General features: G+C 60.7%; 103 protein-coding genes (1 of these 103 running past the window's edge). 50 read left to right on the top strand and 53 right to left on the bottom strand.

All coding sequences use genetic code 11. The features are described from left to right. Positions 1-31 precede the first annotated feature (31 nt). The 7 genes from C437_RS12305 to C437_RS12335 form a co-directional block, all read right to left on the bottom strand. Entirely contained in the window at positions 32-838 is an 807-nt protein-coding gene (locus tag C437_RS12305) for a glycosyltransferase family 2 protein (RefSeq protein WP_004517285.1), read from the bottom strand. Positions 839-925: 87 nt separating this feature from the next. Further along, positions 926-1,174: a hypothetical protein gene (locus C437_RS12310; protein WP_241431676.1), complete on the bottom strand. Its 249-nt coding sequence runs from the start codon at positions 1,172-1,174 to the stop codon at positions 926-928. A gap of 282 nt (positions 1,175-1,456) precedes the next feature. Then, a complete protein-coding gene (gene aglF / locus C437_RS12315) occupies positions 1,457-2,209 on the bottom strand; it encodes a UTP--glucose-1-phosphate uridylyltransferase AglF (RefSeq protein ID WP_004517287.1) in 753 nt (250 codons plus the stop codon). A gap of 102 nt (positions 2,210-2,311) precedes the next feature. Then, the gene (locus tag C437_RS12320) at positions 2,312-2,512 is read right to left on the bottom strand and encodes a hypothetical protein (RefSeq protein ID WP_049919771.1); all 201 of its coding nucleotides are present in this window, start codon (positions 2,510-2,512) and stop codon (positions 2,312-2,314) included. 1,387 nt (positions 2,513-3,899) lie between these two features. Further along, complete coding sequence (locus tag C437_RS12325) at positions 3,900-4,442, bottom strand: DUF7344 domain-containing protein (protein ID WP_004517290.1); 543 nt, start codon at positions 4,440-4,442, stop codon at positions 3,900-3,902. Positions 4,443-5,313: 871 nt separating this feature from the next. Then, positions 5,314-5,577: a HalOD1 output domain-containing protein gene (locus C437_RS12330; RefSeq protein WP_004517291.1), complete on the bottom strand. Its 264-nt coding sequence runs from the start codon at positions 5,575-5,577 to the stop codon at positions 5,314-5,316. Between the two features lie 70 nt (positions 5,578-5,647). Next, positions 5,648-8,812, bottom strand: a complete 3,165-nt coding sequence (locus tag C437_RS12335; protein ID WP_004517292.1) for a GAF domain-containing protein — start codon at positions 8,810-8,812, stop codon at positions 5,648-5,650. Positions 8,813-9,366: 554 nt separating this feature from the next. On the opposite strand from C437_RS12335, the gene rdfA reads away from it, so the two are divergent. From rdfA to C437_RS12365, 6 genes are all read left to right on the top strand, one after another. After that, positions 9,367-10,014 carry a rod-determining factor RdfA gene (gene rdfA / locus C437_RS12340; RefSeq protein ID WP_004517293.1) on the top strand — a complete coding sequence of 216 codons (648 nt, stop codon included), beginning with the start codon at positions 9,367-9,369 and terminating at the stop codon, positions 10,012-10,014. Next, complete coding sequence (locus tag C437_RS12345) at positions 10,011-11,801, top strand: archaea-specific SMC-related protein (RefSeq protein WP_004517294.1); 1,791 nt, start codon at positions 10,011-10,013, stop codon at positions 11,799-11,801. Before rdfA ends, C437_RS12345 begins: the two co-directional genes overlap by 4 nt. A gap of 151 nt (positions 11,802-11,952) precedes the next feature. Continuing rightward, positions 11,953-12,777 (top strand): hypothetical protein, encoded by an 825-nt coding sequence (locus tag C437_RS12350; protein ID WP_004517295.1) that lies wholly within the window; start codon positions 11,953-11,955, stop codon positions 12,775-12,777. Between the two features lie 405 nt (positions 12,778-13,182). Continuing rightward, positions 13,183-14,031, top strand: coding sequence for an NAD(+) synthase (gene nadE, locus C437_RS12355; protein ID WP_004517296.1), 849 nt, complete (start codon positions 13,183-13,185; stop codon positions 14,029-14,031). A 145-nt stretch (positions 14,032-14,176) separates the two neighbouring features. Further along, on the top strand, positions 14,177-14,374 hold the full coding sequence (locus tag C437_RS12360) for a hypothetical protein (RefSeq protein WP_004517297.1): 198 nt from the start codon (positions 14,177-14,179) through the stop codon (positions 14,372-14,374). Between the two features lie 119 nt (positions 14,375-14,493). Continuing rightward, positions 14,494-15,828, top strand: a complete 1,335-nt coding sequence (locus C437_RS12365; RefSeq protein ID WP_004517298.1) for a 5'-deoxyadenosine deaminase — start codon at positions 14,494-14,496, stop codon at positions 15,826-15,828. Between the two features lie 24 nt (positions 15,829-15,852). Here C437_RS12365 and phnE read toward each other — a convergent pair whose 3' ends face one another. From phnE to yqeC, 6 genes are all read right to left on the bottom strand, one after another. Then, a complete protein-coding gene (phnE, locus tag C437_RS12370; protein ID WP_004517299.1) occupies positions 15,853-16,731 on the bottom strand; it encodes a phosphonate ABC transporter, permease protein PhnE in 879 nt (292 codons plus the stop codon). Continuing rightward, on the bottom strand, positions 16,724-17,545 hold the full coding sequence (locus tag C437_RS12375) for a phosphonate ABC transporter ATP-binding protein (RefSeq protein ID WP_004517300.1): 822 nt from the start codon (positions 17,543-17,545) through the stop codon (positions 16,724-16,726). The genes phnE and C437_RS12375 overlap by 8 nt, the downstream gene beginning before the upstream one ends. Beyond that, complete coding sequence (gene phnD, locus C437_RS12380; protein WP_049919772.1) at positions 17,542-18,417, bottom strand: phosphate/phosphite/phosphonate ABC transporter substrate-binding protein; 876 nt, start codon at positions 18,415-18,417, stop codon at positions 17,542-17,544. The genes C437_RS12375 and phnD overlap by 4 nt, the downstream gene beginning before the upstream one ends. Positions 18,418-18,506: 89 nt before the next feature. Then, positions 18,507-18,887 carry a Rid family detoxifying hydrolase gene (locus C437_RS12385; protein ID WP_004517302.1) on the bottom strand — a complete coding sequence of 127 codons (381 nt, stop codon included), beginning with the start codon at positions 18,885-18,887 and terminating at the stop codon, positions 18,507-18,509. Positions 18,888-18,919: 32 nt separating this feature from the next. Continuing rightward, positions 18,920-19,537, bottom strand: coding sequence for a nucleotidyltransferase family protein (locus C437_RS12390; protein WP_004517303.1), 618 nt, complete (start codon positions 19,535-19,537; stop codon positions 18,920-18,922). A 42-nt stretch (positions 19,538-19,579) separates the two neighbouring features. Beyond that, entirely contained in the window at positions 19,580-20,365 is a 786-nt protein-coding gene (gene yqeC, locus C437_RS12395; protein WP_004517304.1) for a selenium cofactor biosynthesis protein YqeC, read from the bottom strand. Positions 20,366-20,459: 94 nt separating this feature from the next. Between yqeC and C437_RS12400 the strand changes: the two genes are divergently transcribed. Continuing rightward, on the top strand, positions 20,460-20,708 hold the full coding sequence (locus C437_RS12400) for a sulfurtransferase TusA family protein (protein ID WP_004517305.1): 249 nt from the start codon (positions 20,460-20,462) through the stop codon (positions 20,706-20,708). A 2-nt stretch (positions 20,709-20,710) separates the two neighbouring features. Next, complete coding sequence (gene selD / locus C437_RS12405) at positions 20,711-21,751, top strand: selenide, water dikinase SelD (RefSeq protein ID WP_004517306.1); 1,041 nt, start codon at positions 20,711-20,713, stop codon at positions 21,749-21,751. Between the two features lie 17 nt (positions 21,752-21,768). On the opposite strand, the gene yqeB is transcribed toward selD, so the two are convergent. The 9 genes from yqeB to C437_RS12450 form a co-directional block, all read right to left on the bottom strand. Continuing rightward, positions 21,769-23,349 (bottom strand): selenium-dependent molybdenum cofactor biosynthesis protein YqeB, encoded by a 1,581-nt coding sequence (gene yqeB, locus C437_RS12410; protein WP_004517307.1) that lies wholly within the window; start codon positions 23,347-23,349, stop codon positions 21,769-21,771. Continuing rightward, positions 23,346-23,591: a hypothetical protein gene (locus C437_RS12415; protein ID WP_004517308.1), complete on the bottom strand. Its 246-nt coding sequence runs from the start codon at positions 23,589-23,591 to the stop codon at positions 23,346-23,348. The genes yqeB and C437_RS12415 overlap by 4 nt, the downstream gene beginning before the upstream one ends. Positions 23,592-23,593: 2 nt before the next feature. Next, complete coding sequence (locus tag C437_RS12420; RefSeq protein ID WP_004517309.1) at positions 23,594-23,947, bottom strand: DsrE family protein; 354 nt, start codon at positions 23,945-23,947, stop codon at positions 23,594-23,596. Further along, positions 23,944-24,315, bottom strand: coding sequence for a DsrE/DsrF/TusD sulfur relay family protein (locus C437_RS12425; RefSeq protein ID WP_004517310.1), 372 nt, complete (start codon positions 24,313-24,315; stop codon positions 23,944-23,946). The genes C437_RS12420 and C437_RS12425 overlap by 4 nt, the downstream gene beginning before the upstream one ends. Before the next feature lie 100 nt (positions 24,316-24,415). Next, a complete protein-coding gene (locus C437_RS12430; protein ID WP_004517311.1) occupies positions 24,416-26,896 on the bottom strand; it encodes a xanthine dehydrogenase family protein molybdopterin-binding subunit in 2,481 nt (826 codons plus the stop codon). Continuing rightward, positions 26,893-27,462, bottom strand: coding sequence for a (2Fe-2S)-binding protein (locus tag C437_RS12435; RefSeq protein WP_004517312.1), 570 nt, complete (start codon positions 27,460-27,462; stop codon positions 26,893-26,895). Before C437_RS12435 ends, C437_RS12430 begins: the two co-directional genes overlap by 4 nt. Positions 27,463-27,586: 124 nt before the next feature. Continuing rightward, complete coding sequence (locus tag C437_RS12440) at positions 27,587-30,034, bottom strand: xanthine dehydrogenase family protein molybdopterin-binding subunit (RefSeq protein ID WP_004517313.1); 2,448 nt, start codon at positions 30,032-30,034, stop codon at positions 27,587-27,589. Then, positions 30,027-30,605: a (2Fe-2S)-binding protein gene (locus tag C437_RS12445; RefSeq protein ID WP_170832137.1), complete on the bottom strand. Its 579-nt coding sequence runs from the start codon at positions 30,603-30,605 to the stop codon at positions 30,027-30,029. Before C437_RS12445 ends, C437_RS12440 begins: the two co-directional genes overlap by 8 nt. A gap of 209 nt (positions 30,606-30,814) precedes the next feature. Then, entirely contained in the window at positions 30,815-32,047 is a 1,233-nt protein-coding gene (locus C437_RS12450; protein ID WP_049919773.1) for a Zn-dependent hydrolase, read from the bottom strand. 149 nt (positions 32,048-32,196) lie between these two features. Here C437_RS12450 and C437_RS12455 point away from each other — a divergent pair, with 149 nt between their 5' ends. After that, positions 32,197-33,912, top strand: a complete 1,716-nt coding sequence (locus tag C437_RS12455) for an N-acyl-D-amino-acid deacylase family protein (RefSeq protein WP_049919774.1) — start codon at positions 32,197-32,199, stop codon at positions 33,910-33,912. Between the two features lie 40 nt (positions 33,913-33,952). On the opposite strand, the gene C437_RS12460 is transcribed toward C437_RS12455, so the two are convergent. After that, entirely contained in the window at positions 33,953-35,071 is a 1,119-nt protein-coding gene (locus C437_RS12460) for a BMP family ABC transporter substrate-binding protein (RefSeq protein ID WP_004517317.1), read from the bottom strand. Positions 35,072-35,266: 195 nt separating this feature from the next. Next, complete coding sequence (locus C437_RS12465; RefSeq protein ID WP_004517318.1) at positions 35,267-36,409, bottom strand: BMP family ABC transporter substrate-binding protein; 1,143 nt, start codon at positions 36,407-36,409, stop codon at positions 35,267-35,269. A 308-nt stretch (positions 36,410-36,717) separates the two neighbouring features. Here C437_RS12465 and C437_RS12470 point away from each other — a divergent pair, with 308 nt between their 5' ends. From C437_RS12470 to C437_RS12485, 4 genes are all read left to right on the top strand, one after another. Further along, a complete protein-coding gene (locus C437_RS12470) occupies positions 36,718-38,382 on the top strand; it encodes an ABC transporter ATP-binding protein (RefSeq protein WP_004517319.1) in 1,665 nt (554 codons plus the stop codon). After that, the gene (locus C437_RS12475; RefSeq protein WP_004517320.1) at positions 38,382-39,482 is read left to right on the top strand and encodes an ABC transporter permease; all 1,101 of its coding nucleotides are present in this window, start codon (positions 38,382-38,384) and stop codon (positions 39,480-39,482) included. The genes C437_RS12470 and C437_RS12475 overlap by 1 nt, the downstream gene beginning before the upstream one ends. Beyond that, the gene (locus tag C437_RS12480) at positions 39,482-40,474 is read left to right on the top strand and encodes an ABC transporter permease (RefSeq protein WP_004517321.1); all 993 of its coding nucleotides are present in this window, start codon (positions 39,482-39,484) and stop codon (positions 40,472-40,474) included. Before C437_RS12475 ends, C437_RS12480 begins: the two co-directional genes overlap by 1 nt. A gap of 98 nt (positions 40,475-40,572) precedes the next feature. After that, positions 40,573-41,607, top strand: coding sequence for an LLM class flavin-dependent oxidoreductase (locus C437_RS12485; RefSeq protein ID WP_004517322.1), 1,035 nt, complete (start codon positions 40,573-40,575; stop codon positions 41,605-41,607). A gap of 38 nt (positions 41,608-41,645) precedes the next feature. Here the strand turns inward: C437_RS12485 and C437_RS12490 are convergent, their stop codons facing one another. The 3 genes from C437_RS12490 to C437_RS12500 all read right to left on the bottom strand — a co-directional run bounded on the left by C437_RS12490 (position 41,646) and on the right by C437_RS12500 (position 46,045). Next, positions 41,646-43,052, bottom strand: coding sequence for a uracil-xanthine permease family protein (locus tag C437_RS12490; RefSeq protein ID WP_004517323.1), 1,407 nt, complete (start codon positions 43,050-43,052; stop codon positions 41,646-41,648). A 231-nt stretch (positions 43,053-43,283) separates the two neighbouring features. After that, positions 43,284-44,543 (bottom strand): threonine synthase, encoded by a 1,260-nt coding sequence (gene thrC / locus C437_RS12495; protein WP_004517324.1) that lies wholly within the window; start codon positions 44,541-44,543, stop codon positions 43,284-43,286. A 158-nt stretch (positions 44,544-44,701) separates the two neighbouring features. After that, positions 44,702-46,045, bottom strand: coding sequence for a dihydroorotase (locus C437_RS12500; protein WP_004517325.1), 1,344 nt, complete (start codon positions 46,043-46,045; stop codon positions 44,702-44,704). Between the two features lie 142 nt (positions 46,046-46,187). On the opposite strand from C437_RS12500, the gene C437_RS12505 reads away from it, so the two are divergent. The 3 genes from C437_RS12505 (at position 46,188) to C437_RS12515 (ending at position 49,650) form a co-directional block, all read left to right on the top strand. Beyond that, the gene (locus C437_RS12505) at positions 46,188-47,486 is read left to right on the top strand and encodes an amidohydrolase family protein (protein ID WP_004517326.1); all 1,299 of its coding nucleotides are present in this window, start codon (positions 46,188-46,190) and stop codon (positions 47,484-47,486) included. Between the two features lie 301 nt (positions 47,487-47,787). Continuing rightward, positions 47,788-48,714: a hypothetical protein gene (locus C437_RS12510; protein ID WP_004517327.1), complete on the top strand. Its 927-nt coding sequence runs from the start codon at positions 47,788-47,790 to the stop codon at positions 48,712-48,714. 87 nt (positions 48,715-48,801) lie between these two features. Beyond that, a complete protein-coding gene (locus C437_RS12515; protein ID WP_004517328.1) occupies positions 48,802-49,650 on the top strand; it encodes a hypothetical protein in 849 nt (282 codons plus the stop codon). Positions 49,651-49,857: 207 nt separating this feature from the next. On the opposite strand, the gene C437_RS12520 is transcribed toward C437_RS12515, so the two are convergent. Next, positions 49,858-50,628, bottom strand: coding sequence for a hypothetical protein (locus C437_RS12520; protein ID WP_004517329.1), 771 nt, complete (start codon positions 50,626-50,628; stop codon positions 49,858-49,860). Between the two features lie 106 nt (positions 50,629-50,734). On the opposite strand from C437_RS12520, the gene C437_RS12525 reads away from it, so the two are divergent. Then, on the top strand, positions 50,735-51,208 hold the full coding sequence (locus tag C437_RS12525; RefSeq protein ID WP_004517330.1) for a hypothetical protein: 474 nt from the start codon (positions 50,735-50,737) through the stop codon (positions 51,206-51,208). 60 nt (positions 51,209-51,268) lie between these two features. On the opposite strand, the gene C437_RS12530 is transcribed toward C437_RS12525, so the two are convergent. Beyond that, positions 51,269-53,104, bottom strand: a complete 1,836-nt coding sequence (locus C437_RS12530; protein ID WP_004517331.1) for a bacteriohemerythrin — start codon at positions 53,102-53,104, stop codon at positions 51,269-51,271. A gap of 102 nt (positions 53,105-53,206) precedes the next feature. On the opposite strand from C437_RS12530, the gene C437_RS12535 reads away from it, so the two are divergent. From C437_RS12535 to C437_RS12580, 10 genes are all read left to right on the top strand, one after another. Further along, positions 53,207-53,641 (top strand): pyridoxamine 5'-phosphate oxidase family protein, encoded by a 435-nt coding sequence (locus tag C437_RS12535; protein WP_004517332.1) that lies wholly within the window; start codon positions 53,207-53,209, stop codon positions 53,639-53,641. Positions 53,642-53,792: 151 nt separating this feature from the next. After that, positions 53,793-54,071 (top strand): SHOCT domain-containing protein, encoded by a 279-nt coding sequence (locus C437_RS12540; RefSeq protein WP_074654909.1) that lies wholly within the window; start codon positions 53,793-53,795, stop codon positions 54,069-54,071. A 133-nt stretch (positions 54,072-54,204) separates the two neighbouring features. Then, positions 54,205-54,822: a class I SAM-dependent methyltransferase gene (locus tag C437_RS12545; protein WP_004517334.1), complete on the top strand. Its 618-nt coding sequence runs from the start codon at positions 54,205-54,207 to the stop codon at positions 54,820-54,822. Positions 54,823-54,947: 125 nt separating this feature from the next. Continuing rightward, positions 54,948-55,217: a DUF7571 family protein gene (locus C437_RS12550; protein ID WP_004517335.1), complete on the top strand. Its 270-nt coding sequence runs from the start codon at positions 54,948-54,950 to the stop codon at positions 55,215-55,217. 305 nt (positions 55,218-55,522) lie between these two features. Next, on the top strand, positions 55,523-56,512 hold the full coding sequence (locus tag C437_RS12555; protein WP_004517336.1) for a DMT family transporter: 990 nt from the start codon (positions 55,523-55,525) through the stop codon (positions 56,510-56,512). A gap of 51 nt (positions 56,513-56,563) precedes the next feature. Next, the gene (locus tag C437_RS12560; RefSeq protein WP_004517337.1) at positions 56,564-58,024 is read left to right on the top strand and encodes a carotenoid oxygenase family protein; all 1,461 of its coding nucleotides are present in this window, start codon (positions 56,564-56,566) and stop codon (positions 58,022-58,024) included. A 183-nt stretch (positions 58,025-58,207) separates the two neighbouring features. Continuing rightward, complete coding sequence (locus C437_RS12565) at positions 58,208-59,188, top strand: NAD(P)/FAD-dependent oxidoreductase (RefSeq protein WP_004517338.1); 981 nt, start codon at positions 58,208-58,210, stop codon at positions 59,186-59,188. Continuing rightward, positions 59,188-60,303, top strand: a complete 1,116-nt coding sequence (locus tag C437_RS12570; RefSeq protein ID WP_004517339.1) for a FecCD family ABC transporter permease — start codon at positions 59,188-59,190, stop codon at positions 60,301-60,303. The genes C437_RS12565 and C437_RS12570 overlap by 1 nt, the downstream gene beginning before the upstream one ends. Next, the gene (locus C437_RS12575; protein ID WP_004517340.1) at positions 60,303-61,235 is read left to right on the top strand and encodes an ABC transporter ATP-binding protein; all 933 of its coding nucleotides are present in this window, start codon (positions 60,303-60,305) and stop codon (positions 61,233-61,235) included. The genes C437_RS12570 and C437_RS12575 overlap by 1 nt, the downstream gene beginning before the upstream one ends. Before the next feature lie 135 nt (positions 61,236-61,370). Then, entirely contained in the window at positions 61,371-62,582 is a 1,212-nt protein-coding gene (locus C437_RS12580) for an ABC transporter substrate-binding protein (protein WP_004517341.1), read from the top strand. Between the two features lie 476 nt (positions 62,583-63,058). Here the strand turns inward: C437_RS12580 and C437_RS12585 are convergent, their stop codons facing one another. Further along, positions 63,059-64,099, bottom strand: coding sequence for a zinc-dependent alcohol dehydrogenase family protein (locus tag C437_RS12585; protein WP_004517342.1), 1,041 nt, complete (start codon positions 64,097-64,099; stop codon positions 63,059-63,061). A gap of 112 nt (positions 64,100-64,211) precedes the next feature. Between C437_RS12585 and C437_RS12590 the strand changes: the two genes are divergently transcribed. Together C437_RS12590 and C437_RS21285 are read left to right on the top strand one after the other, a co-directional pair. Then, a complete protein-coding gene (locus C437_RS12590) occupies positions 64,212-64,790 on the top strand; it encodes an NAD(P)/FAD-dependent oxidoreductase (protein ID WP_004517343.1) in 579 nt (192 codons plus the stop codon). Between the two features lie 25 nt (positions 64,791-64,815). Continuing rightward, positions 64,816-65,100: a hypothetical protein gene (locus C437_RS21285; RefSeq protein ID WP_455429075.1), complete on the top strand. Its 285-nt coding sequence runs from the start codon at positions 64,816-64,818 to the stop codon at positions 65,098-65,100. A 143-nt stretch (positions 65,101-65,243) separates the two neighbouring features. On the opposite strand, the gene C437_RS12595 is transcribed toward C437_RS21285, so the two are convergent. Then, complete coding sequence (locus C437_RS12595) at positions 65,244-65,984, bottom strand: ThuA domain-containing protein (protein WP_049919775.1); 741 nt, start codon at positions 65,982-65,984, stop codon at positions 65,244-65,246. A 672-nt stretch (positions 65,985-66,656) separates the two neighbouring features. Between C437_RS12595 and C437_RS12600 the strand changes: the two genes are divergently transcribed. Together C437_RS12600 and C437_RS12605 are read left to right on the top strand one after the other, a co-directional pair. Next, a complete protein-coding gene (locus tag C437_RS12600) occupies positions 66,657-68,435 on the top strand; it encodes an L-lactate permease (RefSeq protein WP_049919776.1) in 1,779 nt (592 codons plus the stop codon). Positions 68,436-68,460: 25 nt separating this feature from the next. Next, positions 68,461-71,505, top strand: coding sequence for an FAD-binding and (Fe-S)-binding domain-containing protein (locus tag C437_RS12605; protein WP_004517346.1), 3,045 nt, complete (start codon positions 68,461-68,463; stop codon positions 71,503-71,505). 37 nt (positions 71,506-71,542) lie between these two features. Here the strand turns inward: C437_RS12605 and C437_RS12610 are convergent, their stop codons facing one another. The 5 genes from C437_RS12610 to C437_RS12630 form a co-directional block, all read right to left on the bottom strand. After that, the gene (locus tag C437_RS12610) at positions 71,543-71,989 is read right to left on the bottom strand and encodes a hypothetical protein (RefSeq protein WP_004517347.1); all 447 of its coding nucleotides are present in this window, start codon (positions 71,987-71,989) and stop codon (positions 71,543-71,545) included. Next, the gene (locus C437_RS12615) at positions 71,977-73,731 is read right to left on the bottom strand and encodes an Nramp family divalent metal transporter (protein WP_004517348.1); all 1,755 of its coding nucleotides are present in this window, start codon (positions 73,729-73,731) and stop codon (positions 71,977-71,979) included. Before C437_RS12615 ends, C437_RS12610 begins: the two co-directional genes overlap by 13 nt. 8 nt (positions 73,732-73,739) lie before the next feature. Further along, a complete protein-coding gene (locus C437_RS12620) occupies positions 73,740-74,312 on the bottom strand; it encodes a helix-turn-helix transcriptional regulator (protein WP_004517349.1) in 573 nt (190 codons plus the stop codon). A 215-nt stretch (positions 74,313-74,527) separates the two neighbouring features. Next, positions 74,528-75,862 carry a metallophosphoesterase gene (locus C437_RS12625; RefSeq protein WP_004517350.1) on the bottom strand — a complete coding sequence of 445 codons (1,335 nt, stop codon included), beginning with the start codon at positions 75,860-75,862 and terminating at the stop codon, positions 74,528-74,530. Between the two features lie 124 nt (positions 75,863-75,986). Next, positions 75,987-76,991, bottom strand: coding sequence for an alcohol dehydrogenase (locus C437_RS12630; protein WP_049919784.1), 1,005 nt, complete (start codon positions 76,989-76,991; stop codon positions 75,987-75,989). A 417-nt stretch (positions 76,992-77,408) separates the two neighbouring features. On the opposite strand from C437_RS12630, the gene C437_RS12635 reads away from it, so the two are divergent. The 6 genes from C437_RS12635 to C437_RS12660 all read left to right on the top strand — a co-directional run bounded on the left by C437_RS12635 (position 77,409) and on the right by C437_RS12660 (position 82,295). Beyond that, positions 77,409-78,008 (top strand): hypothetical protein, encoded by a 600-nt coding sequence (locus C437_RS12635; RefSeq protein ID WP_004517352.1) that lies wholly within the window; start codon positions 77,409-77,411, stop codon positions 78,006-78,008. Positions 78,009-78,134: 126 nt separating this feature from the next. After that, complete coding sequence (locus C437_RS12640) at positions 78,135-78,926, top strand: aldo/keto reductase (RefSeq protein WP_004517353.1); 792 nt, start codon at positions 78,135-78,137, stop codon at positions 78,924-78,926. Between the two features lie 145 nt (positions 78,927-79,071). Beyond that, positions 79,072-80,067, top strand: coding sequence for a DMT family transporter (locus C437_RS12645; RefSeq protein WP_004517354.1), 996 nt, complete (start codon positions 79,072-79,074; stop codon positions 80,065-80,067). 114 nt (positions 80,068-80,181) lie between these two features. Continuing rightward, a complete protein-coding gene (locus C437_RS12650; RefSeq protein WP_049919777.1) occupies positions 80,182-80,925 on the top strand; it encodes an NAD(P)-binding oxidoreductase in 744 nt (247 codons plus the stop codon). A gap of 80 nt (positions 80,926-81,005) precedes the next feature. Beyond that, on the top strand, positions 81,006-81,929 hold the full coding sequence (locus tag C437_RS12655) for an LLM class oxidoreductase (protein WP_004517356.1): 924 nt from the start codon (positions 81,006-81,008) through the stop codon (positions 81,927-81,929). A 60-nt stretch (positions 81,930-81,989) separates the two neighbouring features. Further along, positions 81,990-82,295, top strand: a complete 306-nt coding sequence (locus C437_RS12660) for a hypothetical protein (RefSeq protein ID WP_004517357.1) — start codon at positions 81,990-81,992, stop codon at positions 82,293-82,295. A 41-nt stretch (positions 82,296-82,336) separates the two neighbouring features. Here C437_RS12660 and C437_RS12665 read toward each other — a convergent pair whose 3' ends face one another. After that, a complete protein-coding gene (locus C437_RS12665; RefSeq protein WP_004517358.1) occupies positions 82,337-82,708 on the bottom strand; it encodes a cupin domain-containing protein in 372 nt (123 codons plus the stop codon). Between the two features lie 252 nt (positions 82,709-82,960). Beyond that, positions 82,961-83,563, bottom strand: a complete 603-nt coding sequence (locus C437_RS12670) for a class I SAM-dependent methyltransferase (protein WP_004517359.1) — start codon at positions 83,561-83,563, stop codon at positions 82,961-82,963. Positions 83,564-83,694: 131 nt separating this feature from the next. Here C437_RS12670 and C437_RS12675 point away from each other — a divergent pair, with 131 nt between their 5' ends. Both C437_RS12675 and C437_RS19910 read left to right on the top strand, forming a co-directional pair. Further along, positions 83,695-84,540 carry a DUF726 domain-containing protein gene (locus C437_RS12675; protein ID WP_004517360.1) on the top strand — a complete coding sequence of 282 codons (846 nt, stop codon included), beginning with the start codon at positions 83,695-83,697 and terminating at the stop codon, positions 84,538-84,540. A 187-nt stretch (positions 84,541-84,727) separates the two neighbouring features. Further along, positions 84,728-84,973 carry a hypothetical protein gene (locus tag C437_RS19910; RefSeq protein ID WP_004517361.1) on the top strand — a complete coding sequence of 82 codons (246 nt, stop codon included), beginning with the start codon at positions 84,728-84,730 and terminating at the stop codon, positions 84,971-84,973. A 120-nt stretch (positions 84,974-85,093) separates the two neighbouring features. On the opposite strand, the gene C437_RS12685 is transcribed toward C437_RS19910, so the two are convergent. Continuing rightward, on the bottom strand, positions 85,094-85,732 hold the full coding sequence (locus C437_RS12685; RefSeq protein ID WP_004517362.1) for a DUF3267 domain-containing protein: 639 nt from the start codon (positions 85,730-85,732) through the stop codon (positions 85,094-85,096). A 192-nt stretch (positions 85,733-85,924) separates the two neighbouring features. Between C437_RS12685 and C437_RS12690 the strand changes: the two genes are divergently transcribed. Continuing rightward, positions 85,925-86,635, top strand: a complete 711-nt coding sequence (locus C437_RS12690; RefSeq protein ID WP_004517363.1) for a metallophosphoesterase family protein — start codon at positions 85,925-85,927, stop codon at positions 86,633-86,635. Positions 86,636-86,639: 4 nt separating this feature from the next. Next, positions 86,640-89,153 (top strand): polyphosphate kinase 1, encoded by a 2,514-nt coding sequence (gene ppk1 / locus C437_RS12695; RefSeq protein ID WP_004517364.1) that lies wholly within the window; start codon positions 86,640-86,642, stop codon positions 89,151-89,153. 255 nt (positions 89,154-89,408) lie between these two features. Here ppk1 and C437_RS12700 read toward each other — a convergent pair whose 3' ends face one another. The 3 genes from C437_RS12700 to C437_RS12710 all read right to left on the bottom strand — a co-directional run bounded on the left by C437_RS12700 (position 89,409) and on the right by C437_RS12710 (position 92,222). Next, positions 89,409-90,077 carry a class I SAM-dependent methyltransferase gene (locus tag C437_RS12700; protein ID WP_004517365.1) on the bottom strand — a complete coding sequence of 223 codons (669 nt, stop codon included), beginning with the start codon at positions 90,075-90,077 and terminating at the stop codon, positions 89,409-89,411. A gap of 76 nt (positions 90,078-90,153) precedes the next feature. Next, positions 90,154-91,623, bottom strand: a complete 1,470-nt coding sequence (locus C437_RS12705) for an MATE family efflux transporter (RefSeq protein WP_004517366.1) — start codon at positions 91,621-91,623, stop codon at positions 90,154-90,156. Next, a complete protein-coding gene (locus C437_RS12710; RefSeq protein WP_004517367.1) occupies positions 91,623-92,222 on the bottom strand; it encodes a TetR/AcrR family transcriptional regulator in 600 nt (199 codons plus the stop codon). Before C437_RS12710 ends, C437_RS12705 begins: the two co-directional genes overlap by 1 nt. A gap of 178 nt (positions 92,223-92,400) precedes the next feature. Between C437_RS12710 and C437_RS12715 the strand changes: the two genes are divergently transcribed. Further along, positions 92,401-92,991 (top strand): TetR/AcrR family transcriptional regulator, encoded by a 591-nt coding sequence (locus tag C437_RS12715; protein ID WP_004517368.1) that lies wholly within the window; start codon positions 92,401-92,403, stop codon positions 92,989-92,991. A gap of 204 nt (positions 92,992-93,195) precedes the next feature. Here the strand turns inward: C437_RS12715 and C437_RS12720 are convergent, their stop codons facing one another. Further along, the gene (locus C437_RS12720; RefSeq protein ID WP_004517369.1) at positions 93,196-93,474 is read right to left on the bottom strand and encodes a PRC-barrel domain-containing protein; all 279 of its coding nucleotides are present in this window, start codon (positions 93,472-93,474) and stop codon (positions 93,196-93,198) included. A gap of 349 nt (positions 93,475-93,823) precedes the next feature. Between C437_RS12720 and C437_RS12725 the strand changes: the two genes are divergently transcribed. Continuing rightward, complete coding sequence (locus C437_RS12725) at positions 93,824-95,182, top strand: DUF7827 domain-containing protein (RefSeq protein ID WP_394324838.1); 1,359 nt, start codon at positions 93,824-93,826, stop codon at positions 95,180-95,182. A 177-nt stretch (positions 95,183-95,359) separates the two neighbouring features. Here C437_RS12725 and C437_RS12730 read toward each other — a convergent pair whose 3' ends face one another. Both C437_RS12730 and C437_RS12735 read right to left on the bottom strand, forming a co-directional pair. Next, positions 95,360-95,971: an ArsR/SmtB family transcription factor gene (locus C437_RS12730; RefSeq protein WP_004517371.1), complete on the bottom strand. Its 612-nt coding sequence runs from the start codon at positions 95,969-95,971 to the stop codon at positions 95,360-95,362. 64 nt (positions 95,972-96,035) lie between these two features. Beyond that, positions 96,036-97,337, bottom strand: a complete 1,302-nt coding sequence (locus C437_RS12735; RefSeq protein WP_004517372.1) for a S8 family serine peptidase — start codon at positions 97,335-97,337, stop codon at positions 96,036-96,038. Between the two features lie 531 nt (positions 97,338-97,868). Here C437_RS12735 and C437_RS12745 point away from each other — a divergent pair. Then, entirely contained in the window at positions 97,869-98,720 is an 852-nt protein-coding gene (locus C437_RS12745; protein WP_049919781.1) for a CPBP family glutamic-type intramembrane protease, read from the top strand. Between the two features lie 128 nt (positions 98,721-98,848). Beyond that, entirely contained in the window at positions 98,849-99,580 is a 732-nt protein-coding gene (locus C437_RS12750; RefSeq protein ID WP_004517374.1) for a creatininase family protein, read from the top strand. Between the two features lie 226 nt (positions 99,581-99,806). On the opposite strand, the gene fdhF is transcribed toward C437_RS12750, so the two are convergent. Both fdhF and C437_RS12760 read right to left on the bottom strand, forming a co-directional pair. Further along, on the bottom strand, positions 99,807-103,118 hold the full coding sequence (gene fdhF / locus C437_RS12755; RefSeq protein WP_004517375.1) for a formate dehydrogenase subunit alpha: 3,312 nt from the start codon (positions 103,116-103,118) through the stop codon (positions 99,807-99,809). Beyond that, entirely contained in the window at positions 103,115-104,638 is a 1,524-nt protein-coding gene (locus C437_RS12760) for an NADH-ubiquinone oxidoreductase-F iron-sulfur binding region domain-containing protein (RefSeq protein WP_004517376.1), read from the bottom strand. Before C437_RS12760 ends, fdhF begins: the two co-directional genes overlap by 4 nt. Before the next feature lie 165 nt (positions 104,639-104,803). Here C437_RS12760 and C437_RS12765 point away from each other — a divergent pair, with 165 nt between their 5' ends. Beyond that, the gene (locus tag C437_RS12765; RefSeq protein ID WP_004517377.1) at positions 104,804-105,073 is read left to right on the top strand and encodes a hypothetical protein; all 270 of its coding nucleotides are present in this window, start codon (positions 104,804-104,806) and stop codon (positions 105,071-105,073) included. 21 nt (positions 105,074-105,094) lie between these two features. Here the strand turns inward: C437_RS12765 and C437_RS12770 are convergent, their stop codons facing one another. After that, the gene (locus C437_RS12770; RefSeq protein ID WP_004517378.1) at positions 105,095-105,475 is read right to left on the bottom strand and encodes a Rid family detoxifying hydrolase; all 381 of its coding nucleotides are present in this window, start codon (positions 105,473-105,475) and stop codon (positions 105,095-105,097) included. 90 nt (positions 105,476-105,565) lie between these two features. Next, positions 105,566-105,976, bottom strand: coding sequence for an EamA family transporter (locus tag C437_RS12775; RefSeq protein WP_004517379.1), 411 nt, complete (start codon positions 105,974-105,976; stop codon positions 105,566-105,568). Between the two features lie 172 nt (positions 105,977-106,148). On the opposite strand from C437_RS12775, the gene C437_RS12780 reads away from it, so the two are divergent. Together C437_RS12780 and C437_RS12785 are read left to right on the top strand one after the other, a co-directional pair. After that, positions 106,149-107,393, top strand: a complete 1,245-nt coding sequence (locus C437_RS12780) for an NAD-binding protein (protein WP_004517380.1) — start codon at positions 106,149-106,151, stop codon at positions 107,391-107,393. Positions 107,394-107,495: 102 nt separating this feature from the next. Continuing rightward, positions 107,496-109,352 carry a BCCT family transporter gene (locus C437_RS12785; protein ID WP_004517381.1) on the top strand — a complete coding sequence of 619 codons (1,857 nt, stop codon included), beginning with the start codon at positions 107,496-107,498 and terminating at the stop codon, positions 109,350-109,352. A gap of 20 nt (positions 109,353-109,372) precedes the next feature. Here C437_RS12785 and C437_RS12790 read toward each other — a convergent pair whose 3' ends face one another. Continuing rightward, positions 109,373-109,945, bottom strand: coding sequence for an anthranilate synthase component II (locus tag C437_RS12790; RefSeq protein ID WP_004517382.1), 573 nt, complete (start codon positions 109,943-109,945; stop codon positions 109,373-109,375). Then, positions 109,945-111,453, bottom strand: a complete 1,509-nt coding sequence (locus tag C437_RS12795) for an anthranilate synthase component I family protein (RefSeq protein ID WP_004517383.1) — start codon at positions 111,451-111,453, stop codon at positions 109,945-109,947. Before C437_RS12795 ends, C437_RS12790 begins: the two co-directional genes overlap by 1 nt. A 316-nt stretch (positions 111,454-111,769) precedes the next feature. Here C437_RS12795 and C437_RS12800 point away from each other — a divergent pair, with 316 nt between their 5' ends. Then, positions 111,770-112,663, top strand: a complete 894-nt coding sequence (locus C437_RS12800) for a bifunctional methylenetetrahydrofolate dehydrogenase/methenyltetrahydrofolate cyclohydrolase (protein WP_004517384.1) — start codon at positions 111,770-111,772, stop codon at positions 112,661-112,663. 42 nt (positions 112,664-112,705) lie between these two features. Here the strand turns inward: C437_RS12800 and C437_RS12805 are convergent, their stop codons facing one another. Beyond that, the gene (locus C437_RS12805) at positions 112,706-112,906 is read right to left on the bottom strand and encodes a hypothetical protein (RefSeq protein WP_004517385.1); all 201 of its coding nucleotides are present in this window, start codon (positions 112,904-112,906) and stop codon (positions 112,706-112,708) included. Positions 112,907-113,057: 151 nt separating this feature from the next. On the opposite strand from C437_RS12805, the gene epsC reads away from it, so the two are divergent. Then, positions 113,058-113,921 (top strand): serine O-acetyltransferase EpsC, encoded by an 864-nt coding sequence (gene epsC, locus C437_RS12810; RefSeq protein WP_004517386.1) that lies wholly within the window; start codon positions 113,058-113,060, stop codon positions 113,919-113,921. A 203-nt stretch (positions 113,922-114,124) separates the two neighbouring features. Here epsC and C437_RS12815 read toward each other — a convergent pair whose 3' ends face one another. Further along, positions 114,125-115,343: the 3' portion of a dicarboxylate/amino acid:cation symporter gene (locus C437_RS12815; RefSeq protein ID WP_004517387.1), read on the bottom strand. It continues 86 nt past the right edge of the window; 1,219 of the gene's 1,305 nt are visible here — the last part of the coding sequence; its start codon lies beyond the right edge, outside the window; the stop codon is at positions 114,125-114,127.

Below are 115,343 nucleotides of genomic sequence, written 5' to 3' on the forward strand. Positions count from 1 at the left end.
TGATCCAATACCGAAGGAATCCAGCGTAAGGTTATTCTGACAGTTCTGCAGATTGGGAAGGTCTATCAATCTCCGGGACCCCTCCGCTGTCTGCCTCGTGGTGGGGCTGACTGAGGAACCCTCGAAGACGTCCAGCTGTCTTTGCAACAGTGCTACCGGTTTCTACTACGGTAGCTGTTGGTGTTATCCTGATGTAATTCAGCGGGTCAAATGCCTCACAGAAAATATTCTTTAGCTGATTCGCTCGTGAGATGTCACACTTTGACCAGTAGTATGGACTCTTCGTTTCGAGCTTGTACTGTTTCCTCCAGTATTCAGTAAAAGAAGACGTGTACGGATGGTCGACAACGAGTTCGGGTTCGTACCGAATATCAAACTCGCTTCTGACTCGCCTGGCGAGCTCTTTTTCTTCGTGGCCCCACCCTATCTGTTCGTCCCACCCCCCGACAGCCCTGAACACGTCCCTGTGAACACCCATATTACACCCCCAGAAGTACTTGACATAGCACGCATCGTCTCCCCAGTCGTAATGTTCGGTGAAATGCCGGGCAAACACGTCATCTACCGGGTGGATGGTTCGACCGGCGTAGGCCGCCTCTGTCTCGAGGACCTCGCTAGCTTTTCGAAGATATCCTGGTCGGGCCCGGGAATCATCATCGAGAAACACAATCTTATCGCTTGCGGCACGTCTGATCCCCTCGTTCCGAGCTCTGGTTACCGGACTCTCATCGCATACAATAACCTCGAAGTCATCGAACGCCTGTTCCTCGAGGCACTGTATTGCTTCGATCTCATCTCGCGGCTTCAATGTCGCGATGACAACGCTGACCGATACCATGTAATGCCTTCTATGAAATTAATCTCGCTTTCGACATATTATTATACTCTCCCTGTCACTATTAGGAACGACATTCTCCTGTTCGGCCTATGTCGGCATGGTTGCAATAACTGCCTGCACCCACGATACAACCCCGTAAATGAACACCACAAACCCGCCCATGGAAACCCAGCGTAGTCGCCTGTGGTTCTTTGGTCTGACACCATCCGGTTTACTGAGTTCGACCGCAAAGAGAAACCCTGCATAGCCGAGCAGGTAATACAACAACGGGTTCCAACGCCCGATAAATATCATTCCCCCCAGCGTCGTGAATAGCCAGACGACGAACACGCCCACAAATTGTCGGACCCAGCCAGCACACATAGCTACGTCAATACAGGCCTTCCCGTTTTGTTATGCTACTGCTAGCGCGTGCTGCTGGCCGGTAATTTGAGTAGTGCTTCCAGCGGCAGTTACCGTACCAACAACTGTGGGTGTCCAGTATTCTAACTCGGATACCTACTGATAACCCACAGGAATAATATCAATCAAAGTTGCAGTAATCGAATCGCATGCGCTTTGCAATCGGCTCACGGCGATCAATATAGCGGTGACTGAGTAGTTCAAACAAAGGTGGAGCTATTGAGCGATGTTCCCCTCGGCGGTGGGTCGCGAGTCCGGTTCTTCTGAAAGCCGCTGCTCTGCAGCATCCCTATCTTCAGGACACCCAACGTCGATACGCCACCCGTTTAGACGCACAGCGTCGATTGTTCTTCCAGTATCCATGAGTAAATCGATAGCATCACTGAGTTCGTATTCGCCGCGATCAGAGGGCTGAACTAAGCTACACGTTTTAAATATTGCTGGAGAAAACGTGTAAAAACCGGTCATGACCAGATTAGATGGAGGGTCGTCTGGCTTCTCTACTACATCGGTAATCTCACCGTACTTATTGGTAACGCAAACGCCATATCTAGACGCCTCGTCCTCCGGGACCTCCTCCACCAGAAACGCGCAGTCGACGCGTTGTTCTCGTTGTCGTTGCACGACTACGTCGAGGTTTCCTCGAAACACGTTGTCTCCCAGCATCAGCATAAAATTGTCCTCAATTTCCGGTTCGGCCTGTAGCAAGTCGTGTGCTAACCCAACAGGCTCCTCCTGATGAATGTACGTTATTGGGATCCCATCATATGAGCTTCCGTAGTGGTCGATAATCTGCTCTTGTCGATATCCGACGACAATGACAAACTCGTCTGCATCGAGTGAAACGAGCTCGTCAAGACAATGTGACAGAAGTGGCTCTCCGTTTACCTCAACTAACGCTTTTGGGAGGTCATCAGTCAGTGGCTGGAGTCGCGTTCCTTTCCCTGCTGCGAGAATTACTGCTTTCATCAGTCACACGCTTTCCCAGATGACACATTGTAATGCTGCTACTAAGCAGAACTTATCAGCGGTAGGTGAACCGCATATTCTTACGGCGTCATCGTTTTTCAGCTACCGGCGTAGATCTCGAAGCGAATCCGAGTGAATGACAATGAACTCTTCTTCACCGAGTTGTGACTCATGCTCTGGCAAAAATATCAACTGAGAATCAGTTGAAGATTTGACAACAGTGAGTTCTTCCATCTCGTAGCCAAGGTCTGATTCCCAGTCTGGATCTGTTGCTACGTCTTCCCACTCCTCTGAGTTCATCATTCAGCTGCTACCCCATTCAAATATCCTGATCTTGACAAGTCCAACCACTTGTGGGTAAATCGCGAATTCTGACGCCTGTCCAGTAGTTCTAATCCCAGATTAAGACAGTGTTTATACTCACTCTCTACCAGGCTGACATCGAGCATATCTCGGAAAGGTGTAATTACTATATTAAATATTGCGTCCCCATACACTGCATTTCTGCATCTTTTACAAACCGTTTACTTACCAACCCAGACTAGATCTTGTGCCCAGCAAAAACACCCACCACCTCCGGAAGTAAGATTAAATTACCTCGCTATTCGACAGGTTGACATTGGACGACAACACCGTTCCGTGACGTATACGACCAGGTGAATACTAAGCATAGACATAGGATTCACCACCGAACTGGATTCAACCAAATAGCTTTCATGCACCCGTACCAACCTCTATATCCACAGAACTTAATCACGATTGTATACATGCTATGTTAACTGCGTTCAGTAGCCTGAAGCTTCAAATCGACAATGTCCTCTCCAGCGCTGCCAGTAGGGACCCTGACAACTCTCGACATCTGAATAGTATTAGCAGCCGCCGATGTTATGTGTGAGTCCGGAGTGGTAAGCCCACCTGTGCCAGAATAACACGACTATAACAATACGCCACTACGCGTAAGATGTTGGCGGAGAGGGCAGTTACCCGACACCCACAACACCGGCCCAATCCTTACCACCCCCCTTCAGGGACGCTCGTGCCCTGTATAGTCGCTGTCGACTCGGATCGCTCTCTCCACTTTGACAGTGAGCCGGGGCGGCTTCGGTCACACCGCTTTTCCGGCTCACTCCGGTTACAGCGCTCATATTGCGGCGATTGGCCCGAAATCTTTGTTATGCTTTCGTCGATTCTTCTGACCAGCTGTGGATACTCTACCGTCCTCCTCAGATTAAACCCAGGTCCTGGGCAGGCGACTGGTATATACGTGATAAGCCGCAACTGGCGTCAGATGTTGTGACCAAGAAACAATTCTTGTCATGATGTTTGTACATTTCGGGAACGCTCCCAAAGCCAACGTTTTGATACGGACTCACAGTAGCCGCAGGATTTTATGCTAGTTATATGAACTTTTGAAAGCTTGATGCAGCTATACCTTGGGACATGGATAACTGGCAAGTGTTTAGAAGAAGCTGACTACCTCAAATATGAACTCAATTACTAAACTGCAACAGTTACACATAGCGGTGTATGCCGAAACATATCTCCGACAGCGAAATGGAACGGATTTCGGAATTCGCGAGCACCCCAATGTACAAACGGTCGCCCGATCAGTTACTGCCGGACGGTGCAGCCGACGACGAAGGATAACATGCCCTTGGGGGGTGTTTTTTTAGCCAATATATAGTTCCGATCACGGCTCACCGATATCAAACGACTTATCATTTCTTCCTCGGCGTCTGGAAACCGCGTGAGCAATGGAAAGCACAAGAAATGAACTAATGACGATTAGTCCGATAACTAATGGATTAATCGCACTGACCAGAGGAACACCAACAATCGCTGCTATGAGCAAAACGGCATTCAACAGAGCCACGGCTCCATAATACTGATACCATTTTGACTCATCATCGCCATTGCTGATGAACGGTTCAACCTCCGGGGCATCCTCTCGAAGCGCTATCTCACCCGTATCAGCGTCATACGTTATTAGCCCTGCCTCCTGAAGCTTTGGGGCATGGGTCTGATACAGCGAAACGTACACCCGCTTTCGTGCCTGCGAAGAGAGTTCTTCGACGGTTGTATCGTTTTCCCACGCAGCTAATTCCTCAGCTAGATCAGTCAGCTGGACTGGCTCCATCTGCTGGCGCAGATAATATAGCGTGTATCGACGCCTAGAGCTGCTGAGGATATCGAACATTTGGTCGCGCGAGAGCTCTGGTTCTTCCTCTGCCATCGATGCACTCATGACCTCGGTTGCTGCGTTGGTTTATGTTCAGGTCGCGAGAGCGACATATATACACGAAACCCGGGGTACCGTTTTGTTACACCCCCGTTACCCTCTAATTCCTGAGTAAGAAATAGCTACTTGCATGACGCGTTGGACTCTTGTCTTTCACCGGCCACTCACAGTCAATATATAATCCCTGTGGCTGTAATGCGGAATGATAGGATCTATGATGTGAACTAATCACAACGATTGAGAATGCATAATGGTCAAATATGTGAATAAAAGCGCCGTACGGTGAGGTCTGGCTCGGGTGGGACAAGTTTCTGATTCACGCCACCAAACCCTGAGTCGACTTCTATTAGTGCATATGTAAATATTAGAACTACACCATTAGATTCTAACCGGAATGCACAGAGACAACGTAGCACCCTATTAATAATATATTGCGGTTATATCGGCCCTGTCACCTCATTTATTCTCTCACTGAGTGGCATTATATAAAGACCGGTGTAAAACACTGGCCCAGCCGTGATTACAATCTTGAGAACAACCCGACCTGACGTTTATAAAGACTTGGCTGTTACTGGAACTCTCTCAATACGAGATGAGTGTCCCTACCCTATCGGACCAGTGATTGATAGACAAAGGAATCCTTCATTACTGCAAAGCATTCTATGTATACAACCTATTTCGGTCCGTAGTAGGATACACCACCATCTGACAGGGGGTAAGAGCGCGATTTGGGCTAATCATCTTCAAAGTATGGAACCCACCTCTGTGGATACTCCGTTGTATCCCTGTATCGCATTTTAGATATTCTCTTACCGATGGCTATTCATCATTACTCACCGAAAACTAGTAGGATGTTGCCAGCCGATTACGTGGGCGTGATCTCGATTGTCTCGCTGTCTCGAATCCGAACAGTGTACCCACTGTATGTGAAACTGATCTGAATATCGTCGTTGGACTTCCCCGTGACAAGTGTGTCAAGGGCGTCCGGGTCGATCTGGTTATATAATGGCGGAAGGCTCGTTTCCGTTACGGATTCTTTACTTGCTATCGCGGTAACAATTGCTTCACTCGGTGATTCGTACTGGTTGTTCCAGAAGACAGTTTCTGTCTCGTTCCACTCCAAACTCATTGTTCTTTGTATGAACGCACTCCCGTATCAGGATATACTCTATCAGGCTAGCAAACTGAGATGGTCGACGCTATCTATCTAGATGCTGTGTTGTTCCACCTTCGCTAAACAACTGCTCAAGCAGTTTCCGGACAGCGACCCGGAGATGATGGCTGAACGTCGGCTGTGATATATCGAGTGTATCGGCAATCTCCTGACCGGTCTTGTCCCGAGGAGATTGATAGAACCCGCTATAGTAGGCTGCAAGTAGGACCTCAAACTGTCGGGGGGTTAGTTGTGCCGTCAGTTCTGAGTGAAATGACTCACGGGTTTGGACGCCACGCTCCCGTTTGTGACGGCTCATGAGTTCGATATCTGGACATGAACCCCGTAATTCAGCTATGAGCTGGCGAATGTCGACCGTCTGTGGGATTTCAAGCTGAATCTCCAGAGTCTCACCGTCGGACCGGATTAACTGCGGTGCTCCTCCCTGTTCGGCGACTGCCAATGCGAGCTGTGTACCCGATACTGTTGCCTCGAACAAGCTCGTATCTTCTGTGTCAGTTAAACACTCTAGTCGCTCAATCCGGGGGAGGGTGTCCATACACGCCTGTAGGTCATCGGGGGAAGCGTCAGTGCTGAAAAACACGATACAGCTGGTATCTCCCTGTGGGACGATACCTTCGAACGTGATTTCGGCATTGACGACGCCCGCGATCCGATGAATGATATCGTCGGATTCCGTTGCTTCCAGCCGGATTTCGACAGCTCGATCGGCGACGAGCCCTTGCTTCGTCTCAATGCTGTTAATGGCGTATCCGACGGTCTCACTCACCTCCTCAAGGACTGACTGCGTCGGCAGATCGAAAATGTCCGGCGTTTTCGCGTACACTGTGAGGATGCCATAGGAGAGCTGCTGATAGCTAAGTGGAATGCTGATGACTGACTGGAAGCCTCGTTCCAGTAGCTGTCGCTGCCACCCTTTCCCCCTGAGGCCGTCCGCGATGTTGTTGTTCAGCGTCTGTTCGTTAGTTTGGGCTGTCTGGACTGCCGGTGGAGGCGGTGTCTCATTCGAGGGCATGCGGGATTCTTCTAGAAAGCCACGGTCGGTGCCTGCCCACGTCCGCGGTGTAACTCGGTCGCTATCGGACTCGTATTCGCCGATCCAGGCAAACGAACAGATGTCGGACGCGACTAACTGGTCACACACCGCTTGCTCTATTTCCGAGCGACTGTCTGTCCTGAGCACTCGCTCGTGAATTTTCTGACTTAGCTCTGTCAACCGATTCATTTGCTCAAGCTGAACCGTCTGTTGCTCAAGATCACGCTGTCTGTCTTCGAGCTCCGTCTCGTAGGTCAGCCTATCGAATGCCGTTCGAATTGTCGCCCCAAGGAGCTCGGTAATCCGGTGGGCTTGGGTATCGAACACGCCGCCGGTGGTGTCACCTGCCCGAAGGACGCCGTGATCGCCCAGTGGGACAAACACGGCTTTCCCGTCGCCTCTTGTCTGTCCGTTCGCATCAGTGGTCGAGTCTTCGTCGCACAATATCGTTTCTTCGGTGAAAAAGGCCGAACTCACGGGGCTATCGTCGTCTGCCGGAATCGGCCGGTGTGACTCGGTGTCTGTGGCCGCAAGCGGGCGGAACGCGTTCGTCTCGCTGTCGAACGTGTACAGCACGACTCTGGGGAGCCCGATAATATCACGGGCCCGGGAGACGACGATCTTCGCGGCTTCCTCTTCTGACGTCACACCCAGGAGGTCTGTCGCTGTCTCGTACAACTGTGTAAAGCCCATCTCCGCCCGTTGTGTCTGTAATTCGTTTCCGACCCACTTGCCCAGCAGGTCTACGAGTGTCACGTCCCAGTCTGAGAACCCGGGCCCGCTCCCCCCGGAACCGTAGAAACAGAGCGTACCATAGACGCTCTCACCAACAGTGAGTGGCGTCCCGATGTACCGATTGACTTCGCTGTCCCACATGTGGTCTTGACCACTGTCGCCACGTTTAGTGTCGACATCCGTCATCACAACCGTCTCTCCGCTCGCAACAACCTCGGCACAGGGCGTTCCTGATAATGGAATGGTCCCTCCTGAAAAAATCGTTTCGTCAGGTGTCTGAAGCACTTCGAAACCGTACTCCAGCCCATTGATGTGAGACAGCGTCGCATACTCGGTTCCAAGTACGCTGCGGCCGACCTGCATGAGATCAGCTATCTGTTCTCGTAAGTCCCCCTCCTGCGTGGTGAACACTTCGGTAATTGTCCGCAGGACCTCTTCGCGCATCTCGAGCTCGGCACGCGTGGCTGTTGAGTGGAGGCCATCAGCGACGATTTCCGCAAGTTCTGTCAGTACGGTCTGCTCCGCCTCGTCAAATGCGTATGGCGTGTTCGCATATATCGAAATCACACTGGGCACTGATCCCGTGTACTGGATTGGGAGGACGATCATCGACCGGAAGCCGTACTCCGATGCGAGTTCGCGCCAGGGCTGGCCCGACGAATCGGTCCGGATGTCGGACGCCACCTGATGTTCGCCGGTTTCGATGGCGTGGCCGAACGGCCCGTCGTCGAACACTGAGTGGCCGTATTTAGAGAGCATCGCTTCGACATATTCGAAGGCATCCCCACCGCCCGCAGAGGGTACGATATCACCTGATTCGTTCTTCTCTCCGATCCAGGCGAACTGGTAGGCATCCGAACTGGTCAGAATCTCGCAGACGGCTTCTTTAATTTCCTCTGCCGTTGAGGCCCGTAGTACCTGCCGATTAATCTCCCGGAACAGTGAATTAATCCGTGATAGCCGCGCAGTTTCTCGGCGGAATCGGTATGACTCGACCGCGTTCTCGATTCTGTTTGTGAGTACTGCGTACTGTTCCGGGCCGCCACCTTTGACGAAGTAATCAGTGACGCCGGCAGAAACTGCTCTGCTGGCGAGTTTCTCGCTCCCCTGGCCTGTCAATAGAATAAATGGAAGGTCTCCGTTGGACTGTCGCACAGTCTCGACAAACTCAATCCCGTCAGTCTCGGGCATCTCGTAGTCACTGACGATACAGTCAATCGACTCGGAATCGAAGTAGCTGAGTGCATCCTCAACACTTGCGGCTTCAATGACATCGATACGGTCATTCTCGTGTTCCAGCAACTCCGCTGTTGTCCGCCGGAACTCCCCGTAGTCATCGACTAACAGTACCTTGATTCTCGAGGCTACCGTTTCACTATCCGCTGATGCCGGCCCATTTTCACCGGCCAACTTCCGCATACTACACCAATTACGAGACAGGCCGTATAAACGTTTGACTTGGTTGCAACGCCGCGACGGTTCTATCTCTGCTAGTACCTGCTTTCATTGCGGAATTCGGCTCTATCTACGTGAGTGGGTCGCTTACATTCTTACAATGTGTGCGGACGCTGCAATCCTCCGTACAAGTGGTTCGCTTTACTCTACATCCTGAGAATATTACATGTATCGAAATACGTCATAATGTAGAGTACACTTTTATCCCTATCTCTGGTGAGGTACGAGATTACTTTCGATACGCCTCACGTGCGGAAAATAACTGAATAATGAATCTGATTTTGCGTGTTACTAACGCGTAATACTACCGCCGACATATCACATTCAATTTGTTACTGGTCTCAATACATATGCACTACATTAGTGGTGGCTGACAAACAACCTCAAAACCTCATATTTACACATTTCTGATATAAGTACACACTAAGGGTGTGTATTTTCTGTAGTCTGTGTGCACACGACAGACTGTAGTCGCCGCCGTCAAAAACTATTACTGAGCACGCTGAAATAACTGGACAATGGCTGGTGACTCCGGTTGCAAAGTAGACGCGGTCATCGACAAGTACGCGTTGGCGTCGGCAGACCCAGTCTATGACTCGCTTGACGATGGCCTGCTCGCACGCTGGACTGGTGCTGATGACCGAACCGAAATGGGGTATCGGTCGTTGACAGCGTGGTTCAACAAACGACTGCTGAAACAAGTCTATACTGAACACGGGCGGGACGCTCTCGATACCCGTATAGACAGCGACTACGAGACGTTGCAGGGCAGCGACGACCTGCAACGAGACGAACTGATAGAGCGACTTCAGGCGACTGGCATTCCTGGTGCATCAATCCACGATGACATGGTTTCGTGGGGGACGATGCGAGCGCATCTCAACGACTGCCTGGACGGGGAAAAAGAGCCCCCGGAGGCGACAAAAAACTGGGAGCGCGAAAGCGTGGCAACGGCTAAAGCTGTCGCCGAACGGAAGGCCGAAACGGCGCTGTCCTCGCTTGCGACGAAGGGTGATATTGACGGCGGTGACACGGCGGAGGTAGAGGCCCAGATACAACTTGGATGCCCAGACTGTCCAACTCGTGTTCCGTTCGATGTCGCAGTTGAGCGTGGGTACGTCTGCAAGCAACACCGGAGCGCGAATCTGTCAGTACACAACTCATGAGCTGGGACATCGAAATCGAACGAATCGCGGGGATTCTTGACGGGTCGGCGACTATAGAGCCGGGACTGAACGTTGTCCGTGGCTCAAACTGGCAGGGAAAATCAAGCTTTGTCGAATCAATCAAGACAGCCCTCGGTACCTCTACTGAGCTGACCGAAGGAAAAGACGACGGTGCAGTGCATCTCGAAACGCCAACTGGTGTCTACGACGTGACGCTCAGCCGTGAGAACGGTACTGTGGTCCGGTACGGTGAGCCGTATCTTCGCGACGAGTACGACGTGATCCGCGCCGAACTGTTTGCGTGCTTGGACGAGCGAAACGATGTCCGTCGTGCTGTCCGGGCAGGAGAAAATCTCGAAGACGTGCTGTTGCGGCCGCTTGACTTCCAGAATATCGACTCACAGATCGAGACGTTACAGCGGGAGCGAGAACAGATCGAAACGGAACTCACGCAGGCCCGCGAAGCCAAAAAGCGGATCCCCATCGTTCAGGAGAAAGTGACACGACTGGAAGACGAGATTGAAGACTTGCGGACCAAACGCGAGACAATCGACAGCGAGGCAGGAAGCGACGACAGTTCCGAGTCGGTTCGCCGTCAGCTCAGTCAAGCACGGACTGAACAGAATCAGGCCGAAAACCGCGTTGAACGACTGGAACAAAGTATCGAGCGGACGGAACAGCGTCTCTCGGAGCGGCAGGATGCTCTCGATGCGCTCGAAATCCCGGAGTACAATGATATTGAGGACAAGCTTTCGGCGGCGCGGGAAAGTCTGTCACAAGTGGAGCGCGACGCCGAAGTGCTCCAGTCTGTGTACTCGGCCACCGAGATGGTACTCAGCGAAGACCGGCTTGACTTGCTTACCGAGGTAAAGCGCGATATCGACGGGGACACCGTCGCCTGTTGGACCTGTGGCAGTGAGACCACACGAGCAGATTTGGCTGCCAGACTGGATGCAGTCGGAAGCGAACTCACAGCGCTTCGGGCTCAGAAGGAGACCTACCGAGATACTGTCGAGGAACTGGAAACGCAGCGCGAGGAAATCAGTCAGGCTCGGCGGCGAAAGGCTGACCTGGAAGAAGACATCGCTGAGTTGCAGACGACACTGGCCGACCGTAAACAGAGCCTCGCGACAGCCAGAGACAGGCTCGAACAGGCTCAGGAGGACGTAGAGCGACTCTCCGATCACGTTGATGCAGCCGTAGCTGAACTTTCGGATATTGAAAGTGAAATCAAGTACCGCGAGGCTGAACTCGAAGACACCGCCGACGAACTGGCACAACTGGAAACGCGAGCCGATCGCGTCGACGCGCTGGAAACCGACCTCGAATCTGTGCGCGATGACCTCGCAGAACTACGGGGCCGGAAAGACCGAATCAAGCACGAGGCACGGGAAGCGTTCGACACGGCGATGCAGGACATCCTCTCCCGATTCGGAACAGGGTTCGAAACGGCTCGACTCACCGCTGACTTCGATATCGTGGTTGCTCGCGACGGCCAGGAAGCGAGCTTGGATGCCCTCAGCGAGGGGGAACTCGAACTCATCGGCTTTGTAGCTGCGCTGGCCGGCCGCCAGTCGTTCGATGTCGGCGACGCTGTCCCGCTCTTGCTCGTTGACGGGCTAGGCGGCCTTGATGACGACAACCTGCACACCCTTATTGAGTACTTGCAGCGGGGAACCGAGTATCTGGTATTTACTGCGTACCCGGAATACACCGCGTTCGATGGACGCGAGATCGACCCGACCCAGTGGACTGTTGCGAACGAGAAAGCGGCCTCGGCTGACTGAGCCCCCCTCAAACCGTAATCCGATTACTGACGACGAGCCCTTGCTCGACTGCATACCTCTGATGTCTGAAATAGAATAGTTTTAGGCATAGTCTCAATTTTAGGGGGTTTATACAATGGAACTATAGACTATCGCACCGCAACCCAATCATATGGCGAATATACGGGTGAAAGACTGGACGAAAGAAAAACTACAGGGCATACGGAACGCAGAGTCACATTCATCGTACGATTCGGTCATCAAAACACTACTGAAAGACCGGGAACTCGCGAAGTACGCAGACGATGACTCCAATACTGCGATAGACGAGTCGATCAAGTCACAGGATGCCGACATCGACAAGATGTTCGACGACCTGACTGTGCTGGCGGAACTGACTGGGAGCCACGACGACGTGTTGTTCCTGTGGTGTCCAAACTGCGGGAACGAACTCGTCCATCTCACGGTTGAGCGGCCGCTTGGCCGCTCCGTGTTCGAAATGGAGTGTCAGCGGTGTCTTACCCATCTTGACAGCCAGGCCATCGTCGCTATCGAGCTGCGGTATCCACTCGAACAAAAGATGATTGAGGGACAGCTTCAGGCTGACCTCAAATCCTGCGTGGTGGATTACTGGGACCGGACACTGAAGGGAGTAACTACTGATACAGTCGAAACAGAGCCTTCCGCCGCCCGTCTCGTATGGCAGTTTGACCAGTATCACAAGCAGTTCGACTGGGACTGGCCGACTGCTGTCCCGACTGTCAGTTTTGTCCCTGGTGTCACGTATCGCAACACTGCGACTGACGAGCGAATTGAGGCCGTCGAAGCTGTCACCGAGCACCGAAACGCATTGGACTCCTACAAAGTCAGACGCTCCACTGCAGGTGGCGATGTCATCTCGGACCAGCTTGACAGCAGTACGATTGTCGACTGGATTGTCAATCGTGAACTGGTCGTTACTGAGCAGTCCATTGGAACGACCAAACTCACAACGTAGCGAATCATGAGGATAATCGCCCGGAGTATCGTTGGTGGAGCTGGCTGCCGCCCAGAACACGGTTGGCGGGAGCCGAGATGAGCGGCAGGGTAGATCTCTCTGAAAGCGCCTATCTCTCCCGGCTTAATTCTGAATTATGTACAATATCTCGGGTATAGTGATGCATCCCTCAGATTATGTGCCAAGATGGGTTTGGTATTAATTAGAAAAATAGGAATACTTTGAATACCCTCTCGTAATATATATAAGGTGTATCGAGGCTACGGAAGACACCCATGACGTTTGTCGACAACAGTTATACGACACTAGTGACCTACGTTGCAGTATGATTAGGTTGGTTGGCTACGAGCGTTTCGGCAGTCGCATCTCCGAGCGTACCCTAAGTAGCGGAGGAGGAGAGAGTCCGTGAGTAAATCGACGCACCCGCACACGCTCAAACTCCCGCGCGAGGAACACGGGTTGGCGACATCGACTGCGGCGACCAGACGGATACAGGGCATTCTCCCAGCGTTTCTGGAAAAGAAGCTCATCGATGCGGGGGCCAATGGACTGGTTGTTCCGCTCGACGGCAGTGTCGAATCGACGGTTGCGGCGGCGCTGGCCGTTGACGGCATCGGGGCCGACTACGTGACCGGACTGGTGATGCCGGTACAGCTAAGCGACGAAGGACCTGCCCGGACGGCTGAAACCGTCGCGTCGCTGCTTGACATCGACTGCCACCGACTCCATCTGCAGCCAGTGCTTACGGCGTTCCGACGAGTCGTTGGTGCGACCGGTGAGCCGACCGATGACCTCGTGGCGATGCAAAACGCCGGCGAGCGATTTCGGATGGCGTGTAAGTACTACGTCGCAAACACCAGAAACGAACTCGTCGTCGGGACGGTCTCCCGGACTGACCGGCTGCTGGGCTCCGTTGCGAAACACGGTGAAAACGGCGTAGACCTGTCGCTGTTTGGCGATCTCTACCGGACTGAGATCGAGGCCGTGGCTGCTGCGCTCGCGGTCCCATCGGACCTCCTCGAGCAGTCCTCACATCCAGTGGAGCACACTGGTGCAACTGATGCGGCGGAACTGGGCATAGACCAGCAAGCTCTCGATAGCATCCTCCACTTCGCGATTGATAGGGGCTATTCCGCGTCGATGGTGGCCGAGAAAGTCGGTGTTGACGAACCTGTCGTTGAGCGTACGATTCAGTGGTGTGCCAGTACGCGCCACAAGCGACACACGCCACCAAAGCCTTCGATGGATAGCTGACACTCTCGTCTGTAGACCTGTGGTGTATTTCGCCACCCCAAAGGCCGCAAAACTCACGCAACAGGTCCGGCCAACAGTATGAGCCAAAACGTTGTGTTTCTGTGAGCAAAGCAGTTAACAGCTATACTCCGCGACTCTCACACCCATGCAGGCCGACCCCGAGGAGATAATCGACACCGGCGACAGGCTACTGTCCGAGTATCCTGAACTGTTTACTGAGCAGTACGAGACAAACACTCGTCTCGTTCAGCGACTTGCCAGCGTGGATTCGTTTCGTACCCAGACCCGACTCACCAGATACATCACCCGCGAGAAACGGACACGAAACGGCCCGAAAACATGACGCTATCGCGAACCACACGCGCCACACGGCGTGCCACACGTCTGTGCCCTGCTTGTCTGCACCCGGCGGTCGCCCCGATATGAGGGCCTTCTTTATACAGAGACGGTCTTGCAGAACGTATGCTACTCACTGGGACTGTCGTTGCGGATTCTGAGACTGTCCTGCCGGACGGGGCGGTCGTCGTCTCCGGGGACCGTATCGAGGCTGTGGGTTCCCGGGACGAACTCGAATCGCAGTACGCCGACCACGAACACCAGTCCTACGACGTGCTGTTGCCGGGACTCGTCGGCGGCCACATCCATTCGGTACAGAGTCTCGGCCGCGGCATTGCCGATGACACTGAACTGCTCGACTGGCTGTTCGACTACATTCTGCCGATGGAGGCCTCCCTGACCGCCGAGGAGATGGAGGTTGCGGCGAAACTGGGCTATCTGGAAATGATCGAAACCGGGACGACGACATGTATCGACCACCTGTCGGTCGCCCACGCGGACCGCGCCTTCGAAGCGGCGGGCGAAATCGGTATCCGCGGCGTGCTCGGCAAGGTGTTGATGGACCAGCGCTCCCCGGACGGCCTGTTAGAGGAGACACAGGCCGCACTGGACGAGTCCGAGCAACTCATTCAGCAGTATCACGGTGCCTACGACGACCGGATCCGATACGCTGTCACCCCGCGCTTTGCCGTCTCCTGTAGCGAGGCTTGCCTTCGCGGCGCACGCGAACTTGCGGACAAATACGACGGCGTCCGCATCCACACTCACGCCAGTGAGAACCAGAGCGAGATCGAGACAGTGAAAGAGGACACTGGGATGCGCAACATTCACTGGCTCGACGAGGTGGGTCTCACCGGCGAGGATGTCGTCCTTGCACACTGCGTCTGGACCGACGAAAGTGAGCGCGAGGTCCTCGCAGAGACGGGGACACACGTCACACACTGTCCGTCATCGAATATGAAACTCGCCAGCGGAATCGCGCCCATCTGGGACTATCGCGACCGCGGCATCAACGTCGCTATCGGAAACGACGGGCCGCCCTGTAACAACACGCTCGACGCATTCACCGAGATGCGACAGGCGAGCCTCCTCCAGAAGGTCGACCAGCTAGACCCGACGGTGACGCCGGCGGCCGAGATCTTCGAGATGGCGACGGTCAACGGCGCGAAAGCTGCTGGCTTCGACGAGCTGGGAGCGATTCGGGAGGGATGGCGCGCCGACATCGTCGGCCTGGATACGGACCTCACGCGGGCGACGCCGCTGCACGACGTGCTCTCCCATCTGGTGTTTGCGGCACATGGCGACGACGTTCGATTCACGATGGTCGACGGAAACGTGCTCATGGAACACGGCGACGTAACCACTATCGACGCCGACGCCGTTCGCTCTCAGGCCTCGACGATGGGGCTAGAGATGGATCTCGAAGACGAACGCACGTCCGCACAGGAACAGAAGCCCTGAGAGCTGTTGTCTCTCGCCCGAGTGTTAGCCGAGCCGCGTCCGTAACCGAGCGCCGAGCCAGTCGTTCGTGACGACCAGCACAAACACGGCGACGATGGCGGTCGAGAGCTTCCCGTACTGCAACCGCTGAATAGTGATGACGAGATAGTACCCGACGCCGCCCGCACCCACGAACCCAAGGATGGCGGCCGACCGGACGGTGCACTCCCAGCGGTACAGCGTGTACGATGCGACTGTGGGCGTCACCTGTGGGACCATCCCGTGACAGACCGCCTGCAGGCGCGTCGCGCCACTCCCGGCAACTGCCTCGGTCGTCATCGGGTCCGTGTCTTCGAGGAAATCAGCGTACAGCTTTCCGAGGACACCGGCGTTGTGAACCGCCAGCGCGAGCACACCTGCAAACGGGCCGAGACCGATAGCGGTGACGAACAGGAATCCCCAGACGATGCCGGGGACAGAGCGCAGGAAGCTGAGTACGGTTCGGCTAGCGTGATAGAGCCCGCGCCCGACGGCGATACGGCTGGCTGAGGCGTTCCTGTACAGCGGGCCGCGATGGGTGACGGTGGCGGCACTGGTCAGACCGAGTGGGACGGCAAGTACGACAGCGAGCGAGGTCCCGACAACGCTGATAGCCAATGTCTCGACGACAGCCCACAGCAGACCGTCTCGAAGACTTCGTCCCAGCAGGTATTCACGGCTACTCTCCGGAGGGATACCCTCGGCGACGAATGCGACCATCTGCTCGCGAGCCCCGGCGGCGAACAGGGCCATCGGGTCCACTTCGGCGATCCACGCCGCGACGGCCAGTATGACACAGCCGCCGAGTAGTGTCGTGAGCTGGCGTTTCGACAGTCCGGGAGCAGCGTGCTGGGCAGCGTCTGGCCCGCTATATTTCTCAGACATACCGCGGAACCGGAGCCCCGCCCTCCTTTTTCGCCCCCGTTCGCTCGGCGTCGGTATTCGGTGTGGATGCGCCCGCTGCAAAGAGGGCTTCCAGTTGCTCGTCGGCCACCGCTGATGCGGGCGCATCAAACTTGATACGGCCGCCAGCCACGCCGACAATCCGCTCGAAGTGCTCCAGTGCTATGTGAACATCGTGGAGGACGGTGATCAGCAGCTCCCCGTCTATGGCGGCGTCGAGCACGTCGATAATGTTCTGACGGGAGCTGGGGTCGAGGTTCGCCGTCGGCTCATCGGCCAACACGACCTCGGCATCCTGCATGAGAGCACGTGCGAAGGCGACCCGCTGGCGTTCGCCGGCACTCAACGATTTCACGGGGACATCGGCCCGTTCGACTAGCCCGACGGCATCGAGGCGTTCGAGCGCTGGCTCTGGGTATCTGGGGAGCAGTGGTTCGATGAAGCCACGGAGCCAGGACAGGCCTCCGATTTGCCCAGTCAGGACATTCGACAATACCGTCCGCCGGTCGACGAGCGTTTCCCCTTGATACGCAAGCGTCGCAGCCGAACCCGTAACGGTGCTCCCGTTGAACGTCACTGTGCCTGCGTTGGGACGTAACGTGCCGGCTGCCAGTCTGAGGAGCGTGGTCTTGCCGGCGCCCGACGGGCCGATGACGGCGACCCGTTCACCGGGAGCCAAACTGAGCGAGACATCCCGCACCGCGACGTTCTCCCCGAATCGCTTGGTGACACTGTCGAAGACGAGTCCGTGCCCTGACTGCTGTTTCTCCGACTGTGCCGTGTGCTCGTTTTTCACCCGTCGCCTCCCTGCTCGATGCCAGCCATCTTGACAGCTGTTTCCAGCGAGGTGAACGCGTCGTGGCTCACCGCGACGTATTTGTCGACGGCTTGCTGGTCGAGAATGTCCGTTCGCCCTTTCGAATCGAGCGTCGTGAACGCTGTCTGGACAGCGTCCGTAGTCGTCCCCTCAAGGGAGGGGGCGACGGCCCACGGATAATCCGGGAAACCGGGAGTTCGCCACAGCTCTTGCACCCCTTCAACGGCGTCGTCTGCGAGCAATCTGTCGTAGATGCGAGCGTTCAGCGCCCCGACGACCCCGTCTGTCCGACCAACTGTCTCTGCCGTTGCGTCGTGGGCACCGACGTGGGTGACCTGCGCGAATGCGTCGGTAGGGAGACCGTACTCCGTCTGAAGATGATACGTCGGCATCACGGTCCCGCTGGTCGAGAGCGGGTCGCCGAACACCAGTTCGGTCTCGCCTGCAGTTTCGACTACGTCCGCCATCTCTGTCAGGTCACTGTCCGACGGCGCGATGAACACGGAGTGCCACTCCGTCTGTTCGTTCCGTGACCCGACAGCGACTGGCTCTGCACCCGCCCGACGATGCGCGAGGATGTAGGACACGCCGCCGTAGTAGGCAATATCGACCTGCTCCGCGACCATTGCCTGTACCATCCCGGCATAGTCAGCCGCTGTGCGTAGCTCGGTTTCGACATCGAGTTCCGTTGCCAGATACGCTGCGAGTTCAGTGTTCTGTTCAATGGCGGTGTCCGGGTCTACGTCGGGCACGACGCCAACCGTTAGGGTCGGGCTCGGCGTCCCTCCGAGACAGCCCGACAGTGAGAGCGCTGCTGCTGTACCCAGGAACTCACGCCTCGTGGGTCGCATTATGCTTCGATGCGAGTCGCCGGGCTTGAAACTTGCGTGGGCCACACCCCGGCTGTGTGGCCCACGATGGCAATGGGCGTCTGTCGGCCTCAGTCGCTCGTTGCGATGGCTTCGATTTCCACGCCGACACCCTTTGGCAGATTTGCGACCTCAACTGCGCTTCGGGCCGGCGGCGCTTCGTCGAAGAAGCCGGCATAGGTGTCGTTCATGGCCTCGAAATCGTCAATATCGTCGAGATAGACGGTCACCTTCAACACGTCGCTCATCTCAAGCCCCTCGGAAGCCAGCACCGCTTTGACGTTCGATAGCGCCTGTTCCGCCTGTGTCGCTATCGGCTCGTCGTCCAGCAGGTCGCCGTCGGGCGTCATCGGAATCTGGCCCGCGGTGAACACGAGCGAGCCGTCTGTCGTTGCCTGACTGTACGCGCCGACCGCATCGGGTGCATCGGCCGTGCTGATAGTTCGTTTCATCGGTCGGGTGTTCCACCATCAGCATCTTAAATTCACAGGCCGTCTCGGCGGTCGGCGAACTCGGTAAAGTCATCGTCGGTGTCGATATCCCAGCGGATTCCGGGGTCCGAAACCTCGATGAACGCTGTCTTCTCGTTGGTGTCGATGATGTCTCGACCACCGCGGTCGCCGGAGACCGAGGCGAGGGCATCGAAATGGCAGCCGTCGAAAAGCACCGGATTGCCCCGCGTCCCCCCGTGTGTGGGAACGACAATGGTTGCCGATTCTGTACGGTACGTCTCGATAAGCGCCTCGATGGTTTCGACGCGGACGAACGGCATATCGCCCAGCAGGAACAGAGCAGCGTCCCAGCCGGCCGAACGAGCGTACTCGACGCCGTGTCGAACGGACGTACTCTGGCCGGTTGCGTACTGGGCATTGTGACGAATCGAAAGGGAAAGCCCATCCAGCGCCTCGGCAACGGCCACGCTTTCGTGTCCGAGGACGGCGACAGTATCCGAGAGCGATGACTCACGGGCGGTTTCGGCTACCTGCCGGACGACCGCTGTTCCGTCGAGAGTCGCCAGCAGTTTGTTCCCAGATTCGTACCGTTCGCTTCGCCCCGCGGCGAGGATAACGCCACCGACTCCGGGCAGGTGCCGCTCTGTCATGCTCGCCCTCGTCTCGCACCGATACTGGCCGTTTCATCTAGCTCAGTCATCGTTCTCTTCCGCTTGCAGATCCGCTGTTGAGACCACTTCACAGACATTCGACGCGAACGACGTAATGACGCCCAGAGAACACCGCGCTGTCTGTGAAAGCGCGTGCGTGAGCACGTCCGTCGCGATACGTTCTTGGGTTTCGGTGTCCGCTTTGTTGACCAGCGGAATCACAGACGCCTTTGCTGGCGCGTTCCGGAGGCCACCGTCTGGATGCGTGAGCACTGTTCCAACGGCTTCTGGGGTAATTGTATCGCCCATCTTTAGGCCGGTGATATCTGCGACTCGCTCCGGCCGGTGAACCACGGCCGTCGTCAGTGGCTCACCGACTGCGGCGACCGAAGCGACCGGGACGACGTGGCTGGCCGTGTTCGGGACGACTGGTTCCCTATCGCCGGGCGCTTTGAACTCCCGCTTGCGTGCCCCGTCAGCCTTGATGAGGAGCCAGTCGAACAGTCCGGCACTGGATAGCTGCTCTACCACACTCGCCTCGAAGCCGCGAACCTTCCGGTCGACTCGCGCCGGGTCGGCTACATCCTCGCGGGCGACGGCAAGCGGTGGGTCGTGTGCCTTGAGGTCGGCGCGCCACTCGTCCGGGCCGGTGAGCGTCAGCGGCAGGTCAGGCGGCGGTGGCATCGCTGTTGTCGTCGTGTAGCCCACGTCGTACCCCTTGTCGGCTCCTTCGACGGTCAACTGTCCCATCGCGGTTTTCTTCCCGCCGGCCCCGACAAAGGCGACAGCGGCGCTGGAGCCCAAGCCCAGCGCAGCAGCCAGATGCATACCGTCGCTGCGCGGAAGACACACAAATAGCTTACCGGGGCAACGGCGTGTGGCGGCGATAGCGTTTTTGTGACCTGGTGACACACGTGACGGTATGGCCCGCGTAGATGTTCGTGGTGAAATCTGCCCCCGGCCGGCGCTCATCGTCCGGCAGGCGCTTTCGGACCTCGATACCGGCGAGACCCTCGTCGTGCGTGGCGACTATCCACCGGCTGAGGAGAACCTCCGGCGGATGTGTACGACGCACGGCATCGACGTGACGACCGCGGAGACCGCTGGCGAGTCCGACGAGTTCGAACTCGAACTGCAGGTAACGGAACTGGCGTCGCTTTCGGAGGCCTGAGTGTGGGGGCTGACGCAGAGACCGATAGCGATGCCGAGACGACGCGCCTGACGGAGTACACGGAACTCCACGGTTGCTCCTGTAAAGTCGGCCAGGGCGACCTCGATTCGCTGCTCGCTGATGCCGGCCTGACCGGTGAGAGCGACCCCTTGCTGTTCGGTATCGGCGAGGATGCCGCTGCCCGGAAACTCACTGACGACATCGCGCTGGTCTCGACGGTGGATTTCTTCACTCCTATCGTCGACGACCCGTACGATTTCGGCCGTGTAGCTGCCTGTAACGCTGCCAGCGACGCGTTCGCCACGGGCGCGGTCGAAAACGTTGACTGCCTCGTCGTCCTCGGATTGCCGCGAGAACTAACCGACAACGCTGCCCCGATCCTCGCAGGCATGGCCGACGCACTGGACACGATGGACGGCGTCATCGCCGGTGGCCACACCATCATGAGCCCGTGGCCGTTCGCCGGCGGAGCCATTTCGGCGACAGCACGGCCCGAGGCCTTGCTCACTTCACAGGGGGCCAGCCCCGGCGACCAGCTCTACCTGACCAAACCAATCGGGACGCAGCCGGCTATGGGAGCGACCCGTGTGACCGACGAGCAGTTCGTCGAGACCGTCACTGACGCCACTGACCGCCCGCTCGACACCATTGCTTCAGAGGCAATCGAGTGGATGACGACGCCGAACCGGGACGCAGTGAGCGCGTGCCGCGAGCACGCGACCGCGGCAACCGATATTACCGGCTTCGGCCTCGCTGGCCAGAGCCGCGTGGTGGCCGCCCGTTCGAACGTCGGCATCGAACTGACACACCTCCCGGTCATCGCAGGAACGCCCGACCTCTCGACACTTTTCGGGTACGGGCTAACCGACGGAGAGAGCGCAGAGACCAGCGGCGGCCTGTTCGTCTCCGTCCCACCGACAGCGACTGATGCCGTCGAATCGGCGTTCGACGACGCTGGCGTGTTCTATCGAGCGGTTGGCCACGCTACGGCCGGACGTGGCGTCACGATTGACGACCCGACCCTCGAAGAAGTCCGTCGCTAACACCGATTAGGAGTGTTCTACCGCAGCCGAAGCGCCGCCTCAAGCACGCCACCACCGAGACACAGTGCCTTGTCGGAGATCTTCGTTGGATCGACAGACTTGCCACGGGGGTCGACATCGCCGAGCTTAGTGCCCTCGCTGACGCTGAGGCCCGTGTGGACGAGGCCGCGAACCAGCCCGTCTATCTCAGTCTCGACCGGCAGGCCGTCGACTCTGCCGACCACATCGCCGGCTGTGACACTATCGCCGATGGCGACTGTCGGTGTCCACTCACCATCGGTCGGTGCGCGGAGCACCCGCTCGTGAGTGTAGCCGCGCCGCTCGCCGGGTTCGCCGTCGTACTCGCTCGCGGTCCCCTCGTAGAACACTCGACCGAGTTCGTGCCCGCGGTCAGTCTCGACGACTGCGTCCACGTCCTCGTCAGCCTCGAAGCCGGGTCCCATCCCGACCACTACGTCGGCGTCCCCCCGGCGCGTGCCGGTGTCGAACGTCCCTTTTGCCATGATAGCGTCGACGAGGACTGTGGCGTCGAGTTCGTCGGCGACGGTCGCTTCAGGGTCAACGAGTACCGGCACGACATCGTCGGCAAGCAGTGCAAGCGCTTCGTCGATGTCCGTCGCTGCCCGGCCAGTGACTCCCTCAACTGTCACCTCGTTCTCGTACAGTGCAGAGCCGAAGGCGACCGCCCGCCGGACCACCGTTGGCTGTTGGACCTCTGTGACGATGACCGGAAAGCCAGCCTGCTTGAGACGATAGACCACGCCGCTCCCAAGGTCGCCGCCGCCGCGGACGACGACGAGCTTATCGAGGTTCAGGCGCGTGGCCCGTTTGCCGGTCGCGTCGTGGCGGTCCATGGTGATCTCGGAGAGAATCGAGAGCGCGACGGCGGCCGGCCCGCTCCCACCGAGGTCGAGTCCGACCGGGGTTCGGACCCGGCTGAGGTCCCGACGGGCGTATCCCGACTCGGCGAGTGAGTCGAGGACGTGGTCGGCCTTTGTCTCGCTGGCGACGAGTCCAACGTAGCCAGCGTCACCGTCCAGCGCCGCGGCGACGGCCTCCTGATCGAACGTCCCGCTTCGCGTCGCAACAGCTACGGCTGTCTCCGTCCCCATCGGCAGGTCACCAAGCACATCGCCGTAGTCGCCATGCATCACGTCGGTATCGCTGGGGAATTGCGCTGGGTCGGCGTACGCCTCGCGGTCGTCAACGACGGTGACGGCGTAGCCCAGCCGTTCCGCCAGCGGGGCCAGTTCGGCACTGATGTGGCCGCCGCCAGCGATATAGAGCCGTGCCTGCCCGCGAACGCGGTCGATGAACACGTCCATCTCGCCGCCACAGACCATGCCCGTGTTACCGCCACGTTCGAGTTCGTACGTCCGGATGCCGGGGTCATCAGCCCCGGCAAGCACCGACCGGGCATCCTGGACGGCGAGGTGTTCGACCGTCCCACCTCCGATGGTCCCGTACTCGTCGTCGCTTGTGACTATCATCTTGTCTCCGACGTCCCGTGGTGTACTGCCGTCCTTACGGACGATAGTCAGGAGCGCCGCCGGCTCCCCTTGGGCAGCCAGTTCGTCGAGTCGCTCGAACAGGCTCATACGAAGCTCTTGACCTCCTGTTCGACGAGACTCTCGACTACGGCGTCGTAGGATATCCGGTCGATGTCCGGCGAGAGCGAGACGCCACGTACGTCCACGTCTCTTGCGACAGCTGAGACGGGGGCGTCGATACCTGGTGTGAGGTAGACGCCGTCCTGAATCAGAACGACGTGTGCCTCGGGGTCCCCGGCGGCGGTGCGCAGCCCGATTTCTGCCATCGGTTTGTCGATGAGATATAGCATTGTCAGAAGTCCAGTGTTCGGTCGGCATCGCGGATGCGAGCGGTAACGCGGTCGTCCGACCAGACGACCACGTCGTCGGCGATTTCGCTCTCGTCGACACCGCGCTCGGCCATCGCCGCGCCGTCCGCGACCATCTGTCCGCCCTGTTCTTCCAGATCGGAAACGTGTCCGTCCATGTTGAGCGCCTCGCGGTCGACGGCTTCCCGAGCGCCGTACACGCCGTTTTGAGTGAATACCACGGTCACGTCGTGCATGTCGAAGCCGGCAGCGACGCCGCGGGCCGCCCGCAGTCCCTCCGGGATGTGGACTCGGCCACAGGGCGCACGGGTGAGCAGCACGACGACATCCCGTTTCATAGCGAAACCACCCGGTCGGCCTCGCCGATGATGTCTGCCAGGTCAGGGAGCAGTCCGACTTCGACGCCGTCGGGGTAGTCGGCAGGCGCGTCGATGCCGCGTGCGTCGACACAGAGCCCACAGCAGATGACCTCCGCCCCGTCCGCGATGAGTTCCTGAAACTTCTCTGTCGGCATCTCGTCGTACAGGCCGCTATCCGAACAGCCGGGCAGCGTCTGGTCCGCGACAGGAACGAGCGCGCCGTCGAGATAGTGGAAGTAGCTCACCTCGTGGCCCTGATCCAGCGCCGCCCGCCCCAGCTCGTAGGCGGTGCGCCACCGCTCACTGTCGAAGGGACCCCCTGTCAGCAGAAACCCGATGTACGCCATACTGTCGAAATTTTCTCGAACAGCTCTTAATAGTTTGCTCGGCACACGAAAAAACACTCCGTGTGTGATATTACTCGGAGGAAAACTGCCCGAAACCAACCTATTTACGGTCGCCAGATCGGTCGTCGAGCGCCGTCTTCACGTCGTCTGCGGTGAACGGTAGCTCGGTCAGCCGGACGCCGACGGCGTCGCGGATCGCGTTCGAAAGCGCTGGCGGAACCCCGTTTGTCGGGAGTTCCGCGATAGACTTTGCGCCGAACGGACCCGTGGGTTCGTGTGTTTCGACGAGAACTGTCTCCATTTCTGGGTGGTCCGTCGTCCGCGGCATTCCGTACTGGCGAAAGCCGAGCACTTCGGGGTTCCCGTCGTCGTCGAAGGTCAGATCGCCGCTCGTGGCGTATTCGAGGCTCATGTGCTCGCCGCCCTCTATCTGGCCCTCGACCAGTGCGGGGTTGATGGCGACGCCGCAATCCGCCGCGAACGCCAGCTTGTTGAGTTCGTATTCGCCGGTCTCCGTATCGACAGTTACGTCGACGAACTGCGCACCGTAGGGCGGTGGGCTCTCGTCGGTTGAGTGGTTGCCGTCCCCGAGGATGTGTTCGCGCTCGTCGTCGCCGTAGGTCGCTTCGTAGCCGATCTCCTCCAGCGATACGCGGTTCCCGGTTCGCTCGCTGTACACGCTGCCGTCGCCGGTGTCGAGTGCTTCTGGCGACTCCCCGAGCAGTTTCGACCCCCACTCCAGTAACCGCTCTTTCGCGTCTTCGGCGGCCTTCTTTACCGCTCGACCGCTGATGTACGTCGTCGAGGATGCGTACGCGCCGTAATCGAACGGCGTCAGGTCGGTGTCGGCGGCGATGACGACGACATCTTCTGGAGTGCAGCCCAGTACCTCGGCGGTGATCTGGGAGAACATCGTGTCCGCGCCGGTACCGGTGTCGACCCCGCCGACCTGCAGGTGGAAGCTCCCGTCCTCGTTCATCTGTACCTGTGCCGCGCCGAGTTCCTTCCCCGCAACGCCGCTTCCCTGGGCGATGAGCGCCATTCCGACCCCGCGCTCACGGTGGTCCTCGTCTGGTTGTTCGAGCTCGTCGTAGCCGATTGCTTCCTTCCCGCGCTCGACACATTCGCGGATGCCACACGAGCGAATCTCGCGGGTGAACCGGTCGCCGTCTTTCAGAATTGCGACGCTCCGGTCGATGTCGCCCTCTCGCACCGCGTTCTGCAGGCGGAATTCGATAGGGTCGAAATCGAGCCGGCGGGCCACCTCGTCCATGTGTGCTTCGACGGCGAAATGCCCCTGTGGAGCGCCGTAGCCCCGCATAGCCGCCCCCATCGGGAGGTTCGTGTGGACCACATCGCCAGAAAAGCGGACGTTCGGAACGCGTGGATAGAGCGGGAGCGGCTTCGTTCCGACGTTGTTCGCGACGGTCATGCCGTGGGTGCCGTAGGCCCCCGAGTTCGACAGCGTGTAGAGGTCCATCGCCTCGATATCGCCCTCGTCCGTCACGGCCGTCTTCATGCGCATCCGCATCGGATGGCGAAAGCGAAGCGCGGTGAACTCCTCCTGCCGGCTCATCTCCAGTTTGACCGGCCGGTCGGCCGCCAGATGCAATGCGAACGCTATCGGCTCGATTGCCATCTCCTGTTTCGACCCGAATCCAGCGCCGATTCGCGGCTTCTTCACCCGCACGTCGCGGATGGGAACGTCGAACAGGTGGGCTATCTGGCGGCGGGTGTGAAAGGGGACCTGCGTCGCTGTGATGAACGTGTGACGCTCGTCCTCGTCCGTGTAGGCGATGGTCGTGTGCGGTTCCGGGACGCAGTGGGACTGGTATGGCGTTTCCCACTCCGTCTGGACGACATGTCGGTCCGTCGCAGCCTCGGCTGTCTCGAACGCCGCGTCCACGTCCCCCAGTTCCCCGTCGAAGTGGGATTCGAGGTTTCTCGCGTAATCCGCGCCCGACTGCTTGTTTTCCACGTCGTCGGTTTCAAACAGTTGTGGCGCGTCCTCCGCAAGGGCTTCTTCGGGATCGAACACGGCGTCGAGTTCCCGGTACTCGATCTCGATCTTCCGTGCGGCTCGGTCGGCCGTTTCTGGGTCCTCAGCCGCCACTGCGGCGACTGGGTCGCCGACGAAGCGGACGTGCTCGCGTAACACGTTCAGGTCCCACGGGCTCGGCTCGGGGTAGGACTGGCCCGAACTGGAGTACAGCTTGTCCGGGACCACGTCGTCAAAGGGCGTGATGACGGCGCGGACGCCATCCATCGCCTCGGCGGCGCTCGTGTCGACTGATTCGACGTAGCCGTGGGCGATGTCACTGCGAACCACCTTCCCGTGAGCGAGGTCCGGAAACCGGTCGTGGTAGTCCGCCGTGTAGCGAGCCTCACCGGTGACGATCTTGCGCGCGTCGTCTTTCTCCTCGTTCACGGTAATGGCGTCGCGCTCGGATTCGGCCTTCCGGTCGGGTTCGCGTGCTACGTCCGCCTCTGCCTCTCCTTCAACTTCGGCAGAATCCGCTTCGTCTATCCCTGTCGTGTCTGACCGCCCGTCTGTCTCTCGGGCTCGGTCGGAATCACTCACTGGTCGCCCTCCATGCAGCCGCAGTCGGTGCGCAAACACTCGATCTCGGCGGTGGTTCCGCTGTCGCTATTGAGAGTCGGCCCACCGTCCGTGGCGACGGCTGTCCCGTCGTCCATCTGTTCGGCGGCGTCCAGCACCGCCGCGACGATTTTCTTGTAGCCGGTACACCGACAGAGGTTGTCCGACAGCGCCTCGCGGACCTCCTGTTCGGTCGGGGCCGGATTCTCTTCCAGCAGCGCCGTCGAGCGCATAATCATCCCAGGAATGCAAAACCCGCACTGCAGCGCAGTATTATCTACGAACGCCTGTTGCACCGGATGCAGGTCGTCTTGTGTACCCAGACCTTCGATTGTCTCGACGGCTGCGCCCTGCACTGTCGTCACCGGCTTGACGCAGGATTTCACCGGCTCCCCGTCGACGCGCACCGTACAGAAGCCGCACGCGCCAGTGTCACATCCCCGCTTCGCGCCGGTGTACCCGTTCCGTCGAAGAACGTCGAGAAGCGAATCGGATTTCGACGCTTCGACAGTCCGTTCCACACCGTTCAGTTCCAGTTCGATTTCCATATGGCTCATCAGCTCGCTGGCTATGTCAGGTACGTGACGAACAGAAGGGTAAATAGCTATCGCGGATTTGCGATATGGCACGCCGACACACCGGTCTTTGCCGTGACTGGCTCCGTGTCCCGAGTCAGGCTTCGCGCTCGTCCAGTTTTGACTCGATTTTCTCGGCGGTAATGGGCATTTCCCGGATACGGACTCCGACGGCATCCCGGACGGCGTTTGACAGCGCCGGCGGGACCGTGTTAGTCGGGACTTCGGCGACTGATTTCGCGCCAAACGGACCGGTCGGTTCGTGGGTCTCGACCAGAATTGACTCGATGGGCGGCGTCTCGGTTGCCGACGGCAGGCCGTACTCGTCGAAGTCCGTCACCTCAGCCCGCCCCTCGTCGTCGAGCGTGATTCCGTCGCTGACGGCCATCTCGTAGCTCATGTGATTTGCGCCCTCGATCTGGCCCTCGGCCATGCCGGGGTTGATGGCGACGCCGCAGTCGACCGCGACAACCAGTTTATGAACGTCGAACTCGCCGGTGGTTTCGTCGACGGTCACGTCGGCAAATTGCGCGGCGAATGGTGGGGGGCTCTCCTCGGTGCAGTGGGTCCCCTTTCCCAGAATGTGTTCGCGCTCGTCGTCGCCGTAGGCGGCCTCGTAGCCGATGTCTTCAAGCGTGACGGACTTGCCGCTGGCCTCGCTGTATACGGTTCCGTCACCGGTCTCCAACTCCTCGACTGGCTCCTCTAGCAGTTTCGACCCCCAGTCGAGAATTCGTGCTTTCGCATCTTCCGCGGCCTTCTTGACGGCCATACCGCTGATGTACGTCGTCGAAGAGGCGTACGCCCCGTAGTCGAAGGGCGTCACATCAGTATCGGAGGACTTGACGACTATGTCGGACTCATCACAGCCCAGTACTTCCGCGGCAATCTGGAGGAATGCCGTGTCAGCGCCCGTTCCGATGTCGACGCCCCCGACCTGCAGGTGGAAGCTCCCGTCCTCGTTCATCATTATCTGGGCGGCCCCGAGTTCGTCCCCGGCGACGCCGGTCCCCTGAGCAGATAGCGCCATCCCGATGCCGCGGTGCAGATGGTCTTCTTCGGGCTGTTCGAGGTCGTCGTAGCCGATTGCTGCCTTTCCGCGCTCGATACACTCGTCGAGGCCACACGAGCGAATACGTCGGTTCGCCCCTTCGCCGCCCATCATCCCCGCAATCTCGTCGAGGTCACCGACCTCCATGTGATGCCGGCGTCGGAATTCGATAGGGTCGAGACCGAGGTCGCGGGCGACCTCGTCGAGATGGCCTTCAAGCGCGAGCGTCCCCTGTGGCGCGCCGTAGCCCCGCATCGCGCCGGTCTGTGGTGTGTTCGTGTGGACAATATCGGCCTCGAAGCGGGCGTTCGGGACCTTCGAGTACAGCGGCATCGGTTTGCTCCCGACGTTGCCAGCGACGGTCATGCCGTGGCTGCCGTACGCGCCGGTGTTCGACAGGGCGTACAGGTCGATGGCCTCGATGTCACCGTCGTCGGTGACGGCTGTCTTCGCTTTGACCGTCATCGGATGGCGCGAGCGCATCGCGTAGAACTCCTCCTCGCGGCTGGCTTCGTAGAGGACCGGCCGGTCGGTGGCAAGCGACAGCGCGAGCGGAATCGGCTCGACGACCATCGCCTGTTTCCCGCCGAACCCGCCGCCGACGCGTGGCTTCTGCACGCGGATGTCACGGATGGGGATGTCGAACAGGTGGGCGAGCTGTCTCCGGGTGTGGTTGGGCACCTGTGTGCTGGTGATGAGAACGTGGCGGTCGTCCTCGTTCGTGTACGCCAACGAGGTGTGTTTCTCGACGTTGGCGTGGGACTGCCGGATGGTTTCCCATTCGCTCTCATGCACGTGGGCCTCGCCGCCGAGCGCCGAATCCACGTCACCCAGCTCGCCCCCGATATGGGACATCCGGTTGCGGTCGTAGTCGTGGCCGACGATCTCGTTCTCGACCTCGCCGCCCTCGAACAACTGCGGCGCGTCTTCGTCGAAGGCCGCCTCCGGGTCAGTGACGTAGTCGTACTCCTCGTAAGATACCTTGATGGCCTCGACGGCGTCCGTTGCAGTCGCCCGGTCCTCGGCGGCGACGGCGGCAATTGGGTCGCCGATGTAGCGGACGTGTTCGTTCAGCACCTGCATGTCCCACGGGCTCGGCTCGGGATATGACTGTCCGGCGCTGGTGTATTTTGTGTTCGGCACTGCGTCGGATTCGGGTGTCAAGACCGCGTCGACGCCATCCATCGCCTCGGCCGCGCTCGTGTCGATATCGGTCACGCGGCCGTGTGGAATTTCGCTTCGGACGACCGCTGCGTACGCGAGGTTCGGATATCGCTCCTCGTAGTCGGCGGTGTACTTCGCCTGCCCGGTGACGAGCTTTCGGTCGTCGTACTTCTCCGCCCGGTGGGAGACGCTGTCGCGCTCGTCGGGTGCCTTGTCGTTGTTCTCGGGTTCGTCCCATTCGAGCGGGTGCTCCTCGTCCCGCCCGTCTTCGATGGCCTCTGACTGGGAGGCCGTGCCCCCGTCGGCCTTGGCCGTCTCGTCGTCACTCATCGCACCCACCTCCACAGCAACCGGTCGACTCAGATCCGCGCAGCGGCGCACTGACCGACTGGCCGCCGTCCGCGGCGACCGACTGCGCCCCCTGTATCCGTTCTGCCGCGTCGAGAACGGCTTCGACCGGCTTCTGATAGCCGGTACAGCGACAGACGTTGTCGTCCAGCGCCTCCCGGACCTCCTGCTCGGTTGGGTCGGGGTTCGAATCCAGCAGTGCCACCGCCTGAATCACCATCCCCGGGATACAGAACCCGCACTGGACGGCGAAGTTATCGACGAACGCCTGCTGGACCGGGTGCAGGTCGTCCTGTGTCCCGAGCGCTGCGACGGTCTGTATCTCACTCCCATCGGCGTCCTCCGCGGCCATTCCGCAGGCCATCACGACTTCGCCGTCAACGAACACCTTCGATGCGCCACAGGTCCCGCCGTCGCAACCACATTTCACGCCGATGTAGCCGTGTTGTCTCAAAACCGTCGCCAAGTCGTCCGCCGACCCGGCTTCGACTGTCGCCCGCTCGCCGTTGATCGTGAGTTCGATATCCACAGAGTTCCCTCCAGTTTTTGGCATGCGATACGGACACACGCCTGTTAGTGAACACGTGTGCAACACCATCTCATATATGTATGGTCCACAGGTGCCTGCTCGCAATGTTGCCAGAAGCAATCACGGCCACGCCCCACCACAGGACAATTGGATGGCACAGCTACGACAGACGTGTCGGTTACTGTGTGTCGTGTGCCAAATCTGTGACAGAATCACTCTGCGAACGGACCCACTCACTCGGCGGCCTTTGCCTGTACGGCGTTCAGTAGTACCTCCGCCCCGGTGACGATGTCATCCCATTCAGTAAACTCGCTTTCGCGATGGCTGATTCCGTCAACGCTTGGGACAAAAATCATGCTCGTCGGGGTTATCTTGTTGAGGTAGTTCGCGTCGTGGCCCGCACCGCTGACGAGCCGTGTGTACTCACAGCCGACCGTCTCGGCGGCCTCGACGACCGTGTCGATGCAGTCTTGATCGAACGGGTCCGCGTCGACTCGCATGATTTCCTCCATCTCGTATTCGAGCCCTTCGCGCTCGGCGGCGTGGGCGACCTCCGCGCTGATCTGTTCGACAGCCGCATCGACAACAGCATCGTCGTACGAGCGGAAGTCGAGCGTGAACTCCACCGTCTCGGGGATGACGTTGATAGCGTTCGGCCACACATCGACGCTACCGACCGTGCCGACGAGGTCTGTCCCCTCGGTTGCTGTGATCCGGCGGACGGCCCGTGTCACGTCCGCCGTCGCCACGAAGGCGTCGTGGCGCATATCCATCGGTGTCGGCCCAGCGTGGTTGGCCTGTCCCTCGAAGGTGACATTCAGCCACGAAAAGCCGAACACGCCCTCGACGGCGGCGACGGGGATGTCCTGCTGTTCGAGAAACGGCCCCTGTTCGACGTGCATCTCGAAGTAGCAGTGGATATCGTCCGCTTCACAGGGTGTTTCGCCCTTGTAGCCGATGCGTTCGAGTTCGTCGCCGAACCGCTTCCCGTCCTTGTCCTCGCGCTCGTACGCGTAGTCGAGGTCGAAGATATCACAGTAGACGCCGCTACCGAGCATGTCCGGCTGGAAGCGGACACCCTCCTCGTTGCTCCAGGCGACGACCTCTAGCGGGCGTTCGGTCCTCTCCCCGGCGTCATTGAATGCCTCGATGACTTCCAGCGCACCGAGGACGCCGATAACGCCGTCGTACCGCCCGCCGTTGTACTGGCTGTCGATGTGCGACCCGAACAGGACCGGCGCGGCGTCGCTCACCGCTCCGTCTCGCCGACCGAAGATGTTTCCCATCGTGTCAATACGGACCTCTAGCCCGGCCTCGCGGAACCACTCGACCAGCGTGTCCCGGGCCGCCTTGTTCTCGTCGGACAGGCTCGGCCTGTTCACGCCGCCCCGTTCCGTCGCGCCGATCTTGTTGAACGTATCGAAGCGCCGTCTGAACCGTTCGCTGTCGAGACTGACGGATGGCATTGGGTAGCTGTTCCGCGGTGTCGTCTTGAAGATTGTGTCGGGGTGGCGTCCCACAGGCCGACAGACGCCGTGTGGCACGCACTCGCCCGCTGTCACACACGGTTGAGACCACCGAAAGAGCCAAACGACCGTTCCGCGAGTCGGCAGACATGACCGAGCCGAGTGCCGCGTCTATCGCGTTCCGAGACGCGCGGGTGCTGGACGGGAGCGGTCGCCCTCCGTTCACTGCGAGCGTGCGTGTTGCTGACGGTCGAATCGATACAATCAGCGAAACCCCGCTTGCGGCCGACCGTGTTGTCGACCTCGATGGGTCGTATCTCGCGCCGGGATTCATCGATATGCATGCACATTCGGAGCTTCGACTGTTCGAGCACCCCGGCGCAAAGGAGAAACTGACGCAGGGGATCACGACGGAAATCCTCGGCCAGGACGGTGTCAGCGTCGCTCCGGTGCCACCAAACCTCACCGACGAGTGGGCGGACCGGGTCAAATCACTTGACGGCACGCTCGGCGAAACGTGGCCGTGGCATACCGTTTCCGGCTACCTCGAAGCGCTTGCATCCGCCGACCCCGCTGTCAACTGTGCGTACTACGCTCCACACGGTAACATCAGGTCGATGCTGGCCGGGTTCGAGGACCGCCCGCTCAGCGGTGAACACGTCGTCGCCGCCGGGCCAGTCACCAGTCAACGGCTCTCCAGACCGACGGCCGACCACGACACAGCGCCCGGCGAACTCGATGCGATTCGACAGGAGCTCGAAGTCGCGCTGGAAGCAGGCGCGTTCGGTATGTCCAAGGGGATGATATACCCGCCCAGTTCGTACGCCCGCGACGAGGAACTGGTGGCGCTCGCTGACACCCTCGCACAGCGCGACTCGTTTATGATATCCCACGTCTGGAACGAGACGGACCGCGTCGTCGAGTCTATTGACCGGTATCTCGACATCTGCCGACGCGGCGGCTGTCACGCCCACGTCTCACATCTCAAGGTCGGTGGCCAGCAAAACTGGGGAGAGTCCGAGGCTGTGCTCGACCTGTTCGACGATGCTGTTGCCCGAGGACAGCGGGTCACCTTTGACCAGTACCCCTACACGGCCGGATCGACGATGCTCACCGCGCTGTTGCCGCCGTGGGCACGACAGGGGGATTCAGAGGCCATCCGTCACCGCCTCAATTCGACGGCGGTTCGGGACCGCATCGCCGCCGACATTTCTACCCCCGGCGACTGGGAGAACCTCGCCTACGCCGCCGGCTCGTGGGACAACATCCTCATTACACGGACGGGAAGTGGGCGGTATCAGGGCGATACTATCGCAGACATTGCCACCGAAGTTGACAGCGAGCCAGTCGACGCGATGTGTGACTTGCTCGTCGCCGAAGAGTTGGACGTGACGATGGCCGACTTCGTGATGGCCGAAGACGACATCGAGCGGTTCCTCGCGGACGACCGCGGCACGTTCTGTACGGACGGTATCTTCGGTGGAAAGCCCCACCCACGGGCCATCGGGGCGTTCAGTCGCATCCTCGAACGGTACGTCCGTGAGCAGGACGTGCTCTCGCCGGAGCTGATGGCGTACAAGGCCGCGGGCAACCCGGCCGACATCCTTGGCCTCAGAGACCGCGGCTACGTCCGCGAGGGGTACATCGCAGATCTCGTCGCTTTCGACCTTGACGCCGTGTCGGCGAACGCGACCTACGAGAACCCATTCCAGTTCTCTGACGGTATGGAGTACGTCCTCGTCGGCGGCGAGATTGCCGTCCGAGACGGCGAACTGACCGGGGAGCGAAACGGCGACGTGCTTCGCTCTTACGAGGAGTGGGGTGGCGCATCCCGTCCGAAACTCGACCGCGCTGCAGGGGACTGACCGCCCTCAGGGAGAACATAACCGCCGAAGTCGGGCTTCCTTACTCCGGCACTTCGCCGTCGACGGCGTCGACGAAACTGTTCATCTCCTGGAACAGGAACTCGTCGCTCTCGCCTTCGAACTCGGAGCCGGCCCAGACGTCCAAGTCGCCGTTGACGATCTCCGCTTCCGTTTCGGCGACGGTGTCTTTGATTTCCTGCGGGACCTCCGGTCCCCATTCGTCGAGCGCAGGGAGGTTCGTCTCCATGCCGCCCCAGAACGCGTCGGATTCCCAGGTCTCGTCCCGGACTGCGGAGATGGTCGGGCCGTAGATCTCTTCCCAGTTCCAGACCGGCGAAATGAGGTAGTTGTCGCCGCCGAACTCGCCCATCGGCGCGTTGTAGCCGGAGGCCCACACGTCCGCCTCGTTTGCGGCCCTGACCGGAGCAGGGGAGTCCTGCTCCTGTGAGATAACGTCACAGCCCTCGTCGATGAGTGAGTTGGCTGCCTGCTTCGAGGTCTGTGGATCGAACCACGCGTTGACCCACCGGATTTTGAACGTCGCGTCCGGATTCACCGACCGCGCGCCGAGCGCCATCGCGTTGATGGAACGAATAACTTCGGGGATCGGGAACGCGGCGACGTAGCCGATGGTGTTGTTCTCGGTCACCATCCCGGCGGCCTGCCCGGCCAGATACCGTGGCTGGTAAATCCGGCCCATGTATCGGCCCATGTTCTCCCGAGTTCGATAGCCGGTCGCGTGCTCGAAGTACGTGTCGGGATACTGTTCCGCAATGTTGAACATCGGGTCCTGGTAACCAAACGTCGTCCCGAAGACGATGTCGGCGTCACCCTGTGCGTATTGCTCGAACACCCGTTCCGAGTCTTCCGGCGCGACAGCTTCCGTATACTCGGTCTCCAGCCAGTCATACTTCTCGTCAACCGTCTTTCGTCCCTCGTCGTGGGCCCAGGACCACCCGAGGTCGCCCACCTCTGAGATGTACACCCAGGCAGCGGTGACGGAGTCCGACCCGGAGCTTCCATCGCTGCCGGTCGTTGTCCCGTCAGCCGTCTCACTGTCGCTGCTCCCGCCACTACAGCCGGCTAGTGCGGCTACTCCTGTTGCCCCAAACGCACCCAGCATCTCCCGCCGCGATATCGGTCGGTTGGTATTCACCATTACTGAACTGGATAGAGGTAACGGAAACTCCTACTTAAGCGATACCATTCTTGACCTTGCAGCGAACGAATATATTCGGTAAAATTTGGTGAAATTCCTCATTCAATACTCAATAATGCTACGAACGTTGTTATCCTCGTCTAAGAGTCACAGTAACACCCAGCCCAGTACTGCAGTCGAAGACCGGTGGCGGGATCAGTTCGGGACCTCGCCCTCGACGGCGTCGACGTAGCTACTCATCTCTTGAAAGAGGAACTCGTCGCTTTCGCCTTCGAACGCCGAACCGGACCAGACATCCAGTTCGCCGTCCAGTATTGCCGAACGGGACTCCGAAACGGTGTCTTTCGCTTCCTGGGGCACGTCCGGTCCCCAGTCGTCCAGACTACAGATTCCTGCGTCAATTCCTTCCCAGTACGCGTCGGAGTCCCAGGTTCCGTCTCTGACAGACTCGATAGTCGGACCGTAGAACTCTTCCCAGTGCCAGATCGGGGACGTGAGATAGTTCTCGCCGGCGATGTCACCCATCGGAGCGTCGTAGCCGGTCGCCCAGACACCCGCATCGGAGGCTGCTCTGAGCGCTGCCGGGGAGTCCTGATGTTGGGCCATTACGTCGACGTTTTCGTCCAGCAGGGCGCTCGCCGCCTCGCTCTCAGTCGGGGGGTCAAACCAGGAGTTCGTCCATCTGACCTTCAGCGTCGCGCTGTCGTTGACAGACGCGGCCCCAAGTGCGTAGGCGTTGATGCCACGGATGACTTCGGGAATCGGGAATGCCGCCACGTATCCTAGCGTGTCTGTCTCCGTTACGGTCCCGGCGGCCTGTCCGGCGAGATACCGTGGCTGATAGATTCTGCCCATGTACCGCCCCATGTTCTCCATCGTCAGGTAGCCGGTGTTGTGTTCGAAGTACGTGTCGGGGTACTGCTCCGCCACGGACGCCATCGGGTCCTGATACTCGAACGTACAGCCGAAGATGATATCAGCGTCACCCTGTGCGTACTGTTCGAACACCCGCTCGGAATCGGCCGGCGCAACAGCCTCGGTGTACTCGGTCTCTAACCAGTCGTACTCTGCTGCGACTGCCTTCCGACCTTCGTTGTGGGCCCAAGACCAGCCGAGGTCACCGACTTCCGAATTGTACACCCAGGCGGCGGTGACCGAATCCGTCCCATCACTGCCCGTCGCAGTGCCCTCAGCTGCCCCGTCATCGGACGCGCCGGTGGCTGCCTCGCCGTCGCCTCCGTCACCACCACCGCTACAACCGGCAATGCCGGTAATCCCTGCTGCTCCAAGCGCTGCCAGTAGCTGCCGTCTCGATCTGGTATGTTTCTTGCCAACCATTAACTAACCGGGTAGCCCTTCCAGTAACAAGGACTTAAATTGTCCTGTTCGCGCAGCTTTCTCTACGCTATTATCCAGATATATGTTGCAAAACTGGACTAATATTATTATATCTGGCAACTATTTGGATTGTATCTCAACATTATTGTTGGTGCTGGCAAACGGAACCCAGGTCGACAACGGTCACTAGCACACAACAACTGATACTTGGCAAATGTCCGGCATTTCCCGTTCTGGATGGCGAATATGGCTACCTTTGGAAACAATTATGCCACTACATAGTTGATACCCGGCCAAGACCAGAGAGCATGTCCGAACACACCACGCTCAGGATGGAGGGGATTCTGAAGGAGTTCCCTGGGGTCGTCGCCAACGACCACGTCAACCTCTCCGTCGAGCGCGGAGAAATTCACGGCCTCCTCGGCGAAAACGGTGCGGGAAAGAGTACACTGATGAAGATTCTGTACGGGCTCTACTCGCAGGACGACGGCGACATCTATCTCGACGGCGAGCGACTTGACCTAGAGTCGCCACAGGACGCCATCGACGCCGGTATCGGGATGGTCCACCAGCATTTCATGCTGATACCACGCCTGACCGTCGCCGAGAACGTCGTACTCGGTGAACGTGAACCAGCCACAGCGTTCCGCAGCGATGCGGAGGACAGCTGGCTCCCGGCGGCAGTTCGGAACAACAGTCTCGTCCAATCGCTCGCCGGACAGTTTTCGCTGGGCCTCGATGTGCCTGAACAACGGATTCAGGATTTAGCGGACCAGTACGGGTTCGACATCGACGTGAGCGCAAAGATCTGGGAACTCGACGTGGGCCAGCAACAGCGCGTCGAGATACTCAAAGCGCTGTACCGTGATGTCGACCTCCTGATTCTCGACGAACCGACGGCGGTTCTCACGCCGACCGAGGCCGAGCGGCTCTTCGACTCGCTCGAACGGCTGACAGACGAGGGGCTGTCGATAATCTTCATCACGCACAAACTCACCGAAGTTGACGCTATCGTCGACCGGGTGACGGTACTCCGGGAAGGGCAGAACGTCGGTACCGCCGAGGTGTCGTCGGTCACCCGTGCGGAGCTCGCGGAGATGATGGTCGGTCGTGAAGTGCTGTTCGAAATAGACAGGGACGCAGTCGACCTCGGAGAGCCGGTGCTGCGCGCACGCGGGGTCGAAGCAACTAACAACCGAAATATCGAAGCTCTTTCGGGCGTCGACCTGACGGTTCGGCAGGGCGAAATCGTCGGTATCGCGGGCGTAAGCGGCAACGGCCAGAAAGAACTCGCCGAGGTCATGGCCGGCATCCGAGACGTGACAGCCGGCGAGCTACTGGTCAACGGTGAGGATATCACCGGCGCGAAACCGAAGACGTTCGTCGATAGCGGCGTCTCTTTCGTCCCCGAGGACCGGCTCCAGTACGGCTGTGCGGAGGATCTCTCGGTAATGCACAACGCCACGATGAAGGACTTCAGAGACGGCCGGTTCGGCGACCGGCCGTTCCTTGATTACGGGAAACTCCGTGACTACGCCGAAACGCTGGTCGATGAGTTCGACGTTCGCGGTGTCAGCGACGTGACCGAGACAAAGGCCGGTGACCTCTCCGGGGGAAACCTCCAGAAGCTCATCTTGGCCCGAGAAATATACCGTGACCCGGACCTGCTCATCGCGAACCAGCCGACCCGGGGCGTCGACGTTGGGGCCATCGAGTTCATCAGGGAGACACTGCTTGAACAGCGGAAGGCAGGCACCGGTATTATTCTGCTCTCGGAGGATCTAGACGAAATATTCGACCTGAGCGACCGGATTCTGGTCGTCTACGAGGGCGAGTTCGTCTACGAGACGACGCCGGCCGAGGCCGACCGGGAACGGATCGGACTGGAGATGACTGGCGGTGGTGACGACGATGGTGGCGAGGCGGAGACATCGCCGCCCCCGTCTGGAGTCACACAGGGGAGTGAGAGCTGATGAACGTCGCAGTAACTGTCGACGCACGCGAAGACATTCCGGTCTGGCTGGCATACGGGACGCCCGTGTTCACGGTTCTCGCCGCGCTGGCGGTCAGCGCCATCGCCTTGGTCGTCCTCGACGTGAACCCCGTCGCGGCGTACGCCACGATGTTCGTCGAGACGCTGTTTACCGAGTTCGGCCTCAGAGAGACGTTGACGAAGGCGGTGCCGCTGATTCTGACGGGTCTGGCGGTGTACCTCCCGCTGAAGGCGGGACTGTTCAACATCGGTGCCGAGGGACAGCTCGTCGCGGGTGCGCTCGCGGGGACCTGGATCGGACTGAACGTCTCGCTTCCGGGACTCGCACTGGTCCCGCTGATGTTCGTCGCCGCAGCCGTCGCCGGCGGTATCTGGGCCGGTATCCCGGCCTATCTCCGCGCGAAGTGGGACGTCAACGAGATCATCACCTCGCTCCTGCTGACGTTCGTCGCGCTCGAAATTCAGAGCTACTTGCTCCGGGGCCCGATGCAGGGCGGGACCGGGAACTTCCCGCAGTCGGAGCGGTTCTCCGAGGCTGCGATGATTCCGGAACTGCTCGGCGGTGTCCACGCCGGCCTGCTCGTCGCCGTTGTGATGGTCGCACTCACCTACGTCCTGATGACGAAAACTCGGCTCGGCTTCGAGATCACGTTCGTCGGCTCGAACGACGAAGCTGCCCAGCAGGCAGGGATGAGCAAGTTCTACGTGTACCTCTTCGTGTTCGTCGTCGGGGGTGCGTTCGCGGCCATGGGCGGCATCAGCGAAATCGCCGGTGCCCAGGGACGGTACCGCGCCGGGTTCGAACCCGGGTACGGGTTCACGGCGATTCCGATAGCGCTGCTCGGCCGCAACAGCGCGTTCAAGGTGATGCTCGCCGGCCTGTTTTTCGCCGTACTGTTCGTCGGCGGGTCGAGCATGGAAGTCGCGTTTGGCGTGCCCGCGGCGCTGGTCGAGATTATTCAGGCGCTCGTCATTCTCTTTCTGATCACGGCGGAGTTCTTCAAGAGCTATCGTGTCGGTATCGACATCAAGCGCGGGCCAACGGAGACGCCGGCCCAGCCACAGCGGGGTGACGACTGATGGTGAGCTTCATCGCCGGACTGCTCGATGCGACCGTTCAGGCGGCGACCGTGCTCCTCCTCGCCGGGATGGGGGAACTCATCAGCGAGCGAGCGGGCGTCCTCAACCTCGGTGTCGAGGGGATGATGCTCGTCGGCGCGCTGGGCGGGTTCATCACCACCGTCCTCACCGGGAGTCACTGGCTCGGGTTCGGCGTCGGCATCCTCCTTGGGATGATACTGGCGCTCGTCCACGCGTTCCTCTGTATTACCCTGAAATCGAACCAGGTCATCAGCGGCGTTATGCTGACGCTACTGGGTGCCGGGCTGACGACGTTTTTCGGCTCCGGGTGGGTCGAAGAGTCCATCGAGGGCTTCCCGCAGCTGACGCTCCCGCTCGTCGGACAGTACCTCGTCGGCATTCCAGTCATCGGTGAGGCCTTCTTCCGGAGCACGGCGACGGACTACCTCGCGCTCGGTCTGCTGGTCGTGGTCTGGTACTTCCTGCACCATTCGAACCTCGGGCTGGAGATGATCGCCGTCGGCGAGGACCCCGAAATGGCGGACACGATGGGCGTGTCCGTGTTCAGGTTGCGGTACCTCGCGGTGCTCATCGGCGGCGGGTTCGCCGGTGCGGCCGGGGCGCATCTCTCGCTGGCCTTCTCACAGCTCTGGGTGCCGGGGATGACCGCGGGCCGGGGCTGGATCGCCGTCGCGCTGGTCATCTTTGCGCAATGGCGACCCCGCCGGATGCTCGTGGGGGCCTATCTGTTCGGCCTGCTCGACGCGCTCCGGATTCGGTCCCAATCCATCTCGCTGACGCTGGGCCCTGACGCGCCGCTCGCCGGGGTCATCAACCCTATCGTCGAGTTTCTCATGAACCCACAGATAATGGGCACCTACCCGTATCTGGCCACGATTATCGTGCTGGCCTACGCCGTCATTCGGACGAAAAGCGACCAGCTCGCGGTCCCGTCGGCGCTGTTACAGGCCTACAGCCGCGAGACGGACTAACGGCCACACGGCGCGCTCTGAAACGAGCGGACACACCTCCCACAGACCGTGTGTGTGGCAAATCTATTTATCTGCTTTCGCTGAATCCCGCATGTCTCATGAGCGCCAATCAGGTCTTCGAGAGAGGCGACCGTGTCGGTATCTACTTGCAGGACAAACACTCCCTCGAAGAGAACGTCGAACTGGTACAGTATGCGGAGGAGCAGGGCATCGACGAGATCTGGCAAGCCGAATCGCGACTCGCACGCGACGCTGTCTCCCCGCTCGGCGCGTACGCCGCGGTCACTGACGACATCAAACTCGGGACTGGTGTCATCAACAACTGGACGCGCAACACGGCGCTGATCGCGCAGTCGATGAGCACGCTGGAGGAACTCGCTGGCCCGGACCGCATCATGTGCGGCATCGGGGCCTGGTGGGACCCGCTGGCCGAGAAAGTCGGCATCGACCGCAGCGGCGCACTGCGAGCGATGCGAGAGTGCGTCGAGGTGACACAGGACCTGCTGAACATGGAGAACGTCACCTACGAGGGCGAGTTCGTCCAGATGCGGGACGTAGAACTGGACGTGGTTCACGGCGACGACGGGCCACGCACCGTGCCGGTCTACGTCGGCGGGACCGGGTTCAAGATGCTGGAACTCACCGGTCATTTCGCCGACGGCGCACTGTTGAACTATCTCGTCAGCCCCGAGTACAACGAGAAGGCACTTGATGCGCTGGAGACCGGAGCGGAGCGCGGCGACCGCTCGCTTGAGGACATCGACCGGCCCCAGCTCGTCGTCTGCTCGATGGACCACGACGAGGAGACGGCCCTGGACAACGCCCGCGAACTCATCACGCAGTACCTCGGCCAGCAACCGCACATCATGAAAGCAAGCGGCGTCAGTCAGGACCTCATCGACGAGGTGGGCGAGACAATCGGTGGATGGCCGGCCGACAAGGACGACATCAAAGAGGGGATGCATCTTATCCCGGACGACGTGGTCCACAAACTCACCGCCAGCGGGACGCCCGAACAGTGCCGCGAGAAAGTTCGCGAATACGCTGATACGGGCTGTCAGTGTCCGGTCCTCTACCCGCTGGGCGACGACCGGCGGCTGCTGATCGACGAGTTCGCGGACGGCTACCTGTAGTCGGGGCGACGCACAGCTACACAGCACAGAGCAGCTTTTCAGTCGTCGTCGACCGGTGGCGCGCCGGCCCCGGACTCGGGCGGGCTCGGTTCTAGCCCGGCAGTGTACTCAGTCGGTCCGGTTCCGACGCTCCCGCCCGGGAACACGATGTTGAGAACGAGAGCAGCCATCCCTCCAGTGACGAGTGCGGACCCGAACAGCGTCTGTACCTCCGCGGGGAAGTTCTGGAGGATTTCGGGGCGGAACGCGACCCCGAGGCCGAGCGCCATCGACATAGCAAGGATGGTCGAGTTGCGGTGGTCGAGTTCGACATTTTGCGTGATGAGGCGCGCTCCCGAGGAGAATATCATCGCAAACAGGATGAGCGCGCCGCCCCCTAGTACGGCGTCGGGCATCGCCGAGACGACGGCGCCGACTTTCGGGACGAAACCGAGTGCAAGCAGTGCGACGCCACCGATACCGGCGACGTACCGGCTGGCGACGCCAGTGAAGTTCACGAGTCCGACGTTCTGGGAGAACGACGTGTTCGGGAGCGCGTTGAACACCGCACCGAAAACGCTCATCACGCCGTCGGCGATGAGGCCACCCCGGATTTCCTCGCGGGTGGCATCTCGACCGGTTGCGGACACCGTCCCAGAGATATCACCGATAGTCTCCATACCAGTGATGATGTAAAGGAATGCCACGGTGACGACGGCGCTTGGTTCAAACGCGAGGCCGTACTTGAGCGGGACGGGGACAGTCACCCAGCCGGCGGCGGCGACGGCCGAGAGGTCGACCACGCCCAGCGCAAGCGCGACGAGGTAGCCGACGACGATGCCCACGAACACGCTGATGACGCGGAGAAAGCCTTCAAAGAACTGGTTTAATCCGACCGTGACAATCAGAACGAGCCCCGCAAGGCCGAGGTTTACGAAGGAACCGTATCCCTCTGCTGATGGGCCGGCCGAGGCCCCCGCGGCGTAGTTCATCCCTGTGGGAATGAGCGTCAGTCCGATGAGCATCACGACGATGCCGGTGACAAGCGGCGGGAAGTACTGGCGGAACCGGTCAAACGAGATGCCCATGATGACCTCGACGGGCGCGGCAAGCAGTGACGCGCCGAAGACGGCGGCGATACCGAACTGATTGCCGATACCGATTAGCGGCCCGAGAAACGCAAAACTGGTCCCCATGACCACCGGAAGCCGCGCCCCGACGGGGCCAACCGGATACGCCTGAACGATAGTCGCGATACCGGCGACTATGAGTGCCATCTGGACGAGAAACGTCGTCTCCCCTGTGACGGAGCCGACGGCTCCGGCGAGGATGAGCGGGGGCGCGACGTTGCCCAGAAACATCGCAAGCACGTGCTGGATGCCGAGCGGGATTGCCTTCCCCAGCGGCGGTTTGTCCTCGATGTCGTACAGTACGACTGATTGCTGATTTCTTTCCGGACCGCTCATGGGACGCCATCCCACCTCCTGTCTTTTCAATCCACCTACTAGAATCCTTATACCAATATATGTGTTTAACTTTTCCCAAGATACCTATTCGTATGTCGTGTGAATGTGTGATATTCGTCTGATATGCGACCTGTATACTTTCGAACTGCAACATCTTGACTTGACAGTGTGTCGGATCTGAGCGCAAACTGATACTGCGCTGGTCCGTGGCGGGGCAACTGTGCGATACCGTTAGTCGTCGGCCGCGGCTTCCTCGGCCGTGCCGTACAGCCCCTCTACCTCCGCGATTTCGGGGTCTATCCGGTCGACCCCGCCGGTCGCCTTCTCGGCGCTTTTCGTGTCTTTCAGACCGAAGCCGGTAGACACCACGACGACGGTTTCGCCCTGTTCGATGACACCCCTGTCGAGCGCCGTCTGAACACCGGCGATAGGTGCTGCTCCCGCCGGCTCGGAATAGATCCCTTCGGTGCTCCCAAGTAGCGTTTCGGCCTCCAGAATCTCCTCATCGGAGACTAGCACGCTTGTCCCCCCGCTCTGTTCCAGCGCGCGGCAGGCTTTGATCGTGTTTCGCGGCCGCCCGACGGCGATTGAGTCGGCCAGCGTTTCGGCGATATCGTCGATATCTTCGTGGTCGTGGAAGGCGTCGTGGATGGCCGACGCGCCTTCGGCTTGGACCCCCAGCATCTTGGGGTGGTCGTCGACGTAGCCGAGATCGTAGAACTCCTTGAACCCTTTCCAGGCCCCGGCGATGGTACAGCCGTCGCCCATAGAGAACACGACCCAGTCCGGGACGTGTCCGCGGGCGATGGACTGGTCGGCGAGTTCGTGGCCGACGGTGCGCTTGCCCTCGACCTGGAAGGGATTGATGGCCGCGTTCCGGTTGTACCAGCCGTACTTCTCGGTCACTTCGACGCTGAGGTCGTAGGCTTCGTCGTAGTTGCCGTTGACAGCAAGCACGTCCGCACCGTAGACGAGCGGCTGCGCGAGCTTGCCCGTCGGAGCGTCACCGGGGACGAAGATGCGACAATCCATCCCCCCGCGGGCGGCATAGCCCGACAGCGACGCGGCGGCGTTCCCCGTCGATGCACAGGTGATGATGTCGCGGCCGGCGTGTTTGGCCTTCGTGACGGCGATAGCGCTGGCGCGGTCCTTGAAACAGCCGGTCGGGTTCCGCCCGTCGTCTTTGACCAGCGTCTCGACGCCCAGCGCGTCGGTGAGGTTCGGCGCATCGAAGAGGTCCGTCCCGCCCTCGTTCAGCGTCACGACGTCGGCGTCCGCTGCGACTGGCAGGAACGCCTCGTACTTCCACTGGCTCGCTATCGGCCCGCCAAGCTCGCCGTCGAACGCGTCGTCGATTGCGTCGTAGTCGTACGTTACTTCGAGAATGCCCTTTACGCCCTCGTGTTCGGGACAGGTGTAGATGATCTGGTTCGGGTCGTACTCCGCCCCACAGAGTGTACACTCGAGGGTTGTGACCTGCGTCATGCCCATACTACACCCTGAGTACAACCGGGTATAAAACCGTACTGTGGCTGCAACTCGATTGTGAGACGAACGGTCTCTGTGGTGGCTGCCACACCTTCACACATACCCCACACACCACACACCTATTTGTGAGCTAGCCATCATGTCCCTGAATATCAAAACTGCTACAGCGGGCGGTCCAGGAACTGGCCACGGCCCGTCGTCGATTTGACCTCGTGGTCCGTGGCGACGATTTCACCGCCGGCAATGACTGTATCGACACGCGCGCTCCAGTGCTGTCCTTCGTATGGCGTCCAGTCACCCACGAACGTGTGGTCGTCGGCAGTGACCTCGTACTCCTCGGTTCGGACGAGCAACACGTCCGCATCTGTTCCGGCCTGCAGCGAGCCTTTTCTCGGATAGATGCCAGCGCTCCGGGCCGGTGCTGCACATACGAGCTCGCGTAGCCGCGGCCAGGATATCCGGTCCGCGTGGACGCCTTCGCTGACGAGGAACTCGACCATCGTCTCGACGCCCGGGAGGCCGGCATATGGCTCCCAGATATCTTCCCAGCCGGCTTCGCGTGTCTCGCGGTAGGTCGGGAAGTGATCCGTGCCGATAAGGTCGATTGTCCCGTCCCGCACTGCATCCCAGAGCCGCTCTCGTTCGGTGCCGGATTTGAGGCTAGGATTGACTTTCAGGAACGGTCCCTTTTCGGCAACGTCACCCTTCGAGAAGGCCAGATACTGTGGACAGGTTTCGAGTGTGACTGGAACGTGGGCTCGTGACTTGAAGCGCTCGGCCTCGCGCGCGCCGCTCCCGCTTGAGATGTGGACGACGTGCAGCGGGCAGTCGGCGTACTCCGCGAAGTACCCGGCCCGGGTAATCGCGTCGAGTTCGGCTTCGAGCGGCCGCGAGTCCATGTACACCTCTGGCTCGTCGCCGTCGACAGTCGACCGCGCGTCATCGAGCAGTCCCTGCGTCTCACAGTGAACGCGAACTGTGCCCCCGGCATCGCCGACACGCCGCATGAGTCGAGCGATGGTTTCGTCGTCTGCCAGATACGGGTCGGCGGTAAATGTCTTGAAATCTGCTGTTCCGGCGTCCATGATGCCGGTCACGTCGATGTCTGGGTCCTGAACGTTGCCCGCAACGAGGCCAAAATCGACGTGCGCGAGGGCCGAACACGTCTCTGCTTTCCCCTGCAGCGCCTCGGGCGTTGTGACGGGTGTCTGTGTCGGTAATTCGATAACCGTCGTCACCCCGCCGGCGACCGCACTCGCGGTCTGGGACGCGAAGTCGATCCCGTCAGGAAACAGTTCGTCGTCGTGCATATGGGTGTGCACGTCGATAGCCCCCGGGAGCGCGACCATGCCGTCTGCGTCGATGACAGTCTCCGGGTCGCTGGGAGTCGGGACCGACGACGCTGGACCAGCGGCGTCTATCGTTCCGTTGGAAATCGCAATCTCACCGCGTTGTATGCCCGACGCCGTCACCACCTGTGCGCCTTTGATGTGAATATCTGTCATGGTATAACGGCCCGGACGAATGAGGAAAACAGTTGGTGTGTGAGACGCCACATCTCGGCCACACACGGCTTGTGAGAGAGTGGCCGCTAAGGCTGTTCTGGGGCGGAGTAGCTTTTAGTCGATTGACGGTTACCGCCAACCTGTGATACTGAACGCAGGGACGCTCATCACGATGGACGATGAGCGTACGGTCCGCTCTGAGGCACACGTCGTTGTCGAGGATGGTGACATCGTCGCTATCGAGGACGGCTACGCGTCCGGTACTGACGTGATCGATGCTACGGACGAGGTCGTCATCCCCGGCCTGGTGAACTGTCACACGCACATGTACGCGCTCCCAATTCGCGGCGCGCCGCTCGCCGCGTCACCTGAGAGCTTCTACGAAGCACTCGTCGACATCTGGTGGAACGTCGACGAGGCGTTCACCGAGCGTGACGCTCGCCTGTCCGCACTGGGTTCCTGCGCCGAGATGCTGCAGAGCGGTGTCACCACCTTCTGTGACAACTACTCCGGGCCGAACACGCTTCCGGGCGGTCTCGATGCTGTTGCTGAGGGGGTTTCACAGACGCCGATCCGCGGGATGATTACCTTCGAGACGACGGCCCGGAACTCCGAAGCCGAGGCCAGAGACGGAATCGCCGAGAACCAGCGATTCATCGACAAAGCGGAAGATCAGTACGACTCCGTGTCCGGCCACTACTGTCTCCACACGTTGTTCACCAACACAGAAGACATCGTTACGGAGTGTGTCGATAAGGCTACTGACGACGACCGTCCGATCCAGATACATCTCGAAGAGGGGCTGGTCGACGTGCATGAATCCATCTCTAACTACGGGAAACGACCGGTGCCAGCGTTAGAAGACATGGGGTTTTTCGACGCCGAAATCATCGCTGCACACTGCGTCCATTCTACTGAGTCCGAGATCGAAATTCTCGCAGAAAACGACGCTGCCGTTGCTCACAACCCGTATTCTAACATCAACAACGCCGTCGGTATTGCCGACGTCGAAACGATGCAAGCCCACGAGATGACGATCGGCCTCGGTGATGACGGGTGGGATCCGGATATGTTCGAGACCATGCGTTCGGCCGTCGGTATCCACAAACTCAAGCAGCGTAACCCGAGCGGCTTCGACATGGCGACGGCGCTGGAATGGGCGACAATCGGGAGTGCGGCGGTGCTTGGGATGGATGACGCTGTCGGCAGTATTGAGGTCGGCAAGCGTGGTGATTTCGTCACGCTGGATCTGGGCCCGAATCCGGTGTTGGACGAAAGTGCTCCTTACTACGTCGTTAGCGCCGCAAGCCGCGGCGATGTGACCCGGACGATTATCGATGGGGTGCCTGTGTACGATCAGGAATCAGGCGTCGCTGGTGTCGACGATTCAGACATGACCGCTGTCGGCGATGCGAGTGCTGAACTCTGGGAACGGTTATAGGTCCGTTCTCATATTGGTATTTACTTCATTCGCTGTCATTTGGGATAGATAACACCCTAAGTGTGTAAATTTAGTCCGTTGACCAATCTCGGAATTCGCTGCTACGGCAGTGAATATAATATACACCCTAAGGGTGTACATTATTGGTTGAAATTTTGATTTCACCGCTACTGTGCACATTCTGTACACACAGTATTCCGACTGCAGCGTGGCCGAGGGGCCAGATCTGCTTTTTCCGCATCTTGTCGCAAATGTTTCTGGTTCCCATATGTAATAGTGGGCCTGTGTGCGTGGGTGTCATATGGTAGTTAGTGACGCCTTTGAGACTTTCACGCAGGTACTCGAATGTCTGGATTCGTCTGCCACTGAGGTCAAATCGGTCTCAGTCAAGGGGCAGACGACCGCAGACAACGACGAAATCAGTGCTGAACTGACGCTTGCGACGCCGGTATTCGGTGGTCTCTCGATACACGATGACGTATCCGTCGACGCGGAGGAGTTCGACGTGAGTGATAAACGGATCGAGATTGACGTGACTGTAACCGTCCCTGTCGGAACCGATATCCCGGTCCCCTCAGACGAGCAGCATAGCTCGTCCAACGAACTGGCGGAATCCCTCTCGCAGTCGGATTCTGTGCCAGCATACAAAGACCCCGACGCACTCCGGGCGGCCTACGATGCCTGTGATACGTTCCCAGAGATGACCGAGGCGCTTGACGCCGATGTGACCTCCGAAACGGTCCGTCGGTACATGGTGGAGTACGATATCCACGACCCGACTGACACGACGCCACAGGCAGGCGGACTCAGCCTTACGGACGTGCAGGCTGATTCTGACAGCGACACCGATACCGATTCATCTGACGGGTCAGGCCCTTCTGACGACAGGGCGAGTGACAACAGTCAATCCCAGGAATCGGACGGACTGGGAGCTAGGTCTGTCGCTGAACTGCTCGCCGAAGCGGACTCGCAGGATAGCGACGACAATCTCGTCGCGGATGGACTCGGTATCTCTCAAGACGTGACTGTGGCCGAGCTCGCACAGACCGTTACTCAGGCCACTTCTCTAGACGAGGTATCTCAGCGTCTCGATTTGAGCCAGACACACGCGCGGCGGTTGCTGTCGGAACTGGATCTCCTTGACCTCGTGACTCACCGGCTAGCGGCCAATCAGATCCGTGTCTCGAACACCGAAATTAAGCGCCGTATCACTGGTGCCGGTCAGTGACGGACCTCTCGGTGGTGGTCGCACAGGAAGCTTAACCCTCATTATAAAAGGAAAATATTTTTGTAGCACGGTTTGAACGTATGACAAATGGCAACTATCCGCGTACGTGATTGGACGAAAGAACAGATAGAACGAATACGCGATACGGAGTCCCACTCCTCGCACGATTCGGTTATCAAGTCGCTACTGAAAGACCGGAAGCTGGCGAAATACGCAGGTGACGTACCAGACTCCGTTCAGGGGGCGACATCTAAGCCCCGGATGAACGACGCCGACACCACGTTCGATGACCTGACTGTGCTCGGCGAACTGTCCGGTGCAGACAATGGAGTCTTGTTTCTCTGGTGTCCCAGTTGCGGGAACGAACTGGCGCACCTGACTGCTGATAACCCGCTCGGTCTGTCCGTGTTCGAGATCGAATGCCAGCGCTGTCTCACTCATCTCGACAGACACGCGATTGTTGCCATCGAGATCGGCTATCCGATCGAACAGAAACTGGTCGACGACTGCCTCCAAGACGACCTCAAGGACTGCGTCGTCGACTACTGGGACCGGACGCTCGACTCGGCCACTGTGGGAGCGCTTGACGACGATTTCGACCCGGCACATCTCGTCTGGCAGTTCGACCAGTATCTTCGGCAGTTCTCGTGGGAGTGGCCAGCGGATGTCCCCGTCGTTGGATTTGCTGCGGGCGAGACCTACCGCAACTCCGCCACCGACGAGTATCTCGAAGTCGTCGAACCAGTCTCGGAGAACCGCAACGCGATGGATTCGTTCAAGATACGGCGGTACGCCGGTGATCCAGAAACCCACGACGGTGAAACAGAGATTCTCGACAGCACCACTGTCGTCGACCACGTTGTCAATCGGCGATTGCTGATCGAAGGGCGTACTGATTCGGCTTCACCGCCCGAGTCGACCGAACAGACGACGTGACCGCCGCAGTCTCTGCACAGATTTCTGGTGTCCACTCTTTTACTCTTCTTCACATGAGTAAAAATGCCCATATAAGACGGTATTTGAGGTCAAGTCAGTTACGAAAACCGGAAAACGATATTATCATATCGTATATAGTGCCGAGGAATCAGAATCTGGAAACATAAATCCGCAACTTCAATGTATTCCGCGGAGGAAAGATGAATATTAGCTTGTCTCGGCTGTCGGACGGGAACATCGCAGACACACGACGCTCTCTGCGACCCAGTTCACATCTGTCGAGCCACAGTGTGGGCAACGGTGGTGGTCGGTGTCGTACTCCGTGGTTCCGCGAGGCGTGGCGAGGAAGCCGTCGTCGATCACCTGCTCGATGAGACTGGGGAACCGCTGTCGTTTGACGACGGCTCGCTGTGCGAGGAAGCTACCGGGGTCGTCAGGATCCGCGCCATGGAGGTCTTCCCAGGGAAGCTCGATTTCGCCGTTAGCGGGGCCACGAGCGACCTGCTGGATGAGTGTCGCAGCGGCTTCGAACAGCGGTGTTGTCCCCCACGTCTGCGGGCTGTCGACAGCACTCCCGGCGTCTCTGTAGGCCGTTTCCGCCTCGCGGTACGCCGCCTCGACGCCGTCGAGTCCCGCAACGGTTCGGAAATCAGCGACGAATTCGTTGAGACAGGCGTGTTGCACTGGGTGTTCGAGCCCGTTGACCAAATCTTTCGCCACGGCGACGCCTTCGACGCCGCGTCGGGTGGCCCGCGTCTCCTGTCCGGCGACCCGGTAACAGACCGCGCTCGTCGCGAGATACTGCAGTCCGTCGCCGACCCAACCCTTCTCGTCGGGCGCGAACGGCTCGATACCGTCTCGCGGATCTGAGAGAACACGCCATCCTGCTCGCGTGTACTCGTCCCCAGCGCGACGGTAATCGCGGTCCGCAATGGCGGCTACTGCCGCGGCCCGATGTCCCGCGTCTTGTGTGCGCATGGGGTCACTACGGGGTACGGCCTCACAGGCTTTCGCACCCAACAAATCGGTATCCCTGTCGGCTCGAACCGTCAGACAGAATACGGGTCCGCCCTCTCAATGGTACATGGAGTCGGTACCTCTTGTCACGACGCTTACGGTGTCACTCCGATTTGTTCTCGGTGTGGTTGCCGGTGTCGTCGCGACAGTCGCGATGGACCTGGTGATGGCCAGACTGCCGGAAGGTGAAACACCGCCGTTCATCGCCTCCGGTGTATTGACCGATAGCGCCCCGCAGAACGCTCCCGGGCGACTCGCGAGCGTGGTCCATTACATCGCTGGCTGGCTCACTGGCCCGCTGTTCGTCTGGGTGCTCTTCACCAGCGAAGGGCTGCTGGGCGGGCCATCGATACTTGCAGCAGTTCTCGCTGCCGTTGTCCTGTACACGCTAATGGTCGTCTTTTTCGTCATTGTCGTGCTCCCACGTTCCCGACTGCCATCGGCTCGGATCGCAAACGTCCGACGCGACTGGGCGATCTCGGCGGCCGCGTATCTACTCGTTCTTGTGCCACTTGTCGCACTCGGGTTTCGGCTCGTCTGACCCGGGCAGGCCGCGATACCGTCTGATTGCACTGCAACCGGGCTTGTTCACGGGCTGTGCTCACTCAACGAGCGAGAGCGTGCCGTCCGACCCAACTTCCCCGACTTCGCCGGTGTGGTACCAGTCGTCCCGAAGCGTCCGTGAGCCGGTCTGTTCGTCGTCGAGGAACCCACCGAGGACGGTCGGGCCGCGGACCAGTAGCTCTCTGTTCTCGGAGACAGCAATTTCCACGCCCGGCATCGGGTCGCCGATTGACCCCTCTACGAAGGACTCCGCCGGATTCAATGCGCCGACACCAGTTGTCCCGACGGAACCGTAGAGTTCGCATACCGGCACGCTCAGCCCCCGGAAGAAGTACAGCAGATGATCGTCCAGCCGGCCGGTCCCGGAGAGGGCGTAGGTGAGGTTCGATAACCCCGCCGCTTGTCGGAGCGGCTTGTAGACGAGCCGATTGGCGGCTCTGTATTTCAGCGGCGTTCCCCGGCCCTCGACGATGCCCTGCCCGTAGGATGTAACTCGACCGCCGACCTTCCGCTTCATCCACCCCATGTCGCCGAGACGGTCCTGTATCGTCCCGTAAAGCTGCTGGTACATCTTCGGAACGCCGACGAGCACATCTGGCTCAACAGCCGCGAGCTGGTCGACGAACTCCTCGGCTCCGAGGTAGGCGACGGCGCTCCCGGTCGCCCAGAGATAGTACGTCGAGACGCGTTGATAGATATGTGCAAGCGGGAGGGAACACGTTCCGGTTGCGCCGGAGCCTGTAGGAAGCGCCGTCCGGAGGCTCTCTGCTGCCGCCAGCAGATTTCGGTGTGTCAGCGAGCAGCCGGCCTTCTCCGCAGGGGACGCCACGTCGAACGCGACTGTCGCAACCTCGTCACCGTCCGTCTGCAGGCCGGGGAGCACTCTCGCCGCAGCCGTCGGCAGCGCGTCGAAATCGAGAACGGTTTCGACGGCCAGTTCGAGGTCTTCGGCAACGTCTCCTGCTGCCACAAGTCCGGTTGCGCCGGTCCGTTTGATAATCTGGGCAGCCCGGTCGTCGCTCGCAGACGGGTAGAGCGCGACCGGCACAAGTCCGGCGAAGTGACAGGCCAGATCGAGAACGGACCACTTGTACTGGGACTGTGCCCTGATGGCGAGTCGGTCCCCCGGCCGCAGCTCCGTCGAGAGGAGTCCGCCAGCGACTGCCTTCGCCCGCTCGGCCAGCTCCTCGAAACTCCGCTCGACGAACTCGCCGTCCTCTCGGGCGAGTGCTGCGGTCCGATCCCCGTGCTCCGAAACGAGGTCTTCGAACCAGGCCGCTACTGACCCCTCCGGGACTGAAAGTGAGCCGCCGTCGTAGACGTCGCTGTCGAGGGCCACATTGGCGTTTTCGCTCTGCCGGTCAACTGGGACGGGGTTCTCGGATGCCGTGCGGTCCTGATATAGCTGCCCGGGTTCGTACTCGTAGTCGTCGCTGACCTCGCTCTGGAAGTAGTCCGCGTAGTTCTGGTCCTCGTCGCCGGCGGCGATGTGTGCATCGAGCCAGTCCCGGGCGACTGTCAGGACCTCCATTGTGACGTACTCTCCGTTCTCGTGTTTCTCGCGGAGTTCTCGCACCTTGTCGGCGAACTCCTCGTGCATTTCACGGTGGTTGTAGAAACAGTCGCTGCAGTCCATGGCGTAGCCACAGTTCTGCATGAACTCCTCTTCGTCACCGAAATGGTACTCCGTGTAGCGTTCCAGTTCTCGGAGAATATCACCAACTTCTTCCTCGGAATGACCCTCGTTCATCGCCGTGTGAAGGTCGTTCAGTAGCCCGAACAGGCGCTTGTGCTGCTCGTCGAACCGCTCGATATTTGTGCTGTACCGCTGTTCGTCCCACTCGGCAAACTCCCCGGTCGAGTCTGTGCCCATACCTGTTCTGTTACCCATTATTTGAAAAGTACCTCTCACGTTCCCACTGAATGAAAATGCGGTCTGCTTTCCAAGTAATTACCAGTTAACATTACACTCGGGATGCGAGAATTACGTGACGAAGCAGTCGTCGACGTCCTCACTGACAACGGAATCGGCGTGCTAGCGCTGTCCAGTCCAACAGGGGCAGCCCCGTATCCGGTCCCGGTGGCGTTCGGGTACGACCCGGCGACGGATAGCCTGGCGTTTCACCTCTCAGAGAGCGACGACAGTCAGAAACACCGCTATCTAACGGCTGACGCCACCGTCGGGTTCACGGTGTATGAAGAGACGGAGCCTCAATCCGTGTGGCGGAGTGTTGTGGTTACGGGTGAGCTGGTAGAGGCGACGTACGACGAGGTAGAGCCGGCCCTTGCTTCGCTGGCCAGCAACACACAGTTCGCCCCCAACCCAGTCAGTTGGGACGATACATCGACGACGACGCCGTATGAACTTCGAATTGATGATTGGTACGGACGGGAATTCCGAATCGGGTGAACCGGTGACACGACCCACTGATGCCACTGGTTCCAGAACCCCCTCCAGCGCTTATTCACGGCCGCCTGACCCGTTCTGCGTTCTCAATCTGTGGGAACCAGCGCACGTGATTATGCTGTGAAGTCCGTAGCTATACACAGAGGTGTTCCAGATGCAACCGCTAACAACTGCGCTACTCCAGCACGGACCGATGGGGCCCCACGGTGGGACAACGGGTATGGGCATGGCCCCGGGTGGCTGGTGGCTGCTGCTCGCAGCGGTCCTCGTCGCTGCTGTGGCGATAGGGGTCCTGCTGTACGTACAGTTACAGCGCGAGGCGGCAACTGAGCCGGACTCACTGGAGACGCTGAAACAGCAGTATGCGTCGGGAGAAATCGACGAAACGGAGCTTGAAACACGGGCCGACCGATTGCTCCAGTACGAGCCGTAGGCCACGACACTGGCAGCGCCGTGTCCGGCAGGGGACGGCCTGTAGAACCGTGAACTGTGACTCCCCGACTGCGCCCACGGCCGTTTGACACGCATTTCGTGGTACATTTATTCTGCAACACTGTAGGGCGGGTATGGACCCGGACGACGTTCGCGACGACTGGGCCTCCCGCTCCGGGAAGTTCTCGCCGGCGTACTACGCTGAAATCGGACCGAACGAAGTGAGTGAGACGCTGGGCAACGTGCTCGACCACTACGTTCAGGATAACGCCCGGATTATCGAACTGGGATGTGGCTCGGGCCGGCATCTGGCACACCTCAAGAACAACGGCTATGCGAATCTCACCGGTGTCGACATCAACGATGAATCCTTCGACGTGATGGCTGAGCACTACCCTCGGCTCGCGGATTCGGGGACGTTCTACACCGGTGCCCTCGAAGACATTGTCACCGAGTTTGAGGACGACGCCTTCGATGTCGTCTACTCGGTCGAGACGCTCCAGCACATCCATCCCGATGACACATGGGTGTTCGAAGAGATTGCCCGCATCGCCGGCGATCTTCTCGTCATCGCCGAGAACGAGGGTAACAGCCCCGAACGTGGACGCGAGGATACTGCTGTGAGCTACGTCAATGATGAGTTCCCGCTGTATCACCGCAACTGGAAGCAGGTGTTCTCGGAACTCGGGTTCGCACAACTTATTCGGGAACCTACGTCTCGGGACACCATTCGTGTGTTCCGTGCCCTGTAGCCCGCACCTGTCTCTGCCACTGCTGGCCGGTTCTGTCGCCGGATAGTGACCCGCTGGTAACTTCACAATCGATAACCGGGCAGCAACTATTTGTGTCACGGTATCATGCGTCAAGTTGGATCGCTATGCAACTGTGCCAAAACTGTCAGGCGGCTATCGACGAGTACCTCTTGGACAAACAACTCGAACCCCTGCGAGACCTCACAGTCGACGACTTCAATCTCTGTACCGACTGCGTGACAGTCGTCGCGGACGCCTGTGTGGAGTGTGACGGCGCGGTGTATGTTCCTCGGTCCGAAACCGCTGTTCCCGACTGCTGCCCGGCGTGCCGGTCCGAGCACATTGAAGAAACCGGGACCGACCCGGGCTGGCATTTCGACACGGTGTCGACCTGACCTGGGCAATACACTTGGGCGCTACCCCGGAGCAGCCACTCGTAGTTGCCGTCGTGGGCACCCTCCTCGTTTTTGCGTTACTGACAGTGCTCTGAGAGACTGCTCGGTGACCGAATGAGAACTCTGTGTTCTGTCCCCGAGTAGAACAATACGTCTCGGTACAACTGGCTTCGATAGTACTGCGGATACACACTGTCTGTCGAAATTTCTGAACGGCGGATTCGACAGTAGCGGCCGTGTGTGTGCGTCACAGTGGCGATAGAAGCTTCATACTCCTCCAGCACATATAGCTGATCTCTACTGGAATGACACGTTCGACACGACATATTGGCTTGCTGTTTGCTGCGCTCGCACTCATCTGGGGACTTTCCTTTGTGGCGATCAAGACTGGTCTCGAAAGCGTCCCGCCGGTGCTGTTGGCAGCACTCCGACACGATATCGCTGCAGTCGTCCTGCTGGGCTATGCCCTCTGGCGAGGCCGGTCACTGCGCCCACAGACCCGCGATGACTGGTCGCTGATTTTCATCGGCGGCACTGTCCTCATCGGCGCACACTTCGCGCTCCTGTTTCTCGGACAGCAGTACGTCCCGAGTTCCTTCGGCGCAATCCTGCTCAGTCTCACGCCGGTCGTAACGCCGGCGTTCGCATCGACGCTGATCCCGAGCTACAGGGCTCGACCGCACGAACTCATCGGCACTGTCTGTGGGTTCATCGGTGTGGTTATCATCGCGAACCCGACACCGGGCGCGGTCGGCGGCCGGCTGCTCGGCGTCGCCTTGCTCATCAGTTCGGCTGTCGCCTTCGCCATCGGCGCAGTCCTGACCGAGCGCTACACCAGCTCGCTTCCGCTTGTGAGCCTGCAGGCCTGGATGACACTGCTCGGTGCGGGCATCCTGCACGCCGTCAGCGCGGGGCTGCCCTCGGAGCGGTTCGGAACCGTCACAGTCGGGCTCGAACAGCTCGCGGCAATCGCATATCTCGGCATCGTCGCCAGCGCAATCGGGTTCCTCCTCTACTTCCGCCTGATCAGCACGGTCGGGGCCGCTGAAACCAGCCTGGTATCCTACGTGGTCCCGGCAGTGACGGCCATCAGCGGCTGGCTTCTGCTCGGCGAGACGCTCGGCCCGGTGACCGTCACCGGCTTCGCTGTTATTGTCGTCGGCTTCGCGTGGGTGAAAGCCGACGTGCTGCGGTCGGTACGCCGTCGCCGGACGGGCTCGCAGTCGTACCGACCGTACGGGTCACAGGATGACTGCGTCGTCGTCAGCGGGAACGCGTACTCGACCCAGGACTGAGACCCAAATCAGGGGCGTCAGGACTTAGCCGCTGGCACACATTGCAATGGTATGACCTCCCACCCCGGATTTCACTCTCTGTATGACGAGACAGCGGCATCCATCTCCGTGACCGGGACACTTCCCGACTGGCTCCGTGGCAGTCTCATCCGGAACGGGCCCGGCGCGTTTTCGCTCCCAAACGGTAGCAGTGTCGACCACTGGTTCGACGGATTCGCGATGCTGTACCGGTTTACCTTCGACCCTGACAGCGACGCCGTTCACTATCGGAATCGCTTCCTCCGAACGGATGCATACGAGGCGGCGGCGAGTGGCGAGTTCGAGGGCGGCTTTGCGACCGGTGAAACGACGCTTCGCTCCCGGCTGGCGACGTTTCTGACCGACCCCTACGACAACACGAACATCATCGCCGAGCGGTACGGCGGCGAGTACCTCGCCCTGACCGAATCGCCCCGCAAGGTGCGCTTCGACCCGAACACGCTCGAAACGACTGGTCACCTCGAACACGACGACGATGTGCCGACAGGGCAACTCTCCTGTGCCCATCTTAAACGCGACCCGACGAGTGGCGTCCTCGTCAACGTCGACACGGCGTTCGGACGGACCAGCCAGTACCACGTCACTGCTATGTCGCCCGATGGGAGCAGGCGACACATTGGGAGCGTCGACACCGACGAGCCGGCGTATATGCACAGCTTCGCGCTCACACCCCGATACGTCGTCCTGACGGAGTTCCCGCTTCGACTTGACCCCCGACGGTTTCTCAAGCCCGGTCGACAGGCGCCTTTCATCGAGCAGTTCGAGTGGGACCCTGACCGTGGAACCCGAATCATCGTCATGGACCGCACTACAGGAACGGTCGTCGCTGAACCGGTTATCGACGCCGTGTTCGGCTTTCACCACGTCAACGCGTTCGAACGAGCCGGCGGCAGGGAACTCGTGTTCGACCTCGAAACAGTACCCGATGCGACGACTATCGACTCGCTGTATCTGGATGCTCTCCGGGCCGGCGAGATGGGCGCTATCGTCGGCCGAATCGAGCGGTTCACCGTCGACCTCGGGACCGGGAGCGACGTGACTCGCTACGGCGACGTTGACGCGACGGTGTCACGCAAGATGCTGTATCCGGACGGCAGCGCGCTACCGACTGTTTCACCGGCTCGGTGGTGTCGCCCGCACCGCTACGTGTACGCGATGGGGATGGATACCCCCGTTACCGAGTGGGCCCGCCGTGTGCTGAAGCTCGACACGGACACGGGCGCTGTCGAGACGTTCGACGACGGCGGAGAGTACTTCGGCGAGCCGGTGTTTGTTCCTGCACCCGACGGCGGCCCCGAAGATGACGGCGTGGTGTTAGTCGTTGCGCTTGACGCAGACGACGACCGCTCCCAGCTACTCGTCCTCGACGGCCAGACGTTTACGGAGCGCGCCAGAGCGTCGCTCCCCCACGCGGCCCCGTTTGATTTCCACGGTCGATACTTCCCCGAGCTTCGGGTGGTGACCGGCAACTGAGTCCGCGAGCGTCTGGCTCTGGCCACGAGTGCAGAGACTGACACAAACTTCGGTCTGCCTAAAATTCGAAAACGCTTTATCCATTTAGGCTGGCCTAAACAGTATGTTGACAGAATCGACCGACACTTCGGAACCGACACGCCGGTTGTCAGTGGCATCAACACTGGACGGAGCGTCGTGAACATGGCAACAGTGGGGACCCGGTCGGAGACGACGTTCGACCACGATGTCACCATCGTTGGGGGCGGTCCGGCCGGCTGTTCGGCGGGCGTGTTCACGGCCAGAGCGGACCTTGATACGGTCATCTACGACCGCGGCCGCTCGTCTCTCAAGCGCTGTGCCTACCTCGAAAACTACCTCGGCTTTCCGGCTGGCATCGGCATTGAGACGCTGTACGACCGCATTCAGGACCACGCTGAGACCGCCGGCTGTACTATCGTCTCCGATCTGGTCGAATCGCTCGACAGCACTGCGGACGGGGAGGGGTTTGTCGTGGAGACACAGGACGGGGAGACGGCCACGACTCGCCGCGTCATCACGGCGACCCGCTACGACGGCGAGTACATGCGTGGTCTGGACGACGACGCGGCGATGTTTGAGATGCACGAACACGACGGCACGGAGCGCGAAATCTTCGACCGCGGGTATGCTGACGCGGACGGCACGACACCGGTTTCGGGTCTCTACGTTGCGTCTCCGTCCGAAGAAGCGGATATGCAGGCGATCATTGCAGCTGGACGGGGCGCACGAGTCGCGCGCCGGGTCATTGCGGACGCGCGAATCGACGACGGGTGGTGGGAATCTGCCGCCGATGGCGTGGACTGGGTCCGACGGCGGGCTGAACTCGAAGATGAATGGACGACACGAGCCACCTGGGTCGACTATTTCGACGACCGGTACGCCGAGGATGCCCCTGTCGAGCCGGATTCGGCTCGGTTCCGGCGGGTCCGTGATGCGGTCATCGACGAACGGCGGTCGTCGTATATCACGTCTGAGGAGATAGCTACCCGGACTGAGACGGGGCAGGAAACACTGGCGGGCTACCTGGACCCGGAAGCGGTCGTTTCGGGGCTTGATCAGACCGCTGTTCTCGATGCAATGGACGACGAACGGATCCGGGACTACCTCGACGCGAGCGACGGACGCGCGGAGGTGAGCGAGTAATGGCTAGCGAGACGCGTGGAGCTACCGACGCATGGTCGCGAGCTAGATCCTGGCTCGACACCCCCGACGGGTCCCTGCTCGGGCTGTGTGTCGCAAGCGTTGCTGTCGCCTTTGGGGCTGGTCTCCTGCAGGTAAGCTTCGGGGCGTATTCGATGACGATCGTTCAGGCCTGGCAGGCCGTGTTTGACCCGAAAGTGTGGTTCAGTGTTCAGGCTTGGCAGTCGTTTTTCTTTGGGGCCGAGCTCCCCGAACTACCGAAACGGACGCTCATCGTCTGGAACATCCGGATGCCGCGGGTAATCGTTGCGGTGCTTGCCGGGATGTGTCTCGCCGTCTCCGGGGCGATATTCCAGGCCGTGACACGAAACGAACTGGCAAGTCCGTTCGTGCTAGGCGTGAGTTCCGGGGCGGGGCTCACTGTCCTGCTAACCCTCGTTCTGTTCAGTAGCCTTGCCCCGTTCCTTCCGCTGTTTGCCGCGATCGGCGGCTCCATCGCGTTTCTGCTTGTGTACATGATTGCGTGGAAAGGAGGAACGAGTCCGGTCAGACTCGTGCTGGCCGGTGTCATCGTCAACATGGTGTTTACCTCCCTCCAGCGGGGGCTGTTTTTCTTCGCTGACGATCTGGGCGTTGTCCAGTCAGCACTGGCCTGGATTACGGGGTCGCTGACGGGCGTCGGCTGGGAGGAGTTTCGCATCGCTGTCATCCCGACAGCAGCCGCAACGGTACTCGCACTGGTCGGCGCACGGCAGTTGAATCTTCTGCTGCTCGGCGAGGAGACCGCGAGTTCACTCGGGATGAGTGTCGAACGGGTCCGGTTCATGCTGTCTGCGGTCGCCATTCTGGCGGCCAGTACGGCGATCTCCGTTGCGGGAATCATCGGGTTCTTCGGTCTCGTAGTTCCACACATCGTCCGACTTATCGTCGGGAGCGACTACCGCCGGCTCATTATCGGCTGCGTGTTCGTTGGGCCGGCGCTGATGGTCGTTGCGGATGTCGGTGCACGGCTGGCCCTGAACCCCGCACAGGTCCCGGTCGGCGTCGTCACCGGCGTTGTCGGCGGCCCGTACTTCCTCTACCTGATGCGGCGACAGGACCAGATGGGTGAAATCTAATGTCACAGAACAACTCCAACTCAGACGGTATTGCTACGGCAAACGACACCGCTGCTGGGTCCCAGTCCGGTCGCCGGGACCGGCCGCTGGTCGGCGACGATCTGGTGCTTTCGTACTCCAGTGCGGATGAACCGGTCGTCGATGGAGAGTCGATTTCTGCCGAACCGGGGGCTGTGACCGCTCTCGTCGGCCCGAACGGGTCGGGCAAGAGCACGTTACTGAAAGGCCTCGCCAATCAGCTCGAACCCGACGCAGGATCGGTGTTGCTGGACGGGCAAGACATCCAGACGCTGGAGACTAAAGCGGTCGCCCGAAAGCTCGGCCTGCTCTCTCAGGAGAGTACGTCGCCAAACAGCATCTCGGTCGAGGATCTGGTGTATCACGGTCGCTACCCACATCGCGGGTTCTTCGACAACGTCACCGACGAGGACGAGGCGGCCGTCGAACGGGCGATCGACCTGGCCGGTTGTGGACACATCCGTGAGCGTGAGGTCGGCAGCCTCAGCGGCGGCCAGAAACAACTCGCCTGGATCGCGATGGTTCTTGCACAGGACACTGACGTGCTGTTGCTCGATGAGCCGACGACGTTCCTCGACCTCCACCACCAGCTTGAGGTGATGGAGATAATCGAAACCCTCCGTGATGAGAGTGACATTACCATCGTGGTCGTCCTGCACGACATCGAGCAGGCGGCTCGCCTCGCCGACCGGATGGTTGCACTCAAAGACGGCGAGATACAGGCCCGGGGACGACCCGACGATGTCGTCACGGAGCAACTACTCGCGGACGTTTTCGAAATCGAGGCAGAAGTCTCGGCTACGCCACACGGCCCGCGCGTGAACCCGATCCGGGCCCGCCACGACGGTGACGAACACACTGTTGGTGAAGATTCTGCTGATTCGGACCGTGCTGAGGAAGTCGTTGCCGAATAGCGGCGCATAGAACACCTCGCCATCGGAGGTAGCCTGAGGGATTCTTGACACGGACGCTGAAGCCGGCGTTTGATATCGGTTGTTCTGGGTCGGCGAATCGGAACAATTATGTTCTTTTTAGGCCAGCCTAAAATAATGGCTGACGACGCTACGGACACCGAGAGACCGACGCGGAGAGAGTACGTACAGTACGGTGGAACGGTTCTCAGTGCCGTGCTACTTGCGGGATGCACCAGTGACGCCGAGCGGGGGGACGGAGCCACACAAACGGAACCCGGGGCGGAGACGGACACACCCACTGGGGAGGGTTCGTACTCTGTGTCGATGTCGCCGATGGGAGCGGTCACATTTGAATCACCGCCGGAGACGGTCTTCACGCGGCTCACGCACCACGCCGACATGGCGTTCGCTCTGGGCCGCGGAGACACCGTTACCGCAATGCACGCTCCGGACTACTACAGCGGACTGTGGAACCAGTTCGTCGAACGACTACCGGGGGTGTCGCTGGACTGGACCGGGCTGTACTCCTCGTGGAAGCCGAGCAAGGAGAAACTGTACGAACTAGACAGCGATATCCATCTGGCAGATCCGGCGTGGATCGCCGAGCAGGACAACTGGGGTCGGGAGGACTTTGCGGAGATCGCCACCAACGTCTCACCGTGGTTTGGCAACTCGCTGAGCGACCGCCACGCCGAACCCCCATCGGGCTGGGCGGACTACGAGTACTACACCCTCTGGGAGCAGTTCGAACTCGTGGCCGAGGCGTTTCAGGAACAGGCCCGCTACGAGGCGCTGGCGGCGATTCACGACGAGATGCGCGCGACTATCGACGCGAACCTGCCGCCCGAGTCGGAGCGCCCGTCGGCAGTGATGCTCGCCGCGGCCGACCTTGACGAAATCTACGCCTATACGCTTGACAGTCCCGGATTCCTGACCGCCCATACCCGCCCCTTTGGCGCGCGGGACGCCTTCGAGGGGTCGGTCGAGACGAACTCCGTGGTCGACTTCGAGACACTACTTGATGCCGACCCGGATGTAATCTTGCATCTCGGCGGGTTCGAACCGAGTACGAGCCTTCCGGAGCGACGGGACGCGTTCAAATCCGACCCGGTCGGGTCGGAAATCACGGCCGTACAGAACGACCGGATTTACCCACAGGGGGCGAGATATCAGGGCCCGATACTGCATCTCTTCCAGTTGGAGATGACCGCAAAGCAACTGTACCCCGAGCAGTTTGGCGAGTGGCCGACCTACACTGACGGACCGTATCCTGAGATTCCTGCCGAAGAACAGCTGTTCGACCGCCAGCGGGTCGCGGACATCATCAACGGGACGTTCGAGCCATAAGCGACAACGACACGACAACCGAGACACGGACACCCGATCCATACCGCCTAACAAGACGAATGTTCTGATTGGTCCATTAAATATGGATAAATAGGTTTTTATAGGGCTCTCTATTGGCAGTATATATGGAATATAAGGACATAGCGGTTTATTTGTCCAGAAAGAATTTATACTATCGTGTCATCTCCTCTCATATGTTAGTACACGAAGGAAACCCGCACTCGTACACCACCGGCTCCGACCGATACTGCCGTCACTGCAACGACGTTGCGTTAGCTTACGACCCGTCGGCTGACCGCCCTCGCTGTCGGTCGTGCGGAAAGCTAGTGTAGCAGCGCCGCTGGCTTTTAGTTGAACCGCGCTGAACCCCAGCATCGACCGATCCAGCCTGGCCTCTGGGAGTTCTCCAGAACTAGTCGCAGAACGCGTACCGAGCTACATCGTGGGTTGCCTGATTGACAGCCAGTCCAGACCAGCTACAGCTTGACGAGCACTTTGATCGCTTCGCGCTCGTCCATTGCCTGATACCCCTCTGGAACGCCGTCGAGATCGACTGTTTTCGTGAATATCGGTGACGGGTCGAGTGTCCCCTGCAACACGTCGGCCAACAGTTCGTCGGCGTAAGCACGAACCGGCGCGACGCCGCCGTTGAGCGCGATGTTGTCGCCAAACAGCGAGAACACGTCCAGTCCGGAGTCGTCGACGCCATGCGGGACACCGACGTAGCCGACGGTCCCGCCCGGCCGACAGACGTCGATAGCGGTCTCCATCGCCGAGGCCGCACCGACACATTCCAGGACGTGGTTCGCACCGCCGTTGGTCAGATCGTTTGCCGCATCCACGGCGTCCTGACCACGGGCCGCGATGGTCTCGGTCGCGCCGAACGACTCAGCGAGTTCAAGCCGGTCCTCGTGGTGGCCCATCGCGATAATCCGCTCCGCTCCGAGACGGCGGGCCGCGAGTACGCCACACAGTCCGACAGCGCCGTCGCCGACGACGATACAGGTGTCTCCCTCGCTGACGCCGGCGCTGACCGCCGCGTGGTGACCGGTCCCCATCACGTCCGTCAGCGGGAGAATCGCCTCCAGCGTGTCCTCGTCGTCGGCGTGACGGTCGGGAACGCGGACGAGCGTCCCGTCGGCTTCCGTCGCTCTGACGTACTCGCCCTGGCCGCCGCCGTTGTCGCCGCCCCACGAGTCGCCGTTGACACAGGACGTGTGCAGTCCTTTCCGGCAGAACTCACACCGGCCACAGCTGATGACGAACGGGGCGAACACTCGGTCGCCGGGCTCGACTGAGCGCACGTCGTCGCCGACTTCCTCGACGATACCCATCGGTTCGTGGCCGACACGGGACCCCTCTTCGCGGTCGCTCTGACCACGATAGAACCACAGGTCGGAGCCACAGACAGCGGTGTGGGTCACGCGTACAATTGCGTCGGTTGACGATTCGATTTCCGGTCGGGGGACCTCTTCGACGGTGATCTCACCGGGGCCGCGGTAGATGGCTGCGCGCATAGATTTACTTCGAATCGATTGTGGAAAACCGTTCTCATGCCGTCCGTCACATTTGCTCGGCTGTTTTATCGGATGAAAACAATTACCAGTGGTGGGACACAATTACAGGAACATGACAGACGTTCTCGTCGTCGGCGGCGGCCCCGCCGGCCTGAGTGCGGCGCTGTTCGCCCAGAAAAACGGCCTGGAAACGACAGTCTTCGACACTGACGGGACCTGGATGCACAAAGCGCACCTGTTCAATTACCTCGGGGTGGGCTCCCAGGATGGGTCCGCGTTCATGGAGACTGCTCGTACACAAGTCGACAGCTTCGGCGTCGACCGAAAGCAGGGCACCGAAGTGACCGACGTGGGGCAAACCGACGGTGGATTCGAGGTTACGACCGAGGACGGCACGCACGAAGCAACATATCTCGTCCTCGCGACGGGGGCGAACCGTGATCTCGCTGCATCCCTGGGCTGTGACATGACTGACGAGGAGGTCGTCGACGTGGACGTGACGATGGAGACGAGTGTCGACGACGCCTACGCGACGGGGGGTATGGTCAGAGCCGAGGAGTGGCAGGCGGTCATCTCCGCCGGCGACGGCGCGGCCGCGGCGCTGAACATCCTCACGAAGGAGAAAGGAGAGCACTTCCACGACTTCGATACGCCCGCCGACGCGGACGAGATGTTCGGCCCCGAACCGTAGCTTCGAAGCGAGCCCGAACGGGCCTATCTCACCACTAACCGCTGAGCGCTGCTGTTTTGAGACGCGAGAATATCAGGGACTCGACCGCCGATCCGCGAGCAAGGCGGGATATACGTATCACGCACGAGCAGGCCGGTGTGGTGCCGTGCCCGCTGTCGTCACCGACTCTATTGGCGACGGCGTCGTCTTCGAGTCGGAACGCACCGGGGCGCGTATCGATGGCGAGTGCTGTCGCCGGTCGAGCTGTCGCTTGGTCCGCTGTTTGACCGTCTCGAATCACCACCTCGGACAGACGGAACGTTCGATGTAGACCACTTCGGAAGCGCTGAACGATGGTGAGAAAGCACACAGCCGTCCCGGAGTGACTACATCGAGTCAATCGCTGTGCGTATTCAATGTAATAGGATGTAAACACGCTTCTATTACATACGATTCAACTGTACTGCACTGAAATCAGTGGACCGACCGCTCATCACTTTCGTCGATGTCTTCGATAGGGTCGGCGTTGCCAAACGACGGTTCCGGACCGTCTCCGGCCGCAGCCCACTCGCAGGCGTTCGCGAGGACCTGCTGGATCTCCTCGTTGTGGTAGATGGGGTACGTCTCGTGGCCCGGCCGGAAGTAGAATATTCGGCCCGCCCCACGGCGGTAGCAACATCCTGACCGGAACACTTCGCCGCCCTCGAACCAGGAGTTGAACACGAGCGTGTCCGGCGCGGGGATGTCGAAGCGCTCGCCGTACATCTCGGTCTCCGGGAGTTCGATGTACTCGTCGACGCCGTCGGCGATGGGGTGGCCGGGTTCGACGACCCACAACCGCTCTGTTTCGGCGGCTTCGCGCCATTTCAGACTGCAGGTCGTCCCCATCAGTTCGCGGAATATCTTCGAGTAGTGACCCGAGTGGAGAACGATGAGGCCCATGCCGTCGAGGACCCGCTCTTTCACCCGGTCGACCACCGCGTCCTCGACTTGGTCGTGTGCTGCGTGCCCCCACCAGGTCAGAACGTCCGTCTCTGCCAGTACATCCTCAGTGAGGCCGTGCTCGGGTTCCTGGAGCGTCGCGGTTTCCGCGTCGAATCCGCGCTCCTCCAGAGCCGAGGCGATAGCGCCGTGAATTCCCCCGGGATACAGGTCTGCGACCGCCTCGTGTTCCTGCTCGTGGACGTTCTCGTTCCAGACTGTGACACGCGTCATACTCGTGGTTTCCACTTCCGCCGTAACGGCGTTCGCCAAGCGGCAATTTGTACGGTAGGAGAACACGACACGGTCTCGGATTCGCGGCTGTTCGTTGAGGACCTTCTACAGCACCTTTTTTGACCTCAGGTATCGCGTCGTGTAGTTCTGCGTTGCCTGCCCGATTCCCGCTGGCGCGCGCCAGCGCCGCTCGACGGTGGCTATGACAGCCGTGACGGTGAAGGCCAATACGACCCGAATTTCGGCCCCATCCACAGGACCCCGAAATTCGCTCTGAAAGCGTCAAATGCAGACGACTGTATAGCGTTTCAGCAGGAGTACAGTCGAGTGAAATTGCCGGGTAAAGGACTGCTATACCGGATACACACGACTGTATCCCATCCCGTTGGTTCGTACAAAATAATCCCTGATTTTCGTTGTGTCAACGCTTCTCGCTCCTGTTCTGCCGAAATTCTGGGCAGACTATAATGTAAACAGTAGATAGGTATAAATACTCCCTGCCAAACGACGTGACTGATGCATCCCATCAAAAACCACTGTATCGGATGGTTTCGAGCGATAGAGCTACGTACCGAGGTGGTTCCGAAATGAGAGTACAACATCGTATCCCGGAGTGGACTGTCGGTGAGAGTGCGACCTGTCTGGACGAACGTATCTTTGGGGTGAGTCTCAATGTCTGAGCACACACTGGTGCTGATGGCGCTGCTGCCGCTGGCGACGATTGCGGTGTTGATGGTCGGGCTGTACCAGCCTGCGACACGGACAATGCCTATCGCGTGGGCGGTGGCGGCTATCGCCGCCTTCGTCGGCTGGCAGATGTCGCCCCGGCTCATCGCCGCCGCGTCGATACGCGGCGCGCTGACAGCGACCAGAATCCTCGTCATCGTCTTCGGGGCGATACTCCTGCTATACACGCTGAAACAGTCCGGCGCGTTCGAGGTCATCAATGCCGGGTTCTCCTCGATTAGCGACGACCGGCGCGTGCAGGTCATCCTGCTCGTGTTCCTCATGGGGTCGTTCATCGAGGGCGCAGCCGGCTTCGGGACGCCCGCGGCGATTGTCGGTCCGCTGCTGGTCGGCCTGGGCTTCCCGCCGCTGGCCGCTGTGGTCGTCGCGCTCACGGGGAACATTCTGGCAATCACATTCGGAGCGGTCGGCACGCCGCTGATCATCGGACTCCGTGACGTGGTGTTCGCGGAGGGGACCGGGGCGTCACAGCAGGTGCTCCAGCAGGGTGGCTTCGAGAGTGTCGGCGCATACGTCGCCCAGATCGGCGTGTGGGCGGCGGTCATCCACGCCATCGTTGGCATCGCTATCCCGTTCATCGGTGTGGCGATGATGACCCGCTTCTTCGGCGAGGAGCGGTCTCTCAAGCCGGCGCTCGAAGTCCTGCCGCTGTGCCTGTTCGCATGGGCCTCCTTTGCGATTCCGTACGTCGCCACCGCGTACTTCCTCGGCCCGACGTTCCCTGGCCTGCTGGGGGCGATGGTCGGCCTGCTCGTGGTCACGACCACGCTTCGTGCCGGCTACTTCCTCCCGGACAACGAGTGGGACTTCGGCCCACAGGACCAGTGGCCGGACCACTGGATCGGTAGCATCGAGCCCGGAGAGGGCGTCGGCACCACGTCGGGCGGGAGCCGAGAGGGGACTGTTGCGGCCGACGGCGGGACGGCGTCGTTCGAGGAATCCCACTCGCAGGATATGTCGCTGGGCATGGCCTGGCTGCCGTACCTCCTCGTCGCCGCGTTGCTCGTCGTGACTCGCGTTGTTTCTCCGGTTCAGGAGTTCCTGGCGACAAACGGCGTTCTCATGTGGAACAACATCCTCGGGACGCCGTTCTCGGAAGGCGTCGAGATGCTCTATCTCCCCGGGAGTCTCTTCGTTCTCGTGGCCGTCATCACCTACGCGCTTCACGGGATGGACACTGACGGAATCAAAGCTTCGTGGAGCGAGGCGCTTCGAAACATCGCACCGGCCGTCGTCGCGCTGTGGTTCGCTGTCGCTACGGTCATGATCATGCAACGGACCGGCAGTGCCGTCGTGCTGGAGACCGCGCCGATCAACTCCGGGATGCTCGGCCTGCTGTCTGAGATCACGGCCGATGGGACCGGCCAGATGTTCCCGTTCTTCTCGGGCTTCATTGGTGCGTTCGGTGCGTTCATTGCCGGCTCGAACACGGTCAGCGACATCCTGTTCGGGCTGTTCCAGTTCCAGGCAGCCCAGCAGATCGGTGCGCCGACCCAGATTATCGTCGCCGCACAGGCGGTCGGTGGCGCAATCGGCAACCTCATCGCGATTCACAACGTCGTGGCCGCCCTCACAGTGGTCGGCCTCATCGGCGAGGAGGGACGCGTCATCCGTCTCGAACTGATACCGGTGCTGTACTACGGCGTGTTCACGGGCATACTGACGCTCATCCTGGCGTACGTCGTGGCACCGGCTGCGTTCTAACTCGACCTACCTTCCTCTCTCACTCATGGCATACGAATCCCGACCCCCCAAACAACACGACCCGGCGACAGACCCGAGCGCGAACTACGATTACCAGGGCGACAGCGTCAACCGGCCGGACCTCGTTGCGGCTCTGGAGCGTCGCGTGGACGGCGACGTACGCTTCGATACGTACACCCGGGAACTGTTCGCGACCGACGCGAGCGCCTACGAACAGCTCCCTATCGGCGTCGTCTCGCCGGTTTCGACCGACGATGTGGTCGCGGTGATGGAGTACTGCGCCGACGAGGGCATTCCTGTGCTCCCTCGGGGCGGCGGGACAAGTCTCGCCGGGCAGGCAGTCAACGAAGCGGTTGTCCTCGATTTCAAACGGCACATGGACGAACCGCTGTCGGTCGACCCGGAGGCCGGTCGGGCCCGTGCGCAGGTTGGCATCACCATCGCCCGCCTCAACGACCGCCTCGAACCGCATGGCCTGAAGTTCGCGCCGGACCCCGCGTGGGGCGATAAGAGCGTCCTCGGCGGTGCAATCGGAAACAACACGACCGGCGCACATTCGCTGAAATACGGCAAGACGGACGCCTACATCGAGGAATGCGAGGTCGTCCTCGCGGACGGGACCCGGACGACCTTCGGCTGGGTCGATGTCGACGCCCTCGAAGCACGGGCGGCCGAGGCCGGTCCGGACGCAGACCTCGAAACGCGAATCTACGCCGAAGTCGCCAAGATCCTCGCAGAAGACGCCGAAGAGATCGACGCGAGATATCCGGATCTCAAACGCAACGTCTCCGGGTACAATCTGGACGAACTGGTCGACAGCGCCAGGGAGCGCGGCGAGGTAAACCTCGCCCGACTGTTCGCCGGGAGCGAGGGGACGCTGGCCGTCGTGACTGAAGCGACGGTCTCGCTTGAACCCGTCCCCGAGGCCACGGCCGTAGCCATGCTGACCTACGACAATATCATCTCGGCGATGGAGGACGTCGCCCCGATTCTCGACCACGACCCCTCGGCCGTCGAGGTGATGGACGACGTGTTGCTTGACCTCGCTGCGGAGACGCCGGAGTTCGCCGATGTCGTCGGCATGCTTCCCGAGGAGACGGACTCGACACTGCTCGTCGAGTTCTACGCGGATTCGGCCGAGGACGGCGCACAGAAGGTCGCCGACCTGCTCGCCGACCGGCTCCCGGACTACGACGCCAGAGAGTCGCCGAGTGACGGGGCGGGTTCGGTCACTGACGCCCCCGTCAACGCCGTCGACGCGCTGGAGGCCTACGACGCGGACCGGCAGGCAAAGTTCTGGAAGATGCGCAAGGCCGGGCTGCCGATTCTGCTGTCGCGGACCGGCGACGACAAGCACTGGCCGTTCGTCGAGGACACAGCGGTCCCGGCCGAGAACCTCCCGGAGTACATTGCAGACATCCGGGAGCTGTTCGACGAGCACGACACCTTTGCCTCCTACTATGCTCACGCCGGCCCCGGCGTCCTGCATATCAGGCCGCTGTTGAACCTGAAATCCGGGGACGGCATCGAGACGATGGAAGCAATTTCCGACGCCATCACAGACCTCGTCGTCCAGTACGACGGGTCGGTGTCGGGGGAACACGGCGACGGTCGCGCTCGGACCCAGTGGAACCGCAAACTGTACGGCGACGACCTCTGGGAGACGTTTCGGGACCTGAAGTCGGCGTTCGACCCGGACTGGCGGCTGAACCCGGGCAACATCTGCGGCGAGCACGACCCGGCCGAAAATCTCCGGTACGACCCGGACTACGAGTTCGACGCGGGATTCGAGCCCGCGCTCGACTGGGGCAACGAGAACGGGTTCCAGGGGATGGTCGAACTCTGTCACGGCTGTGCGGGCTGTACCGGTCATCAGGAAACCACGGGCGGGGTGATGTGTCCCACCTACCGCGCCGCCGAAGAGGAAATCACCAGTACTCGCGGCCGGGCGAATATGCTCCGGTCTGCGATGGACGGTGACCTCCCCGACGACCCCTTCGAGGAGGGGTTCGTTACCGAAGTGCTGGACCTCTGTATCGGCTGTAAAGGCTGCAAGAAGGACTGTCCGAGCGGCGTCGACATGGCGAAGCTCAAGGCCGAAGTGGTCCACGAACACCACCAGCGTGAAGGTATCTCGCTGCGGGACAAACTGTTCGCCAATGTCGAGACGGTGCTCTCGCTCGGGAGCACGTTCGCCCCGGTGTCGAACTGGCTGATGGACCTGCCGGGCTCAGGGTTCCTCATGGAGAAAACGGTCGGCATCACGGAGGAGCGGACGCTGCCCGCTTTCCACCGGACCACGTTCCGGGACTGGTGGGCCGACCGCGGCGGGGCGCTGGTCGCGGCGAACAAAGCCGACCGGAAGGCGCTCCTGCTCGCCGACCCATATACGAACTACAGCCACCCCGATGTCGGGAAAGCGGCTGTAACAGTTCTGGAGGCGGCGGGCGTCCACGTGGTCGTCCCTGACGCCGTGACTGACAGCGGTCGTCCCGCGTTCTCCAAGAGTATGCTGGACCACGCTCGCGAGACGGCACGGACGAACGTAGACGCGCTCGCACCGCGAATCCGCGACGGCTGGGACGTTGTCACTATCGAACCCTCGGACGCGGTGATGTACCAAGTCGACTACCGGGACCTGCTGTCGGGTGACGACGTCGAAACCGTCGCGGCGAACACATACGGTATCTGCGAGTACCTCGATACATACCGGCTGGGGGAGGCGATTCCCTTCAAGGAACCGGGCGACTCGCTGGCGTACCACGGCCACTGCCACCAGAAGGCGACGAAGAAGGACCACCACGCTGTCGGCATCCTTCGGCGCGCCGGCTACGACGTGGACCCGCTCGATTCTGGCTGTTGTGGCATGGCCGGGAGTTTCGGCTACGAGGCAGAACACTACTCGATGAGCGAGGGGATCGCGGCGCTCCTCTTGGGACAGATCGACGACTCGCCTGCCGAGCAGGTCGTCGCGCCCGGCGCATCCTGTCGGTCTCAGATCGACGACTTCGGCGATGGCAACGAGGAGCCGCCACATCCAATCGAGATGGTCGCGGCAGCAATCAGGTAGCCAGAGTGTCGGGCAGCGGATGCTGCCGGGACCGGGATCAGAACCCGATACCGTCCCGCTGTCTGACCGCAACGTCGTATCCGTCCACTGTCGACCGAAGCGCCTGTGTGAACGGTTCTGCGTCGAACTGGCCGTGCACTCGAACCGTCGTTGCGGAGGCTGTCTGGGGCTGTGCTGTGACTTTCGGCCGACCGACTCGGCCACCGGTGTGGATATCGACACTGTCGAGTGTGTCGTATGACTGTGTTTCGACCTGTTCGGCTGTCTCGATAGCCGCGGGGACGCCCTCCTCGACCACCTGTGACGCGAACGCGGCGGCCCGCTGGTCCGGCGATCCGAACAGCAGGTCGACGGGGGTCAGATAGTCGTACTCGACGAAGTAGGCCCGCTCCGTACAGAACAACACGTCGACCAGCCGGAGTGGGTACGACCCTCGCATCGTATAATGCAAGTGGACGCGGAGTTCGTCGGTCACGAGAACCACCCTTTCGCAGTGGCCGCGTCAGCGACCGTTCCGTCTGCCGCAACCTTCGCACGTCCCACCCGATACATCGTATACACCTGGACGAGCAGGAAGACCGCCCAGAGGGCGTACCCCCCCGGTGCACTGCCGAGTACGGTCGTCTGGACGGCAAACGCCTGCAACCCCAGCCGTGTCGTCAGCCCAGTCCCGATCAAGAGGACGCTGAAATAGCCGAAAAACGCGGCGGCGACCCACATCGCGGCGACGCGGCCCCAGCCCGGCATCGTGTGTTCCGGGAGTCGGACTGTGTTGACGAGTTGGACGATGACGATGTAGGGCCACATCAGGAGCCCGGACATCGCCGCCCCAACGACCAAGAGTCCGAACGGGTCAGATATCGATATCGGCAGGGTGAGGATGAGCACGCCCCAGCCACAGAAGACGGTCAGCAGCCCCCAGAACAGTCGCGGCAGGCTCCAGCCCGCTTCCCGCCCGTACAGCTCGTAGATGATGTCGGAGCTGTTCCGGACGAACGATTCGATGATCGCGTATTCGGTCGTAAACAGGGCGAGAAACAGCGTGACGTAGATGACGCTCGTCGTGACCCCGCCGACGGACGGCGCAATCTCGATGAGCCACATATCTACTGCGTCACTCGTCGTCCCCGGTGCTTGCGACACCGCGATGACGACCAGTATTGTCGTGACTAGCAGGAGGCCCAGCAGGAAGGTCAAGAGGTGTTCGAGCTGTGTCACGCGCCACCAGCCCCGCCACCGTTTGAGGTTTTGCGTGTCCGGAGTGAACGTGAACCCGTCTTCGTGAACGGTTTCGGGGTCATCGCCGGCGAAGGGATTCTTGATTCGGCCCTGATACCGGCCCATTCCGTAGCCTTTCTCGCGTATCCAGAGGCTCTGTGAGAGGTTGAGGTACCCGCCAGCCCCGGCATATGCTAGCGCGCCGACCAGCACGGCGATGGTCCCGACCGGCGAGTAGTCACCGACTTCTGTCAGACTTCCCGGAACGCTAAACAGCACGTCCACCGACCCGATGAGAACGAACAGCAGCAGTGCGAATGCGATGGACAGCGCCACCAGAATAAGCTGGAGGCTCTCGACGACGTTGTACATCAGCGGCGTCACCTGATAGGTAATCCAGATGAACACCATGAGCGCGATGCCGAACAGTCGCCAGCCGACGATGTCGACGCCGGCAACGTCGTACGTGCCGAGTGCGAGCCCTTCCGCCCCGATTCGCGCGGCGCTTGCGGCCCAGCCCGGCCAGCCCAGACTGACGAACCCGCCCAGTAGCATGGCCAGCGGAAGGACCGGATGGACCCGTTCGAATGCCCGAAACACGCTCTCACCGGTCGCGAGTGTCCACCGCTGTATCTCGGTGTTGATGATAAAGTGGAGACTGACAGCCACGAGGAACAGCCAGTACAGTCCCCACCCGTAGCTGGCGACCAGATGTGGCCAGAACAGCGTCTCACCGCTCCCGAGTGATGCCCCGAGCATGATTGCGCTGGGACCGACGACGTGGCGGAGCTTCGGCACTTTCGGCAACGAGAGTTCTCTGAACCGCCCGCCCGTTCCCGTGTCTGGATGAGCATCGCTCTCTGGTGCCACTTCGAGATTGTCATACGCGACCGGGGTGTACGACGAGATGGGATACCGCTGCTCTTTACGAGAGGCGTACACCTCCGATGTCTCTGCCTCACCCTCTTGCGCTACGTCCGACTGTTCCGTCGGCTTTTCCTCTGGCATCGATGAACTCACCCACCAACGTAGTGCCAGACGTGCTCGTGGTCGGCAGCCAGGTCAACCTGTGGGAGGTCTTCTAAGGCGGGCCCGATAGCATCCCACCACTCGTCAGCGGTCTTGTAGCCCGCCGGATGTTCCTGAAACACCTCAGTAATGAGTTCCCCGGCATCGGTATCGGGATTTTCACGAAGATAATCGTACGCGGCTCTCAACGCCGAACGCCGGTCGTCGAGTACCGCACCTGTCCCCGGCAGGTCCGCATCGGCGATACTGTGTTCGACTGGTGGCTCTCGGTCCTGTTGCGGTTCCGTGCTCGGGCCGACGAGCTGGGAGAACGGGATCCACCAGACCCGGCTCCGCGCGCCGACCTTTCGCGTTTCCAGCTTCCCTCGTTCCACGAGTATGTCGAGCTTGTTGTGTGCCGTCTTCCGGGAACAACCGAGTGCGTCCATTACGTCAGTTGCGGTCAACGGCTTCGCTTGATCCGTCCGATCTTGAAACACCGAGAGCACCCGCTCTGGTGTGAACTCTGCCGTGGACGGTGGTGACCCGTCAGCCCGACCATCGTCCGCGGTATTGCTCATACGTAGCAATTACAGTCGTATGTAATAGACTTTTCTGCACGAATCTCTGTTTCGGGAGCAAACGCTTTCGCTCCGTCTGACGCTCGATAGGTCTCAATCACACACGAAGGTATGAATAGACTCTCTCAGTGGACACACCAATAATGGGGTAGGAAAAACCCTCCTCAATCGGTTCCCCCCGCTAGCGATCACGCTCCGCTGGAGTAGTCTGACTCTCACTCAGCCGGCTCCGACGCAGGCACTGACTGCTTGGTTTCCACGACTGCACGCTCTGGAAGTTCGATGTTTGGTTTCCGACCGACCGTCAGCAGGCGCTCGGTGAGCGTCAACTCCTCCGGACTGGGACTTGGCTTCTGCACTTCCTCGTAGTCGACAACCACTTGCTCGTTTTTTGCGGTGATGCGCACGGCACAGAGCTGGTAGGAGGGGTAAAACACCGGGGGCAGAAGCCCGATGATGCCGTCCCGACGGTGGAGGCGTTTGAGCCAGGTCCCGCTGTTGACGACCAGCCCGCCGTCGACCGACTGCACGCTCGGCCGGTGGGTGTGGCCGTAGCAGAAGACAACTACGTCGTCCTTTTCATCGAACACTTCCTGAGCGGCTTCCTTGTACGGTGTCTGGGTATCGACAGTGAGGTCGGTTTCGAAGACCCCGAAGCGGTTGATGGTCTTCTTGATGTCCCGGCGCAGCAGATACAACGGTATGCCAACGAGCAACAGGAGCCCGGCCAGTGACGCATTCACGACAAGCAGTACCCAGATGGCGGTGCCGACTGTGCCGAACTGTCCCAGAAACGACGTCGTCGTTTCGACCGGTGCGGACCAGACGCCGAGGAGGTTCAGCGCCGCCAGAATCGCCAAGATAGCGCTCACATTGAACAGCAACAGGAACGGCACCAGTGCATACCGAAGCAGCGGGTTCATCTCCCGATAGAAGTACTTCGAAAGCATCCACACTGGAACCCGCTCTGTCGGCGTTACAGCCTGGACATCCTTGAGCCAGTTGTACCGACCCCGGTCTGAGAGCTGACCGGCTCGGCTCGTGACAAGTGTGTTATAGTAGTAGCCAAGCGGCGTCACGTTGGCGTCGCCCCAGTCCTCGATGCGGTTATTCGGGTCCTGCTGATTGCCGTGTTCGAGGTGGATGGCCTTGTCTCCAACCGGACGGGTAATCGACTTCGCCTGGACGAGATTGACGTTGTACGCCGCGAACCGCTCCACGTACTCGTCATAGGCTGCGAGCTCGTGGTCGTGGTTCCCCGGAATCAGGGTTATTTCGATGTTCTCGCCGGTCTTTCGCAACTGCTCGAACAGGGTCGGATAGGTCTCTTCGAGGGCGTCGAACTTCTCCAGTCCCGACATACCGGTAAACTCCCATAGCCCAAAGGCGTCACCGTTAATGAGCAACTCGGCGTCCTCGTCGGTGGTTTCTAACCGGGTCAGAAAATCGAGCAGCTCGTCGAGAAATTCCACCTCCTCTAGCTGTTCGTCGCCGCCGATGTGAAGATCGCTGATGACGTAGTAGACGCGGTCGTCGGCGGTGCCGTCCATTGAATACGGGTTCCTGACCCACAGACAAAGGCGTTGCTCTCCGGGAAATCACGACGGAAAATTGTGGTGGCGGCCGGGAATGTGGCTTATAGACGCGTTCTCGCCGATATCGAGAGCTGCTCGATTACAGTTCAAGCACGGCTCGGAACCGCGCTTCGTTGTCGATCATCTGGCCGTACGCCTCACTGACATCTTCGAGCGGGTAGGTCTCGATCTCCGGTTCGATGTCACGGAGCGAACTGAACTCCAGCGTGTCCTGTGAGTCGCGTCCGTGTCCCGAGGCCCAGCCCTCCACTGCGCCCCGGTTCTGGACGAGCTGCTGTGCGCTCACTTCCACTGGCTCGCCGGGGACACCGACGACGACGACAGAGCCGTCGACACCGATTCCGCTGACGATAGAACTGATCGCGTCACTCGATGGTGCTGTCGCAAGCACCACGTCGGCCCCACCAAGCTCCTGTAGTCGCTGACCAGCATCTGTCTCCGCCGCGTTGATGAAGTGGTCAGCACCCAGTTCTTGTGCCAGTGACTCTTTCTCCGGTGTTCGGGAGATAGCGGCCGTCTCGAAGCCAGCCGCGTGTGCATACTGGATGCCGAGGTGGCCGAGGCCGCCGACGCCCTGCACGGCGACGAGGTCTCCGACGTTCGCGTCGCTGTTCCGGAGCGCGTTGAACGTCGTTACACCCGCACAGAGCAGCGGTGCCGCGGCCGCCGCGTCAAGTGACTCCGGAATCTTCGCGAGCGCCTCCGATGGTGCGGTCATGTACTCCGCGTACCCGCCATCGTAGCTCAGCCCGGTGATTTCGCCGTTTTCACACTGGAGGAAGTTCCCCCGGCGACACTGGTCACACGTCGAACAGTGGCCGCCGTGCCAGCCGACGCCGACCCTGTCGCCCACGTCCCAGGTGTCGACAGCGTCGCCGACGGCGTCGACGCGGCCCGCTACCTCGTGGCCCGGAACCCGCGGATAGGAGACGACCGGATTGGTCCCCTCTTTCGCGTACACGTCGCTGTGACAGATACCACAGGCGTCCACTGCGACCCGTACCTCGCCGGCGTCCGGCTCGGGCACGTCCCGTTCGACGACCTCGAAGTCCGCTCCCGCTTCGGGTACGACCGCCGCTCGCATCGTGTCTGACATAGCAGTACTTCCGGCTCGACGCTGATAAACGGCCAGTTAGCAGATATCCTTACGGGGGCTACAGGGCCGGCAGGGCCACAAAATATCGCCGGGGGACAGTCCGGCCGTCGGCTCAGGACCGGAGCCGCTGGATGCGCTTCTCTGTCGGCGGATGTGTCGAAACAGCTCCTCGAACAGCACTTTGCCGGCGTTGCAGATACAGTGGGCGCGCATGTTGCTCTCGACCGTCGATTCACGTTCTTCAGCACCACGGGAGACTCGTCCGAGTGCACGAGCCAGTGGCCCGACGGTGCCAATAGTGCGTCTCGTCTGCGAGGACCTGCGACAGAACCGAAGAGAACGGCGACACCCCCCTTCCGTTGGGGAGCCGAAACCCTATCAACGTGGGTCCGAAACGGCACTGACATGTCTCTCTCCCGCTTTGCTGGGTGGTTCCGACCCTACTCCGTTCCGATCTGTCTGTTTGTCGTCGTGGCGGCTACCGTGTTGTTCGTGCCGCCGCTGGTGCTTGGGGAAGTGACCGGCCGCACGTACGCCCTGACGATAGCAGTGCTCATCGTCGCTGTCTCGTCGGTCCTCCCGTACGCTGTCGCCGTTGCCATTTTGACTGTTCCGGTCCCCTACGCTGGACTGGGAAGCTACGCGGCTCCGGCCGCTGTCGAGTCGTTCTCGCCGACCGCGGCGCTCCGACACGTTGTCGCTGGCGTCTCCTATGCCGTCGCGGCCACCGCCGTCGGCGGTGTCAGCGTCGGCATCGACTTCGCGGTTTCGAGCGGCTCGAGCCCGCTACAGGCGGTGCGGTTTCCGGCGCTTGGGGTTCCGCCGTTCCTGACGCTCGGCGGCGCGGCCGTCGCCGCCGTCTACGTCGCCGTCCAGCTGTGGCGATACGACAGCCCGCTCGCCGAGATCGGGCTGGACACGGTCCTCGGAACGGTGGGCCTCGGTGTTCTCCTCGCCGCGTCGCCCGTCGCCGCGCTCTGGCTGTTCGGGGCCTTCGGTTTCTGAACGCCCGAGCCCCCCGTCGCACACCCGGTCCTACCCGCCGGCTTCAAAACGTCTTAAAGTCGCAAGCACCCGCTGTCGGATATGACAAAGCAACAGTCCCAGACAGGCGGCCCGCGAGCGAGTGGAATGCCGATGCTCGGGCTCGGAACCTGGCAGAACGACGACGAGGCGCAGTGCACCGAGAGCGTTCGGACGGCGCTGGAGGCCGGCTACCGGCATATCGACACCGCACAGGCCTACGAGAACGAGAGCGCCGTGGGCGACGGTATCGCCGCGGCCGATGTGGACCGCGACGACATCTTCCTGGCGACCAAGGTCTGGATTTCGAACCTCTCACACGACGATGTCATCGAGACGACCGAGGAGAGCCTCGACAAACTCGGCGTCGATTCGGTGGACCTGCTGTACGTCCACTGGGCGGCGGGCGAGTACGAGCCCGAGGAGACACTCCCGGCGTTCGACGAACTCGTCGACCGCGGCCTGATCGACAACGTCGGCGTCTCGAACTTCGAACCACACCACGTCGAGACCGCGATGGACGTGCTCGATGCGCCGGTGTTCGCAAACCAGGTCGAGGTTCATCCGTTCCTCCAGCAGTCGGAACTGCGTGAGCACGCGGCCGAACAGGACTACGAACTGGTCGCGTACTCGCCGCTTGCCCGCGGGGAAGTGTTCGGTCACGACGTCATCGAAGCTATCGCCGACGCCCACGACGCCAGCGAGGCACAGGTCAGCCTCGCGTGGCTCCGCGAGAAGGGTGTGACGGCGATTCCGAAAGCCACGAGCGAAGCCCACATTACGGACAACCTGGCGAGCCTCGACCTGTCGCTTTCCGACGCTGAAATCGACCGTATCGACGGCATCGAGACCGTCGACCGGCGCGTCGATCCGGACTTCGCGCCGGCCGCCTGGGAGTAGGGCGGTTCAGGGCGTCATTGGTAGATTCTGCCACTCGGCTGTCGGGCCGTGACACCACGTCTCCCACAGCCCTCTTCACATTTCGACTCCTTGACCCACTAATGAGATATTTTCGCTCTAACGGGTGGTCCAACTGACTTGGCCTATGTTCCGGTCCGCATTCACTGATCGGCCCTCACTCCCGGCTCGCTACCGAGACAGCGCGCTGTTCGTCCTGCTTGCCATGTTGTTCGGTGGCTCGTTCGTCGCAATCAAAACCGGGCTTCGCGAGCTTCCGCCGGTGCTGTTTGCCGGCCTCCGGTTCGACCTGGCTGCAGTGACGCTGCTTGGCTACATCGTCATTACTCGGCCGCGGTCGACGTGGCTGCCGCGGACTCGCGGGGACGTCGTAGGTATCGGAATGGCGGCGCTGTTCCTGATCGCGCTCAACAACGGATTGCTGTTCCTCGGTCAGGGATCGACGACGCCCGCTGCAGCGTCCGTAATGTACGGCCTGAATCCGATACTCGCACCCGTGTTCGCTTGGTGGCTGCTGGGCGACCGGCTCTCGTGGCTCGGCGCGGTCGGTATCGGTATCGCGCTGAGCGGCGTTATCATCATCGTGCAGCCGTCACCGTCGACGTTCACAGATGCGAGTGCTATCGGGCAACTTCTGGTTCTCGGTGCGGCCGCGGCTGTTGCTCTGGGAAGTGTCCTCCTCCAGCGAGTCAGCCCGCAGATGGATAGTACACCGCTGACTGCGTGGGCGATGGCGGTCGGCGCAGTGCTCCTCCACGTTGCGAGCCTGCTGGTCGGAGAGCCACCCACAGCCGTGATCGGCATCGGGCCTGAAACGATTGTGAGCATCATCGCTGTGGGCATCCCGTCGACGGCAGTCGCGTACGCTATCTACTTCGGCCTCATCAAGCGCATCGGTCCGGTTCGCGCGAATCTGGTCGCGTATGTCGTGCCGATATTTGCCGCGCTCATGGGCTGGATACTGCTCGGCTCGTCGGTGTCTCTGTGGACGTTCGTCGGCTTCCTCGTCGTCGTTGCGGGCTTTGCCCTCATCGAGCGTGTGACGATTCGGATGGAACTGCGCAGGCTCTATCGTCGGTTCGAAGACACCCCGCCGAAGCAGACGCCGCCGTGTGACGACTAAAGCACCAACTGCTGTGATCTGAGCCGGGTTTGTCGCGTTCTCCGGGCATATCAGTGCTCCACTGGCTGGTACACTGGCCCAGCCAATCATGTATCGCCAGCCCCAAGCACCAGTATGGACCCTTCTGACGTGGAGACAGTGTTCGTTGCCGGAGCCAGCGGCGGGACCGGTCGGGCGGCTCTCCGACTGCTCAGTTCGCGCGTGTCGACCGTCCGGGCACTCACCAGTACGCCGTCGAAGACCGATGACCTGCGGGCGGCCGGCGCTGACGAGGTTGTCGTCGACGACTTGCTGAACCCGACCGCGTTGACCGATGCGTTGTCGGACGTTGATGTCGTCCTGAGCGCTGTCGGCTCGAACATCACGGATGTCTGGTCTCAGAACGAGTACGTCGACGGCGCGGGAACGATCAACCTCCTCGATGCGGCCGTCGACGCCGGTGTCGAGGCCTTTGTCATGGAATCCGCTATCGGCGTGGGTGAGGAGCCGGCCAGTCCGCTCGCGGCGGCCTTTGACATCGTCATCCAGCCGATACAGCGTGCGAAAGCAGAAGCCGAGACCGCAATCCGCGAGGCTCCGGTTCGACACACGATTCTCCGCCCGGGCGTGCTCACGAACGGACCACGGACTGACACCGTCTCCGCCGCCGAGCCCGGAGCGAAGCTCTGGGGGAGTGTTTCGCGAGCCGACGTGGCCCGACTGATGATCGCAGCACCCGTCACGCCGGCGGCCGAAGACCGGACATTAGAAGTCGTCTCGAAGCCGTCGTTCCCGAACCGTGCGCTGGATATCGAGTGGCAGCTGCCCCGTGGTGGGGGAAAAACTTTGTCAGTCGAAACTCCGGACGATGTCTCATAGCGGGACACTCATTGATTTCCCGTTCCGGCGGCGATGTCGCTACCCGTGTCCACATACGCTTCCAGCGGGAAAACATCGTGATGACTGCTGTGGACCACGCAAACGCCGGCTATCGGCGGCTGTTCGAGGGGGATGGACTCTCGTTCGGTCTCGGATTCCCGCTCACCGGTGAAAAGGAATCGACGCCGGATATCGACGCGGAACTCCGGCTCGCAAGCCACGCCGAGACAGTCGGCTTCGACGCCCTCTGGGCCCGAGACGTGCCGACGTACTGGCCCCGGTTCGGGGACGCCGGCGGGGCCTTCGACCCGTGGGGGCTGCTGTCCCACGTCGCCGCCCACACCGAGTCGGTGGCACTTGGCACTGCGAGCATCGTTCTCCCGCTGCGCCATCCCATCCATGTGGCGAAGTCGGCTGCGACTGTCGACCGACTCTCCGACGGCCGTCTCGTGCTGGGCATCGCCTCCGGTGACCGCGACCCGGAGTATCCGGCGTTCGGCGTCGACCCCGAGAACAGGGGCCACCTCGTCCGAGAAAGCGTCGACGCGCTTCGTGCGCTCTGGCGTGAGGAGTATCCGACACTCGACGGCTCCTGGGGCCGCATCGACGGTGAACTCGATGTCCTCCCGAAACCGACGACGGACACGCTCCCGCTGTTTCCGACCGGGAACGCCAGACAGTCGACGGAGTGGATCGCCGAGAACGGCGACGGCTGGATATTCTACCACCTTCCCGAGTCGACGCTACAGTCGTATCTCGACACGTGGCGGAGTCACGCACCCGAGAAACCGTTCACGATTGCCGTTCAGGTCGAGTTCGCCGACGACCCGGCGGCCGAGCCCGAACCGCTTCACCTGGGCTATCGAGCCGGCGTCGAATGGTTCCGGGAGTATTTCAGGCAACTCGATGACTACGGCCTCAACCACGTTATCGTCGGACTCCGGTCGACGGAGCCGGCGGCGGCGATGACGACGTTCGCCAGTGAAATCATAGACGAACTGTGACTCTCGGGAGGGAGATGTTCGCAGGCACGGCTTTCGACGTGGCGGACCTACTGAGTCTCGATGACTGACCGGCAGGCGGAACTCCGAACCTTGTCTGGGGAGCTGACCGATTCTGAGGGGATTACCGACGCGTTTCTCGCAAAGAGCTTCACAGACCAGCTACTCATCGTCGATGTCCGCGACGGGGAGCCGCTTCCCACCGCTGTCGCCGACCAGGTCGCTGACCGCGACCTGCTCCCGGCGGACGAGGTCTACGGTGAAGCTGCCGCGAATCAGTCCGCCATCGGCAACGTGGGTGACGCGACGCGCCATCACTTCGTCGACGTGCGAACCCGGGGCTCACACCGCTCCTACGTCGTCGAGTGATGGTGGCTGTTGTCGACTACGAAACTAACTTCGACTCGGGCCTACGGGTCGAACTCGTTTTGCTTGAGCCCTCTCCGGACCGGATCGTGTTCGGCGTCGGTCGGCGGCGGTGCGGTCACCAGTAGTGCTTCCAGCCGCCCATCCTCGTCCGCTTTGACACCGCGGTCGGTATCAGCCTCGACGACCACCACGTCGCCCGGTTCGACCGCCCGTTTCGTGTCCCCGTCACGGACGATACCGGTCCCGGACTGGACGTGTATCGCTACGTCGCTTGCGGGCGCATGCACCGGGATGAACTGTCCGGGCTCGAAGTAGCCACAGACGACTCTCATCCGGTCGCTGCGGAACACTTCGACCGCCGAGAACTGGTCGGCGTCGTACGCCCGGGCGGCGTCGAAGTCAGTCGCCGTCATCGTTGCCCTCCCCAGCACTGCAGTCGTGCATGCCTATGGCCGTGATATCGAGTCGGCTCGGGCGCGTCCGATTCGGTCGCTGTCGGCTGAGCGACCACACTCCCTGTTGACTCCGGGACTTTGAATCCATGCTAACGCCTCAGACTGCACCGGGGATAGTCTCGGCCCCGAACCGCTTCGCCACTAGCCGCTTCTGATCGCTACTGCTACTGGGGATACCCCCCAGCTCCATCCCGACGAACCACGGCGCTATTACTCCGAGATATCTGGATACGACTGCCGGCCGCCCTGTGATTTTCTGGCGACCAGCTGGGCGGTGGCTGCGGTCGTCCCGTCCGTCGTTGTGGTGCGCTCGTCGTAGTGCAACACAGTCAGCCCGAGTCCGGCCCTGAGCAGTTCGTTCGAAGCGAACCGATACCGGTCCCCGGAGGGGCCGCCGTCCACGTCGTCGCTCGTCCGGAGGTGGTGCTGGATGAACAGACAGCCGCCGTCGGCCAGGGCCTCGATTATGTCGGGGAGGCGGTCGACGGGACGATAGAAGCTACTCGTAATGAGGTCGTACGTGGACGCCGGATACGTAAACGAGTCGAGGTCTGCCTGTACCCACTCGATATCGTTCTCGACACCCGCTGTGCGTGCGTTCTCACGGGCAATAGTTAGTCCGACACGCGATTGGTCGACTGCATCGACGCGGTACCCGGCCGCTGCGACCGGAAGCGCGTTCCGTCCGGTCCCGGTTGCGATGTCCAGCGCCCGTCCCTCCGGGAAGGTCGGCAGGTATCGTTTTAGAACTGGATGTGGGTCCGGGTGCTGTGGGTACGTACCTGTCCGGTATCGCTCGTCCCAAGTTGTCATGGCTCCGATGACTGTCCGCCGGGACATGAGCCTGTGGGCTGTGGCACAGCTCTTGCGTTGCTTCCCGGTTCTAAACGACAACCTCAATTGACTTATCGCCACACCTGTGACCTACCCACAAGCTACCAGCCATGGACAGTCAAAACGGCGTGACCAGACGGCGGCTGCTCATCGCTCTCGGAAGTGGACTCGGTCTGCTTGGGGGCGGCGCTGCCTACGTGTACTTCTCGCTGCAGGGCGACTCCGGCGGGTACAGTGCACCGGATGCCCAACCGGTCGTCACTACGCGCGGGCTCCTCGACACAGCGGACGAGCCGGCCTTCAAAACCGGGGGTACGTGGTCGTTCGGCGACGCGTCGGCCGTGTTCCTGTTCGTCCACGGATTCAGTACCGACGCCGAGACGGCGCGTGACAACGCCTATACGGCTCAGGTAGCGCTCGACGGGACATGGTCTGCACCCGTCGTCGCACACAGCTGGGATTCAGACGTCGACTGGGAGCAGGCGAAGGCCAACGCCGAGGCGAACAGTCGGCCCCTCGCACAGTGGCTGGTCGAGTGGGCTGAAACCGATGGCCGGCCCGTCCATCTGCTCGCACATTCGCTGGGCGCGCGGGTGACCGGCGAGACGCTTCGGGTGCTTGCCGGGCAAGGGGCGACAGACGCGCTTGCTTCGGTGTCACTGCTCGGGGGTGCCATCCCATACAATAGCGTGGTACAGGGCGGTCGCTACGGCGACGCTATCGGAACTGTCGACGCCCCGGTGTCGAACTTCTACAGCCAGAACGACAAGGTCCTATCGTGGATTTACCGGGCGTCGGACCAGACACACGCGGTCGGCCACGCTGGTACTCGTGACGCGGGAACGCTTCCCGACGGCTATCAGGACGTGAATATCTCTGACCTCGTTGCCGACCACTACTCGTACTTCGAACCGGGTGAGGGCTGTCTGGCGCGTGTCGGTGCCGAAATCGAGTGACCGGCGCTGTGTTCCCCGATCGGAATGATACCAATTGCACCGAGTTACACACTGACTGCCCCGCTGTCGTGCGGTCGGATGGGCGTTGCATTTCCGGCAACTGTCGTAGAACTAAATACGGCGGAAGTGTTGCGTTCTCTATGGAAACGGCTGCCAGATCGACGGATGCTATCCGCTGGAGCGGGAAATGAGCCTCTTCACTGCTGTTGTCATCTTCGTGGTGGGGCTGCTCTCAGGTTTCGTGGTTCGATGGGTGGCCGGTCTCGCTGCCGTCGTCGCGCTCGTCCTGGTGCTGTTGGGTGCGACCACGCCGGATATCGGCATCGTCAACTTCGTGATCGAACAGTATTATCAGGGCAACGAGCTGCTGTTTCTCGCCGGACTGTTGTTCGGACTGGACGCCGAACACACCAGAGATGCCGTCGAGCGGTGACTCGCCGCTCTCGGACTCGGTAATCGTACTGAACCGAAGCCCACGGCGGGGTGTCTCCCGCAGTCGACTGACTCCCATCGACTGCGTTGCTACGCCACCGTCGGTACAGCTAGGACGTGGCTACATCTCGGGATAGAAAATATACGAATGACGGATGTCGCTGTCGTACATGAGCGACCCGGCAGGTGTCCGGAGTAACATTGCGACCAGGTAGAGGTCACCGGCCGCCCCGGCGGTGTTGAACAGCAGGGCCACGAAGGCTGCGAACGCGACCAGCGGACTCGGAACGAACAGCACCGGGAGAAGTACCGCGTTGAGCGCGACGACGGGAGCGATGCCGACGATAAGGTTGTGATTCCGGGCCTGGAACTGGTGGAACGTCGCCGCGTAGAACGCGCCGAGTTGCGGTGCCACGCCGTAGGAGACCCGGTACCCGTACCATCGATAGACCAGTCCGTGGACGAGTTCGTGGAGAACAGTCACGATACCGATAGCGCCGACACAGGCGACCGCGACCAGGCCGGACGCGAACGTGAACGTGACACTCGTCGCGGTTTCGTCGACCGAAAAAACGGCATCGAGAGCGGGCCCCTGAGCGTACCAGAGTAGCCACCCGAACACCACCGCAGCGACCGGCAACAGTACGACTACGAGGCCGAGTAATACCACCAGCGAGTAGCGAAACGGTTGCGGCGGCTGATAGCCCACCGGCGTTGCCGGTTGCAGTGTGTCGGTTGGCGCATACTCGCTCGTTGGCATATCGGTGTTTCAGATGCGTAACTGAAAAAGAAGGCGGCGCTGCGAAGAGTTGTGGTGGCCGTCTGGTAGCGTATCGCCGCCGTAGGTTCGACGGCCTCCAGTGTGTATACGTTCGGTCTCATATTTCTATATACCACTAATATAAAACGCCTATAGTGAATTCGCCGACGTATCACCAACAGCCTCACATAGATGGTCGCACCACCGACGTTTAATCCAGCAATCGACGCATCACACCGACGAATCCACAGCAACGAATGGGAGGACATCTATGTTGTCGGCGATGTCCACGGGTGTCGGGCGACGCTCGAAGGACTCCTGAGTCGCCTGGACCCCACTCCAGAAGAACTGGTCGTTTTCGTCGGTGACCTTGTCCGCAAAGGGCCTGATAGCGCCGGTGTCGTCGACATCGTCCGGCGAACGCCAAATTTCATTACGGTCCGAGGAAACAACGAACAGAAACTCATCGACGGCCGCAAATCGATTCCCTCGCTGACCGACGACGACCTTTCTTGGATCGCGTCGCTCCCGGTTGCGATATCGTGGGACGACTCGCTGGTCGTCCACGGCGGCGTCGATCACCGAAAGCCCATCGCGGAACACGAACTGACTGAACTGCTGAACATGCGTTCCCTTGTCCCCGACGGGAGCTACGACCGCCCGTACTGGTTCGAAACGCGTCGTGACGCCCCTCGTATCTTCTTCGGTCACACGGTGCTCTCAGAGCCCTTTGAGACATCCAGTGCGGTCGGTCTGGACACCGGTTGCGTGTACGGCGGGCAACTGACGGCGTACCGGTGTTCCACAGGAAAATTCATAACTGTCGACCCAGGGACAACTCACGAAGACCGCTCGGCCGACAGTATCGTGGATCCGGAACGCGCCCCACCTACGTCTATCTAATCCAATGGACTTGGATTCAGGATCGAATCTTCCCGCCTACGAGCCGGCCGATGTCGACCTGACCGACTCGTCGTTGTATCTCAACCGCGAACTGAGTGCCCTCGCCTTCCAGCGGCGTGTGCTCCACGAGGCACTGGACGAACGGAATCCGCTGCTGGAACGGGTCAGATTCCTCGCTATCGTCACGCGTAATCTTGACGAGTTCACGATGAAACGTATCGGCGGGCTTAAACAACAGATAGAGGCCGACGTTACCGAGACAGCGCCAGACGGGCGGACGCCACGGGAGCAGTGGGAGGAGGTCCACGAGACGCTCCGACCAATGCTTGCAACGCAGGCCCGTTGCTACCGCGATGCGATTCGCCCCGCGCTTGCAGCGGAAGGTGTCGAAATTCTTGACTACGATGACGCGACAGAAACGGAGCAGTCGGAGCTGCGAACCTACTTCGAGGGGTCTGTGCTACCGACACTGACCCCGCTTTCGTTCGACCCGGCGCACCCGTTCCCGTTTATTTCAAATCGGTCGCTGTCACTCGCTGTTCTCACCAGACAGCCAGACGCCGATGACCCGACGTTCACCCGGATCAAGATTCCGCCGAACAGGCCTCGTTTAGTCCAGCTTGGGGACGAAGCGCGGTATGTTCCACTGGAAGAGGTCATCCGCGCGAACCTCGATTTGCTGTTACCCAACGTTGAAATCGTCGACACGGCCCTGTTTCGACTGACTCGCAACGCGGAGGTCCGCCGAAATCAGGAGATTGCCGAGGACCTCATCGACATGGTCGAAGATGTCATCGAACAGCGGCGCTTCGCGTCGGTCGTCAGAATGGAAATCTCCGAGGACGCGGACCCCCGGATTCGCTCGACACTTGCCACACAACTCGGTCTCGACGAACGCGAAATATACGATCTCCCGGGGCCACTAGATTATCGAGACTTCGCGGAGTTGACCGACCTTGAGCGCCCGGACCTCTCGCTTGACGAGTGGACACCGCAGCCACATCCTCGACTTGACAGCCATCGACAGCAACCGAGGAATCCGTCCGAGTCGAGCAGTGCGAGCGTCTTCAGCCGTATTCGCGACGGGGATATCCTGCTCCATCACCCGTATCACGATTTTACCGACACCGTCCAGCGATTCATCTCGGAAGCGGCCGAAGACCCCGATGTTCTGGCAGTGAAAGCGGCTATCTACCGGACAGCAAGCGACTCACAGATAATCCAGTCGCTGATAACGGCAGCCGAAAACGGGAAGCAGGTCGCGGTGATGGTCGAATTGAAGGCTCGCTTCGACGAACAGAACAACCTCGAATGGGTGCGGAAGCTTGAGGAAAACGGCATCCACGTCGCCTACGGGACGGTTGGTCTGAAAACACACACGAAGACTGCGCTCGTGGTTCGGGAGGAAGATGACGGCGTCCAACTGTACTCCCACATCGGGACCGGGAACTACCACTCAGAAACTGCGAAGGGCTACGTCGACCTCGGGCTGTTGACTGCTGACCGGGACATCGGCCGCGACCTGACGAAAGTGTTCAACTTCTTCACCGGCCCTTCACTGGACGAGGAGTTTCGAGAACTCCTCATTGCGCCGGTGACGATGCGCCGGGAGTTCACCCGGTGTATCCGCCGAGAGGCCCAGCATGCACAGGCCGGTCGCCCTGCGCGCATCGTTGCAAAGGTCAACGGTCTCGAAGACCCTGCCATCGTTGCCGAGCTGTACCGCGCGTCGATGGCCGGCGTCGACATCGACCTCATCGTCCGCGACATCTGTCGCCTCCGACCCGGACTGGAGGGGATTAGCGAAAACGTCTCTGTCTACTCACTCGTGGGCCGATTCTTGGAGCATTCCCGTCTCTTCTACTTCGAGAACGGTGCACGGGCGGACCCCAGCCCGGAAGACGACTGGGGCGAGCCGGAGTACTACATCGGTAGTGCCGACTGGATGACTCGCAATCTCGATTATCGGGTCGAAGCCGTCACACCTGTCACGAGTCCCGAAATCCAGCGACAGCTCCGCTTCACTCTCGAACTCGCTCTCGCGGACAACCGCAAGCTGTGGGAGATGGACAGCGACGGCGAGTACCACCAGCGCTATCCGGCTGACGGTGAGCGAGTGATAAGCGCGCAAGATATCCTGATGCGAGAGGCGCTGAAGGCCGGTCGGTCGGAGGACCACGCTGCCGGGATGCCCGGTGACTATCCACTATCCAGCAACCTCTGTATTGCAGGCGAAAGTACTGGACAGACGGCGGCGGAAACTCCGTCTGAATCTGAAACCGAAACTCAGGGTCAGTCCGTGGCCCCCAGTGAAGATACAGCCAACGGCGACCTGTCCGAAGTCACAGACGGCGGCGAGATCGACGGGGTACTTTCGAAGTACAGTGACCGGTGGTACGTCCCGGACAGCGTCGTGTACGACTACGCTGTCCGGATGCCCGATGGCGAGCGGCGCTATCTCAAAACCAAAGCCGGCGTCACTGACCTCCTCGAACGAGCATATAGCGATACAGAATAGCTATTCAGCTATACTATTGTTCGATCAATCCCTACGAAGTGCGATGTGGCCATCTCTATGTGTTATCTTCTCACACAAACTGCGTTTTACTCTTTCAGGAAGCTTATGAGCGTGGCTTATACAGTATCTCGACGTAGCTATCGATTTACAGGAATCCGTCCGCTCTAGAGCTCTTGCAGACAGCGACGACGGGTCGTCGTTATCCTGCCCCGAGGAATGGTCCGTCACACAGAGCAAAAATTGGTCGCCGCCGAATTACCGCGCTGGAGATACCGAGCGCTTGCGGAGCCGTCCCCGAACGAACGGACGGACCGGTGTCACGCCGAGATTGCGTCGCTCGATTTCGACGACATCGAACGACGAGGCAGCGGCGAGCCGCGACCCCGTCTGCCGGGTCAGGTGGCACCCGCCGGCGAGCCGCTTCCAGAGCGGTGCGAGGGCCGACTGTACCCGGGCGCGCCAGCCGTCGTCGATGACGTGCTCGAAGAACCGCAGTTCGCCGCCGGGCGTGAGTACGCGAGCGATCTCGCTCATTGCGGCCTCGATATCCGGAATCGTACAAAAGACCATCGAGGCGATGACGACGTCGAACGTGTTCTCGTCGTACGGGAGGGCTTCCGCCGGTGCCGACTCGATACGCATCGGCGTGGCCTGCGCGCTCGCCTTCTCCGCTGCCTGCCGCCGCATATGTGGGTCCGGTTCGATAGCGTGAAACTCCGTCGACGCGTCCGCAACGCTATCGAAATACGGAAACATCGCACCGGTTCCAGCGCCGAGGTCCAGAACTGTGCCATCCAAATTTGCCACCAGATACTCACGATGTGGCCGTAAGAGCGTCCGCTCGACGAGCGTCGTGGCTGGATCGTAAATAGCTGCAAACAGCGGCGACGAGGGCTCCTGACTGGGATTCGATGCATCGGGCATAGCAGTAGTAACGATAGCCCCCCTGAAAGCCTTGGTTCACTTGCGGGGTGTCACACACGCTCGTCACCTGTCGCTGCTAGTCACCCTCTGCTGACACCTCGACGCCTGCCTCGTCAACGTCGACTTTGGCCTCGGTGAGGTTGCTGTCTCGCCAGGTCCCGCGTCGATACCAGCCGTAGGCGATGAGCGCCCCTGCGACGTTCGAGACGGCGAACGACAGCCAGATTCCGGATTCACCCAACGGTTCGGCGGCGAACCACGCAATCGGGAAGCGGATGATACCGAGCATCAACACCGAGATTGCCGCGGCAGTGAGCGTCTTTCCGGCACCGCGGAAGCTCCCGGTGTAGGCCCGCATAATTCCGATGAATCCGAATGACAGAGCCACGTATCGCAGAAACTGCGTCGTGATACCGACGACCTCGGGGTTCGTCGTGAACAGGTCAGCTATCGGCGCGGCGATGAACCAGACGAGGATGCCAGCCAGAGTGAGCACGCCGAACAGCACCGTCGCCGCGAGGCCGGCCGCTTTCGCTGCCCGGTCTGGCTTGTCAGCCCCCATGTTCTGACCGGTCATCGTCTCGACGCCACGGGCAACCGCGATAGCTGGCAGGAAGACGACCGAGAACACGCGCGTCCCGATACCGTAGGCGGCCACGACCGTGTCCGGGAACATCGCCACGATGACCAGCAACAGGTTCATCGACAGCGCACGACCTGTTCCCTCGATGGAAGCGGGGAGACCGATGCGGACGAGACGCCGGAGATAGGACAGGTCCGGTGCCATATCGCGGAGGTGAATCTGGACACCACGCGTCCCCCGAAACATGATCGCAAGCCCCACCACCAGCGCCAGCGCCCGAGAGAACACGGTCGCAATAGCGGCCCCTTCGATTCCGAGTTCAGGGAACGAGACTGTGCCGACCAGTGGCGCGTTCTTGACGACCGTCCAGCCGAATATCAGGAACGGGTCGATGATGATGTTGAGCACGACCGAGCCGAACATAACGAGCATCGGCGTTATCGTATCGCCGTAGCCCCGCATGAGCGCGACGAACACGAAGAAGCCGAACATGAACAGCAGGCCAAGCGAAATGACTTCCATGTAGCTGGTCGCCATCGGGAGGACGTCTTCGGACGCGCCCATCAGGCTGAGAAACGTATCGACGCCGACGTATCCCACCAGACCGAGGACGAACGAGACGATTACGGCGAACGTGACCGTCTGTGAGGCGGCGTACTCGGCCTCGCGCTCCTCGCCTGCGCCGGTAAACTGAGCGACGAGTACGCTGCCGGCAACGGAGATACCCATCCCGAGCGAGATAAGGAGAAACACCATCGGGAACGCGAAGCTGATCGCCGCCAGCGCGTCCGTGCTGTACTGGCCGAGCCAGAACGTGTCCGCAAGGTTGTACGCGGTCTGGAAGAGGTTGGTGATGACAATCGGCATCGAGAGGAAGAACAGCGGCTTGCCGATGCCACCCGACGTGAGGTCGAACTCCTCAGGCCCTTTGAACAGAGCACTCACACGACTTCGAACACCCATCAGCGGGTCGCCTCCGCTGGCGCGTCTGTCAGGAGATGGGTTTCAGCGTATCGCGTAACCGTCTCGTTGAATCGGTTAATCGAACGCTCAGTGGTGATGTGTCGGGCATGAGCACCGGTTATGGTCGTTACGAGGAACTCCGCTGCGACGGCCGGTTCGACTGCGTCATCGAACTCCCCAGCTTCGACGCCGGCCACGATGATGTTCTGCAGCTGGTCGAAGAGGGCAGCATCGAACTTAGCGAGCTGTGTCCGGAAAGTGTCGTTGTACGGGGCTTGTGCCTGTAGTTCGAGAAAGACTGTTCTGAAACTCTTGTCGGGCGTCGGACGCCCGTCGATGAGCACCGCGTTCAATAGCGACTCAAGCTCTTCCCGGGGTGTGTTCCCGTCGATGGCCGTTATCTTTGCAGTGAACCGCTCGTATAAGAACTCCAGAAACTCGGTAAAGAGGTTCTCTTTGCTGTCGTAGTAGTAGTGAATAGACGCTTTGCTCCGGTCTGCCTCGGCGGCGATGTCTTTGACCGTGAGTGCGGCGTATCCGTGCTGACAGAGGGCGCGGTACGTCGCCTCAAGAATTTCGGTCGCTGTCTCGTCATCCATGGCGGCTGTGACAGAACTTACTAACCGATTAGTCAAAAACGCTTTGAAGCACGAAACTAGGGAAAAATACTATTTTACGAACTATGAGGCGATACTCAAACTAACTGACTAATAATTCATCTGCGCAATAGTCTACGGGTCATAACGGTTATCCAACCATGGGTGAAACCCTTACACAATGGCTGGACCATCGGATCGTACCTTCTCGGACCAGACCGAGGAGATAATGCAAGCGACCTACCGGGCGTTGCGAGAACACGGGTACGCTGACCTCACGATACAACGGATCGCGGACGAGTACGGCAAATCGACGGCTGCAGTGCACTACTACTACGACACGAAAGACGACCTTCTCGCGGCCTTTCTCGATTATCTGCTGGAGCGGTTCGTCGATTCGATTCACGCCGTCGAGACAACAGACCCCGAAGCACGACTGGATCTCTTGCTCGATGAACTACTCGTCAAACCGCAGGAAAACCCCGATCTCTCGGTCGCCCTGCTAGAGATGCGGAGTCAAGCACCGTACAAGGAGGCGTTCAGCGACCGGTTCCGCCAGAACGACGAGTATATTCGGTACCTGCTCAAGGCGGTTATCAATCACGGCATCGACGAAGGCGTGTTCAACGATGTCGACGCAGAACACGTTACCCGTTCGCTGCTGACGATAATCGACGGTGCCCGGACCCGCGCCGTGATGCTAGATGATACTGACGAACTCGAAACGGCCCGCCAGACGGCGAGTGAGTACGCCGACGCGATGTTACAGTGACCGGTCGCCTGTCGCATCGGTGTTCAGTCGCCATGCGTAGCATCGCTGACTACCCAGTCTTTCGAAGTACAGCACAGGCGTTCTGCACTCACAAAAGTCACTTTCCAGTCCTGTAGCCACTCGTACCCATCAGCCAACGACAACTGAATACACTCAGCTAACAACGGCAGCCGTTCCGGCTTGTTTGCACAGCCAACGGGGTGCCTACGAGTCCACAGTATCGCTACCTGCGACACTCTGTTCTGCAGGCGGCTGAATAATCAGATGATCCCGCATCGATTCGATGAGGGACGCTGGCAATCGAACGTCGCCGTCGTGATCCCGTTCAACGCCGAATATCTCTTGAACGTCGCTGTTGATGATAATTGTCTGAAGTTCTCCCGTTGCTGTATCGAGCGTAATGTTTTGCAGTGTGCCGACTTCGCGGCCATCGGTACTTACGACTCGGACGTTGGAGAGCTGGTTTGCGAGGACCGTTCGCATACTGGTCAGTACTACCGAAATTACCATAAAAATACTGAATCAATCCGAACTCTCCGCGTCCTGCCGTCTCGTAGTACAGAACCAGCGCGTACGTGGATACCACACAAACTTGACCGCTGAAACACTATCACAGATATTACTGTTCGTATCAAGACGGACGCGATGGTCCACCGGTCCGGAGTAGCACTGCCGAATTCAACGCAGTTTTAACCTATCGCAGGCGGTTTTTCAGCCCCACCCTAACTGCCATTCGTATGGCAGCGAATTGCCCTCCACCTACGATGCGGTATTGTTGGCAGCGTCGCTCTCAAACGTACGTAGAGATGCCCACGCCCCGGGAGGTGATTTTGTGAGCGTCCGGTCGGTGGCGCTGGCCGCGATGCTTATCGCCGTAGCGGCGACGGGTCCGGGACTTACCGCTGCGGAGCAGCAAGCCACTGTCTCAGAAGACAGTCTTCCGCTGCACGCCGACGAACAACAGGTCGTCACTGGGGAGACCACGCTGGACTCCGGGACGGAGATGACGGTCAGAATCAAGTCAGCCAACGCATCGAACCCGTTCCTTCACCAGAGACAGGTCAGAGTGCAACCCAACGGAACGTTCGTCGCCCAGTTCGATCTGTCGGACCTGCCAGCGAACATATCCTACGAACTGTCCGCTCATGTCGACGGCGACACGCTGTTTGAACGTACCGAGACCATCGCCCAGTGTGACGGCGACTGCACCGACACGGTACCGGAAACAGAGACCCCGAAAGAGACTGACGACAGCGATAACGTCGTCACCGTCTCTCAGGGTGAGACCGCCGAAATTCCGGTTTCGATGACTGACGGCGGGAAGAAAACGCTGTCCGTCGGCAGCGAGGCAGTCAATTACCAGATCAACGCCACCGTCAGTGACGACGACGATGACGGTGAGGTGCTGGTTCTGTTCGACACTGCGGCTGCCGGCACGGACTCGGAGACGCTCAGTGTTGCGGACGACGGCGACTCAGTGAGCGTGACTGCGCCAGAGCCTGACCTCCCGTCGACGCTTGATCCTGCCGCGTACACCTACCGTGTGTTCGACGACCCCGCAACTGATGACAAGCCGACTGTCGGCACCCTTGTCATCGAAGCAAATGGGACGGCAAGCGAGGAGTTCGAGGTTGAGGAGACGAACGACTTCGGTTTCGAGGAGACGGTGTCCCGAGTTACACAGGGCGACACTGGTCGGATTCCCATCGTCCTCGCAACTGCTGACGCGGCCACTGTGTCCATCGGGAGCCCGGATACCAACTACGAGATTAATGCGACTGTTCGCGACGGGAACGGCGATTCCCGTGTGGTTCTCCTGTTCGACACCACGGCAGCTGGACACGACGAACCCACGCTCGAAACTGCGGCGGATGCCGACGCTGTGACGGTTGCATCCGGCTCGGAGGTCGCGCTGGATTCGCAACTCGCTGCAGCTAACTACGACCTGTCGCTGTTTCGTGGGACCGAAGCAGCCGGTCAGCCTGATGATATCGGAACGCTGGTGGTTATAGATAGCAACACCACGTCCCCGGGTTCGGCTTCCGATGGTGTTGATTCAGTGACCGGCGAAACACCGGCCACACAGCAGCCACAGACCGGTGACTTCGGAATCGGTACTGGCGCTCTTGTCTTCGGTGGGGTCCTCGCTATCGCTGGTGTGGGGATCTGCCTGCGGTCTATCATGAACTGACGCTGTGACAGTCGTCTACCCGTGCGGTTTCGAAACGCGACCGAGACTGTTCGGCTCCCTTTCTGGTCGGATACCCGTTCTCTCCGGGGTAGCTACGACGGGAGTGTCCATATCCTATGTGCTCCTGCGTTCAGGTCGACCACAGCAGGTGTGAACTTCTTTCACACCTGTCCAGCGTTAATCGTCAGCCAGCACGGCAGCGATGCCGAGCACGGTGAGGCAGAGACAGAAAAACAGCACGCCCGGCTCGATGACCTCGAAAACGAACCATGCGAGCGTGCTGGTTCCACTGATTGGCCCCGCATTCGGACTTGCAGGAGCCAAGACCTCGGCTCCGGCGGCTGTGTCTGCCAATCTTTCTGCGCCCCACTGGACGAACAGGCTCGCCAAGCCGATCAGCCCTACCCCCGTAACAACATTGCTCATCGACTGCTGGATGCGCGGCGCAAGGTCGTGGTCGCCAACTAACACAATTGGATCGCTTGCGGGACCGTACACGGTCATCTCGTTGCCTTTCGAGGAATAGACCGTTTCGACCGGTTCGATAAGCTCTGCGTCTTCGAGGTTCGAGACGTGATAGTGGACGTTCTGGACCGACGTGTCACACCGGTCCGCTATCTCGGACGGTGTCCCGGGTTCGTCGTACAGCGTGCGGAACAGCGACCGGCTGGTGTCCGAGGCGAGCGCATCGAGTACGTCGTCGGTTTCGTTCTCCGCAACATCGAGTACCAGCGGTGACTCGTCGGCTGTTCCGGTCCGTTCCTGTATTCTTTCGATGAGGCTCGACATAGCGTCACTGTCGGATACATGATACGGGACTCCCCAAAGGCCTGTGGCTGGGTTAAAACGATATTTAACCGTCAGTGCGGTTCTGTGCAGTCCGGACTGCACGGGCTGGACGGACCGCCCCGTGGCCAGTTTGGTTGTCGAGGCCTGGTCGTCCCACGTCTCTCGTGGTCCGTTCGAGCAGGCGTTCTGTTTCGTGGGGCGTCAACGACTCGTTTGCCTCTAGCAGCAGGGCCACGGTTCCGCCGACATATGGGACTGCGGCCGAAGAGCCGACGAAGCCGTCAGGTGCGGCAGCGGCGAACTTCCTGTCCGGCGCCACGATGTCGACACCGGTCCGCTCATCGACTGTCGGGCCTCGCGAACTGAACGGTTCGAGCTGCTCGACACGGCTGTTGTATGCCCCGACAGTAATCCCCCTGCGGGCTGTTCCCGGAGCGACGATGCTATTTCGAGCAGCCGTGTACTGGAGCTCGTGGGTCGGTGAGACAAGCCGTAACCGTGCGCCAGTCGGCGACGCCGGCCCGCGAACCACGAGATAGTAGTCGCCGGGTCTGACATCGGCAACGATTCGCTCGTTTGGCACGTCGTCGCCGCGGTAGGGCTGTGAGCGGGCGACGAGGCGGGCGTCGGTGCCGTTCGTTCGATACAGTTCGACCGTGTAATCCTCGTCTGCGTGGGCCTGTTCCCACGAGAGCCAGACCGTGATTTCGGTCCCACCCCGGATGTAATTCCGTCTGCTTCCGTTGGTAAACGCGACTGTCCGATTGTGGACGGTATCGGTGCCGTACCGTCCTGACCAGTGGGATTGTGCGAGATTACCGGCTGGGGCGATGAACACTGACCCGCGCTCTGTTGCTCGCGTCGCGCTCCGGGCGACCGGGCCGCTCCCATCACCCGGCTGTCCGTAAAATGAAACAGGTGCAACGACCACATCGACGTCCTCTCGGACCAGCCAGTCGACCGCCTGTTGATAGCTGTCGACGCTGTCGATCCGAGCGAGATACAGGTCGGCGTCTGGTGCAGTCCGTGACACCACGGCGGCCGTTGCGGTCCCATGAGCTTCGCCGGTTTCGTCTGCGGGACCGACACCGAAGGCCCGCGTCTCGGCGACCTGTCCGGCAATCGCTTTCGACTCCGTATCAAATCCTGTTGGGTCGACGATGCCGACAGAGACGTTCGAACCCGTGATACCGGCTGCATGCAACTCGGCGAACTGGCCGGCCGTTCCGTTTGACACCGATACCGACCTGAGAGTGTCCCCGTTCGGCCGGGAGTCCGCTGGCCCTGTTACTGCGAGTATCGCGATGCCACCAGTAAGTGACGCGATTGCGACGACGGCCAGCAGCACTACAGTCCGGTCACGCATCGCTACCTACCTGCCGTGACACTACCGCGGACACGCGGAAAGCGGGTCTCATAGCGAACACTGGTCCAATATCGAGCGCCGTCGGGAAATGCTCGGCTACTCGGCGAGACACATCACAGAATACGTCGACCGCAAAAACCGACAGACACACTTTCACACAGAAACAGTCGAACCGGCGTACACGTCGTTTCATGATTACGTTTGGTCTGTGGTGTGGCTCCGAACTGTACTACAAGCGCACAGGTATTGCGCAATCGACAACGGGGCGGGCGGATCACCGGACTGAGATGGATTCCGATTCTGGAAACTGATGCGGGGAGGGCGCTGGCAGCCGGGACCAGTTTCAGGCGGTCGCCGGCGTTTGACCTGTCGGAGGGGTGCATACTAAAGCTATCAGAGACTAAAAAATAGTTTTAAACGTCAGCCCTGGTGGCTGTGCCCCATTCACACAGTGAACCTTTGTCTTCGACAGCTTCGCACCGAAATGCGAGATAGAAGATAATTTTGGACCAGCCGTCGGATTCCGATCTGATGTTACGCCCTGCTACTGGTCTGCCGAGATTCAGCGGCGGTCCGTTGATTCCCGTTGTAACGTACCTCCTTGTGATGCTCGTCCTCGCCGGACTGGTGACCATCTCCCCTGGCACGTCGCCGCCGCCCGTCTTGGGAATGATATGGGGTGCCTTTCTCGTTGCACTCACGGCCGGTGCGCTCAGAATCGAGAACGTCTCACTTCGCTCTCTGTTCCCGCCTGTTCGCACACTCGGTCCCGTAGTTGGGGTCGTCGCCGCGTTCTGGGGACTGTACAATCTCGTCGCGGTCGCGCTCGCGATAGGTGGTGTCTCGGGGTTCGATGCCTCGCTGTCGAGAACTGCTGCCCACCCGCTGCTGTATCTCGCGGCACTTTTCAGTTCGCTTCTGTTCACTGCTATCCCGGAAGAGTTTCTCTTCCGTACGTACCTGCAACAGAGATTCACGAGGCTGGTGGGTGAGACGACTCCGCGTGCGGTGCTCTCTGGCATCGGCATTGTCGCGGTCCTGTTCGCCCTGTTTCACCTCCCGCGGTGGTTCCTCGCATCGGGGCACGGCGTTAACTCAGCGCTTGCAGGCAGACTCATTGGATTGACGCTCATGGGTCTGGCCTACGGGAGTGTGTACGTACTCTCGGGTAACCTCTGGCTTGTCGCACTGTTCCATGCTTCGATGAATCACCCGCCGTTTTTCATCACCGTGAGCATCCCGTCCGAGCTACATCTGGTGGTCAGCGTGATCGAGTGCGCTGCCATCGTCTCGCTGGTCGCCATTTCCGTTCGGCTGGGAGCGGCTACCGGAACACCGCTTCTCTGGTCACAGCGGACTCCCTCCGCCTCGGCTGGGGACTGACCGGTCTCTCCGCGTTTGAGATGGGTTCTGGACCATGCGTGTGTATTCGATTACGTGGCTAAATAGCAGTTACCCGTAACACGCAAGAAGGGACTGGGCTTTATTCCGTCCCGTACAGAGATTTCACTATGGATCTGCAGACGGAGACGTGGACCGATATGGCCGACGTCGAGACGGACTTGGCGCTGCTCCCAGTCGGGAGTACGGAGCAACACGGCCCACACGCACCGCTCGGGACGGACACGCTCGACGCCGAGGCGGTCGCCGAACGCGGGGCCGAGCGCTATGATGATGCCGTTGTCGTCGCGCCGGCAGTCCCCGTCGGGGTGGCCGAGGAACACCGGGCCTTTTCAGGGACGCTGTGGACCTCCGAGTCGACCTTTCGGGCCTACGTCCGGGACATCGTCGGGAGCCTCGCGAGTCACGGCTGGGACCACGTGGTGCTGGTCAACGGCCACGGCGGCAACATCGACGCGCTGCGGGAAGTGTCAGGCACGATAACCCGGCACGACGAAGCCTTCGCTGTCCCGTTCACATGGTTCAACGCGGTCGGTGACCACAGCGCAGATATGGGCCACGGCGGACCGCTGGAAACGTCGCTGCTCCAGCACACGAACCCGGAGACTGTCCACGAAGACCGACTGGACGAGGCCGCAGACGGCGGCAGTGACGGCTGGGGGGAGTGGCAAAGCGGCGTCAACCTCGCGTTCGACTCCGATGAGTTCACCGAGAACGGTGTCGTCGGCGACCCACGAGCGGGGAGCGCCGAACGTGGAGAGACACTGCTGGAGTTGGCAACCGACTCGCTCGTCGAGCTTCTTGACGAAATCGCCGACCGTCCGGTCGGACCGCGGGACTGAGTTGCGGCGGTCGAATTTATCGATATGGAACATACTTTTCACCTCTATTCATGCCAATTTCCTATTTGTATAGGCCCATTATGGGTCTGAAATGAGATGTTGGAAAAAGAAAACGCAAAAACGTCAGTATCTGAAGCCAATCACCGACATATTAGGTCGAACTCGGAGCTAGTATGTGTTCGCCTCAAGTAGAACTGCGGAATCGCGGCCGACTGTCCGGGCCAACTCAGTCGTCGCCAGCGCCCCGTTTTCGGACCTGTTTTCCGCCAGCATCTGGCGTCCGCAGCACCGCCTCGTCCGTCTCCGGTCCCAGCACTTCCACGCGGACGCTCGACACTTTGTACTCGGGGATACCAGCGGTCGGGTCGAACGTCTCCCCGGTGAGCTTGTTGACCGCGCCGGCCGCGAAGTGCATCGGGATGAACAGCGTTCCCGGACCAACTCGGTCGGTGACCTGCGCCTTGACGACGATGTCGCCCCGCCTGGACTCGACGCGGACGTACTCGCCGTCTGCGATGCCGAGCTTCTCGGCCGTCTCGGGATGCACCTCGACGAAGCTTTCGCCGACGTGGCTCATCAGCCCCTCGACGCGGCGGGTAATCTGGCCCGTGTGCCAGTGATACAATACGCGGCCCGAGGTGAGCGTCAGCGGGTACTCCTCGTCGGGAATCTCGCCGGGGTGGCCGCCGTCGGCGGGCACGAAGCGGGCTTTCCCGTCCTCGAAGTTGAAGTTCCCCTCCTCGTAGTCGTACAGGAACGGCGTGCCCTCGTGGTCCTCGTCCCAGCAGGGCCACTGCAGGCCGTGCTGGTCGCCGGATTCGAGCCGGTCGTAGGTGACGCCGCCGTAGATGGGCACAAGGGAGTTGATTTCGTCCATGACCTCCCGCGGGTGGTCGTAGTCCCAGTCGTAGCCCAGCCGTCGAGCCAGCGCCTGCGTAATCTCCCAGTCCTGACGGGCTTCGCCCGGCGGCTCGGACGTGGGGCGGACCCGCTGGATGCGTCGCTCGGTGTTGGTGAACGTGCCGTGTTTCTCCGGCGAGGTGGCCGCCGGCAGTACCACGTCGGCGTAGTCCGCCGTCTCGGTCATGAAGATGTCCTGCACCACGAGGAACTCCATGTCCGCCAGCGCCTCGGCGGCGTGCTGGATGTCTGGCTCTGAGAGAGCGGGGTTCTCGCCAACCACGTACATCCCGCGGAGGTTCCCCGCGTGGGCCTCGGCGAGCATCTCCGGCACCTTCAGACCGGGTTCCTCGGGCGGGCGCTCGCCCCACGCGTCGGCGAACTTCTCACCGACCTCGTCGTCCGCCGGGTTTTGATAGCCCGGCAGGCTTCCGGGCAGGGTGCCCATGTCCCCACCGCCGCCCTGAACGTTGTTCTGCCCGCGGAACGGCGAGAGACCGGCGCCGGGCTTGCCGACCTGGCCAAGCACGAGCGCGAGGTCGGCCATCGCGATGAGGTTCTCCGTGCCGTGGCTTTGCTGGGTCATCCCCATCGCCCAGCCGAACACGACGCTGTCAGCTTCGGCAAGTGTCTCGGCCGCCGAAGCGAGTTCTTCCGGCGACACGCCCGCCAGGTCTTCGACTTTCTCGGGCGTGAACGCCTGGACCTTCTCTCTAACTTCCTCGAAGTCCCTCGTGTTTCGCTCGATGAACGCCTCGTCGTGAAGGTCGTGTTCGATGATGTACCGGATGAGGCCGTTGAGCCAGGCCACGTCGTAGCCGGGGTTGGTCCGGGTGTACTGGTCGGCGTGCTCGGCGATGCCGATTTTCCGGGGATCGAACACGACAAGGTCGGCCCCCTCGCGGACGTTCTGCTTGATGCGCGTAGCGAGCACCGGATGGGACTCCGTGGTGTTGGAGCCGCTGATAAGGTAGGCGTCGGCTTCCCCGATGTCCTCGTTGATGCGGTTGGTCATCGCGCCGTAGCCGAGCGTCTGCTGGAGCGCCGCGACCGTCGAGGAGTGACACAGTCGGGCGCAGTTGTCGATGTTCTTCGTCCCCAGCACTTGCCGGGCGAACTTCTGGACGAGATAGGCCTCCTCGTTGCTCCCTTTCGAGGAAGCGAGACAGCCCAGCGAGTCGATGCCGTGTTCGTCCTGAATCTCGGCGAAGCGCTCGGCGACGTACTCCAGTGCTTCGTCCCAGCTCGTCGGTTCTAGGTCGCCGTCGTCGTTGCGGACCATCGGTTCGGTAACCCGCTGTTCGCTGTTGGCGAACTCGTGGCCGAACTTCCCTTTGACGCAGGTCGAGAAGTTGTTTGCGGGCGCGTCGTTGGGGTCGTCGACCGGGACGACGCCCAGTGAGTCGCCGTCCTTGCCCCACATCTCGAACCGGCAGCCGACAGCACAGAAGCCACAGGTCGTCTCCTGCTTGTCGATTTTCGAGAGGCGGTAGTCGCTGACCTTGTCAGCGATGTCGAACAGTCGGCCCTCGGGCATCGTGTTCGCCGCAATGCTCTCGGCGGTGTGTTCACCGGCGAGGAAGGCCTTCTTGCCGTAGTCCTTGGCGATGTCGCCGGCGCGACGTTTCGCCGCCGACGCGAACTTGGCGAGGCCTTTCTTCCCCTTCGCCGCTCTCGGATCGCCGGGTTCGAAGCCACGATTCGGGGCAGTGGTGTCGTCGATAGTTTCGACGTCCTCGTGTTCGATGACCTTCCCGATGGAGTTTCGCTGAGTGAAGCCCGGCAGCGGAAGCGTCGCTTGGCCGCCGATTCCCTTCTCGGTGAGCGAGCCAGTCGGACACACCGTCGCGCAGTGGCCACAGGAGACACACTCCGAGTCGTGCATCGTCTCGGCGTCGGACTGGAAGCCGATGCGGGTATCCTCGCCATGGCCCTCGACCCTGAGGACGCCCTCGACCTGCACGTCGTTGCAGGCGTCGACACAGCGGTTACAGAGGATGCACTTGTTGCGGTCGATCTGGATGAACGAGGAGGTGTCGTCGATGGGTTCGTACTGGTCGCGCTCGTCGAAGACGCCGTATCGGGGGTGGTCGACGCCCTCGCTGATGGCGGCGTCCTGCAGTTCACAGCGGCCGTTGCCGTTGCAGGTGGTACATCGCAGATTGTGGTTCGACAGCACGAGGTCGAGATTAACGCTGCGGGCCTCCTCGGCGTCTGGGGTGTCGGTCGAGACAGACAGCCCGTCCTCGGCGGGGAACGAACACGACGGCACGAGGCCGTGCTCGTCCGTCTCGACCATGCAGGTCCGGCACTCGCTGCGCGGGCCGATCTCGTCGCTGCAGTCGCCGTCGCGGTCGTAGTAACACAGCGCCGGCACGTCGGCGTCGTCTTCGACGCCCTCTGCGCCGGGGTCGACGCTGACAATGTCGTCGTCGAGGTCCTGTAAGGCGTCGATGATGGTCGAGCCCGGGGCGACGGTGACCGGTTCACCGTCGACGGTGAGTGTCGTCGGCTCGTCCGCATCGGTCCCCACGTCGGGGTCGTTTGCAGTGCCGGTCTCGAACTCGCGGGTGACGGGTGTCTCAGGCTGTGGGTCGTGTAGGTCGGGAACTCGTGGAATCGATTTGTCTGTGCTCATAGTTTCTCCGTGCAGGTACCGCTGGGACAGTGGCCGTCTGTGTGGGCCCGGAACTCCGGCTCGAACTCGTCGATGGCGGTGGTCACCGGCCGCGGCGCGTGCGCGCCGGTCTGGCAGTTACTCGACTGTCGCATCACGCGGCCGAGTTCACGTATCTTGTCGCTCTCGAACGACCCGTCGTATATGTCGCGCAGGAGTTCAGCGAGCTGTTTCGTCCCTTCGCGACCGGGAACGCATCGGCCGCTGTTCTCCGTCGACGCGAACCGGGCCCGTCTCCCCACCGTCTCGACGGCACAGCGGTCGGTGTCGAACAGTTCGACGATGCCGTCGGTTCCGAGGCCAGCCGCTCGAAGCGACTGGGCGGTCGGTGCCATGTCGAGGGTTCGAGAGATGCCACCGAGGACACCGCCGACACAGGCCATCTTGAACGAGCCATCCATCTCGACCGCCTCGCGAACCGCCCCCAGACTGGCGCTGGAACCGAGTTCGACGGTCGCTGGGCCGGACACGTCGCCGGTGACGGTGACGATTCGCGTTCCGGGGTCCGCGGCGTCAGCGTCGACACTATCCGGCTGAGCGACGGCCCGCTGGACGTGTGCGAACGTCCGCGGCGTGTGGATGACTGTCGGGCGGCCGTACAGGCCGCGTTTGGCCGGCGCGGGCGGCTGGAGCCGCGGTTCGATGCGGTCGGCCCCTTCCAGCGCTTCGAGCGCTGCCGTCGGCTCGCCGGCGCGGAACTCATCCGGGCCGGCCACCAGTTGCGGAACGACGGGCAGGATGTCGGCAGCCGCGTCGATGGCCTCCCGGAGGTGCGTCTGCAGGCCGGTTTTGGACTCGTTGACGTACACGACGGCGTCATCGGCGTCCACGTACTCGGCGACCGTCGCCATTCCGTCCAGAACCGCCATCGGTGCGCCAGAGAGGAGCGTGTCGTCACCCGATGGGAGGTCACTGGCCTCGTTGGCGTTGCAGACGACCACCGGGTCACCGTCCGTCCCGATTGCCGTTTCCCACGTTTCGGCAACCAGTTCGTCAGTGGCGGCGTCCCCGCGGCCCCTGCCCAGCAGCCCGACCGCTCCTGCAGCGTCGGGTGTCTGCTCAGCCGAGACGAACGACCAGTCGGCCGGTTCCAGCGGAGCCACCCAGCCGCAGGGACCCAGTACGTCGCGGCGACCGACGGAGAGCGAGCCACGCTCCGGAACTGGAAGTGACGCCGTATCCGGGTCGTGCTCGACGACGGCGTCCGCGTCAGCTGTCGGTACTGTCCCCGATTCCAGTTCATCGACGAGATCACGGACGGCCGCCGGTGACGGATCACCGTAGAAGGCCGTCCGTCCATCGCTTGAAATCATCACCAGCGGCGTGGCCGCTGTGATGCCTGTCGGCCCCGTTCTGACGACCGGGACCGAGCCCGCCGCTGCCCGTGCCGCGGAGCGGACCCGGTCCCCGCTCTGTGACCGTCCGTCAGTCGACACGCGGACGGCGGTCGAATGGGCGAGGGCCGTGGTTTCCTGTGTCATACTCTGTGCGTCGTGCTGAACGATTAAAAACCCCGGCCGAGGCGTCCCCAATTACGGCCGCGGTCGACCGCCTCCACAACGTATCACTCGTTGGGAGACTGGTGGAACGGCACTGACGGGTCCGTTCCGTCGAAACAATGAGGCAGCGGAACGTTCCCCCAAACGATGAATCCGCGATTCGAGGAAGTCAAGACGGAAGCGTCGGCCGCGATAACCGAGGGAGACCTGCGTTCGGTGTACACCGGAATCATCCACGAGGATGGCCGTCACGAGTACTATTTCGGTAACGACACCGAGGAGGCGGCCGAACTCCGTGAGGCAGCGGCGATACAGCTTGGTATGTTGCTTCGTGTCCTCGCGGACCGTTCGGACAGTAGCGTCGACGAACTGACGACGCTTGCCGCGGAGCGCGCCGATGGGATGGAACTACGATAAAAGCCGGAACAGCCCCACTCGCTAGTCGGTGGTGGCGATAGCTTCTATCTCGACGGCTGCGCCTTTCGGGACCGCACCCACGCCGACGGCACTCCGGGCTGGCGGTTCCGATTCGAAGAATTCGCTGTAGGCCTCGTTGAACGCGTCGAAGTCGTCGATGTCGTCGAGGTAGACAGTTGTCTTGAGCACATCGTCGAGCGAGAGCCCGTCCGACTCCAGAATCGCCTCGACGTTGTGGAGACACTGCCGTGTTTGGTCAGCGACTGTTTCGTCGTCGAGTAGTTCGCCGTCTGTCGTTAGCGGGAGCTGTCCGGCGGTGATTAGGAGACTGCCGTTCGACGTGGCCTGACTGTACGCGCCCACTGCGGCCGGTGCGTCGTCGGTGCTGATCACGCGCTTCATACCCGGACAGACCTGCCCTCGGTGCATAAATCCCAGCCGTGGCGGGCCACACTTACACAACGTTCCCGGCAGCTTACCAGTTGTGTCCAGTCATTGATTGATGACGACAATCGCGGTCAGCGCCAGCCCGATGCCCGCGGCTTTTGTCAGCGTCATCGACTCCCCGAAGGCGATGACGCCGATGACCGCGGCAGTGATGAAGTACATCCCGCCGATGGTAGAGACCACCGACGTCGACCCCACAGTGACGCCAACGAACGTCGAAACCACGCCGACGGCTGCCGCGACACCGGCCGCGCCCGCGAACAACAGGCCTCTATTCGTGACGACGAGTGACGCGTCAGAGACAGCGACGTACAGGCCCGTGACGACAGTCGCGGCTGCATACGACACGAACGCCGCGGTTTCCGGGTCCATTGTACTCGAAGCGACGTTGCCAAACGCGATCCAGAACCCCCAGGCTATCATCGTCCCCAGTCCGAACAGGACCGCGGCGTTCATCTGTTTGGCCTCCGCGCAAGTCGGTTCCAACGCTCTCTAATCCCCCATAGTGAACAGCGACATCTGTGACCGTACAATCGACGCATTGACGACATCGTACGGGGCCTGCTGTCTTGAGTGCGGTGCCGGCTCGCCGCGTGTTTTTTATATTGACTCCGACAACAGTGTGATAATGGCTAACGTCCCAGAAGACCCGTCGGACCGGACACTGGAGGACGTGTTCTATCCGGCCGACAGGATTCCGTTTGTCGAGTGGGACGAGCTATCCGGTGCGAAGCCGACGGTCGTCCTGACTGGCGGCGTCGCGCTCTTGGCGTTCGTGACCGGCCTTTCGAACCTCAGCCAGGCCTCGCTTGCGCTCAACGGTCCACTGACCGCTGTGGTCGACCTTCCGTTAGCCGTCGTCCGGTTCGGCGGAGTGTTGTTCGCGTTCATACTCGGTATCGTGACAGTTGGACTCCAGCGCCGCAAACGGCTCGCTTGGCGTGTGGCGGTCGTCGTGGCGCTCGGACTGGTGCTCTTGCCGCTTGCCACGTTTCAGCCAACCGACATCCCCCTGCTGGTGATGACGCTGGTCACGTATCCGCTGTTAGTCCGAAACCGACACCGGTTCGACCAGTCGCTCGACCTCTCGCCGATTCAGATTGCGTCGCTGTCAGCGATTTTCGGGGTCATTCTCTACGGAACTGTGGGTGCCTATGGGCTACGGGGCCAGTTTCTCGAACTCGACAGCTGGGGTGATGCTGTGTACTACGTCGTCGTCACTATCGCGACGGTCGGCTACGGCGATATCACTCCCGTAACGGCGGAGGCACGGTGGTTTTCGCTCTCGATTATCTTGTTCGGGACCGGCGCGTTCACCGTTGCCGTGGGTGCGCTCATCGGGCCGGCTATCGAATCCAGGATGGCAACAGCGTTCGGAGTCATGACTGCATCAGACCTGACACTCCTTGAGGACCACGTCGTGGTTCTCGGGTACGGAGACGTTACGGCATCGCTGCTTGAGGAACTGGGCGAGGAGACTGCGGTCGTCGTCGTTACGCCCGACGAGGAGACGGTCGCGTCGCTGAAGGACGAGGGCGTGAACCTGCTTACCGGTGATCCCACCGACGAGGATGTTCTCAGAGATGCCCGCGTCGGAACTGCAAGTGGTGTTGTGGTGGGGAGTAACGACGACGCACGCGATGTACTGGCCGTCATCGCGACCAAGAACGTCAATCCGGACATCCGCACAGTTGCGGCGGCGACTGACCAGAAACACGTCGAAAAGTTCCGTGCAGTCGGCGCGGACGAGGTTATCAATCCTCGTTCCATCGGCGGACGGCTTCTGGGACAGTCGGTGCTTGGCCGTGGGTCAACGGAATCGTTGCTGACCGGAATCGGGACTGACAACGGCGACCCTGACAACTCCGAGTGACCCGACCACCACTCCACCGACGATGGTTTCGACCGCTGTAGTCGCCAGCTTCAATGGCATTCTGGGATAGTAATATATGTTTCCGATACTGAATATAGAGGCATGGCCACCTCCGATGCAAGTGGCATTGCAGAGACTGTCGGCCGGCTACTGGCCCCACTGTGTGCCGCGTCTGGAGCGCTCGTGCTCGCGGGCTTTTTCTTTCCGACGCTCGTCGGCGAGGCCGTCACCGGCCCGGCGTGGCTGACCGTCGCCCTCGTGTTCTTCAGTTCCGGTCTCTGTTATATCGCGCTGTTGCCCTATTCAGAGGACAGCACCGGACCGGCCGCGGCCGATGTCTTCCTCCGCGTCCGGCGGACCAATGTCCGAAGAGCTGTCCGCGAGTTTCTCACACAGCACGAGCCGACTATCCTCGCGTTCCCGGTGCTCGTATTCGCCGCGTTCTTTGCGCTCCAGATGGCATTCCCGACCCGGACTACGAGCGCTGTAGACGCCGCAGCGGCCACAGTCCTGACTGCTGGTGGCCCGTTGTTTCTCGCCGCCGTTTTTCTCTCGGTCTGTTACTGCCTGTTCCTGTTGGTGGGACCCTGGGGCGACATCAAGCTGGGCGGTCCGGACACGGAACCCAGCTACACGTACCCGACGTACTTTACGCTCGTGTTTACCGCCGGCATCGCGGCTGGACTGGTGTTTTGGGGCCCCACTGAGGCCCTGTTTCACTACGATCAGCCGCCGCCCTACGTCGGTGCTCCCGCTCAATCGGTGGCCGCGATCAACGGCGCACTGGTGTACACGCTTTTTCACTGGGGCATCTCGGCCTGGAGCGCGTACGCCGTCATCGGCGTCCCCATAGCGTATTTCGCATTCACGCGGGGCGCACCCCTCCGAGTGTCGACGGTACTGGCACCGGTGCTCGGCGTTGATGGACTGGATTCGGTGTGGGCCAAAATCGTCGATACGCTGGCCGTCTTCGCTACCATCGGCGGTATCGCCACTTCAGTCGCACTCGTCAGTGAGCAGTTCCTCGCCGGTATCAATTACCAGTGGGACGTGGCAGCCGGTGAAATCGGACCAGTCCTGGTTGTCGGCGGCCTGACGCTGATATTCGTTGTCTCCAGCGCAACGGGGATTCACCGCGGTATCCGTCGCATCGCCGGTCTCAACGTCGTCCTCTTCGGTCTGTTCGCGCTCCTCATTGTCGCGGTTGGCCCTCGGTCGTTTATTCTCCAGCGGGGGACGCAGGCAGTCGGGACCTACGCTCTGGAGTTCGTCCCGTTGAGTCTCCACATGGGCGGACAGTGGGTCGCGGAGTGGACCGTCTGGAACTGGTCGTGGTGGTTCTCCTGGGCTCCCTTCGCGGGGCTGTTCGTCGCCGCACTCTCCCGCGGTCGGCGGGTCAGGACCGTCGTGTTCACGAGCGTTGTCGCGACCTCGGCGGCGACGATAGTCTGGTTCCTGTTGCTCGGTGGCACGTCGTTGTTCATCCAGCACACGGGGCAAGCCGATATCCTCGCCGCTATCGCACAGCGCGGGGGGTCAGAAGCCGTCGTCGGATTCCCGCTGTTGTCGTCGCTCCCGTTGGGTCAGCTCCTGTTGTTCCTGTTTCTCGCGCTTATCATCGTGTTCATGGCTACGTCAGCGGACACCTCGACGCTCGTCGTCTCAGTGCTGGCGACGCGACGAGGCGTGGCACCGTCAGCGACGCATATCGTCTTCTGGGGCGTTTTCCAGGGTGCAGTCGCCGTCTCGGTGCTGCTTGTTGGTGGCGCTGAGACGCTTCAGGCACTGGCTGTCCTGACCGGCGGCCCGTTCGCCGTGATCTCGCTCGTGGCGGCCGGCGGGTTGACTGTGACCTGGCTCCGCAACGAGCGAGGCCACACGTCACTCGTCAGGCGTGCCGTCAGGAAACTGCCTGACATTCAGACCCATCACGACGTGGACCCACCCGAAGAGAAGTAGGCCCTGCTCGCGCTGTGTGGTCAGGCCTCAGCGATCCCGGTACAGAAGTTCTTGACCAGCTGTTTCCCCGCGTCGGTGAGGATACTTTCCGGGTGGAACTGGACGCCGATGTGTGGCTTTTCGCTGTGCTGGACACCCATCACGATACCCTGCTCGTCGTTGGTGTGTGCCGTTTCTTCCAGTTCGTCCGGGAGCGCGGCGGCTTCGACGGCCAGCGAATGATATCGCCCGACCTCGAACGGGTCGTCGACCCCGTCGTACAGCTCTGTCCCGTCGTGGCGGACTTCCGAGGGTTTCCCGTGGACCACACTCGGTGCGTGGCCGACGGGGGTTCCGTGGGCTGCACAGAGCGCCTGATGGCCCAGACAGACGCCCAGGGCCGGGTACTCTGTCTCAGCGAACACGTCGATTGACACGCCGGCTTCCGCCGGCGTCCCGGGGCCCGGTGAGACGACGATGCCGCTCGGGTCGAGGTCGCGGATGCCGTCCACGTCGATAGCGTCGTTTCGCCGCACGGTCACATCGTCGAACTCGCCGACGTACTGGACGAGGTTGTAGGCGAAGGAATCGTAGTTGTCGATGATGAGTATCATCAGGTACCCTCCATTGGTTCGGTCCCGGACTCGACCGCAAACGACCCCTGTTCGCCAAGTGCCTCGTCGACAGCAGTGACGAGCGCTCGGGCCTTGTCCAGCGTCTCGCGGTACTCGGCCTCTGGGACGGAGTCGTGCACGATACCGCTCCCGACGCGGAGTCGGTACTCGCCGTCGTAACGGACTAGCGTCCTGATCGTGATGTTCAGCGTCGCCCGGTCATCGAAGCCAAATACCCCAATACTGCCGGTGTAGGGTCCCCGTCGAGTCTGTTCCACCTCGTCGATAATCTCCATTGTCCGCGGTTTCGGCGCACCAGTGATCGTCCCGCCGGGGAACACCGCAGCGACCGCGTCGGCGATACTGACGTCGTCGCGCAGTTCCCCTTCGATGAGAGAGACGAGGTGCATCACCTCAGAATAGCGGTCGACGCGGCGGTACTCGGCGACGTCCACGGTCCCGTACTCACTGACCTTCCCGAGGTCGTTCCGTTCGAGGTCGACCAGCATCGCGTGCTCGGCCCGTTCTTTCTCGTCGCTGCAGAGGTCCGCCTCGAGTTCTTCGTCTTCAGCCGGCGTCTCCCCACGTGGGCGTGTGCCGGCAATCGGTTCGGTGAGCAGCTCGCCGTCATCGACGTCCAGCAACAGCTCGGGGCTGGCGCTGACGAGGTCGAGGCCGGGAAACTCAAGCAGGGCCGAGTACGGAGCCGGGTTCACCCGGCGAACGGCGTCGAAGGTGTCAACCGGGTGGACCGCCGCCGGGGCAGTCAACCGGTGCGAGACGTTCGTCTGGAACGTGTCGCCGTCTCTGACGTACTGCTTTATTTGCCGAACGCGGTCGGCGAACGCCGCCTCACCGCACTCGCTCTCGAAGGTGGCCTGATTTGCGGCTGTTGGCTCGGACTGGACGTGCCGCTCGCCGTGGACGGCGTTCTCGGCCAGTTCGCGGGCCATCTCACGGCCGTGCTCGAACGCCACCTCAGGCGCTCCGTCAACGACAGGACACGCTGTCACGTGTAGCTCGACCGGCCCGTCGTGTGGCTCCTCCCACGCGACGACGCAGTCGAACACACCCAGCTGAAGCCGTGGGAGCCCGTCTGGAACGGTCGTCTCCGGGATATCCTCGAGCTCCCGTGCGACGTCGTACGACAGCCAGCCGAACGCGCCGCACGGATATGGAACCGTACAGTCGCCCCGCTCCAGGTGTTCTCGGTCGAGCAGGTCGTCGATGGCTTCGATGCTTGGGCTACCGCTTTCCTGTGCCGGTGTCGCCCCCGGAGAGACCTCGATTTCTTCGACCGGGTCGACGCCGAAGTACCCCCAGCCCGATTGCCCGCCGGTCGTTTCGAGGTAGAACCCGTCTGTGTTCCCGTCTCGGGCGCGGCGATACGCCTCGAACGGATCGGTAACTGTGAGGCGCGCTTCGACCGGCACGCGAGCGCCGTCGGGGGCCCGTTGTGCAGTTTCGAGGAACGATTCTCTGTCGGTGCTGAACCGGATGTCAGTCATAGTGCAGTTGCTCCCGGATGAGAGGCTCACGCCTCCCGGTATGGTTGTGTAGTCCAACCACGGGTTCGGACAAAAACCTTCGGTCCCCCAGCCCTTTGCCTGATATACTGTCGAATCGTCGACCGATTGTGGTTGCTCGCTGGACGAATAGCCGACGGCATTTCAACGGATGGACTATTCCACATCACCCACTATACCCGCTGGGTTTGAGACGGATATCGAATGCTTGCCCGGCCCCGACTGCTGACTGACAGCAGCGGTTACACTCTCGAACAGCTTCTCGGGAGGTCCCGGGCCGAGAACGAAAACAGCAATAATGACAACGATAATCGACGGTAACGAGATTGGCGACCAGATCACAGAGGGCGTTGCGGCGTGTACGGACACGCTCGTCAGCGAGGGCGTCACACCGGGGCTAGCGACTGTGCTGATGAGCGACGACGGCGCGAGTGAGACGTACGTCTCGATGAAACAACAGGCCTGTGAGGAGATCGGCATCGAGGGGTTTCATTACGAAATCGGCGCGGACGAACCGGCTGAGACACTGTTTGCGACCATCGACGAACTGAACGCGGACCCGACCGTCCACGGTATCCTCGTACAGATGCCGGTCCCCGACCACGTGAACAAGCGTGACGTACTGGAGCGCATCGACCCGATGAAAGACGTCGATGGATTCCATCCCGAAAACGTCGGTCGACTCGTCGCAGGGAACGCGCGATACAAACCTTGTACGCCCCACGGAATACAGAAAATACTGGCCGAAACTGGTGTTGAGACGGAGGGGAAAGACGCTGTCGTCGTCGGCCGCTCAGACATCGTCGGCAAACCGATGGCAAACCTGTTGATTCAGTACGGGCCCGGCGGGAACGCGACGACGACCGTGTGTCACTCACGGACTGATGACCTCGCCGAAAAGACCCGCAACGCGGACATCGTGATCGCCGCCGCCGGGGTTCCGGAAATGATAGACGGGTCGATGCTCTCGGACGGCACCACGGTCATCGACGTGGGTATCAACCGAGTCGATGCGGACACGGACAAGGGGTACGAACTCGTCGGGGACGTGGACTTCGAGAGCGCGAAAGCGAAGGCGGACGCTATCACTCCGGTCCCTGGTGGGGTCGGACCGCTAACCATTGCGATGCTGATGTACAATACAGTAAAAGCGGCTAGCCTGCAGTCCGGCGTCGATATTTCGCTCCCATAGGACGGGGCCACGGCCCGTCCGCAGGGCTGCCTGCGTGTATTGCTACACGGTTTCGACTTCGCCGCATTCCGGGCACGTAATCAGGAGTTCACCCGTTGAGTCCTGTTCTCTCTCTATGACGTTGTGACCGCTAGCACACTGTTCGTGCATATACACCTCGTGGCTGTCGTGCTCGGTCAGCCAGATATGGTCCTCCTCCGGTGCGGAGACGATGCCGTGACAGAAGTAACACTCGCCGTTCATACAGACTCGATGACAGGCCAGTATCAAATAGCTACCTCTCAACGTGGGATTCTGCCCGTTTGTAGTTCTACTACGCCAGCGAGAACACAAAATATTGACAAAGTGATAGCTGTTGTTTCAGAACTAAGATGGTTCAGCCCAACCATCCGATATGGACTACTGTTACACGGGCGACGCACACGAGAAACTGTTCGCAGCGTACCGGGCAGATGAAGAGCCGTTCCCGACCCAGACACAGATGGAGTTCCCGCGACGGGAACACCGAAGGCCGGAAGTCGACATCCTCAAACGACTATTCTTCCCGACCTGCTGGAACGCCGCTGAACTGGTCAGGGACGAACTCGCCGTTCTGGACCGTCTCGACACCTTGGGCGGCCTCTTCTTTGCTGGTATCAGGCCGTACTCCGGATCGGATCCCGCTGCAACAGTCGATGCCGTCATCGATCAACTCCCAGCGGTTCGCAGGCGACTGAAAAAAGATGTCGAGGCTGCATTCAAAGGCGACCCGGCGGCGAAGACGTACATGGAGATCATCCGGTCCTATCCGGGGTTCATGGCGATACTCGTACAGCGGGTCGCACACACCCTCTACGAGGCCGAGGCCTCCGAGTACGCTCGCGAACTCACCGAATACGCCAAGACTGAGACCGGCATCGACATCCACCCCGGCGCCGAAATCGGTGACCACTTTTTTATCGACCACGGAACCGGTGTCGTCATCGGTGAAACCACTATCGTGGGGGAGTGGGTCCGCCTCTATCAGGATGTGACCCTCGGCGCGCTGCACTTCGAGGCCGACGAGAGCGACGAACACAGACTGAAAAAGGGATACAAACGACACCCTGACATCGGCGACCACGTCGTCATCGGCGCGGGCACGAAAGTTCTGGGCGCCATCACCGTCGGTGACCACGTCAGCATCGGGGCGAATTCCTGGGTCACCGACGACATACCGGACGATACGAAAGTGTACGTCACTGACCACCCAACTCAGGAACGGAAACGAACAAAGTGAACTGAAACTGATACTACGGCGGTTCTGAGACTGCAGTGGTACTACGAACCGGTCGGACGAACGGTTCTGATATGTGTACCACCTGGAGGACCACTCGTACTGCTGTGGTCAGTTCAGCCGCAAGATGTATTCCTGAGCTTATAGATTAGAATAACAACTGTACCAGCATTAGGTTCTGTTTCACTCGCTCTCGCCGTTCCCTTCTAATCGCCGCCGGGAGCGAACTCTGTGACTCCGCTCAGCTTTCGTGACCAGACGCCCGCACCACGGTCGAGTCCGTCGTTCCACTTCCCCACAACGGTCGAAACTGCGAGGTCGCCAGTGACGTTGTTCATCGTCGCAATCCGTCCAAGAATCGGGTCCACGCCGGCGACGAATCCAACGACCTCCAGCGGGAGGCCGACCTGTGTGAGAATCACAGTGAGCATGACGATGCCCGCTCCCGGAACGCCAGCGGTTCCGATACTAATGAGGACGGCCACGATCAAGACAAAGACCTGTTCAGTAAGTACCAGTGGTTGTCCGACGACGTTTGCAGCGAACATCACGGTGACTGCCTGTCGGATGGCGGCGCCATCCATATTCGCCGTTGCACCGACTGGGAGCGTGAACGAATACACTTGCTCGGAAATCTGTAGGTCTTCGTCCGCATTACGCATCGTGACAGGGAGCGTTCCGCTCGACGACCGAGTTGCGAACGCAGTCACCATCGCATCTTTCGCCCCGCTGAGGAACGCAATCGGGGAGACATCGGCCACTACGCCCATCAAGAAAACGAGATAGGTGAAGCCGATGTGAATGACGATTGCGACAGTGACTGCCAGCACGAGTTCGCCCAGCGAGGAAAACAGGCCGATACCTTCAGTGCCGATTCCGGACGCCATCAACGCGAACACACCAAGGACACCGAATTCGAGCACCCCTCGAACGATGACGAACATCGCTTCAGCACCTACTTCGAAGGCCTCGAACACTGAATCGACACTCTCTGCGAGCGCGTCTTGCTGTGAGCGGACGTACGTCAGCGCGATTCCGAACACGATGACGAAAAAAACCGTCGCCAGCAGATTCCCCTCTGCGAGCGCCGCGACGGGATTGTTCGGCACGATACCGAGCACTACATCCAGTAACGACGGTGGCGCTTTCGACTGCGCTTCGCCGCCGCCGAATTCGAGCCCGCGGCCCGGCTGAAGCACGTTTGCAACCGCAAGCCCAATGATGCCTGCGAAGGTTGTCGTCAGGGCGTAGAGGCCCACTGTCGCACCACCGATCTTCCCAAGCTTAGCGGGGGAAAGCTGCCGAATCCCGGTCAGCAGTGTGAAGACGATAATCGGGACAATCAGCATATTGAGCAGCCGAAGGAAGAGATCGCCCACTGGTTTGACCACGACCATCTGCTCCCCGAACGCGATACCGGCACCT

This window comes from Haloarcula vallismortis ATCC 29715, from assembly GCF_000337775.1.
In the GTDB taxonomy this organism is placed as follows: Archaea; Halobacteriota; Halobacteria; order Halobacteriales; family Haloarculaceae; genus Haloarcula; species Haloarcula vallismortis.

Excerpts from the sequence above, each read along its gene's own strand:
- C437_RS12305 (WP_004517285.1), bottom strand. The coding sequence starts at position 838 with ATGGTATCGGTCAGCGTTGTCATCGCGACATTGAAGCCGCGAGATGAG.
- aglF (WP_004517287.1), bottom strand. The coding sequence starts at position 2,209 with ATGAAAGCAGTAATTCTCGCAGCAGGGAAAGGAACGCGACTCCAGCCA.
- C437_RS12320 (WP_049919771.1), bottom strand. The coding sequence starts at position 2,512 with ATGATGAACTCAGAGGAGTGGGAAGACGTAGCAACAGATCCAGACTGG.
- C437_RS12325 (WP_004517290.1), bottom strand. The coding sequence starts at position 4,442 with ATGGCAGAGGAAGAACCAGAGCTCTCGCGCGACCAAATGTTCGATATC.
- C437_RS12330 (WP_004517291.1), bottom strand. The coding sequence starts at position 5,577 with ATGAGTTTGGAGTGGAACGAGACAGAAACTGTCTTCTGGAACAACCAG.
- C437_RS12335 (WP_004517292.1), bottom strand. The coding sequence starts at position 8,812 with ATGCGGAAGTTGGCCGGTGAAAATGGGCCGGCATCAGCGGATAGTGAA.
- rdfA (WP_004517293.1), top strand. The coding sequence starts at position 9,367 with ATGGCTGGTGACTCCGGTTGCAAAGTAGACGCGGTCATCGACAAGTAC.
- C437_RS12345 (WP_004517294.1), top strand. The coding sequence starts at position 10,011 with ATGAGCTGGGACATCGAAATCGAACGAATCGCGGGGATTCTTGACGGG.
- C437_RS12350 (WP_004517295.1), top strand. The coding sequence starts at position 11,953 with ATGGCGAATATACGGGTGAAAGACTGGACGAAAGAAAAACTACAGGGC.
- C437_RS12360 (WP_004517297.1), top strand. The coding sequence starts at position 14,177 with ATGCAGGCCGACCCCGAGGAGATAATCGACACCGGCGACAGGCTACTG.
- C437_RS12365 (WP_004517298.1), top strand. The coding sequence starts at position 14,494 with ATGCTACTCACTGGGACTGTCGTTGCGGATTCTGAGACTGTCCTGCCG.
- phnE (WP_004517299.1), bottom strand. The coding sequence starts at position 16,731 with ATGTCTGAGAAATATAGCGGGCCAGACGCTGCCCAGCACGCTGCTCCC.
- phnD (WP_049919772.1), bottom strand. The coding sequence starts at position 18,417 with ATGCGACCCACGAGGCGTGAGTTCCTGGGTACAGCAGCAGCGCTCTCA.
- C437_RS12385 (WP_004517302.1), bottom strand. The coding sequence starts at position 18,887 with ATGAAACGAACTATCAGCACGGCCGATGCACCCGATGCGGTCGGCGCG.
- C437_RS12390 (WP_004517303.1), bottom strand. The coding sequence starts at position 19,537 with ATGACAGAGCGGCACCTGCCCGGAGTCGGTGGCGTTATCCTCGCCGCG.
- yqeC (WP_004517304.1), bottom strand. The coding sequence starts at position 20,365 with ATGCATCTGGCTGCTGCGCTGGGCTTGGGCTCCAGCGCCGCTGTCGCC.
- C437_RS12400 (WP_004517305.1), top strand. The coding sequence starts at position 20,460 with ATGGCCCGCGTAGATGTTCGTGGTGAAATCTGCCCCCGGCCGGCGCTC.
- yqeB (WP_004517307.1), bottom strand. The coding sequence starts at position 23,349 with ATGAGCCTGTTCGAGCGACTCGACGAACTGGCTGCCCAAGGGGAGCCG.
- C437_RS12415 (WP_004517308.1), bottom strand. The coding sequence starts at position 23,591 with ATGCTATATCTCATCGACAAACCGATGGCAGAAATCGGGCTGCGCACC.
- C437_RS12420 (WP_004517309.1), bottom strand. The coding sequence starts at position 23,947 with ATGAAACGGGATGTCGTCGTGCTGCTCACCCGTGCGCCCTGTGGCCGA.
- C437_RS12425 (WP_004517310.1), bottom strand. The coding sequence starts at position 24,315 with ATGGCGTACATCGGGTTTCTGCTGACAGGGGGTCCCTTCGACAGTGAG.
- C437_RS12435 (WP_004517312.1), bottom strand. The coding sequence starts at position 27,462 with ATGGAAATCGAACTGGAACTGAACGGTGTGGAACGGACTGTCGAAGCG.
- C437_RS12440 (WP_004517313.1), bottom strand. The coding sequence starts at position 30,034 with ATGAGTGACGACGAGACGGCCAAGGCCGACGGGGGCACGGCCTCCCAG.
- C437_RS12445 (WP_170832137.1), bottom strand. The coding sequence starts at position 30,605 with ATGCCAAAAACTGGAGGGAACTCTGTGGATATCGAACTCACGATCAAC.
- C437_RS12450 (WP_049919773.1), bottom strand. The coding sequence starts at position 32,047 with ATGCCATCCGTCAGTCTCGACAGCGAACGGTTCAGACGGCGCTTCGAT.
- C437_RS12455 (WP_049919774.1), top strand. The coding sequence starts at position 32,197 with ATGACCGAGCCGAGTGCCGCGTCTATCGCGTTCCGAGACGCGCGGGTG.
- C437_RS12460 (WP_004517317.1), bottom strand. The coding sequence starts at position 35,071 with ATGGTGAATACCAACCGACCGATATCGCGGCGGGAGATGCTGGGTGCG.
- C437_RS12465 (WP_004517318.1), bottom strand. The coding sequence starts at position 36,409 with ATGGTTGGCAAGAAACATACCAGATCGAGACGGCAGCTACTGGCAGCG.
- C437_RS12470 (WP_004517319.1), top strand. The coding sequence starts at position 36,718 with ATGTCCGAACACACCACGCTCAGGATGGAGGGGATTCTGAAGGAGTTC.
- C437_RS12475 (WP_004517320.1), top strand. The coding sequence starts at position 38,382 with ATGAACGTCGCAGTAACTGTCGACGCACGCGAAGACATTCCGGTCTGG.
- C437_RS12480 (WP_004517321.1), top strand. The coding sequence starts at position 39,482 with ATGGTGAGCTTCATCGCCGGACTGCTCGATGCGACCGTTCAGGCGGCG.
- C437_RS12485 (WP_004517322.1), top strand. The coding sequence starts at position 40,573 with ATGAGCGCCAATCAGGTCTTCGAGAGAGGCGACCGTGTCGGTATCTAC.
- C437_RS12490 (WP_004517323.1), bottom strand. The coding sequence starts at position 43,052 with ATGAGCGGTCCGGAAAGAAATCAGCAATCAGTCGTACTGTACGACATC.
- thrC (WP_004517324.1), bottom strand. The coding sequence starts at position 44,543 with ATGGGCATGACGCAGGTCACAACCCTCGAGTGTACACTCTGTGGGGCG.
- C437_RS12500 (WP_004517325.1), bottom strand. The coding sequence starts at position 46,045 with ATGACAGATATTCACATCAAAGGCGCACAGGTGGTGACGGCGTCGGGC.
- C437_RS12510 (WP_004517327.1), top strand. The coding sequence starts at position 47,788 with ATGGTAGTTAGTGACGCCTTTGAGACTTTCACGCAGGTACTCGAATGT.
- C437_RS12515 (WP_004517328.1), top strand. The coding sequence starts at position 48,802 with ATGGCAACTATCCGCGTACGTGATTGGACGAAAGAACAGATAGAACGA.
- C437_RS12520 (WP_004517329.1), bottom strand. The coding sequence starts at position 50,628 with ATGCGCACACAAGACGCGGGACATCGGGCCGCGGCAGTAGCCGCCATT.
- C437_RS12525 (WP_004517330.1), top strand. The coding sequence starts at position 50,735 with ATGGAGTCGGTACCTCTTGTCACGACGCTTACGGTGTCACTCCGATTT.
- C437_RS12530 (WP_004517331.1), bottom strand. The coding sequence starts at position 53,104 with ATGGGCACAGACTCGACCGGGGAGTTTGCCGAGTGGGACGAACAGCGG.
- C437_RS12535 (WP_004517332.1), top strand. The coding sequence starts at position 53,207 with ATGCGAGAATTACGTGACGAAGCAGTCGTCGACGTCCTCACTGACAAC.
- C437_RS12540 (WP_074654909.1), top strand. The coding sequence starts at position 53,793 with ATGCAACCGCTAACAACTGCGCTACTCCAGCACGGACCGATGGGGCCC.
- C437_RS12545 (WP_004517334.1), top strand. The coding sequence starts at position 54,205 with ATGGACCCGGACGACGTTCGCGACGACTGGGCCTCCCGCTCCGGGAAG.
- C437_RS12550 (WP_004517335.1), top strand. The coding sequence starts at position 54,948 with ATGCAACTGTGCCAAAACTGTCAGGCGGCTATCGACGAGTACCTCTTG.
- C437_RS12555 (WP_004517336.1), top strand. The coding sequence starts at position 55,523 with ATGACACGTTCGACACGACATATTGGCTTGCTGTTTGCTGCGCTCGCA.
- C437_RS12560 (WP_004517337.1), top strand. The coding sequence starts at position 56,564 with ATGACCTCCCACCCCGGATTTCACTCTCTGTATGACGAGACAGCGGCA.
- C437_RS12565 (WP_004517338.1), top strand. The coding sequence starts at position 58,208 with ATGGCAACAGTGGGGACCCGGTCGGAGACGACGTTCGACCACGATGTC.
- C437_RS12570 (WP_004517339.1), top strand. The coding sequence starts at position 59,188 with ATGGCTAGCGAGACGCGTGGAGCTACCGACGCATGGTCGCGAGCTAGA.
- C437_RS12575 (WP_004517340.1), top strand. The coding sequence starts at position 60,303 with ATGTCACAGAACAACTCCAACTCAGACGGTATTGCTACGGCAAACGAC.
- C437_RS12580 (WP_004517341.1), top strand. The coding sequence starts at position 61,371 with ATGGCTGACGACGCTACGGACACCGAGAGACCGACGCGGAGAGAGTAC.
- C437_RS12585 (WP_004517342.1), bottom strand. The coding sequence starts at position 64,099 with ATGCGCGCAGCCATCTACCGCGGCCCCGGTGAGATCACCGTCGAAGAG.
- C437_RS12590 (WP_004517343.1), top strand. The coding sequence starts at position 64,212 with ATGACAGACGTTCTCGTCGTCGGCGGCGGCCCCGCCGGCCTGAGTGCG.
- C437_RS12595 (WP_049919775.1), bottom strand. The coding sequence starts at position 65,984 with ATGACGCGTGTCACAGTCTGGAACGAGAACGTCCACGAGCAGGAACAC.
- C437_RS12600 (WP_049919776.1), top strand. The coding sequence starts at position 66,657 with ATGTCTGAGCACACACTGGTGCTGATGGCGCTGCTGCCGCTGGCGACG.
- C437_RS12605 (WP_004517346.1), top strand. The coding sequence starts at position 68,461 with ATGGCATACGAATCCCGACCCCCCAAACAACACGACCCGGCGACAGAC.
- C437_RS12615 (WP_004517348.1), bottom strand. The coding sequence starts at position 73,731 with ATGCCAGAGGAAAAGCCGACGGAACAGTCGGACGTAGCGCAAGAGGGT.
- C437_RS12620 (WP_004517349.1), bottom strand. The coding sequence starts at position 74,312 with ATGAGCAATACCGCGGACGATGGTCGGGCTGACGGGTCACCACCGTCC.
- C437_RS12625 (WP_004517350.1), bottom strand. The coding sequence starts at position 75,862 with ATGGACGGCACCGCCGACGACCGCGTCTACTACGTCATCAGCGATCTT.
- C437_RS12630 (WP_049919784.1), bottom strand. The coding sequence starts at position 76,991 with ATGCGAGCGGCGGTCGTACCCGAAGCGGGAGCGGACTTCGAGGTCGTC.
- C437_RS12635 (WP_004517352.1), top strand. The coding sequence starts at position 77,409 with ATGTCTCTCTCCCGCTTTGCTGGGTGGTTCCGACCCTACTCCGTTCCG.
- C437_RS12640 (WP_004517353.1), top strand. The coding sequence starts at position 78,135 with ATGCCGATGCTCGGGCTCGGAACCTGGCAGAACGACGACGAGGCGCAG.
- C437_RS12645 (WP_004517354.1), top strand. The coding sequence starts at position 79,072 with ATGTTCCGGTCCGCATTCACTGATCGGCCCTCACTCCCGGCTCGCTAC.
- C437_RS12650 (WP_049919777.1), top strand. The coding sequence starts at position 80,182 with ATGGACCCTTCTGACGTGGAGACAGTGTTCGTTGCCGGAGCCAGCGGC.
- C437_RS12655 (WP_004517356.1), top strand. The coding sequence starts at position 81,006 with ATGACTGCTGTGGACCACGCAAACGCCGGCTATCGGCGGCTGTTCGAG.
- C437_RS12660 (WP_004517357.1), top strand. The coding sequence starts at position 81,990 with ATGACTGACCGGCAGGCGGAACTCCGAACCTTGTCTGGGGAGCTGACC.
- C437_RS12665 (WP_004517358.1), bottom strand. The coding sequence starts at position 82,708 with ATGACGGCGACTGACTTCGACGCCGCCCGGGCGTACGACGCCGACCAG.
- C437_RS12670 (WP_004517359.1), bottom strand. The coding sequence starts at position 83,563 with ATGACAACTTGGGACGAGCGATACCGGACAGGTACGTACCCACAGCAC.
- C437_RS12675 (WP_004517360.1), top strand. The coding sequence starts at position 83,695 with ATGGACAGTCAAAACGGCGTGACCAGACGGCGGCTGCTCATCGCTCTC.
- C437_RS19910 (WP_004517361.1), top strand. The coding sequence starts at position 84,728 with ATGAGCCTCTTCACTGCTGTTGTCATCTTCGTGGTGGGGCTGCTCTCA.
- C437_RS12685 (WP_004517362.1), bottom strand. The coding sequence starts at position 85,732 with ATGCCAACGAGCGAGTATGCGCCAACCGACACACTGCAACCGGCAACG.
- C437_RS12690 (WP_004517363.1), top strand. The coding sequence starts at position 85,925 with ATGGTCGCACCACCGACGTTTAATCCAGCAATCGACGCATCACACCGA.
- ppk1 (WP_004517364.1), top strand. The coding sequence starts at position 86,640 with ATGGACTTGGATTCAGGATCGAATCTTCCCGCCTACGAGCCGGCCGAT.
- C437_RS12700 (WP_004517365.1), bottom strand. The coding sequence starts at position 90,077 with ATGCCCGATGCATCGAATCCCAGTCAGGAGCCCTCGTCGCCGCTGTTT.
- C437_RS12705 (WP_004517366.1), bottom strand. The coding sequence starts at position 91,623 with ATGGGTGTTCGAAGTCGTGTGAGTGCTCTGTTCAAAGGGCCTGAGGAG.
- C437_RS12710 (WP_004517367.1), bottom strand. The coding sequence starts at position 92,222 with ATGGATGACGAGACAGCGACCGAAATTCTTGAGGCGACGTACCGCGCC.
- C437_RS12715 (WP_004517368.1), top strand. The coding sequence starts at position 92,401 with ATGGCTGGACCATCGGATCGTACCTTCTCGGACCAGACCGAGGAGATA.
- C437_RS12720 (WP_004517369.1), bottom strand. The coding sequence starts at position 93,474 with ATGCGAACGGTCCTCGCAAACCAGCTCTCCAACGTCCGAGTCGTAAGT.
- C437_RS12730 (WP_004517371.1), bottom strand. The coding sequence starts at position 95,971 with ATGTCGAGCCTCATCGAAAGAATACAGGAACGGACCGGAACAGCCGAC.
- C437_RS12735 (WP_004517372.1), bottom strand. The coding sequence starts at position 97,337 with ATGCGTGACCGGACTGTAGTGCTGCTGGCCGTCGTCGCAATCGCGTCA.
- C437_RS12745 (WP_049919781.1), top strand. The coding sequence starts at position 97,869 with ATGTTACGCCCTGCTACTGGTCTGCCGAGATTCAGCGGCGGTCCGTTG.
- C437_RS12750 (WP_004517374.1), top strand. The coding sequence starts at position 98,849 with ATGGATCTGCAGACGGAGACGTGGACCGATATGGCCGACGTCGAGACG.
- fdhF (WP_004517375.1), bottom strand. The coding sequence starts at position 103,118 with ATGAGCACAGACAAATCGATTCCACGAGTTCCCGACCTACACGACCCA.
- C437_RS12760 (WP_004517376.1), bottom strand. The coding sequence starts at position 104,638 with ATGACACAGGAAACCACGGCCCTCGCCCATTCGACCGCCGTCCGCGTG.
- C437_RS12765 (WP_004517377.1), top strand. The coding sequence starts at position 104,804 with ATGAATCCGCGATTCGAGGAAGTCAAGACGGAAGCGTCGGCCGCGATA.
- C437_RS12770 (WP_004517378.1), bottom strand. The coding sequence starts at position 105,475 with ATGAAGCGCGTGATCAGCACCGACGACGCACCGGCCGCAGTGGGCGCG.
- C437_RS12775 (WP_004517379.1), bottom strand. The coding sequence starts at position 105,976 with ATGAACGCCGCGGTCCTGTTCGGACTGGGGACGATGATAGCCTGGGGG.
- C437_RS12780 (WP_004517380.1), top strand. The coding sequence starts at position 106,149 with ATGGCTAACGTCCCAGAAGACCCGTCGGACCGGACACTGGAGGACGTG.
- C437_RS12785 (WP_004517381.1), top strand. The coding sequence starts at position 107,496 with ATGGCCACCTCCGATGCAAGTGGCATTGCAGAGACTGTCGGCCGGCTA.
- C437_RS12790 (WP_004517382.1), bottom strand. The coding sequence starts at position 109,945 with ATGATACTCATCATCGACAACTACGATTCCTTCGCCTACAACCTCGTC.
- C437_RS12795 (WP_004517383.1), bottom strand. The coding sequence starts at position 111,453 with ATGACTGACATCCGGTTCAGCACCGACAGAGAATCGTTCCTCGAAACT.
- C437_RS12800 (WP_004517384.1), top strand. The coding sequence starts at position 111,770 with ATGACAACGATAATCGACGGTAACGAGATTGGCGACCAGATCACAGAG.
- C437_RS12805 (WP_004517385.1), bottom strand. The coding sequence starts at position 112,906 with ATGAACGGCGAGTGTTACTTCTGTCACGGCATCGTCTCCGCACCGGAG.
- epsC (WP_004517386.1), top strand. The coding sequence starts at position 113,058 with ATGGACTACTGTTACACGGGCGACGCACACGAGAAACTGTTCGCAGCG.